Consider the following 103,187-nt stretch of genomic DNA (forward strand, 5'->3'; position numbering starts at 1 on the left):
CGACGTCATGTCCCGGCCCCTGTTCCAGAGCACTTCCAGCAGCTCGATGACCTCCCGGGCGGCGTGTGCGGCAGCATCCCGGCCGGGGCCTGAAGAAGTCTCGGAATGCATGCCCTCAACTGTGACACTTCCCAACGGCCTTGTCAGTCCTTGCGACATCAGGGGCCATCCGGTCCTTTCCCGCATTCATCCTGAACAGGTGGTAATCGAACGGTGGACAGATTCTCGGCTGTGGAACGCGCGCTGCGCGGGGCCCCGCCCCACGCCCTCTTCGAAGCAGTGCGGGACGCCCTCTCCACCCATTACACGGCCGGCTCCGTCGACCTGCTCATGGCCGATTACGCCACGACCATGCTGCAACCGGTCAGCACCCTCCCCTCCACGGGGGACCCGGTCCCCGTGCACGGCAGCGCGCCGGGGCGGGCCTTCGGAGCGCAGAGGCCCCATGTGGAGAGCCGCCCCCACTCCACGGACGTGACGGCGCACTTCCCCGTGAGCGTGCGCGGCGACCGCATCGGCGTCCTCTCCGTCCGCCTCCCCCGCGAGTGCTACACCCCGCAGGTCGAACGAGAACTCCAGGAGGTCGCGGAGGTGCTCGGGCACGAGATCGTCGTGGCCGAGCGGGACACCGACCTGTACCTGCAGGCGCGCCGGGCCAGCCGGCTCACCCTGGCCGCGGAGATGCAGTGGCAGCTGCTGCCCGGCCGTGCCTGCTCACGGCCCGAGTACGAGATCGGGGCCCAGCTCGAGCCCGCGTACGCGATCCACGGCGACAACTTCGACTGGTCCACCTCCGCCGACCGCCTCACCCTCACCGTGACCAACGGCATGGGTGAGGGCATCGAAGCGGCCCTGCTGACCAGCCTGGCGATCAACGCGCTGCGCAACGCCCGCCGGGCCGGCCTGTCCCTGGCGGACCAGGCCTTCCTCGCCGACCAGGCGATCTACGGGCACTACCGCGGCTCCGTCCACCTGTCGGTGCTGCTCCTCAGCTTCGATCTCGCCACCGGTGAGGCCGAGGTCGTGGATGCCGGATCGCCGAGGATGTGGCGCCTGAGACGGGGGAAGGCGGAACCCGTCGCACTCGAGGCGCAGCTTCCCCTCGGCATGTTCGAGGACACCAACTACACCCCCCAGCCCTTCCGGGTCGAGCCGGGTGACCGGCTCTTCTTCCTGAGCGACGGCGTCTACGACGTCGCCTCCCCGGCCGGCGAGCGCTACAGCGAGAAGGCGCTCACCCGGGCCATGACCGCCACCCGCCTGCTGCCCCCCTCGCAGGTGCCGCATGCGGTGCTCCAGGAGCTCGCCGGGCACCGCGGCTCCCTCGACGCCGACGACGACGCCATGGTGGTCTGCCTCGACTGGCACGGGCGGCAGTGACGCAGCCGCCGGGCAGCGGGTCCGCGGACCGCGGGGCGCCCCGCCCGCCGGCGCGGGGCCGCAGCCGCCGGGCGGGGCGCGCAGGCCGCTCGCCGCGGTCGTGCCGCGCTGCCTAGACTGAGGGTGAGCCGACGTCGTGCGAGTGGCGAGGTCACGTGAAGTCCCTGCCGCCGCACTCGTCGAAGGGGTGAGACGTGGACCGATCCACCGCTGTCGAGACGGCCCTGCGGGCCGGCGCGCCGCACACCCTCCTGGAGATCGTGAAGACGGCGATGGCCGAGCAGTACGGCGCGGACCGGGTGGAGCTGCGGCTCGCCGACTACGCGATGCGGTCGCTCCAGGTCGTCGCGCCCGCGCCGTCGGCCGGGTCCGTACCGATCCACGACAGCCCGCAGGGCCGTGTCTTCGGGACGCAGGAACCCCTGGTCGTGCGGGACGGTGCGACGGGCAGGGCGGACGTGCACCTGCCCGTCACCATCCGCGGCGACCGCATGGGCGTGCTGACGGTCGGGATGCCGCAGGACCGCCTGGGCGGCTCCGTGCTGCCGGAGCTGCAGAACATCTGCGAGGCACTGGGCCACGAGATCCTCGTCGCCGATCGCGACACCGATCTCTACGTCCTGGCCCGGCGCGCCGCCCGGCTCACCCTGGCCGCGGAGATGCAGTGGCAGCTCCTGCCGGGCCGGGCCTGCTTCCGTGCGGAGTTCTCCCTGGGCGCGCACCTGGAACCGGCCTACGCGGTGCTCGGCGACAACTACGACTGGTCCGTGTCGGCCGATGCTCTGACCCTGACGATCACCAACGGCATGGGGCAGGGCATCGATGCCGCCCTGCTGAGCAACCTGACGGTGAACGCGCTGCGCAACGCCCGGCGCGCCGGCCTCGACCTCGCGGGCCAGGCCGCCCTGGCCGACCAGGCCGTGTACGCGCAGCACCAGGGCCGGGTCCATGTGTCGGTGCTGCTGCTCCGCTTCACCCTGGCGACCGGCCAGGTCGAGGTGATCGAGGCCGGCTCGCCCCAGGCGTGGAGGATGAGCCGGGGAGTCGTGACGCCGCTGGCCTTCGACGCGCAACTGCCCCTGGGCATGTTCGAGGACACCGAGTACGTGCCGGAGTACTTCACCGTGCGGGAGGGGGACCGGCTGCTGTTCGCCAGCGACGGGGTGTACGAGGCGCAGTCGTCGGCGGGCGAACGGTACGGGGACCGCGCGCTGGCGCGTTCGCTCGCGGCCACGCGTCTGCTGCCCGCGCCCCAGGTGCCGGACGCGGTGCTGCGTGAACTCCGGACGTACCACGGGGACGTACCTCTGGACGACGACGCGCTCGTGGTGTGCCTGGACTGGCACGGCCCGTCGGCCGGGAACGCGGGGCCGCAGGGCCCGCGGTAGGGCCCCGCTTCCGCCCGGAGCGGCCGCCGCGGAGTGCGTGTGAGGTGCGGGCCGGCGGCCGGTCCCCGGCTCAGGCGTGCACCTGCCGGTGGGTGCGGATGATGTCCGCGTACCGGCGGCCGCTCGTCTTGATGGTGCGGGACTGGGTGGTGTAGTCGACGTGGACGAGGCCGAAGCGCTTGTCGTAGCCGTAGGCCCATTCGAAGTTGTCGAGGAGGGACCAGGCGTAGTACCCGGCGAGGGGGGCTCCCTTGCGCACCGCGCGGGTGCAGGCGGCCAGGTGCTGTTCCAGGTACCGGGCCCGTTCGGGGTCGTCGACGGTGCCGTCGGGGCGGACGGTGTCGGAGAAGGCGGAGCCGTTCTCGGTGACGTAGATCCGGCGTACGCCGTAGTCGTCGGTCAGACGCATCAGGAACGCCTCCAGGCCGTCGGCGTCGATCTGCCAGTCCATGCCGGTGCGCGGTACGCCGGCCAGGCGGACTTCCCGGGCGTGGGGGACGGGGCCCTGGGGGTCGTCCGCCACGGTCACCGGAAAGTAGTAGTTGAGGCCGTGCCAGTCGAGCGGGGTGGCGATCGTCTCCACGTCGCCGGGGCGCTCGGGCAGCGGGACGCCGTAGAGCTCGCGCATGTCGGCGGGGAAGCCTCGGCCGTGGACCGGGTCGAGCCACCAGCGGTTGGTGTGGCCGTCCATGCGGATGGCCGCCGCGAGGTCCTCGGGGCGGGTGGAGGCGGCGTCCACGGTGGAGTGGTTGGTGACGAGCCCGACCTGGGCGCCGGGCGCCGCGGCGCGGATCGCTCGGGTGGCCAGTCCGTGGCCGAGGAGCAGGTGGTAGGAGGCCTGCACGGCGGCGGTGAGGTCGGTGAGGCCGGGGGCCATCCGGCCTTCGAGGTGGCCGATCCAGCCGGAGCACAGCGGTTCGTTGAGGGTGGCCCAGCGGGTGACGCGGTCACCGAGCCGTCCGGCGACGACGGAGGCGTAGGCGGCGAGGTGCTCGGCCGTGTCGCGGGCCGTCCAGCCGCCGCGGTCCTGCAGGGCCTGGGGGAGGTCCCAGTGGTAGAGGGTGACGTTGGGGGTGATCCCGGCGTCGAGGAGCCCGTCGACGAGCCGGTCGTAGAAGTCGAGGCCGGCGGGGTTGACCGGCCCGTCGCCGGCGGGCAGGACGCGGGGCCAGGCGATGGACATGCGGTAGGCGTCGGTGCCGAGGCGCCGCATGAGCGCGATGTCCTCGGGCCACCGGTGGTAATGGTCGCAGGCCACGTCGCCGTGGTCGTCGTTGTCGACCTTTCCCGGGGTGTGGGAGAAGGTGTCCCAGATCGACGGTGCCCGGCCGTCCTCGGCGACGGCGCCCTCGATCTGGTAGGCGGAGGTGGCCGTGCCCCAGGTGAAGTCGGGCGGGAGGGCGGCGAGGTCGAGCGGTGCGGACACGGAGGGCCTCTCTGGCGTGAGCGGGCGGGGCGGAGGGCGCGGAGGGGGGCTCCGGCGGCTACTTGACGGCGCCGGCGGTGAGGCCGGTGACGAGGTAGCGCTGGAGGAGGAGGAAGCCGGCGACCACGGGCAGGCTGACGACCAGGGAGGCGGCCATGACCTGGTTCCAGTAGACGTCGTTCTGGGTGGAGTAGCCCTGGAGGCCGACGGCGAGGGTGCGGGTGGTGTCGTTGGTCATGACGGAGGCGAAGAGGACCTCGCCCCACGCGGTCATGAAGGCGTACACGGCGACCGCCACGATGCCGGGGACCGCGGCGGGCACGATGACCCGGAAGAGGGCGCCGAGCGGCCCGCAGCCGTCGACCTTGGCGGCTTCGTCGAGATCGCGCGGGACCGAGTCGAAGTACCCGATCAGCATCCAGATGGAGAAGGGCAGCGAGAAGGTGAGGTAGGTGAGGATCAGGCCGCCGCGGGAGCCGAACAGCGCGATGCCGGTGGCGTTGCCGATGTTGACGTAGATGAGGAACAGCGGCAGCAGGAACAGGATGCCGGGGAACATCTGGGTCGACAGGACCGTCACCGTGAAGACGCGCCGGCCGCGGAAGGTGTACCGGCTGACCGCGTAGGCCGCGAACACGGCGATCGTGACGGAGCAGACGGTTGCCGCCCCGGCCACGACGAGGGAGTTCATGAAGTAGTCGGCCAGGGGGACGGTGTCCCAGATGTCGACGTACGGGCGGACGGTGAGGACCGAGGGGATCCACTGGAACCTGCCCGAGACGTCCTCCAGCGGCTTGAGCGAGCTGGAGACCATGACGTACACGGGCAGCAGCACGAAACCGGTGAGGAGCGTCAGGAAGATCCGCCGGCTCCACAGGAAGGACCGCGGGGCGGCCATCGGGGAGCGGGGCCGCCGCGGGGGGTGGCTAGGCACGGGGGGCCTTCCTTCCTCGGGAGGTTAGCAGGAGGTAGGTGCCTGTCACGAGGAGCAGGAACAGGAGCAGCAGGACCGACATGGCGGAGCCCGTGCCGAAGTTCCAGGTCTGGAACGAGGACTGGTAGATGTGCAGGGAGACGAGGTCGGCGGCCTGCGGTGCCGCCCTGCCGAAGAGGACGAAGGGGGTGTTGAAGTCGTTGAAGGTCCACAGGAACAGCACCAGGACGAGGACCTGGTTGACCGGGCGCAGCGACGGCAGGGTGATCCGGCGGATCTGCTGCCGGACGCCGGCTCCGTCGAGGGCGGCGGCCTCGTAGATCTCCCGGGGGATGTTCTGGAGCCCGGCCATGATGATCAGGAAGGCGAAGGGCCAGCCCTTCCACACCGAGACCACGAGCAGCGTGAGGAAGCTGTTGTCGCCGATCAGCCAGAACGGCGGGCTGTCGGTGAGGCCGAGCTGGTCGTGCAGGACGTGGTTGATCAGTCCGTTGTCGCGCTGGAACATGAACGCCCAGGTGATGACGGCGGCGTAGACGGGCAGCGCGTACGGGACGAGGAAGAGCGTGCGCAGGAGGCCCCGGCCGCGGAAGCTCTCCTGCAGGAAGAGGGCGGCGGCCGTGCCGAGCAGCCAGCACAGCCCGACCGAGCACACGGTGAACAGGCACGTCGTGAGGAAGGAGTGGAGCAGCGCCTCGCCGACGGGGGCGTCGAAGTCGATCGCGACCGCGTAGTTGCCGGCGCCGGCCCAGGGAGCGGTGCCCCAGTCGCGGAGGTAGAACTGGGTGAGCTCCTTGAAGCTGACGACGATGCCGATCACCATCGGCACGAGGTGGACCAGGAGTTCGAGGAGGAGGGCGGGGAGCAGCAGGAGGTACGGCAGGGCGATGCGGCGCGGCTTCCCGGAGCGGCGCGTGCGTGGTGCCGCTCCTGGTGGGTTCTTCGTCCGCACCGTCCGCTCGGCCGTGCCGGGGGCGGCGGTGGTGGTCATCGGGGTGTCCGTGCTCACTTCTTCGGCATCTGCTGCTGGGCCTTGTCGAGCTTGGCCCGTACCGACCCGGTGGTGACCGGCCGGCCGGCGGCGGCGTCGGCGAAGAGTTCCTTGACAGCCGTGCCGACGAGGGTCTCGAACTGCGACTCCTCGGGGACCTGCGGGAGGGCGGTGGCACTGGTCGCCAGGGTGTCGCGCAGCACGGCGAGCGCCGGGGTGTCGAAGGCGGGGTTCTGCTGGGCGGTCTTGACCGGCGGGATGGAGCCGTAGGCCTTGTTGAGGATGACCTGTTCTTCGTCGCTGGTCATGAAGGCGACGAACTTCTTGGCGCCGTCGATGTTCTTGGTGTTCTCGAAGACGGCCAGGTTGATGCCGGCGACCATGGAGTTGGTGGCGGCGCCCGGGCCGGGCTTGCCCGACTGCACGGGGGCGGGTGCCACTCCCCACTCGTCCTCGTCCATGCCCTGGGACGTGAAGGTGGCCGACGCGGTCTGCCACAGGACCATGGCCGTCCTGTCCTTGGCGAAGTCGCTCAGGGACTGGTTCTGCGCGTACTCGGCGTTGCCCGGCGCGATGACCCTGTCCTCGGCCATCAGGTCGACGTACTGCTTCACGGCGGCCACGGCGCCGTCGGAGGTGAAGTCCGGCCGGCCGTCGGGGGTGAAGAAGTCGGCGTTGTGCTGCTTGGCGAGGACGAAGACCTGGTGGATGTTGTTGGAGAGGTTCGATCCCTCGGCGCCGAGTCCCCACTTCCCGTCCCGGGAGAGCCTCTTGCCGACGGCGGCCATCTCGGCCCAGGTGGCGGGCGGCTTGCGGACGCCTGCCTCGGCGAACATCTTCTTGTTGTAGTAGAGGGCGTACGCCATGGAGTACAGCGGTACGGCGGCGGGGTCCTGGCCCTCGGCGCCGGTGGAGCCGAGCGCGGACTCCACGAAGCGGTCCTTGCCGCCGATCGTGGCGAAGTTCTTCTCGTCCCAGGGCAGCAGGGCGCCGCTGGACTGCAGGGAGGCGCTCCAGGTGTTGCCGATGTTGAGGACGTCGGGGCCCTGGCCCGAGGTGGTGGCGGTGAGGATCCGGTTGAGGAGGTCTCCCCAGGGGACGACCTCCAGTTTCACCTCGATGCCGGTCTCCTTCTCGAACTTGTCGAGTTCGGGCTGGAGGACCTTCCTGTCGACCTCCAGGTTGGCGCCCTGGTTCGAGGCCCAGTACGTGAGCGTCTTCGGCCGCTCGTTGGAGCCCTCCGTCCCGGACGTGCCCCCGCCGCAGGCGGCCGCGGTGAGGACGAGCGAGAGAGCGACGGCGCCGCAGGCTGCGGCTCTGATTCTGCGCATGACTCCAGGGGCCTTCCGGGGCAGGTGACGGGCCGGGCTGTGGGGGGCGGGACGGGAGCGGCGTCCCGCGTTCGGGTCCTGAAGCCCCCCGCTGCTTAATTTAGGATGTGAGTTAAACCTCAAGCGAAGGTCGCGTCAAGGGCTCCGTCGCATGTAAGTTGCCTGCAGGACAACGGAAATGAGGGGGCAGGGTGAAGGTGCGCAGCGGCCGTACCGTGCGTGACCTGCGGCGGGAGAACCGCACCGCGGTACTGCAACGGTTGTATTTCGACGGGCCCTTGAGCCGCTTCTCGCTCGGTCCGGTCACCGGGCTGAGTTCCGGCTCGGTCAGCAACGTGGTGTCCGAGCTCCTCGCCGAGGGGCTGGTGGAGGAGGCCGGCAGCGTCGACTCGGCCGGCGGCCGCCCCCGCACGCTGCTGCGCATCAGCGCGGACAGCGGCTACATGATCGGCGTGGACATCGGCGAGACGCGTGTGCGGATCGAGCTCTTCGATCTGGCCCTCACCGAACTGGCCCGGGTGGAGCGACCGCTGGGGACCGAGGGTCCCCGCCGGGTCGACCGCTACGACGTCGGCGTCGTCGTCGGCCATCTGCGCGAAGGCATCCCGGAGGTCCTGAGCCGGGCCGGGATCCCGGCGCAGCGGCTGCTGGGGGTCGGGATCGGTGTACCGGGCATCGTCGCCAGGACCGCCGAGGACGGTGCCGTGGTGCACGGCCAGACCATCGGCTGGGACGCGGTCCCGCTGGAGCGGCTCCTGCGCGAGGCCCGGCTCCTGCCCGAGACCGTGCCGTACCACATCGACAACGGAGCCAAGACCCTCGGCCAGGCGGAGATGTGGTTCGGTGCCGGGCGCGGCGCTCAGAACGCGGTGGTGGTCCTCTTCGGCTCCGGTGTCGGCGCCTGCCTCGTCACCGACGACATGCGCTCGGGCCGGGCCGTGGAGTGGGGCCACTTGACCGTACGGGTACGGGGCCGCCGGTGCCGCTGCGGCGCCAAGGGCTGCCTGGAGGCGTACGCGGGGGCGGAGGCCCTGCTGGAGCGCTGGTGCGAGGCGGGCGGGCAGCCGCCGGCCGGGGTGGACGAGGAGACCGCGCTGACCGCGATGCTCGACGCCGCGTACCCCGCCGCGACCGCCGGCGGAAGGGCGCCGGAGGCCGATGCGACCGCCCTGGCCGTGCTGGAGGAGACCGCCGAGTACCTCGGCGCCGGTTTCTCCGACCTGATCAACCTGTTCCAGCCGGACCGCATCCTGGTCGGCGGCTGGGCGGGGCTCCAGCTGGGCCGGCGCTTCCTCGACTCCGTGCGGACCCACGCCGCGTCGTACTCGCTCAGGTACCCGGCGGCACGCGTGGACATCGACCTCGGCACCCTCGGGCCGGACGCGGTGACCGTCGGGGCGGCGATCCTCCCCCTCGCCGCCTTCTTCGCGCGGGGCGGCCGCCAGGAGGCGGGCGAACCGGAGGAGCAGGGCCCGGTATGGCAGTCGAGCCTGCGGGAGCGCACGGCGCAGTGAGCCGTGCGGGCCGCCGGGCGCCGGCACTCCCCCACGGCCCTGGCGGCCCCCGGGTGGAGCCGGCGGCCGGCGCACGGCGGACGGGTGTGTCAGGGGAAGGCGACGACGGTCGACGGCACGGTCGAGGTGCCGGAGGGCACCGTGGACGCTCCGGTGTCGTTGATGACGTGGTGGTAGTGACCCATGCCGCCGAGGGACACCACCAGCAGGCTGTGGAACTTCACCCCGGGCTTGACGGGGGTCTTGAATCCGTGGTCCTGGCGGATGCCCGGGTCGACGTTGTAGTTGCAGTAGCTGCCCAGGCCCCATGCCTCATGGGTGTCCACCGAGTCGTCCACCCGGTAGGCGGCGTACCCCTTGGTGGCACCGTTCTGGATGGCCGCCTGGTCGGGGGCGTCGTAGGCCTTCTCGTTCTGGTAGAAGATCGTCCGGCCGCGCTCGCCGTACCACTCGACGTCGTACTTGTTGAAGTGCTCCACGAACAGGCCGGTGGCCAGGACGTCGTCGCCGTTGACCCGTACGCCGTAGTCGGCGCGGTTGGTCTCCCAGCCGACGCCGTCGCCGTGGTCGGCGCGCCAGACCCAGGTGTGGTCGATGATCGTGTCGTCGCTGTTGACGACCATGCTGGTGGTGGCCTTGCCGGGGCCGGCGCCGCCGATGCGGATGTAGACGTCCTGGACGGTGGTGGGGTTGGCCGCGTGGTCGGCGGAGGCTCCCTGCGGCCCGACCTCCAGCAGTGTCGGGGAGTTGACCGTACCGGCGTCGATGAGGAACCCGGCGAGCCTCACCCCGTCCACGTCGGCGACCTTCATCGCCGTGACCCCGTTGTCGGGGATGATCGTGGCCAGACCGAGGCCGAGCACGATGGTGTTCGGGCGGCTCACCTCGATGGTGCGGTCGACGTGGTAGACGCCCGGGGTGAACAGCAGGTGCAGGCCCTGCTTCAGGGCGGCGTTCATGGTGGCCGCGGTCGTTCCCGGCTTGACGACGTAGAACCTGCTCAAGGGGATCGATTCACCCTGCGGGGTGCCGTTCGCCCAGGTGGTGCCGCGGGCGTTGGTGCGCTTGGCCGGGGCGAACACCTTGTACTCGTTGCCGTCGAGGTACAGGAACGGCTTCTCGCGGGAGATCGGCGTGGTGGTGAGCGTGGTGTAGCGGGGCTCGGGGAAGGAAGTGGCGGGCGCGCCCTCGACGCCGGAGAACACCTGGTTCCACACGGAGTTGGACCAGCCGCCGATGGCGCTGTCGCGGGTGTACCACTGCTGCTGCGAGTAGTTGCCGATCTGGCCGTCGACCTTGGTGTCGGCGATGTAGCCGCCGCTGGCCCAGCCGTAGCCGTTCGGTGCCAGGTTCAGCCCGCCCTTGACGTGCATCCGGCGGAAGGAGGCCGCCTGGGACACCGCCCAGCGGTTGGTGCCGTTGACCGGGTTGAGCGCCAGGTTCTCCGCGGCGCGCCAGAAGTTCTGGGTGGCGTTGCCGTTGAACCAGCCGGCGTCGACCGTCACGTCGCCGTTGATGGTGGTGTCGTCGGGACGCAGGCCCAGTCCAGCGATCTGGGTGTAGAAGCCGATCTGGGCGTTGAGGCCGTGGTACGTGCCCGGCTTGAAGAGGAAGGCGTGCCGGCCGCTGCCGAACTGGGCCGACTCCTGCCGGCGGAACACCTCGTCGAGCTTAGCCTGGATGCCGGGTGTGGACGGGTCGAAGACATGCACGTTGGGGCCTAGGTCACCGCCGCCCGGCAGGGTGGGACCGCCGTCGCCGCCCATGGAGCCGTACACCTTGAACTCCCAGAGCGAGTAGCCGTATCCGGTGGCGCGGGTGGTGCCGAGCATCCGGACGTAGCGGCCCGTCCCGGAGACGTTCAGCGTCTCGGTGCCGCCGGTACCGGTGGTGGTGGAGTGGACGGCCGTCCAGTCCGTTCCGTTCTGGGACGTCTCGATGCGGTACGCCTTGGCGTACGCGGTCTCCCAGCGCAGCTCCACGTGGCTGAGGGTGGCGGACGCGCCGAGATCGACGCGGATCCACTGCGGGTCGGAGGCGGCGCTGGACCACCGCGTGCCGTTGTCACCGTCGACGGCCGCGGTCGCCGGGGTGCCGGAGTGCTCCTGGCTCGACGCGGTGACCGGCTTGCCCTGGGACAGCAGTACGGGCGCGGCCTCGGCCTCCCGGGCGGGGGCGAAGGCGAGCAGGGCGGCGGCGAGAGCGGTGACCACCACGCCGATGACTCCTCGGCGGGCAGGTCCGTGCGGTGGTGGGGCCACGGGTGGTATGCCGACTGCGGGCATGTGGGGGCTCCTTGGGGATGGGAACGACGCTGGAGAGCGCTCTCCGGAACCTTGCCCGCAGGGGCACGGGGGGTCAAGGACTCTGTCACTACTTTTCTTTTGCCTTTCATTAAGGGGAGGTTGACCTGAGGGGCCGCGTGGTGGCGGGGCCGAGGGGGCGGCGTGCGGTGCGGGAGGTGCGGCACAGGCGCGCGGCTGCGGAGCCGTCGGCGTGGTGGCGTTGGGGTTGTCGGCGCGGTGCGTTGCATTGCCGGCGCGGTGCCGGGCGCGCCGCGCCGGGGCCCGACCGGGTCACGGCATCACGCGTTCGACCGGCGTGAGCCCGGCGCCCGGCCCCGGCTCGCTCCGGTGACGACGGCGACGGGTGTGGCGGGGCCGGGCGGTGGTGCCGGCGGCGCCGCACAGCACGAGGACACGGGTACCGCTCGGCGCGGCCGTCAGGACGGGAGGCGGTCGAGGAAGTCGGCGATGAGCGGGGCCATCCCGGGGAGGTGGTCCTCCAGCGCGAAGTGGCCCGTGGGGAAGAGGTGGAGTTCCGCCGCGGGTACGTCGCGCAGGTAGGCGCGGGCGCCGGGCTCGGGGAAGAAGGGGTCGCCGGTCCCCCAGGTGATGAGGGTGGGCGGGCGGTGCTCGCGCAGCCACGCCTGCCAGTCGGGGTACGCCGCGATGTTGCTCTTGTAGTCGTACGCGAGGGCGAGTTGCGCTTCCTTACGACCGGGCTGGTCCAGGAAGTACTGGTCGAGGAGCCAGCCCTCCGGTGCGACCAGCGTGGGGTCGGCGGTGCCACCCTCGTACTGGGCGCGGGTCGCGGCGAGGGTGAACAGGTTCAGGATGGTCTGCTCGGCTCCGGGCGAGTCGGGCGTGAGAGCGGTGAACTCACGGGCGGCGTCGGACAGTCCCTCGGTGTAGGCGTTGCCGTTCTGCACGACGAGTCCGGTCACCCGCCCGGGGTGGCGGAGCGCCAGGCGGAAGCCGACGGGGGCACCGAAGTCGAAGAGGTACAGGGCGTACCGGGTCAGCCCGAGCCGCTCGGTGAAGCCCTCGACGATGTCGGCCAGGCGCTCGAAGGAGTAGGTGAAACCCTCGGGGCTGCGGGTGTGTCCGAAGCCGGGGTAGTCGGGGGCGATCAGCCGGTACCGCCTGCCGAGGTTGTCGATCAGGCGCCGGAACTGGTGCGACGCCGACGGGAATCCGTGCAGGAGCAGGAGGACGGGCGCGTCGGCACGCTCGGGCAACGACTCCCGGTAGAACACCTCCACCCCGTCGACCTCGACGAAGCGATGGGTCGCGCGGGCCGGGAGCGCCATCGGGGGCAGGGCTGTGGGGTCCGTCATTTCACATGCCTCTTTCGCTCGATGTCCCATTAGATATAGCGGCGAGCGTTCTAATGCGTCAAGGGGCTGCTGTACCGTTATCCGTATGCGCGACACCGAACCGCTCACGGGAGAGCCCCTCGCTCTGGACCTCGTCAACACCCGCCCCGCGAGCGCCGAAGGCCGTACGGACCTGCTGGACACGCCGGAGCGCCTGGCGGCGTGGCTTGCGCTGGAGGAATCCCGGCTCGGCTCCGAGACCGGCGGCGCCGTACCCACGAAGGCCGACCTCGCGGCCGTCCACGCCGTACGGGACCACACCGAGACGGCGGTGCAGGCCCTGCTGCACGGGCAGGAGCCACCTGCCGCCGCACTGCGCGCCCTCACGCAGGCGCAGCGCGCCGCACCCGCTGTCCGTGAACTGACCTGGAACGGCGAGGCGGTCACCCCCGCGGTGCGCCGTACCGGTCCACTCGGGGTCCGCCTCGCCGCCGTGCTGGCCGAGGCCGCTGCCGACCTGCTCACCGATCCCGCCCTCGGCAGGCTCAAGGAGTGCGAGGCGGACGACTGCGTGATGCTCTTCCTGCCCGCCCACCCCCGCCGCCGCTGGTGCTCCCCCGCCCGCTGCGGCAACCGCGCCCGCGTCGCGCGCTACTACCAGCGCCACAAGCAGCCGGCTTCTGTTGCCCGGACGGGCGAGGCACAGTAAGCCGCACGCACCCGCCCCGGTGGACGGCACCCGCGGAGGCCGGGGGATGGAGTGGTCAGGTGACGAGGGGAGGCGCGTCCGCTTCGGTCAGCTTGACCGTGCACAGCCCGCCCCGCTCGGCTTTCACCTCGGTCACCTCCAACTGGGTGCCCGGCGCGAGGATGTACTCCTCCTCCCCGGTGAAGGCGGAGAAGTTCCGGATCCCCACCGCCCGCGCGGGGGTCACCTCGAAGAGCGTCCGCTTGCCCCGGCTGCCGAGGAAGGACCGGGCCACGCTCAGCTCGGAGGTGCACGAGGAAACGCCCCACCAGGTCACCGTGCGCCCGACCGGGTACTGCGCCCGCAGATCCAGCGACACGCCGCGCCACAGGGGCCGGGTGTGGGCCGGCAGCCCCGAGACCGCCGAGAACAGCAGCCGCAGGTACGGCAGGTAGGGCACGACCTTGGCCCGCTCGGGGGAGCGGAGCACGGCGTTGATCTCACGGTAGAAGGCGGACTCGCAGGTGTAGAGGTAGAGCGCGGCGATCGCGTCGGCGGACAGGTCGCCGGCCGTCTCGTCCGCCCGCCGCTTGCCGAACTCGCGGGACCGCTCGATGTGCCGGCCGAGTCCGGAGAGCACCTTGGTGACCGGCGCGAGGGCGTCCGGGAAGTCCATCAGCGGGGTGTCGAAGACGCCGGTGATCGCCGGGAGGACGAGCCCTTCGTCCTTGACGCTGGTGAGCCGCTCCAGGTACAGCTGGTGCAGTTCCATGGTCGACGCGATGAAGGCGCCCATCCGCGCCGCGACGTCCCCGTCCGTACCGCCGGTGCCGGCCGCCCCTTCGTTCCACCCCTTGCTCGGCAGCCAGTCGATCTCGTCGGCGCCCAGTGAGGCGAGGGCCGCGTTCACCGTGGCGAAGTGGTCGCCCTGGCAGAAGATGTCGCCCTGGGCGGCCGGGTTGGCGTGATCGATGTGCCGGACCTCGACGTCCGGGTACTTCTCCTGCAGCCGCAGCACGATCTTCTTCAGGTTGCGGGCGTGCGCCCCCCACCAGGCGAAGACGACGCCCCGGTCCTCCTCGTCCGCGTCCTGCTTCGCCTTCAGGATCTCCTCGACGATCCGCTCGGCGACGGGCCGCCAGAAGGCGGTGTGCCGGTCGGCGCCCATCGCGCCGTCGCTGCTGGCGGTGAGCGAGGCGTTCAGCAGCAGCACGCCCTGTGTGAGCATCGCCTGGAACCACTCCGGCGGCTGGACCGTCTCCCGCTCCTTGAGCAGGGCCCGGACGTCGGCGATGGGCGTCTTCTTCGCGATGCCGTACTTCCACATCGCCGCCGCCTTGATGATGCAGCGGATGCTGACGACCCGGCCGAACTGACTGTCCTTCCAGTCGTTGAAGGTGTTGTCGAACATGGCGATGCCCGTGGCGCTCTCCGGGCGCGGGTACGGGTTCTGCCCGAAGACGACGACCTTCCACTTGTGGGGCGGGTTGGGCTTGAGCGCCTGGAAGGTCAGTTCCCGGACGGGGACGACCTCCGGGCTGCGGCCCTGGCCGATGAAGTCGGCGGCGTCCGGCTGCGCCTCGATGACGGGCCGCAGGAGCGGCAGCCAGGGTTCACCGCCGCCCTTGAAGAGTTCGGTGAGCCCCAGGGGGTCGTTCGCGTCCGGCTGGGCCGGGGTGGTGGTGGAAGAGTCGCTCATGGGCGGAGGGCTCCCGGTCGTCGTACCTGTGGGATGGAGATGGCCGCCGGTCTGACCGGCGCAGTGGCCTGCGGACTCACCGGCCGGGTGGCCGGCTGCGGGGGCGGGGTCAGGGACGAAAGGAATGCCCTTTCGGCGGCGTGATGCGCACCCGCTTCTCGGCCGGCGCGTTCTCGATGCCGTCGAGCTGCGAGATGATCGTGGCGCGCAGCTCGTCGTCGTCCTCGAACCAGTGGTCGTGGAAGAGCGTGTAGCCGGTCCACATGAGGTTCGCGCAGACCCGGGCCGGCACCCGGCCGGTCCGCGCGCCCATGCCCACCAGCGCCACGGACCGGATGCTGCCTGGCACCTGCCCGTTCTGCCGGTGGACGGCCTGGAAGGCGGCGGCGCACGCCATGGCCACGTTCAGTGTGTCACTCACGTTCTGCGAGGACTGCACCATGGTCGGCGTCGATATCAGGTACCGCGGGACGTCCGCCCCCGACGGGACGCAGACCGCGCTGCCCACCGGCAGGCTTCCACCGAACCGGTCGCGGATGGCCCGCTGCACCCTCAGCTGGATGCCGGCTCCGAGATGCCGCTTGATGACGGCGTCCGCCCCGCCGTCCATCCGCCCGCGGGAGTTGGTCGGGGTGACCCAGGCGTCGACGTTCTCGTCGAGGATAGAGCCCCGGCGGATCTCGATCCCCGGAGTGTCGGCGAACGCCGCCCGCCACGCGTCCACCACGCGCTCGTTGACGTCGGTCAGCACCACCCTGAGCGCGGTCTTCGTACGGTTCTCGGTCATCGTCCACTCCTGTCGGCGAAACGGCCCTTCCAACACCACGACGCTATCGGCCACCACTGACAACGCCGCTTCGCCGGAGCGGACATGAACGGCCGTCAGGGCGACGCGACAGGACGAGGCGTACGGCCACCGGGACCTCGGAGCCGCGGGGCAATGGCGGCCACGGGACGCGCACGGTCCGGGAGTGGCCGGTACCGCGGGGCGACCCGCTCGTGGAATCGCCGCGGAGCACGTCGAGTGATCCGTACCACGACACGCTGCTGAGCAGGGCCGCCGCCTCCCATGCGCATGCCAGGGCCCGGCGGCGCTCCGGTACGTCTACCGGGTGGGGAACCAACGCTGACCGGCGGCGGTCACGAGTCCGGGTCGGCCGCACAGGGCGGGATCTCGACGCCCGCCACGGCGAAGGGCCGCAGGAGCACGTCGTAGTGCTCGTGCGCGGCGCTGTCGCGGCGCTGCACCGCCCGCGCGGCCACCACATACGCGGACTTGACGCCCGAGAGCAGGCCGGAGCGGAACGCGTTCAGCTCGTCGGCGCGCGGGAGCAGGGCCGAGCGGACCATGGCCTGCAACGCGGACTCGTGCGCAGCGGAGAGCTTGAGCGCGCGGCTCGCCTCGCGGCCGCCGTGGCCGCGGAGGCGCACCATGTGGTCGTAGACGAGCGCGAGCACGTCAGGGGCCAGCGTCGCCGCTGTCCCGATGAACCGGGTGGTCACCGCATCCAGCATGTGCTCCTCATCGCACCGGAACCGGCAGAGGGAGCAGCATATCCTCAGCCGCTGCGGTGCGTTGCCGGCGGTCCTCGCTGCGGTGCGGCCAGGGGGCCGTTCCCGCGCGTACGGAAGGCAGTGCGGAATCCGGAGGGGCGGCCGGGTGACGGTTGCGTCCCTGAACTCCGCGATGGCGCCGCTGAGCTGACGCATCGGCGGGTGTTCTCGATCCGGTCGAGGTGGAGGCCACCGGCAGCCCTTCGACGCGCTGAAGGTGAGGTTGGCCAGGTGCACCTCCTGGCCCTGGTGCATCAGGTCGAGGGCGATCGGCAGGCCGGAGCGGATGTCGAACCCGCCTCCGGCACCGGCGACGAGTACACGCCCGGCACCCAGGAGGCGGGCGCACAGGCGGATGGGTGTGCAGGGCCGTCATGTCGATCATGGTGCGCACGCCGCTGATCGCGCACGGTACGGAGCGACGAGCCGCCGGGCCCGTCGCTCCGTACCGGACTACCGGATCGCGGCGAAGGACTTCCAGCCGGAGCCGATCTTGATTCCGGCGCCGATGGTGCCGGCCCCGGTGCCGTTGTACCGGTAGAGGTCGCCGTTGGTGTGGCGTCCGAGGATGTCGTCGTTGCCGTCCCCGGTGAGGTCCCCGATCCCGACGAAGTTTGCGCGAGCCGATGTGCGAGATGTGTGATCCCCGGCCCCCCGGCCGATTCCGCCATGCGCTTCCGGATCATGACGACCTCAACAGCCGGCACCGCGCGCGCCCGAAGTGGTTTTCCTCCCGGGCGACCCGCTCCACCTGCGCGAACGCCCCATAGGCACGTGTCATGACGGGTGAAGGCACCTCCTTCGGGAGGCGGCGGCGGAGCGGGCGGCGACGCCGTGATGCGGCGTGCGCGCGGCTGCCTGTGCGCACCGTGCCTGGTTGACGGCAGCACGCCGGCGGTGGACGCTGAGTGACAGGACGGTCACGACGCAGAGCGAGAGGTGGACACAGGCCGATGGGAGACCGGTGAGGACGCCGGACGGGTTCGTGCCGGTGACCGTGGGCGTGGAAGAGGAGTACCTGCTGGTGGACCCGGTCTCCCGGCAGGTGAGCCCGGAAGCCGAGAAGGTCGTGGCGCACGCCGCCGTGGAGCTCGGCGACCGCGTCACCACCGAACTCACGCGGTACCAGGTCGAGGTACGCACCGACCCCCACACCACCCTGGCCGACCTGGGAGACCAACTGTGCGCCACTCGTGCCGCCGTCGCGAACGCCGCCGCCCGCCTGGGTCTTCGCGTGATCTCGAGCGGAACCCCCGTGCTGGGCCAGGACACCCCGCCCCCCTTCACACCCGGCCACCGCTACGCGCGGAGCATCGCCACGTTCGGCGCCCTGGACCACGAGCAGAGCGCTTGCGCCTGCCACGTCCATGTGGGCGTCCCCGACATGACCACGGCGCTGCGCCTCAGCAACCACCTGCGCCCCTGGCTGCCGGCGCTCATCGCGCTGGCCGCCAACTCGCCCTATTGGCACGGGCAGGACACCGGCTACGCCAGCTGGCGCACCATGACGTGGGGGCGGTGGCCCGTGGCGGGCCCGCCCCCGTACTTCACATCGCGGTCCCACTTCCAGGACCTGGTCGACCGTCTCATCGCCTCGCACACCATCATCGACCGCGGTGGCCTCTACTGGGACATGCGGCCCTCGCACCACGTGCCCACACTCGAGGTCCGGGTCGCCGATGCCATGCCGACGGTCGAGGACACCGTGCTCCTCGCGGGCACCGTCAAGGGCCTCGCCGCCGCGGCCCTTTCGGCCATCGGCCGCTCCGAACCCCCGCCGTGTCCGGGCCCCGAGATGCTGCGGGCCGCCTGCTGGCGCGCCGCCCGTGACGGTCTGGCCGGTGAGGCCATCGATCTGCACACCGGCCGGCTCCGACCCGCCACCGAGCTCATCGACCGCCTCTGGAAGACCGCGGACAACGCCCTCGACGCGGGGGACCTCGCGCTCCTCCACGCCGTACGGGCGCGTCTGGGCGCTCATGGCAACGGCGCCGACCGGCAGAGAGCCGCGTTCCGTCGGCGACGCCACCTGCCCGACGCCGTCGACCACCTCATCGGCACCATGACCGCCGCCCCTCGCTGCTGAGACACCACGTGTCCGAACCCGGCCGCCAGGGCTTCACGGGGACGGCCGCTCTCCGTGGGCCTCGCGCCCGCCCTCCGGCCGGAGACGACCGAGGACGGCATCGAAGAGCCGCCACCCGTCGACGTCGACGGCGTGCGACCCGAACGGCCGTCCCTGCGCCACGAGTTCGTCGATCACGGCGCGCACCGTCGCCGGCCGGTGCAGATTGAGGTATCCCCGGTCCCGGCTGACGCCGCCCTCGTGAGCCCCCCAGCCGCCACCGCCCACCACGCGCCCCGGGCCGGAGGCGAAGACGACGCGGACCACGCCCGGCGACCCCTCGCGCACGACCGCGAGGACCTCGCGGCAGGCGCGCGAACGTCCGGGCGGATCGTCGGGGCCGGCGTCCGTGACGTGCTGATGGCCGACCCACCAGCGGTACCTCTCCGAGCCGGCGACCAGGCGGCGATGACGACGACGTCCCACGCGGGCACCGTATCAACGTGCCCGGGGTGGATCAGGCGGGCAGGTGCCGGGCGAGCTCCAGTGCCAGGCGCAGTTCCAGCGGGTTGCCCGCGGTCGTGGCCGCGGGCAGCAGCTCCTCGGCGCGTCGGACCCGGTAGGTGACGGTGTTGCGGGCCACGTGCAGGAGCTCGGCGGCCGTGCGCAGGCTGCGGTCCGCGGCGAGGTAGGTGCGCAGGGTCTCCCGCAGGTCCCGCACCCGGTCGCCGTCGGAGGCCAGCGGACCGAGGACGTCCTGCACGAACCAGTGGGCGTGTTCGGGGTCCGCTGTCGCCAGTGCCGCCAGGCGCACTTCCCGGTGGTCCCACAGCCACTCCCCCGACCGGCCGAGGTGGGCGATCCGCTCCGCCTGAAGGGCGCTCAGGTGGCTGCGGCGCATTCCCGGTACGCCGGGCGCGGGCGGGCCGATCGCCACGCGTACGCCTTCCGGCCGGTCGAGGGTGTGGCGCAGGTGTGCTGCCAGGCCGGCGCTGTCCTCGTCGGCGACGGAGAACCAGGCCCAGGCGGTCGAGGTGTGGGCGGGGATGAGCAGCATGCCGGTCGCGGTCAGGGCGCGTGCCAGCGCCGTGGCGGCCCGGTGCAGTCGCTCCGCTGCGGGCCGGGCTCCGTCGGTGCCGGTGCCGTCGCACCACAGCACGGCGGCCAGGTGGGTACGGGAGGTGTCGTAGTGCAGACGCCGCGCGGCGGCCCGGGCGTCCACCGGCCGGCCGGCGAGTACGTCGTCGACGAGTGCGCGGCGGGCGGCTTCGTCGCTGCCGCGCCAGCGGTCGCGTTCGGCGATGTACTCCTCGGCCATCATGCTGGCGTGGGCGTCGGCGTAGGCGAACAGCAGGTCGTTGACCTGGCGCAGCTCCGTCAGGCGCCGGCCGGCCGGGACGTGCTCGTCGACGGTCGCGGCGAGCTCGTGGGCCAGCCGGGCGTGCCCGAGCCGGACGCCCCGCAGCACCAGGTCGAGAGGGATCCCGCGGCGCGCGAACTCACGGCAGCCTTCGCGGGTTTCGCCGGTCAGCGCGGTGATGCGGCGTGGCGCGTCCGCGACCAGGAGATGCAGTGCTGCCAGGACGGCCGACTCGGTGGAACGGCGCAGGGTGGTGACCGGACCCCGGCCGCCGCCGTGTTCCGGTACCTGCTCCAGGATCTCCCCGGCGATGGCCTCCCCCGCCTGCGCCGCCCACTGGACCGGCCCCGCACCGAGGACGCCGGACGTGCCGGCGAGAGCGGCCGGCGGCGTCACCGGGTCGGCCGCCCGGTGAGGATCCGGCTGCAGCCGGAGGATCCAGGGTCGCGTCATGAGCCGTGCCCTTCGTTGCCGTGTGTACGTCCGTGTTTACGCGTGCTCAGGTGCGGACGTGCGTGTGTAGGTCAGTGTGCGCGCCGGCGGCCACGGCCGGCTCCCCGGGCCGGCCACGACCGGGTGACTCAGGTCGTCGGCGGTCAGGCGTGACAGGCGGTGGGACCGGCGGGGGCGGCGAGCCCGTCGCGCAGGGCGGTGACCAAGGCTGGCACGTCGTCCATGGTGGCCGCACCGCCGAAGACGTAATGGTCGGGACGTACCAGGACGGCCTGTTGTCCGGCCTGGTGCAGGTGGGCGAGGCAGGTGCCGTCGACGTCCACGACGACGCCCGGGCCGCCGGCGGCCGGGTCGTCGGTGACCCGCAGGAGCCGTATGCCGAGCCGCTCGCACCACGCGAGGGCAGCACGGCCGAGCACGCTGCGCGGATCCTCGACCGCGAGCAGGGTGAGCCCCGTGCCCACCACCTCGTCGAACAGTCCTGCGCGGCCGTGGAAACGCACCCGGCCCTGGGGGCCGAGTTCCCCCGCCGGCTCCACCGGTACGCCGTCGGCGTCGTGCATCAGCAGTCCGCCGGTGAGGGTCCGGGGAGGCAGTCCCGCCAGGGGGTCGCGGCGGGCCGCCCGGTCGGCGAGCATCCGTGCGTCGCGTTCCGCGGCCGCGTCCGGGTCCGGCTCGCAGATGACGCGGCCCAGCTGGACGGAGAGCTCGATGGCGTGCTGGAGGTGCTGCGAGCGCTCGGTGGTGTAGGTGTCCAGCAGCGCCCGGTCCGCGTGGCCGGACAGCACGAGGTCGAGCTTCCAGGTGAGGTTGGCGGCGTCCCGGATGCCCGAGCACATGCCCTGCCCGGCGAACGGGGGCATCTGGTGGGCGGCGTCCCCCGCGATCAGGAGCCGGCCCTCACGCCAGGTGTCCGCCCACCGGGCCTGGAAGGTGTAGACGGTGTGCCGCTCGAGGGTGGCGTTCCCCGGGTGCAGGTCCCGGGGCGCGAGCAGCTTCCACGCCGTCTCGGGGCGGCCGAGTCCGGCGACGGTCTCACCCGGGAGCCGCATGAACTCCCAGCGGCGCCGGCCCGGGCCGCCGGACACGACCGTGCTGGGCCTCGCCGGATCGCACAGCTGGAGGTTGCGGGGGGACCAGGTCCGGTTCCGGTCGTGGGGGATCACGTCGAGGACGAGCCAGTCGTACCGGAATCCCAGGTCCGTCATCGTCGTGCGCATACGGGAGCGGACGAAGCTGTTGGCCCCGTCGCAGCCGACGACGTACGCGGCCCGCAGTGTGCGGTGCTCCCGCACGCCGTCGCGGAGCAGCGGCTGATCGCCGGCGCCGGCGGCGACGGTCAGCCGTACGGACGCCGGGTTCTCGGTGAGGTCGACGGCCTCCCAGCCCCGCAGGATGTCGATGCCGGGAAGGGCGCGGGCCCGTTCCTCCAGCGCGGCTTCGAGGCGCGGCTGGGTGAAGATGCTCATGAACGGCCAGCCGGAGTGGCTGGTGTCGTCGAACGCCAGGCGCAGCAGCGTCTCGCCCTTGCCGTTGCGCCACTCGTAGTCCTCCGCGGGCTCGCTGAACGCCGGCAGGGCGTCGGCCAGCCCGAGCGAGGCCAGGATGCGGGCGGTCTCGTGGTCGAAGACCACGGCGCGCGGCAGCGGATACGGCCGGGGCCAGCGCTCCACCACGCCGACCCGCCGGCCCCGGGAGGCCAGCTGGATCGCGGTGGTGAGCCCGACGGGCCCCGCGCCGACGACCAGCACGTCGTAGTCGTGGTTCATCCCTGTGCCCTTGTCGTGTTCGGTCCGCACGGCTCTCCTCCCGTCAGCTCGCGTCGTGGGCGCCGGTCATCAGCGCGGCGAGGTCCTCGGGGTGGAGGAAGGACGGTGGCACGGGCGGGCCCCAGCTGAAGAGGGCACGGGCGTCCTCCCATACCCGCGGGGTCCACAGCTGGTCCTCGACGATGCAGTCCATGTCGGCGAAGTACTCGGAGAAGTTGCCCGCCGGATCCTTGAGGTACCAGAAGAAGTTCGATCCCAGGTGGTGGCGGCCCAGGCCCCACACGTGCCGCTCGGGGTGGCCCTCCAGCATCCGCGTCGCGCCGCGGCCGACCTCGTCCACGTCGTCCACCTGCCAGGAGGAGTGGTGCAGGAAGGCGAGGGGGGCCTGCTGCACGAGGACGTTGTGGTGGTCGGTCGAGCAGCGCAGGAACGCCGCCCCTGGGACCAGGTCGCTGGCCTTGAAGCCGAGCCCTTCGGTGAAGAACCGCTGCGACGCGGGCTGGTCGGTGGAGCCGAGGACGACGTGGCCGAGCCGCCGGGGCCGTACGGCGTCCTCACGCAGCACCCCGGGAGCCCGCGCGCCCCGGCGCTCGGCGCGGCCGGGCGCGTTGTACGCCACCGGCGGGGGCGGATCCTGGGCGACGCGTGCCTGGACCTCGACGGTGACGGTGACCTCGGTGCCCGGGTCGACCGCCCGGAGCGAGTGTGCGCCGCGGACGAACGGTATGCCGAGCCGGCCCAGGGCGGCGCCGATGCGGGCGAGGTCGTCGGGGTCGTCGGCGCCGACGACCAGCTCCTCCAGACGGCGGCGGTCCGTGTGCACGATCCTCAGCTGCTCACCACCGTCGGTGGAGGCGAACCGCGCGCCGCCCAGGGCGGTGAGGCCGAAGTCCGCGTAATAGGCCGCGGTCGCCTCGACGTCGGGAACGCCGATGGTGACGCGGGCGAGTCGGTGCAGGGGCATGGTGGGCTCCTCGGGAGGGTGACGTGGCTCGGTGGCCTGCCTCAGGGGCAGGCGGCCGGTGGTTGTGCCCGCGCCGGGTGGGCGGTTACGGGTGGGCGGGGCGGCCGTGCGGGCCGTGGGGGTACGCCGGGCCGGCGATCAGGGGGTTGCGGAGTTCGCCGACGCCTTCGATCCAGCTGTGCAGTTCCTCGCCGGGGGCGAGGAAGCGGCGCGGGTCACGCGCGCCGCCCACACCGGCGGGGGTGCCGGTGAAGACGAGGTCACCGGGGAGCAGCGGGCAGATGCCCGAGATCCAGGCGATCTGCTCGGCGATCGGGAAGATCATGCGGCTGCTGCGTGACTCCTGCACCGTCTCGCCGTCCACCGCGCAGCCGAGGGCGAGGTCGTCGGGGTCCGCGAACGCGTCGGGGGTGACCAGGACCGGACCGGTCGGGCTGAACCCGGGGAACGACTTGCCGAGCGAGAACTGCGGCGCCGGCCCTTCCAGCTGGATGCGGCGTTCGGACAGGTCCTGGCCGGCGGTGAGCCCGGCGATGTGGCTCCACGCGTCGGCGGCCGTCACCCGGTGGGCCCTGGTGCCGATCACGGCGACCAGCTCCACCTCCCAGTCCACGAGCGCGCTGGGCAGCGCGATCGTGTCGTAGGGCCCGGCCAGGGAGGTGGGGTACTTGGTGAAGACGGCGGGCCGGGCGGGTGCCGTGGCCGCCGACTCCTCCACGTGGTCCGCGTAGTTCAGGGCGACGGCGAAGACCTGTCGGGGCCGCGGCACGGGTGCGCCTGTGTCCCGCTCGTCGAAGGCGACGCGCTCGTGGCCGGCCGCGACCGCCGTCGCCGCCCAGGCACGGAACTCCGGCCAGCGCTCGAAGACGGCCTGGGGATCGGACGAGAACTGCCCGTCACTGGCCCTCTCCACGTCCACCGCGCCGTCGTCGAGGACGAGGACCAGACGGCCGTTGACATTGGCTGTGCGCATGACGCACCACCTCCACATTCCATGGGGACAGCACAGGGATCGAGCACGCGGGAACGGTCCGGTGTGCGCGCTGGAGTCGGCGCACGGGGCGGTGCCCGGAGGGCCGGACCGTGTGACCGGCGTCCGCCGGCCACGCACATGAGTCAACCCGTCGGAGGGGAGGCGGCTCTCGGTCCGCGGGGCCGAAGAACGGGTGTCTTTTTGGGCCACCGGCGCAGGAGAGGAGGTCGTACGCCGGTGCCGTACGCGGTGCGTCGCCGCTGCGCGGGGTGGTCTCCCGCGGGCGGACCGGCGGGAGACAAAAACAAAGGCGAGGAGCCTGTCCGCTCCTCGCCACTCTCAACGTATAGCGCACCGGGGGCCTTGCGGCAAGACCCCGGTGGTGGCGCAGAATGGCCGGCCAAGGCCAGAACCAGCGGAAATGACGGGTTCACAAATCCCGTGAGCATTTGTCAGCGTATGAGTCCGGGCGTGCGAGGGATGTGCGTCACCGGGCCGTGCGGAGCGGCTGGCCGAGAAGCCGACGTCGTGGGAGGGGGTTCCGATGATTGACGTGATCGTGGTCGGGGGCGGGCCGACCGGCTTGATGCTGGCCGCCGAGTTGCGGCTGCACGGCGTGCACGTGGTGGTGCTGGAGAGGCTGGCCGAGCCGACCGGGCACTCCCGCGGGCGGGGCCTGCACACGCGCAGCGTCGAGATGATGGATCAGCGCGGCCTGCTGGACCGGTTCCTCGCGGTCAGTGAGAAGTTCCGGATCGGCGGTCTCTTCGGCGGCATCATCAAGCCGTGGCCGGAGCGGTTGGACACGGCTCACCCGTACGGCCTCGCCACCCCGCAGCCGGTCACCGAGCGGCTGCTCCAGGAGCGTGCCCTGGAACTCGGTGCCGAGATCCGGCGCGGGTGCGAGGTGGTCGCGGTGAGCCAGGACGAGGAGGGGGTGAGCGTCGTGACGGCGGACGGCAGGCGGCTGCGCTCGCGCCACCTCGTGGGGTGCGACGGTGCCCGCAGCGTGGTGCGCAAGCAGCTCGGCGTCGGTTTCCCCGGTGAGCCCGCCACGGTCGAGACGCTGCTGGGCGACATGGAGCTGACCGAGGATCCGGCGACTGTCGCCGCCGTCGTGGCGGAGGTCCGCAAGACGCAACTGCGGTTCGGGGCCATCCCGGAGGGGGACGGGGTGTACCGCCTCGTCGTGCCGGCCGAGGGAGTGGCCGAGGACCGCACGGTCCCGCCGACCATGGAGGAGTTCACACAGCGGCTGCGGGCCGTCGCGGGCACTGACTTCGGGGCGCACTCCCCGCGCTGGCTCTCACGGTTCGGCGACGCCACCCGGCAGGCCGAGCGCTACCGGGTCGGCCGGGTGCTGCTGGCCGGCGACGCCGCGCACATCCACCCGCCGACCGGCGGTCAGGGGCTGAACCTCGGCATCCAGGACGCCTTCAACCTCGGCTGGAAGCTCGCCGCCGCGGTCCACGGCTGGGCACCGGAGGAGCTGCTGGACAGCTACCACACCGAACGGCACCCGGTCGGGGCCGGCGTGCTTGCCAACACCCGTGCCCAGATCACACTGCTCGGGACGGATCCGGGTACGACCGCGCTGCGGGAGCTGTTCGCGCAGCTGATGGAGTTCGAGGAGGTGAACATGTACGTGACCGGGATGATCACGGCGGTCGATGTGCGCTACGACTGCGGCGAGGGCCACGAACTCCTCGGCCGGCGGCTGCGGGACCTGAAGCTGGGGCGGGGGCTTCGCCTGTACGAGCTGATGCACGGCGGCCGCGGACTGCTGCTCGACGGGACCGGCCGGCTGTCGGTGGAGGGCTGGGCGGGCCGGGTGGACCACGTCGTCGACACCGGTGGGGAGCTGGACGTGCCCGCGGTGCTGCTGCGGCCCGACGGACACGTGGCGTGGGTCGGCGAGGACCAGGAGTCGCTGGTCAGCCGGATGTCCACCTGGTTCGGCGCGCCCGCCGGCCGAACGCACCGGCCGACGGGGTGACGCGAACGGCCGGGCGGTGAGGCGACGGCCGGCCGGGCCGGTGGTGAGGCGCCACCGGCCCGGCGCGACCGCGCAGGTCCTCGTCGCCGCGGCCGCCGCTGCCTCGGCAGCGCCGCACGCCCCTCGCCGGCCGCTGCGGGGGCGAGAAGATCGAGTGCCTGGCGGAGCAGGGTGCTCGACGTGTGCGCGGTGCAGGGGAAGTGGACGACCTCGACACCGATCTTCGCGAAGTGCGCCTCGAGCGTGTTCCACACCTCCGTGCCCAGCCAGTCGTCCCCCTTGAAGATGACGTCGAACCCGACGTCGTTCCCGGACGGCGATCTTGTCGTCCGCGGTTGCGACGTAGGTCTCGTCGACGTAGCGGATGCTGCGGACCATCTCCAGCCGCTCGGTCAGCGGTACGACCGGCGGACTGCCCTTCAGGAGCACGACCAGGTCGTCGGAGCAAACCCCCGCGACGAGCCGGTCGCAGTGTTCCCGGGCCCGGCGCAGGATGTTGAGATGGCCGACGTGGAAGCAGGTGTCCCTCCACACCATCTCGTCATCGGCCAGCCGGCCGTCGAAGATGCCCGTCCCCCTGCCCTCGGCCCCCACGTAGAAGTCGGCCGCGTCGCGGGTCAGGGCCTTCACCGAAACGACCTCTGCGGAAGCCAGCTCGGGAAGGCGGCCACCGTCGAGCCGGTCGAGGGGTTCAGCCCGATCAGCGCATGATGGTCCGCGCCGTTCACCACGTCGAAGCTGCCGCCGACGATGCGCTTGCCGTGGTCGGGCGCCGCCATGATGGCCCGTACCGGAGCATCGATGTCCGCACGGAACGGCAGCAGCGAGCCGCTGGGGCTGAACGACGGGAGGCGCCTGCGGCTCTGGCCGGCCGCGTACAGGAAGTCGCCGCCGAGGTGGACCGCGGAGTCCGGCGTCTCGATGGCCGCACGAACGACGACATGGCGGGCCGGCAGTCCCGGCGGAGCGAGCAGTCGGCCGTGTTGAGCGCGACCGCGCTGGCGGCCGGGGTCTCCCCGACCTTGTTGAACGAACCGCCGGCGTACAGAACCGTGCCGTGGCGGGACGTCTTCAGCGCCCGTACGGTGTCACCGGCGCCGGAGAAGGACTGGGCGCACGGCAGCAGTTCGCCGGTGGCGGCGTCGAACGCGGCGAAGTTCTTGCGGGCGATCTCCTTCTCGCCTGGCTCGGCGCCCGGCGGCCGGCCCCTGCGCATGTCCGGCCCCGGCGGCTGCCCTGCGGGAGGACCGGCGGCGAGCCGATCCGTGTCCACTGTTCGTCCGTCAGGCCGCCGCGGGCCATTTCGCACCGCGTTCGCCTTCGACGCGTTCGGGCCACGACAACGGGTTCGGCTTCCGCGGAGGTCGGCCGCTGCGCTTCGACCCGGTCGACCGCCGCGAGCGTCACGCGGTCGAATGCGGGACCAGACGCGACGTGAGCCGGTCTACTGGAGGTCTGTGCTCGGTTGGCGACGCCGATCCCGTCCGGGATAACGGTCCACCAGCGTGAGGAACTCGCTCACCGGCAGGATTTCGTGATGGTTCGTGTCGACAAGACCGTCCACGCCAGGCAGGACATCACGAAGGAGGGCCCGAGCCGCATCCATGGACTGGCACGACACATAGACCGCGAACGGTTCGCCGATCCGGGTCCTCCCCTGCTCGAGCTCCTCCGGCTCGTACTCCGCCAGGATCCCGCCCGAACGCTCGTCATCGCGCAGTTCACTCGGGCTCCCGACCCCGGTGAAGCTGCCCGGTCACAGCACTAGTTCTGCGTCGGGTTGCTGTGCAGCTTGCGCCGTTCCCGGTGGTTGGGGTGGCGGATGACCACTCCCCCCATGCCGCCGGACCCCGTGAGCCGGACCAGCGGAGTTCCCGGCAGCCGGTCGGGAGTTGTCTCGTCCCTCAGGCCGCCGACGCCGGGGTCCATGCCGCTGGTGTCCGCTGCCCAGCCGTCGGGGATGACGATCACGACACCGGATGTGTCCCCGTACGCCTCCACTGCGACCTCCGTGAGGCGGCACGCAACCCGGGTGAAGTCGACCTTCACACCCCCCACGCCTCCGTGAGCGATCACGCGCCCGGGAACCTCCCAGCGTCCGGGACCTCGGGACGCGCCGGAGATGCCGCCCTTGAGCACCAGCGGTGCCTGGCTCCCGGGGAGGTCCGGCCGCGGCAAGTCGGCGGTCAGGACGGCCAATTCGGCGTGGGTCCTGGCCGTTAGGGCCTGCTCCAACCGTGCGTCCAGCTCATCGAAATCGATGCGCCCCTCGGCTGCCGCATCGCGCAGCTGGTCCACCACCGCTTCCCGGTCGTCGTGAGAGGCGCGGAGCTCTCCTGGTGGAACAGGGCGCGGCGAGGGCTTCTGAGGCTGGTGGGTCATAGCCGCAAGAGTAACCAGCCGGTGCACGGAGCGGACCGGGACCGCACATCCCGAACACCGCCTGGTCCGCGGTCACTCGGCCGCGCTGCCGGTGAGGCCCCCGGGGGTCCTGGAGCCCACCTCCACCCGCGCCCTCCGTCGGCGCCGCGCCCGTCGGACTCCCGGTGACTCGGCAGGACCACCGGATGTCCGCAGCATCCGTAACCGCGCTGCCGGAGGCGGACAACCGGCTCGTCCGGGGCCGCTGGTACGGGTGCTTCCGTCCGCGACCGGCAACAACGTGATGCCGGCTGCGTGACGAAGAATGGCCGGGTCCTACCCATCGGGTTTCGGCCACGCTAGGTTTCGCGGGTCGTATCGGACGTGCAGGGGCGGGAGAGCGGGATGCAGCGGAGCGTGGGCCGGAGAGGCCGGAGAGCCGGGTTCGCGACGGCGGCCGTGGTGTGCGGGGCACTGGTGCTGAGCGCGTGCGGCGCGGGTGATGACCCCGGCGGGGCGTCCGGCGGCGGCGCGGCAGCCGGTTCCTCCGGCGGAACCAGCGCCTCTGCCCCTCCCGCCAGTGGGCCTTCCGCCGTCGCGACCCCGGCGGGTGGAGGCACCGCGTCGAAGCCCGCCGCGACGGCAGCGGCGACACCCGGGGCGAGCGCGTCGGCGGCCGCCTCCGGGAAGCCGGGCGCCGCGAAGCCGGGCACCGAGCCGAGTGCGGCGCCGGGCTGCGACCACAAGATGCCGATCTCACCCGACGAGATCGCGGTGCAGCGCTACACCCCCGAGGGCGGCTTCCTCAGCCTGATCGTGCAGCACGGCAACTGGGGCTGTGGCGCACCGGACACCGACGGCGCGCCCTTCGAGACGGTCGGCGTCGAGACCTTCATCCCGCTGGATCAGGCGGCGTCCATCACCGTGACCGACCCGATCGTCCAGTCCACGGAGAACCAGCCCATCGGCGTGCAGGAATTCCTGGACTGGCTCGACGCCCACCCGGACTCCGGGCTGGTCTTCCGGTACAGCCTGGGCAAGGACGGCGCCATCGACCGGCTCGACCAGGTGTTCACGCCCTGAGCCTCGGCGGGTGGGACGAACCGACGGGCGGCCGTACGCCGGAGGCGGGCGGTGCCGTGACCGGGCGACCGCCGTCCTTCGCCTCGTGGAACCCGTGACCGCTCGGGACCGCCGTCACCACTTGTGCGCGACGTCGATGATCAGCTTGTCGCCGGACTGCGTCACGCGGAACGGCAGCCGGGCCCGGACCCCCAGACCGATCTGCGTCTGGCCCTCGAAACTCGCGCCGAAGCGGGCGTCCCGGAAAGTCTTGTATCCGGTGAGGTTCACGCCGGGGAGCGGCTTGCCGGCCTTGCCGTCGTAGGTCGGCCGCGACGTGGCCGGGTCGTAGCTGGGCGAGGAGACGAAGACCTGCAGTATGGCGCCGCCCTTGACGGCGATGGGCGTGCCGGAGCCGTCCTGGTGGAAGGTGCTGACATAACCGACGTGGTAACTGAGCCCGCCCGTCACGCCGCCGGTGTCGAACACCATGCGGTCGAAGCACCTGTCCTGGCTGGTCGTGATGGCTTTCAGGGGCTTGGCCTGCTCCTCACCGCCCGCCTTGGTACCGCTGCCCCAGGCGGTCGAGCAGGACGCCGCGGGGCCGGCCGGCGCGCTCTCCCGGGCCTGGGCGGTTCCTGCCGCACTCAGCAGCGTCGAGGCCGCCAGTACGAACACGGCAGCGGTCCTGGACTTCCTCATGGTTCCTCCTCAGGGAGCTGTGGATGACAACACCGGAGCAGGTCGCGCGGCTCACGGGCAAACCCGGCAGCGTCAACCGGCCACCCTGCTCGGGCGCTCCCCACGCCTCATTCTGCTCCGCGTGCCACGGTTCCCACAGCAGTGACGCGGCGGCGTCTCATGAACGGGCGGCTGCTCCGCCGCCTCGCTGTACGTCGCCCGGCCGTCGTGACGGGTGAAGCAGACCGGTCCTGCGGGCGGCCCGCCCCACGCCCGCCCCACGCGTCGACTTGGGCACCACGTGCCGCTGCCGTCGGCCTGGCGGCCCGGACGACGATCCGCCTCCAAGGACGAGGCGCTGCGTAGCGCGTCCCTCGTGGTCGCGGGACGCCAGGAGAGGACACCGGCGTCCGTCGTCGAACATGACGGAAAAGCTGCTTGCCGAGGCGTCAGCGCCCCGCCCTCTCGGCCGCGCTGCGCTCCACGCAGAACTCGTTGCCCTCCGGGTCGTACAGGGTGACCCACCCCGTCCCGTCGGGCTTGCGGTGATCGCCCTGGAGGGTGGCACCGAGGGACAGCAGACGTTCGACCTCCTCGTCCCGGCTGCGGTCCTGGGGCTGGAGGTCCAGGTGCACGCGGTTCTTCACCGACTTGCGGTCATCGACCCGGACAAAGAGCAGCGTGGCCGTCGCACTCGTCACCGAGGCTTCCGGATCACCCGGGAGGTCGTCGTCGGCGAGCGTGCCGTTCAGGGCCTGAGCCCAGAAGCGGGCCAGGGCATAGGGGTCGGCGGAGTCGATGGTGATGTGGCGGATCAAGGACGTCATGCCCATAACCGATCATGGATCGCCTCCCGCCGTCCAGGTCTCCGGTCACCGCGATCAGCTCCGCCGGCTCCGGGACCGCCGCCCCGAGGCGCCGGAACGACGTCGAGTCCGGGGCGCCCACTTCACCGTGTGCGTCCGGTGTCAGTGCTGTCGGCGTGAGTAACGCCGCTCGCAGGATCGGTCACCGGCCGGTGGTGGCGACACAATGACGTCATGGATGAGGACAGTCGCATCATCGTCGCCCTGGATTGCGACAACCGCGCGGCCGCCGACGACATCGTCGACCGGCTGGGCGACGAGTGCCGTTTCTACAAGGTCGGCCTGGAGCTTCTCACAGCGGTCGGCCCCGATGTCGTCACCTCCCTCGTCGCCCGGGGCAAGGAGGTCTTCCTCGACCTCAAGCTCTTCGAGATCCCCAACTCGGTCGCCGGTGCCGTACGCGCCGCGGGGGCACTTGGCGCATCCCTCGTCACCGTGCACGGCATGGGCGGCCGGGGCATCATGGCTGCCGCTGTCGATGCGGCCCGGGACTTCCCCGCACTGCGAATCCTCGCCCTGACCGTGGTCACCAGCATGACCGACGAGGATCTCGCCGACATCGGCGTCGGCAACCCGGCCGAGGAGCAGGTGCTCCGGTTGGCACGCCTTGCGGACAAGGCCGGTTGCCATGGCGTGATCGCCTCGCCTCGGGACGTAGCGGCTCTGCGTGGCGCGCTGGGCGCCGGTGCCCTGATCGTCACCCCCGGCGTCACGCTGCACGGCGAGTCCCCGTCCGAGCACGCCCGCCCCGGCACCCCGCGAGCCGCTCTGTCCGCCGGTGCCTCCCACGTCGTGGTGGGGCGAACCGTCACGCGTGCCACGGACCCGGCCGCGGCGTTCCGTCTCGTACGCAACAGCCTCGCGGTGTGAAAGCCGATGCGCCGTACGGGCGCGGGGCGGACGACAACGCGTCTGCCGGGTAACGGCGTTGCCCGGCATACGGGGCTGGGAGCGTCGCGCGCACGGCCACTGATGCCGGGGAAGCCGTCGGGATGCACGTTACGTCCATCGACGCGGAACCTCGCCGACGGTCCCGGTACGTCCCCGTACGGCAGCCCCCGGTACGTCCCCGTACCCACAGTCTCCGGTTCCCCGTACGGCCACCGTCCTCGGCGTCCGGAGGCGGCCCGCGGCCGTCGCGGTGGCGGGGACGCGCGCGTCGGGCAGGGGGGAAAGGCGCAGGTGGCAGAGGTGGTGGCAGGCCGGAACGCGGCGCTCCCGCGTTGCGGGATGCTCCGAGTGGGGGAACAGTGGGTTCTGTAGTGCCTGTGCATCGTCGAGCTGTGGATCTCCGTGACCGCAGGCCGCAGGCCGCCGCCGCCTTCAGGGGCTGAGTTCCGCAGGGCCACAACAAGTACGCGGACAACACATTTGGAACAGCCATGTCCAGAACCGCCCAGAGACAAGTCTTCCGTTTCGTCGGTGCCTCCTGCTTGGCTGCGGCGCTCGCGCTGTCGACCGGCGTGTCCACCGCCGAGGCAGCGACCCCGACAGTGGCTGCGGCCACGACCGCGGTACCCGCCCAGCCAACTCCTCCGCCGCCTCCGCCGCCTGAGGAGGAGGAACCGCCGCCTCCACCTCCGCCGCAGGAGGAGGAGGAGCCTCCGCCGCCGCCTCCGCCGCCGCCTCCCCCGCCACCGCCCCCACCCCCGCCGCAGGAGGAGCAGCCCCCGCCTCCACCGCCGAAGCAGGAGGAGCCCCCGCCTCCGCCGCCCAAGCAGGAGGAGCAGCCCCCGCCTCCGCCGGCACAGCAGAAGGAGCAGCTGCAGAAGCTGACGCCTGAGCTGAAGGAGGACGTTGCGGGACTGGCGGATCAGCAGAACGCCTCCCAAGAGGTGAAGGACACGGCGGGCAACCTCAACGAGACGCTGAAGACGGTCGAGGACCCGAACACACCGGTGGCGGAGCGTGTCACGCTCGCGAACATCGTGAAGCAGTCCACGGACGTCCTGGCGAACGTCGACAAGGCGGCCGCACCGTCGGAGGTCAAGGTCGCGGTGACGAACACGGTGAAGCAGTCCACCGATGTCCTGGTCGAGACCCTGAACTCCAACGCACCGCAGGCGGTCAAGGTCGCGGTGAGCAACACCGTTGAGACCTCGACGAACGTCCTCGTCGAGACCCTGAAGTCCAACGCGCCGCAAGAGGTCAAGGTCGCCGTCACCAACACCGTTGAAACGTCGACGAACGTCCTCGTCGAGACCCTGAACTCGAACGCGCCGCAGGCGGTCAAGGTCGCGGTGAGCAACACCGTTGAGTCGACCACGAGCGTCCTGGTCGACGTCCTGAAGTCCAACGCGCCGCAGGCGGTCAAGATCGCCGTCACCAACACGGTGAAGACCACGACCAACGTCCTGGTCGACGTCCTGAAGTCCGGAGCGTCGCCGGCGATCAAGATCGCCGTCACGAACACCGTGAAGACGACGACGACTGTTCTGGTCGACGTCCTGAAGTCCGGGGCGCCGCAGGCGGTGAAGATCGCCGTCACCAACACCGTGACGACGACGACCAACGTGCTGGTCAACGTGCTCAAGTCGGGGGCGCCGCAAGCCGTCAAGGTGGCGGTCACCAATACGGTGAAGACGACGACCAATGTTCTGGTCAACGTGCTGAAGTCCAACGCGTCGCCGGCGGTCAAGATCGCCGTCACCAACACCGTGAAGACCACGACCAACGTGCTGGTCAACGTCCTCAACTCGGGAGCGTCTCCGGCGGTCAAGGTCACGGCCACGAATGTCGTCAAGACGACGACCGACATCCTGGTGTCCTCGCTGAAGCCCGGCACGAAGCCGGCGCAGCAGACGGCGGCGACGAACTTCGCCAAGCAGGTGAACGACACGCTGAAGGTGTCCCAGGACCAGGGCGCCGCGGCCGCTCAGCGGAACGAGGCGACTCAGAAGCTCTCCCGGTGGGAGGACACGCTTCCGAAGTGCCTGCAGCAGAACCCGTTCGACCAGTGCGTGCGGACCGCTGCGAACGCTGGTGGGTGAAGACTGAACAAAACCATGGTGTCAGGGCAGCCAGCGGAAGCAGTCTCCGAGGCAGGTTCCTGAGCCGGTGACCCGGGAGCGGCCCCCTGTAGCGCGCCAGTAAGGACGCTGCAGGAGGGCCGCTCCCCCATGGGGGAGCGGCCCTCGGCTCCGGTCGGCCCGATCGCCTCAGAGGCAGATGTGGTACGCCTTGCGCAGCGTCTCGTGCACCGTCCACGTCGTCCGGTCGCCTTCGCGCAGAACGCCCGCGTCCCCCGGGCCGATCTCCAGGGTGTCCCCGCCCTCGACCTCCACGGTGGCGCGCCCGCTGACGACGACGAACAACTCGTTCGCTTCGGTGTCCCTCACCACGCCGGGGGTCATCTGCCAGATGCCCCGCACCTGCGTGCCGTCCGCGGACTCCCAGAGCACCTTGCCGGTGACCACCGGATCACCGGAAACGATCTGCTCCGGATCCAACGGCTCGGGCTCCAGCTCGACATGCGGGATGTGCACCACGAAGGAGGCCCGGCCGTCCGTCGTCTGCGTCGCCATGTGCGTCATGGGCACCGACTGTACGCACCGGGTGTCCGCAGTGTCCGGCAGGGTCTCTCCCGGCCGGACCCTGCGGCGGAGTCGAGGCGTGGAGGGCACCTGTGTCATGCGGCGGGCCGGTCGCCGTCCTCGACCGGCCGGCCGCTGCTGTGCCACGGAAAGGGGGCGCGGTCGGGCGCGACCCGATGATCACCGCCCTGCGGTCGCCGGGGTGCGCGCTCCGCGTGATGTGACCGCGCCGCTCCAGCCGGTCCAGCACGCTGGTCAGCGTGGTCGGCCGGGTGCCGGCCGCGGCTCCGAGTTCGGAGATCGTGCGGCCGCGGCCGTCCGCGAAGGTGGCCAGGGCGTTGGTCTCGGAGGCTGTCAGGTCGAGATCGACGAGCTCCGCGGCGAGGAGTTGCGCCCGCCCGGCTCGCGAGGTACGCGCCGCACACCGCGGACCGTCGGACTCAGCGCTTCGGCCGCCCCTTCACCGCAGACCGCGGACCCGGCGGACCCTCGGCCCTTCGGCCGCCCTTTGACGGCCGAGCGGGCGCCGGGTGCGGGTACGGGGGGACGGGGGACGCTCAGGGTGCGATCACGTCGCGCCGGCCCGGCGCCGCGGTGTCCACGTCCGCGCGGGTGGTGAGGCGTCCGCGGGCCGCGATGCGGGTGAGGCGCCGCCCTTCCCGGGCCGCCCAGCGCCGTACGCGGTCGGGGTCGAGCGGCGTGCCGTGGCCCACGTGGAGGAGCGTGGGGTCGAGGGCGAGCATCTCCCGCAGGCTGGCGAGGTTGCCGAGCGGATCGTCGTGGAACGGCGGGTTGGCCGGCCTCCCTCGTACGAGGCCCATGAAGGAATTGGCCACCAGGTCTCCGGCGACGAGGTCACCGGTGCCGGTGAGGACCGAGACGGAACCGGCGGTGTGCCCGGGGGTGGGCATGATGCGCGCGTCGAGCCCGAAGTCGTCGAGGCTCGTCTCGCCGCGTACCAGGATGTCGGGTTCGAGAGGCTCGACCTGGACGTGCAGGTTCCTGTTGCGGGCCATGAGCCGGCCCATGGGGCCGTTGGGCAGGTAGGGCGTGCGGACCCGGCCGGTCCGGTAGGGCTCCAGGTCGGCGATGTGACCGGCGACGGGAGCTCCGGTGAGCCGGTGGAGCTCGGCGGCGGAGCCGAAGTGGTCGAGGTGACCGTGCGTGAGGACGATCACCGCGATGTCCGCCGGGTCCACGCCGTACGCGGTGACGTGCTTGAGGATCCGGCGGGCGCTGCCGGGCATCCCTGCGTCGACGATGACGGGACGCCGGCCCAGCAGCAGGTACGCGTTGACGGCGTGCCGGCCGAGGACGGGAATGGGAAGGATCTTCGTGCGGGGCATGGCTTTCTCCTTCGTACGGGGGTGTGGTGGCTTCAGGGCAGGCCGGTGCGGGACACGAGCCGGCGGGCGGGCCGTGTCCTCGGGCAGGTGGGGTAAGTGAAACGCCTAGCGGAAGCGGCGGCGGTATTCGGCGGGAGTGGTTCCCAGCCGGCGCTGGAACGACCGGTGCAGGGTCTTCACCGACCCCAGGCCGCTGGCCGCGGCCACCTCCGGCAGGGGCAGGTCGGACTCCTCCAGCAGCCGGCGGGCCGCTTCCAGGCGCGCGGTCTCGACGTACGAGGCGGGAGTGGCGCCCGTACGCTTCGCGAACATCCGGGAGAAGTGGCGAGGGCTCAGACTGACCCGCGCGGCCAGGGCCTCGGCGGACAGGTCCTCGCGGGGATGCTCGCCGATCCACCGGCACAGCGCGTCCATCGGGTCGTCGGGGCCCGGCCGTACGGAGAGCGGCACGCTGAACTGGCTCTGCCCGCCCGATCGTTTCACGTACATCACCATCATGCGTGCGGTGGCGAGCGCGAGGGCGTGACCGTGGTCCTCGGCGACCATCGCCAGGGCCATGTCCATGCCCGAGGTGACCCCGGCGCAGGTCCACACCCGCCCGGACCGGACGAAGATGGGATCGGGGTCGACGGTGACCTCCGGATGGTGGGCGGCCAGCTGCCCGGCGGTGAGCCAGTGGGTGGTGGCCCGCAGACCGGTCAGCAGTCCGGCTTCGGCGAGCAGGTGCGCGCCGGCGCAGATCGAGCCGACTCTGCGGGCCCGGTGACCGCCCCGGCGCAGCCATGTGCTGACGGTCTTGTCGATGACCGCCTTCACCTTGTCCCCGTCCTCGGCGATGGCGCCGGACACCAGCAGGGTGTCGATCCGGCCGTCCACCTCCTCCAGGGTCAGATCGGACATCAGCCGGACACCGCTGGAGGTGACCACTTCTCCCCCGGCGGCGGTCGCGATGTGCACCCGGTAGCCGGGCCGCTCCGGCCCCAGGACCCGGGACGCCACCGAGAACACCTCGGCAGGCCCCGTGACGTCGAGCAGTTCGACGCCGGGGAACGCAACGATGACGACTCTTCGCGGTGCGGGCATGCACCGATCATTCGCCCCGCGGCCCGCGTCCGCAATGACGAGGTTGTCTCACATCCGGACACGCGCCGCGGGCCATGGCTCTCGGCGGCTCGCGTATCGACGGCCCCGGTCCCAGGGCTCGTGAGGGCGGGCCGGCGCGGCGGTGTTCAGCCCAGGATGTGCCGCAGGTAGGACTGCGGGTCGGCGAGGTAGCGGCGCCAGTGGTCGACCAGGGCCAGCTCCTTCCAGGCGACCCGGCGCATGCCGTGCTCGCCCACCTCGATGACGTCGGCGCCGGGCAGGGCGGTCAGCAGCGGGGAGTGGGTGGCGCAGATCACCTGTCCGCCGTTCCTGACCAGTCGGTCGACATGACCGAGCAGCTCCAGGCAGGAGGCGAAGGACAGCGCGGCTTCCGGCTCGTCCATCACGTAGAGACCCGGCCGGAGGAAGCTGCCGCGAAAGGCGGCGAGGAAGCCCTCCCCGTGACTCACGCTGTCCGGTGCGAACCCTTCGCGGTCCAGGGCGTCCAGCGCGGTCTCGGCCCGCAGGAAGAAGCCCTTGCGGGCCGACCAGCTGCCGAGCATGCGGCGCCCGCGCGGGGCCGCCTCGAAGCGGATCCACTCCCCCAGGACGGACTTGGGGCGATGACTCGCGTAACGCCAGTCGTGCGACCCGCCCCAGGAGTCGAGGCCGAAACCCTCGGCGAGCGCCTCGACGAGGGTGGACTTGCCCGAGCCGTTCTCACCCACGAGAAAGGTCACCGGCGCCCTGAAGCGCAGGCCGTCCTCCAGCAGCTCTCGCACACAGGGGACCGACCAGGGCCATTCGTCCTGTGCGTACGAGGGCACGTGTGCGTACGCGCGTTCGATGATCACCCGCCGAGGTTCTCATACGCGCCGGCCGCCATGACCCGTGACATTAGTGTGTGCCGCACAGTATCGTGTGACACATGTCCGCTGAAGAGCTGATCGCCGCCCAGGCCCAGGAACTGCGCCGCGGCACGGTCGTCCTGGCCTGCCTGGCACTCCTGGAGGAACCGCAGTACGGCTACGCGCTGCTGGAGACGCTCGGGGACGCCGGCGTCGCGGTCGACGGCAACACCCTGTATCCGCTGCTGCGCCGGCTGGAGAAGCAAGGGCTGCTCGTCAGCGAGTGGAACACCGACGAGTCGAGGCCGCGCAAGTTCTACCGGGTCAGCCCGGAAGGCACCCGGGTGCGCGCGGGCCTGATGCGCGAGTGGCAGGACCTCACCGACTCGATCTCACGACTGACCAAGGGGGACCGTTGAGCACACCGAGCACACCGAAGGCATCGAGCACACCGAACGCTTCGGGCACTGCGCACCCATCAAGCACGGCCGGCACGTCCGGTGCATCCGGCGCCGGGACGCTGACCGACCGCTACGTCGACGAGGTCGTCCGGCACATACCGGCCGGTCAGCGCGACGACGTCGCGGACGAGTTGCGGACCACGATCGCCGACACCGTCGAGGCCCGGGGACCGGCCGACCGGGAGGCGGCCGAGCGCGCGGTGCTCACCGGACTGGGGGACCCCATCCGGCTCGCCGCCCGGTACGCCGACCGGCCGCTCACGCTGATCGGGCCCGCGCTCTATCCGGCGTACGTACGACTTCTGGTGCTGCTGCTCTCCACCGCGCTGCCCGTCGTGACCGCCGTGACCGTCGGGCTCGACGTCCTCGACGGGAAGGGCCTCGGCGAGGTGATCGGCAAGGGCGTCGGGACGGTCCTCACCGTCGGAGCGCAGATGATCGCCTGGCTGACCGTGGTGTTCGCCGTGGCCGAACGGACCGGCAAGCGGGTGGGAGCGGTCGGCCGGGAGTGGACACCCGACGACCTGCCCGAGCGCCGCGCGCCGGGGAGGCACCGCACCGAGGCCTGCGCCGGGGTGGCGTGGCACGCGCTGCTGCTCGCCCTGGTCGTCTGGCAGCACACCGCGAAGCCGTACCGTACCGCCGGCGGCGAGCGCCTGGAGGTGCTCGACCCGGGCCTGTGGTCGGGCTGGATATGGCCGGTCCTCGCGGGGCTCGCCGGGCTCGTGGTGCTCGGCGTGATCCGGGCGACGCACCCGTGGACGTTGCGCCTCGCCGTGTGGGGAGCCGCCGTCGAGGCCCTGTTCGCGCTGCCGCTGGCATGGATCCTGTACCGGCAGGAGTTCTTCAACCCGGCCCTGCTGGCCGCCGTCAACGGCTCCTGGCGGGCGCCCGACGCTTTCTACACCGTCGCGGCGCTGGGCGTGCTGGCCGTGAGTATCGGCGAGACGGCGAAGCACTTCCGCGGAGCACGCGGCAGGGCGTGACGCGAGGCCGTGGCGGGCCGGCCCCTCTCAGCGGGGCCTGTTGTCGGCGTACTCGGTCAGGAGCGCGAATCCGTGACGGTCGACCGGCGCGGTGGTGGCCGCCAGGACGACGACGCCCGTTCCGGCGGCGCGGTCGAGCCCCAGCCAGGACCGGAAACCGCCCGTACCGCCGTTGTGCCAGGTGATCGGGCGGTCCTTCATCGGGATGGTGATCCATGCGGCGCCGATGCGGGCGCGCGCGCCGAAGGGGGTGACCGGGTCGAGCGCGGTGGCGCCCGGTGCGGTGCCGTCGAGCAGCGCCGCCGTGAGGCGGGCCATGCCGGTGATGGACGCGCGTATGCCGCCGGCCGGGGCGACTGCCTCGCCGGTCCAGGGTTGGCGCGGCCGCCCTCGGCGGCTGGTTCCGGTGACGGCCCCCGGTCGGAGGTGGTCGGGTGATGCGGGGGCGTAGAAGGGGTCGAGCCGCAACGGGGTGGCGATGCGCACGTGGAGGAGCTCGGTGTACGTCATCGCGGCCGCGCGGGCGAGGGCGTGGCCGAGCAGTTCGAACCCGAGGTTCGAGTAGCGGGGTCGCGGGCTGCCGAGCGGCACGCCCCGGGCCTGGTCGAGAAGCTGCTGGAGGTCCTCGCCGTAGGGGTTCGTGCCGTGTCGCCACAGCGCGACGGTGCGCCGCCAGGTCTGCGCCGAGGCCGGCAGCCGGGGCAGGCCGGACCGGTGGGTGCTGAGTGCCTCCAGCGTCACCCGTGCGGCGGGGGCGTCGCCGAGGGGCAGGAACGTGCCGAGTGTCGCGTCGGGCTCGATCTCACCTCGTGCGAGTGCGTCGGCGTACAGCAGGCCGGTGACCCCTTTGGAGATCGAGCCGATCTCGAAGTCGTCGTCGGGGCCACTGCCGCGTCCGGCCACGATCGTGCCCCGGGGCGAGACGACGGCGGCGGCGGCCGGGACGCCCGGACGCAGCAGTTCGCCGAGCCTCGCCCCGAGCCGGTCGTCGCCATGGCTCCCGGCGGTCATGAGCGACCGCCGAACAGGCCGCGGGCTGCGTGCTTCTTGTGGACCGCCTGCTTCGAGACGCCCAGGGCGGCGCCGATCTGCGGCCACGTGGCGCCGCGGTGGCGTGCGCGGCGCACCAGAACCGCCTCGATGCGCTCCGTCTCACCGCGCAGCCGTGCCACGGCGGCCAGGCCCGCCAGCGGGTCGTCGTCGGCCGTCGCCGATGCCAATTCGGTCAAGTGCTTGAGGTCCATGAGTCAACCCTAGTTGACCACTCGACGGGGATCAACGATCAACCGGAGTTGACGCGCGGATCCGCGGGGAGGGCGCCGCGGGGCCGGTTCGGACGGGAAATTGCGTTGGCAGTGCGCCCCGCGGCTTCTACCGTCGTCACGATGGAGATCGCCTTCCGGAAGTTGCCGGACAACCAGCACGACATCATCGTGCGGGACCGAAAGGGCCCGGACGTCCGGTTGCCCGCCCAGCCCACGGGTCCGACCATGCCGCACGACCTGGTGCATGCGGCCGTCGAGACCGCCCTCGGGCTGGAGGACGGGTTCTGGGGCGCGATGGCGCGCGGCGCGACGTTCCAGGGCTTCGAACTCGTCGAACCGGGCCGGCACCGCCGGTCCGGGCTGAAGGTGCTGCGCCGCGGTGGTGACGCGGTGCTCGCCGCCGAGCTCGCCGTGAACTGGGCCTACCGCGTGTGGCGCGGACTGCCCACGGAGGGCCGCGGTGTGGGCCGCCCCCCTGTGTCCCAGGAGGCGCTCGATCGCACGACCGCGCCCCTGGACCGGGCGGCTGCCCGCTGGTCGGCCCTCGCGGAGGGTGACGTGCTGGTCTGGCGCTGGGGCACGGACCGCTAGCCTTCGGCCGGGCGGCCGGAGCGCCGGGAACCGGATCCGGAGGTCCTGGTCCGGTTCGTTTCCCCGCGTCACGCCGACCTCCGCGCCCCGCCGCCACGAGCGCCGTCCCGGGCGCCCTGTGCCCGAGGGTCTCGCCTGTGATGTGCTGTGCGGAGCCCTGCCGGACGAGCTCGGTGGCCTCGCGGGCCATGCGGCTGCCGGACACGGTGACGGCGGTGTACGACGTCCTCCGATGGAGGGCGTGTGCCCCACCCGGCCTCTGGCGGGGCTGCCACCCTAAGTGGCCGCGAGGACACACGCCGTCGGTTGCGGAAGTGGTGCGTGTCGGCACCCGAGCTCGGGGCAGACGTCTCCGGCGCACACTCACGCGGTCGCGCGAGCGTGGGAGAGTAGACACACAGCTGCGGGATCTTGCGTGTGGAGGAGGCGGGCGTGGTGGCGGGTGCCGACGGCGATGCGGGCAGAGCGGCGGAGCCTGTTGCGGCCGACATGTTCGACGGTCTCGAGGCTGCCGCGTACCTGGTGGACGAGCGAGGTGTGATCGCCAGGGTGACCGCACGGGCGGAGGTCCTGTTCGGGCGGTCGGCCGGGGAGATGATCGGGCAGGACGCACACGCTCTGCTGCACCGGGACAGCCGTGGACGCACGATGCCGCGTGCGCAGTGTGCGATGATGCACGCCTTTCTGGGCCGGCACGTCGAGTACAGCGATCGTGGCTGGTTCGAGCGGGCGGACGGTGCGCTGCTGGAACTGTGGTGGCTGGTCGTCCCGTGCTCCTTCGACCGGGCCGAGAAGGGCGCGCTGGTCGTCCTCCGCGAGTCGTCGCCCGTTGAGGCCGCACGGGGCGCGGGCACTGCTTCCGCGGGTGCTGCTCTCGCGGGCGCCCTGACGGAGCTCGACCGGCTCGCCCTGCTCGCCGAGACGACGACCCGCCTGACCTCCACACTGGACGTGGAGGAGGCGCTGAGCCGGTTGGTCGAGCTCCTCATGCCCCGCCTCGCGGACTGGGTGGTGATCGACCTGCTGGGCGAGACCGGAGATGTGCGGCGCGCCGCCGTGGTGCACTACGACCACGGCGTCCTCGTCCACCGGCGGGACCTGGAGGGCATGCTGCCCCCGGTGCCGGAGGAGTCGCCGATGCCGCTCTCCCGTGCGCTGCGCGGCGCGGCGTCGGCGCTGGCCGGGCCCGACACGTACAGCGTCGAACCGGACTCCGGCATCACCGTGGAGCAGCAGCGGCTCTTCAAGGCGACCGGGATGCACTCGGCCGCCATCGCGCCGATCCGCACCGTGCGCGAGGTGCTCGGGGCGCTGACCCTGGGCCGCTCCGGGCAGCCGGCCTCGTTCACCCCCGCGGATCTGTCCCTGCTGGAGGACATCACCCGCCGGGCGGGTCTCGCCCTGGACAACGCGCGCCTCTACCAGCGCCAGCAGCGCGTGGCCGAGACCATGCAGCGGCATCTGCTGCCGCACCTGCCCACCGTGCCGGGTCTGCTGATGGCGGCACGGTACCTGCCGGCCCCGCACGCCTCCCAGGTCGGCGGTGACTGGTACGACGCCTTTCCCTTCACCGACGGAACGACGGCCCTGGTGATCGGTGACGTCGGCGGCCACGACCTCGACGCGGCCGCCGGCATGGCGCAGTTGCGGAACATGCTGCGTGCCTTCGCGTGGTCGCAGGAAGGCCCGTTGAGCCATGTCGTCCAGCGGCTCGACGATGCGGTGGAGCACATCGTCGAGGCGTCCACGGCCACCCTCGTCCTCTCGCGCGTCGAGAAGCGGGCGGGAGAGGGCTGGCGGCTGCGGTGGACGAACGCGGGCCACCTCCCGCCGCTGCTCGTGGAGCAGGACGGCCGGGGGCGTTTCCTCACCGCCGGTGGTGGCATCATGCTCGGCACCCGGGCCGCACTCCCCCGGGCCGACGCCGAGACGGTGCTGCCGCCCGGGTCGACCCTGCTGCTCTACACCGACGGCTTGATCGAATCGCGCAGCCACAGCCTGGACGACGGGCTCGCCCGCCTGCTCGCGGAGGCCACGGCCCAGGCCGGGCAACCGCTCGACGCCTTCTGCACCGAGATCCTGGAGCGCGTACGGCCCGAGGACAACGACGACGACGTCGCCATCCTCGCCCTGCGCATCCCTGACAGCGAGGACGCCGGGCACGCCGAGCACGCCGTCGCCCCCGAGGCTCCGGTCGCGCCCTGACGCGGCGCGGCTCAGCCGCTCGTCGGCCGCAGCACGAGGCAGACGAAGCCCATGACGTCCCGGTAGACGCGCAGCCACTCGTCGCGGTGGACGGCGGCCGTGTCGAGCGCCTGGGGGCTGTCCGGGTCGCCGGGGTGGTCCAGGGCCCATGAGGCCAGCGAGCCTGTCCACGACCACTCGTAGTCGTCGAGCTCCCGGCGGGTACTGACGTGGCCCTGGACGGGTGTCCACCCGTCCGCGACGACCCGGTCCACGGTGGTGGGCAGGTCGGCGAGGTCCCCGAGCAGCTCGACGGCCTCGGGAGAGGGCTCACGCTCCCAGAAGCCGTCCCCCACCAGGACACGCCCTCCGGGTGCCAGGTGGGTGCGCGCCGCCGCGAGGGCCGGGAGCAGACCACCGAAGGCGTGCGTGGCGCCCACACAGAGCACCAGGTCGAAGGTGTGGGGCGCGGCGAAGCGTGCGGCGTCCTGGTGGTGGAGGACCAGGCGCTCCCCGACTCCGCGTTGCAACGCCGTCCGGCGTGCGCGCGCGAGTGAGCTCTCGGCGAGGTCGACGCCCACGGCCCGCGTGCCCGGGCGCATGTCCAGGGCGCGCAGGAGCCACTCGCCGCCGCCGCAGCCGAGGTCCAGTACGCACTCGTCGCCGCGCGGGAGACCGTACTCCAGGAGTCGGCGCACGGAGGCGTCGTCGAGCGGGGCGGCGATCGGATGATCGGCGTGAGCGAGCCGGGAGATCTGTTCACGGTCCATCGGCGGAGCCTGACACGTTCGGCGAGGCCCCCGCACCTGATTTCCGGCGGAGCCGCCGGGACCGGGAGCCGTATGCGGGCACCTGTGCCGGGGCGGTCGGGTGGGGCGTCCCGCGACGGTCGCGCGACGGTCCCGGCGGTACCGGGCATAGGGTGCTGCGTCGTGAACCGACACATAGCCGCCGATCCCGCAAGCACCCGCTCCGACCTGCCCGTTGACCCCACGCCACAACAGGACCCGCTGTTCTTCCGGAGGGCCGGCGAGCACGACCTGCCGGAGCTCGTGCGGCTCCGCGACGACGCGGCCCGCTGGCAGATCGACCGCGGGATCGACCAGTGGAAGCCCGGCGAACTGCGCGAGGACCACTTCCGCGCACGCCTGGAGGACGGCGAGGTGTGGATCGCCGCTCTCGGCCCGCGGGGTCCGGTGGCCGGAGCATTCGAGTTGTGGTGGGACGACCCGGCGGCCTGGGGCGTCCAGCCCCCGACAGCGGGCTACGTCCACCGGCTGATGACCGACCGCCGTACCGCGCCTCCGGGCACCGGACGCCGGATGCTCACCGAGGCGGAGCGCCGCATCGCCGCCGCCGGCCGCAGCGTGTGCCGGCTGGACTGCCTCGCCACCAACCCGCGGCTGCGGGAGTACTACCGGGCGGCGGGATACACGGTCGTGGGCGAGCAGGGCTCCAAGGACGGCGGGCTCGGCGGAACCTACGCCGTCACGCTGCTGGAGAAGCACCTTACGTAAAGCCCGGGCGCCCTCGTCGGGGTCCCGCCGCGGCGGCTCGGCCCCCGCCCGGCCGTGGGCGCCCGAGGCCGGCCGTGGGCGTCACCTCCGGCCTTATGCGCCGGGGCGCACCAGCCCACGGTTCCCGGGGGTCCGGCTCCGAGCCTCGCCCACCGGTGCCGTGCACTCGCACCGACACATTCGAAGAAATGTTTCCGGCCACACCCCTGTACCGGCGACTGGTTCCGGTGCATGCTGTGACCTGCGCTGCTGCTCGCAACCCCCGTCGAGCAGCAGCGCAAACCGGCCTCGCCCGCGCTCGCGCCGGGCGGGTCGCGCCGCACCTCCCGGCTCCCCACGGGAGGCCCGGCGCATGTCCCTGCACAGACGGAGGGCCAGATGAGCGACGAGCACACGACGCGGTGTCTCACCCTGCCGGACGGATCCGTGATCCGTACCGCCATCCCTTCATCCGACGTGGACCTGCCCGACGAGCAGTTCTTCGGCAGGTACCCGGCGGTCCGGGACCTCGCGGAGCGCTGGGCCGCGGAGGCGTGGGACCCCGGCAGCTAGGCCGTTTCTTTCGGATCACCGGATCTCTGGGACGTACGCCCGGTCCTCGTCGGACTCACCGGCGCCGGCCGAGAAGGGCAGCCTGCTCCTTCTTGAGTCGTGCAAAGCGGGTGGTGGTGTACTCCTTCAGCCCAGGCCCCGGGAACTGGATGACGGACTTGTATTCGCCGAACTCGCCACGTGCCCAGCGCGCCGCGGTGATCTCGTAGCCGGAGACGTGGGCGCACAATTCGAGCAGGACAGGCGGCACCTCCTCCTCGATGAGAAGGTCGGCCTTGGTGACGACCACGTCGCGCATCTTCTGGATGTTGGGCAGGAATACAGTCGTGGCCCAGGTGCGCCACTCGGCGAGCTCCTCCTCAGTGGGGGGAACGTCGTGGTCGAAGGGATGGACCCCATCGGGGCGGGCATATCTCTCGCAAAACGCCTCATAAGCACGTCTGTTGGCCTCCATGAGCGCGAAAAGTGGGCCGTAGAAGTCGCTCAACTGCTGGTTCACTCGGGCGAGCCGGGCCTGTCTCTGCGCGAGCCTCAGCCCATTGAGGTACGTCGTCAAGTAGCCGGCGAAGGCCAGACTCACGGTCAAGATCACTGTGCCCATGGAGAGGATGGTAGGCCCGCTTCTTTCGGATCATCTGATCGTTGGTCTCGCTATGCCGTTGACTGACGCCCAGTGGGCGCGGATTGAGCCTTTGCTCCCGGACGGACACCGCGGCGGGGTGGCCGGTGGCGGGACCACCGTGAGGTGATCGATGCGATCGCTTGGAAGTTCCAGACGGGATCTCAGTGGGTCCACCTGCCCGAGAAGTACGACAACTGGAGGGGTGTCTACAACCGGCTTCGCCTGTGGGCCGTCAACGGCACCTGGGAGCGCGTCTTCACCGCAGTCATGGCCCAGGCCGACGCTGACGAGGACCTGAACTGGGTAGTCTCGGTGGACTCCACGATCGTGCGGGCCCACCAGCACGCGGCCGGGGCCCGCAAAAAGGGGCCCCGGCCAGCGAGCCGGATGGCCACGCCATCGGTCGTTCTCGGGGCGGACTGACCACGAAGATTCACCTCGCAGCCGATGCCCGCTGCCGGCCCCTCACCTTCGTTCTCACCGCCGGACAGGCGGGTGACGCACCCGCCTTCGCGCACGTGATGGCCCGCCTGCGAGTTCCCCGTCGACGCGGACGGCCCCGCACCAGGCCGGACGTGGTCCTGGCCGACAGGGTGTACTCATCACGCGCCATCCGTGAGCACCTGCGCAGGCGCGGTATCCGGGCGGTGATCCCCGTACCGGCGGACCAGCGGGGCCACCGGCTGCGCCGAGGCAGCCAGGGCGGGAGGCCACCCGCCTTCGACCGCGAGGCCTACAAGCAGCGCAACACGGTCGAGCGATGTATCAACCGAGCAGAACGATGGGATCCCCGACCCGCACCTGTCCCGGCGAGACGACTGTGGCGAGCCCATCCAGCCGTGTGTCGTGCGCTTTCGCGATGGTTCGCAGTACCAACGGCGAGTGAGGCAGGTCCTGCTGTGCCTCGTTGGTCATCACGCATCGCTCGCTCGATCGCACGAACTCGATGCACACCGCGTCGCCGATCCGCGCCTTGCTCCCGAACCACTCATCTTCCACGAACGGAGGGGTGCCCGGCGGGGTGCGTACCAGGAGATTCGGGCGGAAGCGTCGCTCATCGACCGGAACATCGGGCACCGCCGAGCGCACCCAGTCGAGGGTGGCAGTGGTCAAGACGCTGATAGGCAGCTGGTCGAAGTGAGAGATGCTTCCTTCGCGTGTTACCTCGACGTCCTCGCGACCGAGGTAGCGACGCAGGTAGGCACTCGGGTCCGGCACGACCACGCCTTGCGGGTCAAACAGTTCAGCCTCATCAGCGCCATCGACGTAGCGGGAACGCAGATGCAGCAGGCCCGGCATCCTACGGAAGCGGCGAGTGTTCTTCCCCGAGCCGAACTTGCCCTCAGCGTCGCGCACCGCGAAGAGACGGTCGCCGACAACCCCCCTCGGGTCAACCTTCACCCGCTCGAGCAGCTCACCGCCTGTCGACTTGATCGGATACCGATAGATTCGTTCGACCGCGCCCACCTCGACCATCATCCGAAGAGGCTACAAGAGCGACGGCGCACGAACTTTCGAAACACGCCCTAAAGCGTGTTGCATCAGGCAACGTTCGGAACTCCTCCTGGTTGAACCGGATCGAGGCCCAGTTCACGGCCCTGCGCTACTTCACGCTCGACGGCACGGACCACGCTGACCACAAGGAACAGGGCGGCATGATCCGCCGCTACGTCATCTGGCGAAACCGCCACGCCGACGACCGGCACCTACGCGCCGTCGTCCCGGGCCAACACTGCCTGATCCGGAAGCGCTATACGCCGGTGGTGCCGTCGATGCGTTCCCGGAGCAGGTCGGCGTGGCCGTTGTGGCGGGCGTACTCCTCGATCATGTGGACGTAGATCCAGCGGAGGCTGACGTCCTGCTCCATGAAGCGGCCGGTGTCGGTCAGAGCGCGGTCGGCGCAGTGCTCGCGGGCGCGGGCGATCTCCGCGTGCCAGGTGGCCAGAGCGTCGTGCAGGGTGGCGCCCTCGGCCAGCTCGAAGCCGCCGTCGGAGCCATCGGGGTCAGCCTGCGGGTCGTAGATGGGCGGGGCCTGTTCTCCGGCGAACACTCGGCGGAACCAGTTCCGCTCCACCTCCGCCATGTGCTGGACGAGGCCGGTCAGTGTGAAGGCGGACGGCGGCACGGATGCGACGGCGGCCTTCTCATCGTCCAGGCCCTCGCACTTCATGGCGAGGGTGGTGCGATGAAAGTCGAGCCAGCTTTCGAGCGTGGTGCGCTCGTCGGCGTTCAGGGGTGGCATAGGGCGTTCGATGATGGCCATCGGTCGATTATCGCCAGCGGCCGAATCCGTCGACAGGCAGGACCTCACAACGGGGCGAACGTTGCCTGATGCGGCACCAGGGTTGTTCGTCGGGATCGTGCCGGGTTCGCGCGGCGTGATCCCAGACGTGCCCCGGCTCCCGCGGCGCCGCGGAGGACCCCGTCAGAAGAGCGTGGGGGGCTCGGTGCCTTCGGCGGGGGCGTCCTTCGCCCCCTGCCCGTCGGGCAGTTGCTCCTGGTACATCGTGGCGTCGACCGCCGGCACACGCCGCATGCTGCCCTCGCACAGGACGAGGGAGCGGGCTGTGCGCTTGTGGTCGTGAACGGACACCATGCCGAGCACGCTGGTGGGCGCGCCGGCGTAGACCCCGCCGCACACGGGGCACCTGACTCGAGGACGCCTGGCCATGGGGTCAGTGTCGTACACGGCACCGACAACCGGTAGGCGCGGTCCGCCGCTCGGCGGCGCGGCCCCCGCGCGTCGCCGCACGCTGAGCCGTGCGTACGACGCGGTTCCGGGGCCCTTCCGGCACACTTCCTGCGTACTTGTGCGTACTTCCGCGTAGCTGCTGCGCGCGGGTGACCGGTCCGGGCGCCGGAGCGGCGCGACGACCGGCGCATATCATCCTCCCATGGAGGCACTGGCCTTACGGCTGTCGCAACTGGACTCGCTGGCCGAGGGCGCGATCCGCATCGTCATGTTCTACGACACGCTGATGCGCCGGCGGGTGGATCTCCCGGCACTCGCGCGCGCCTCGGCCGTCCTCGCGGAGTGCGTGGCCGGTATCCGGCTCCACGGCACGGGCCAGGTGATCCGCATGTCACCCGACGGCACCGGAGCATCGGCCCCTGTGCCGCCCCCGTCCTGCACGGCGCCGATCACGCTCGACGACGAGGAGATCGGTGTCGTGTGGCTGGAACGCCCCGGCACTCCCGGCTCGCCCGAACTGGACGCACTGCTGCTGGACCGGCTCGCCATCGCCTCCGCGTCGGTCGTCGAGCGGTACGGTCCGGCCCGCACCACCATGGCCGACCCCGCTCTCGTCGAACTGGCGATCAGCGCGGACTGCGACGAGGCGTCCCGCGCACGGGCGTTGCGGCTCCTCGGTTTCGCCGCCGCGCTGCCGGTCCGGGTCGTCGCCGTACGGTCGCAGCTCCCGCTCGACCAGCTCGGCGGGCTGCTCTGCCCCGGCCGCCCGGTGAAGGCGGCGCTCGTCGCCGAGGTGGGAGTCATCCTGGCGGCCAGGGTGGAACCAGGAAGCTTCCCGGCAGGCGTACGGGCGGGCATCGGCACCGCCGACAGACCCGACCGGTCCTGGCGGGAGGCGCGCACCGCCCTCCGCTTCAGCACCGCGCGCCGGCCGGTCGTCCACTACGACGGTCTGGGGGCGTTGGCGCTGCTCGCCCAGGTACCCCAGGACGCCGCGCGCGACAACGCCGACGTGGCCGCGGTCGCCCGCATCGCCACCAGCCCGGAGGACCTGGAGACGCTGGAGGCCTACTGCGCCACGGGCTCCCTGCGGCGGGCCGCCGATCTCCTCCACCTCCACCACAGCAGTGTCGCCCGCCGACTCGAGCAGATCGGAAGGACCTTCGGCATAGCGCTGACCGAGCCCACCGGACTGATGCGGGCCGGGCTGGCCCTCACCGCATGGCGGCTGCTCGACGACTGACGGGAGGTCCGCCGGGGCCGCTCGTGCCCGGACACGATGGTGCGCGCGGATCCGCCGCGGACGCACCGGCCGCGGCGCGCGGGCTCCTACCGGCGCGACGCACGCAGGGCCGCGCCGGCGGATTCGACGTCCAGGTCGACGACGAGTTCGTCGCCCTCCCAACGGCCCCGCTGCGTGATCGCGAGGCCGATCAGCGCCAGTTCCGCCGCCTGGTCCCGCAGCGCGTGCTGCTCATGGCTCTCCTCACCCGGTCCCTCCGTCTCGTCACGCTCCCAGGCCGCCGCCGCGGCCTCGGCCACCGACCTGGGCAGCCGCACCGCGACCCGGCCGACCTGCGCGTCGACCTGGGTACCGATCGCTGCCGGCACGTCCGAGTCCTCCCGGTACCGCTCGTACTGCTCGTGATCCGCCATGGGCCGAGGCTACTCACGGCTCCGGTTCGGGGCTGGCCGCGCTGGCCAGGTCGGGAGCGAGGTTCAGGACGCTCTCCAGACCGGTGAGGGCGAAGATCCTGCGTACCGGGGACGTCAGGGGCACGGTGACGACCAGGTGTTGTGTGTGATGCGCCCGGACCAGCGCGCTCATGAGGGACGAGTCGGCGAAGGTGACGAGGCTCAGGTCGACCACGGTGCGCCCGATGCCGTCCGCTGCCGCTTGCTCCAGGACGGCGCGGAGTCGGGGTGTGGTGGCGATGTCGAGCTCGCCGGAGCAGAGGATGATCCTCGTGTCGTGTTCATCGGGCAGGGCCTGCACATGAGTGTCCATCCGCCGCCGCCTCCCTGCGCGCCGCCGGCCCACGGGCCGTGCACCACAACAGGGATGGTTACGGATGGCGGGCCGTCGCCGGTGTTGCCCGCCCGGCACCGGAATCGGTTCTCCGACCCATCGGTTGCCCGGGCAACGCACCGCTCGTGTTGTCCAGCGCTCATTGTCGTGTGTCGTCATGGTGGGCGCCACGCCTTCCTCCCGGCGAAGCGTTTCCGCAGCCACCGCAGGGCGTGGTGCACCGCAAACGCCCAGCCACGCGCCGTGCTTGCAAGCCCTGATCCGCACCCGTCGGGGTGCTCCGGCTGCTCACGATCTGCCTACCCGCCCCGGCGCCGTCTCCATGCGCTCCTGCTCCTGTCTGGCGTACACCCGCCACGGCCGACACGTCCGCACCACGTGGTGCGCGGCGCCCGACGCGCCTCATCCGCCTGAGCCCGACGGGCCTCACCCGCGTGTGGCCGACGCGCCTCATCCGCGTGTGCCCGACGGGCTGGGAGTCCGGCGCGGCGGCACCGACGGCCCGGCCAGGGCGGCCGGTTCGCCGATCCGGGCGGCCGCCGTGCGCCATGCCTCCGTCACCGCTTCGTACGCCTGCGCCGTGCGCGCGGCACGGTCGCCGGTGAGCGCGAGCGGCGCCCCCACGTGGACGTGCAGGGCCGGGCGGCGGGCCGGTGCCGTCACCAGGCCCGCGAGCTGCTTGGCCACGCTCCCCGAGATGATCCGCCGCGCTCCGGCCTGGCCCACCGGCACGACAGGTGCGCCGGTGCGCTCGGCAAGTCGGGCCAGCCCCGAGCGGAAGGGACCCGGCGCGGCTTCGGCAGCGTCCTTGCGCGACGGGAGGCCGCCCTCGGCGTAGATGAGGATGACCCGTCCCTCGTCCAGGGCGGCCGCGGCGCGGTCGAGTGCCTGCGCGGCGCGCCGGTCCTTGCGGTGCACGGGTATGTGGCCCTCGCGGGCCAGGGCACCACCGAGTACGGGCAGGCGCCACAGGCCGGCGGCCGCCATGACGACCGGCCGGACGCCGCACCGGTGCAGCGCGGCGAGGACGACGGCGGGGTCGGCGAGCGAGGTGTGGTTCGCGACGACGATGCTGCCGGGCGCCAGGTCGGCATCGGCGTCAGCGCTCACCGTGAGGCGCCCGAAGGCGGGCACCAGGTTGTGCGCGAGGCGGCTGAGCATGTGGTTCTCCCGGTACGGACGACGTGATCCTCATCGTCGGCGGGGCGAGGGCGGGCGAGCCTGAGCACGCGTACTCAATTCCGCACCGCGCACAACCGGAACCGGTCCGGGCGGTTCCGCCCGGCCGTGTCCGGCTGTCCGGCGACGCCGCGCGGGCGGCCTCGGCGCCGGCGTGGTGGGGTTGCGGGTCGCCGGAAGGCCGCCGGAACACAACCCGGCGATTACACCGCGGGGGACGCCCACGGTGACTGACGCACCGTCATAGTACTCTCGGCTGTTGTTGGTTGCCGTGATCACGGCGTACCGCTAGAGTCCGATACGTGACTGCCGGGTCGGCCATGGGCCACACACGAACGGGTTCCCCGGCCTCGGCGTGAGCTCGAGGCGGGCACGAGGCCCGCCCCCTGCTTTTCCGTACCTTCGCTCCCCGCGCCCCTCACCGGCGCGCTCTCCACCCCTCACGAAGACGGGAAAGTCCTCACGCATGCCGTACGACCAGCAGCACCCGCACGATTCCGCGGTCCCGACGACCACGGTCCAGCTCAACCACACCGCCGTCTACGCCCGCGACCGTCAGCTCTCGGCCGAGTTCATCGCCACCATCCTGGGGCTGGAGGTCGGCAATCCGATCGGGCCGTTCCTCCCGGTCGACCTGGGCAACGGTGTGACGCTCGACTACTACGAGAAGCGGGACGAGCCGATCCAGTCGCAGCACTACGCGTTCCTGGTGCCCGACGCGCAGTTCGACACCATGATCGGCCGTTTGGAGGCCGTCGGTGTCACGTACTACGCCGACCCCGGACACACCGAACCGGGCCGGACCAACGGGATGTTCGGTGGGCGTGGTGCCTACTTCGACGACCCGGACGGCCACAACATGGAGATCCTGACGCGGCCCTACGTCCGCCCCTGAGCGCCTCACGTCGCGTCGTCGCCGCAACGGCCTCCGCCGGTCCGGGCACCACCCTGGGCCGGCGGGCCGGGCCGGGCGGCGAGGACGAGGGGAACCCGGTCGGGCGGCGGTGCGTTCACCAGCGTGAGCGGGCCGGCCGGCCCGTTCGCCGACGGAAGGAACGCACACGACGTGAGCAGCGACAAGGCCAGGACGCTCTTCGAGGCGTTGGATCTTGATGCGAACGGCACGCTGACCCGCGAAGAGGTGATCACCGCGCTGCGGACGAAGGGGCCCTCCCTGGCGGCATCGGGGGTTCTGCCGTTCTGGGGCCTGGGGGACGCCGACGCCTCATCCGCGCTGTTCGACACCGCCGACCAGAACGGGGACGCGGTCCTGACCCTGGAGGAGTTCGCAGCGGTGGTCGACCGCCGTTTCGGCTGGCGCTGAACCGCTCCGTGACCTGTGGCGTCCTCTCCGGCATGCACGGATTCCTCGGCGGCGTGGGTCAACTGTTCAGGTTCGCGGTCATGCAGGCGCGGTGCTGCGCGTTCGCGGTGGCGTTGCTCGGCGGCCTCGCGGTCTCACGCGTCCTGCCGGAGCTGCCGGTCGCCCGCTACGACCTGGTGCTGGTCTACGGCATCCTGCTGACCCTGGGCGCCCGCGCGATGGGCTGGGAGAGCCGGCGGGACACCCTGGTGATCGCGGCGTGCCATGTCGTGGGACTGCTGTTCGAGCTCGTCAAGGTACGTCTCGGGTCGTGGAGCTACCCCGAGGAGGCGGTCACGAAGATCGCCGGTGTGCCGTTGTACGGAGGGTTCCTGTACGCCGCGGTGGCCAGCTACGTCTGCCGGGCCTGGCACCTGTTCGAACTGCGCTTCACCGGTTACCGCGCCGCCGCGACGGCGGTCGTCGCGGCAGCGGTGTACATCAACTTCTTCACCCACCACTGGCTGCCCGATCTGCGCTGGCCGCTGGCCGCCGCGATGGTGGGGGTGACGGCCGGGGCGTGGGTCGGGTTCACCGTGGGCCGGAGCCGCTACCGGATGCCGTTGGCGGTGTCCTTCGTCCTGATCGGCTTCTTCCTGTGGGTCGCGGAGAACGCGGCCACCTACGTCGGCGCCTGGAGCTACCCCCACCAGCTCGAAGGGTGGCAGCCGGTGGCTCTCGGCAAGTTCGGCGCCTGGGCCCTCCTCATCAGCGTGACGTTCGTCCTGGCCGAGCGGCTCAAGGGGGCGGAGGCGCCGGAATCCCGGGCGGCCGGCTGAGCGGCGGGCCGCCCGGGGTGGCGGCCGTTCAGCAGGTCTCCCGGTAGGGGACCCCCGGCACGTAGGTCTTCCAGTCCCCGGGGGGAGAGCCCGGTGCCCAGGCGGGCGCAGAGCGATGCGGCGGCGCGGCCGGGATCGATGTCGTACGACTGGACGAGTACGTGCGCGCCCGCCGCCCGGAGGGTGGTCCCGTCCGGGCCGAAGGCGAGGGCGCGGATCGTGTCGCCGGGCGTCGGCAGTGCCGCGCCGAGGAGGCGGTGGGACGTGGTGTCCCACAGTTGCAGCGTGCCGGAGTTCCCCGCGACGGCGAGGGTCGTGCCGTCGGGCGAGAAGGCCAGCGCGGACACGGCCTCGTCCTCCACGTGGCGGGCCCCCGTGTGGGTCCCGGGGAGCGCCCCGAGGCGTGCGCGCAGGTCGCCGTCCCAGACGGTGACGCGGCCCAGCAGGTCGCCCGCCGCCAGACGGGTGCCGTCCGGGCTGAAGGCGAGGGCGGTGGTGTCGTCACCGCCCAGCACGCGCCGCCGGACCCGGCCGGAGGTCAGATCGGCGACCGAGTCCGCCCAGGAGACGACCGTGCCGCCGTCGGGGCGCAGGACCAGCTCCTCCCCGCCGAAGCCGGAAAGTGTGCGCAGGCGCTTGCGGGCCCGAACGTCCCACAGTTCGAGCACTTCGCGTTCGCCCATGCGGGAGACGGCGAGCGTCCGGCCGTCGGCGCCGAGCGCGATCCCGGAGATGCCGAGGGGCAGTTCGTCCTCGGGGAGGGGCGTACCGCCCTCGTCGAGGTCGAGCCTGGCGAGCACCCGGCGCGCGCGTACGTCCCACACGGTGATGAGCTGGGGTTCGGCGGCGTCAGGGTCGATGTCCTGCAGGGCCCGGCCGTAGGCGAGGTATCCGCCGTCGGGGCTGAACGCCAGGCGGTCGGAGCAGCTGCTCTCGGGCTGCGCAGTGCCGGCGGCCGGCTCCAGGCCGGCCTGCTCCGGACGCCCGCCGGCCGCGGTGCCCTTCCCGGCCGCGGTGGCTCCATCGTCCGCGGTGGCTCCACCGTCCGCAGTGCCTTCACCGGCCGCCGTGCCTTCACCGCTCGCCGTGCCCTCCCCGGCCGCCGTGCCGTCGCCGTCCGTGTCCTCGGGGGAGTCCTCCGACGGCTCGTCCGCCGGGAACGGCGGACAGGGGGCGCCCGGAAGCTCGGCGAGGAGCCGGCCGCGGTCGTCCAGCAGCCGGTAGCCGGCCCGGTCACCGCCGCCGTCCACGGTGGCCAGCAGCCGGCCGTCCGGGCTCCACTCGGCCTCACCGGTCCCCCGGTCGTGCCAGCCGCCGGTCACGGCGCGGCCCAGGGTCAGCGACCGGACGATCGTTCCGCTGCCGGAGGCGTACCGTACGGCGCCCCCGGCGACGTCCAGGCGCAGGGCGTAGGGGGTCTCGTTGACCAGCGTGTAGCGGAAGACCGGGGCTCCGGGGGCCGCGATGCGCCACAGCAGGATCTCGTTGGCGAGGGTGGCCGCCACGGCGAACCGGCCGTCGGGGCTGAACCCGAAGTGCTGGACCCCCGGGGCCGCGAGCCGGAACGGAGTACGGCCGCTGCGCAGGTCCCAGGTGCGGATGCCGCTGCCGGTGACGAGCGCGATGCCGCGGCTGTCGGGGGTGAAGGCGAAGCCGCCTTCGAAGCAGTGGTCCTTGCCCGCGCCGGGCAGCCACGGCAGCGGCAGCTTCCCGCCGCGGCCGGTGCCCGCGGTGCCGGCGTCGCGCCCGAGGCTGCGGATCTCCAGGGGCCGCTCGTCCGTGCACAGGGCCAGCCAGCGGCCGTCGGGGCTGATGGCGCTGTCCTGGACCGCCTCCTCGGCCCCGACGGGGAAGGCCAGCAGCCGACGCCGTCGCACGACGTCCCACACCTGCACGCCGGCCGTGTCGTCGAACTGCTCCCCCCAGCTCTCCACCAGCAGGGTGCGCCCGTCCGGGCCGAACTTCGCGCTCATGGCGGACGGCACGGGGAGACGGCCCGTCACACGGCCGCTGCGCACGTCCCGGAGTCGTATGCCGTCCTCCTCCAGCAGCGCCAGCGTGCGGCCGTCCGGGCTGAGCGCCGTCCAGGGCGTGTTGTCCTCCTCACCGGGGTGTCCCCCGGCTCCGGCGTGGGTGTGGACGTGCGTGTGGGTGCGACGGTGGGTGCGTACGTCCCAGGTGTCGACGCGGTCCGGCGCGACCGACACCAGCGTGCGGCCGTCGGCCGTCAGATAGTTGTCGGCGGTACGGGAACCGGCGTCCGGGAGGGTGAAGACGTCCTGCTCCTTCTGCCCGACCGCGCCCAGCAGGGCGGACCGGGTCTGCGGGGTGGGTGCGAGGCGCCAGGCGGCGACACTGAGGCGCATCGCCTTGAGCGGGTCGGTCAGGCGCAGTCCCTCGGCGACGGCGGCCAGACGCCCGGCCTCCGCCTCGACGCGCCTGCGGTCGCTCGTACGGCTCTCCTGCCACGCGACACCGACGGCGAGCAGGGCCAGTACCAGCAGGCAGGACAGCGCTCCGGTCAGGGCGTGGCGGCGCCGGCGCTCCCGGGTGCGGCCGGCGAGGGAGGCGGTCAGGAAGGCGTCCTCGACCGCGGTGAGCGCGGCGGGCCGCCCCGGCCCCGTGCGGAAGTGCTCCTCGGCGGCGGCCAGGCGGGCGCCCCGGTACAGCGCGCCGGGCTCCCGGCCGAGGTCGTCCCAGGCACGAGCGGCCTCCGTCAGACGGCGGTGGGCGCGCAGGCGTTCGCGGTCCTCCTCGATCCAGGCACCGAGCCGGGGCCAGGCGGTGATCAGTGCCTCATGGGCCAGGCTGACCGTGTCGTCGTCGAGCGTGACCAGCCGGGCGCCGGCCAGCCGGTCCAGCACATGGGCGACGTCCTCGGGGGCGGCGATGTCGAGCTCGGCGCGGGGTGCGGGACGGCGCGTGTCCTGGGAGCCCTCGCCCGGTGCGATCAGCCGCAGCATCAGCAGCCTGGCGAGGCCGGCCTGCGCGGGCGAGAGACGGGAGTGTACGTCCTCGGCGCTCTGTGCGATCGCGCCCTCCAGCCCGCCCGCGGCGTGGTACGCCTCCTCCGTGAGCGCCCGGCCGCGGCGCCGCCGCCACGTCTCGCGCAGGACGTGCGACAGGAGCGGCAGGCCGCCGGGGCGGCCCTCCACCTCCCGCACGAGCCGGGCGGTGAGGGAGAGTTCGACGATCAGCCCGGCCGCCTGGGCCGGTCTGACGACGACCTCACGGAGCTCCGCCTGGCTCATGGGGCCCACGAGCACGCTCGTCTCGCGCAGGGCCCGGGCCAGGTCGCGGTGCTCCGCGCAGCGGGCGTAGAAGTCCGCCCGTACCGCGATGACGACCCTCAGGCGGCTGTCCGGGCGGCGGGCGGCCAGCAGCAGGTCGATGAACGCGGCACGTTCGGCCTGGTCGCGGCAGAGCGTGTACACCTCCTCGAACTGGTCCACCACGACGAGCGTGTCCCCGGCCGCGTCGTCGCCGTCGCGGGGGCGCAGCGCTTCGGCATGCGTGGTCAAGGGGTGCTCGCCCGGGGTCAGGACGCGGATGGCCGCGAGGCGGACCGGCACGGCGGCGGTGACGGTGGCGGTGCCTGCGTGGCCGTCGCGCCGCAGCGCGGGGATGAGCCCCGCCCGCAGCAGCGAGGACTTGCCGCTGCCGGAGGGGCCGAACACGGCGGTGAAGCGGTGCTCGGCGACCGACTGCCGCAGCACGGCGGTCAGTTCGTCCCGTCCGAAGAACCGGTCGTGGTCGCCGGGTTCGAAGCGGGCGAGCCCCTGGTACGGGGGGTCCTCGGAGGCGTCGTCTGCCCGGACCCTCGCGGCCAGCGCCTCCGCCTCCGCCTCGCGCCAGCGCCGCTCCCACTCGTGCGGATCGCCCCCGCAGGCCGTGACGTAGGCGAGGGCGACCGCCAGCGAGGGCAGGTGCTCGCCGGCCGCCGCCTGCGAGAGGGACGTCACGGAATAGTGGGCGCGCCGGGCCATCTCCCGGTAGGTGAGGCCGCCGGCCTCCTGACGCAGCTTGCGCAGCTCGTACGCGAACCGCTGGACCGGCCCCGCGTTCGGATCGACCGGTGTCTCGCGACGCCCCATGGTGTGTCTCCCCCGTCCCCCCGTGCGCGGGTGCGTCACCGCGCGACGGGCCAGGGTAAGGAGACCGCCAGGGGTGCGGCAAGCGCCGATCCGGTCGCCGACCGGCGGCTTCTTCTTTGTTCGGTCCGGCGGAAGGGGCCTGCTGAACAACCGTCGGTGCTGGTGAACTCGGTGTCGCCGGCCCGGATCGGGGCCGGAGGTCGCCCCGGTCACGGGGCACTCAACGGGGAGGAACCCTTCATGATCACGACACGTTCGGCCAGGCCCGCGCACCGGTCCCTGAAGGCCCTGGCGACCGCGGGAGCGGCAGCCGTGGCGGTGGGGCTGGTCCCGGCGGCGGCGGGGGCGCAGGCGTCGGCGGCTCCGCAGGCGGCCGGGGTGGCGACGGCCAAGGCGGCCGCGGCCGCGAAGAGCTACACCTACCTCCAGTACAAGAAGAACAAGAAGGACCCGTCGAACTCGCGCCTGTCGCTGATCCACGTCCAGCAGATCAGCCCCGACAAGACGCGCTCGTACGTGCTCGACAGCTGGCGCGCGGGCTCGGGCCTGGGCACCGCCAAGAACAAGGTCGGGCGGAACGCCTGCCAGTCGAACGTGGGCTGGCTGCCCAGCGGCGACTACAAGATCGAGTACTTCAAGAACAACTTCGTCGGCACCATCAACGGCATCGTCTGGAAGCTCCAGGACAAGCGGTGCAAGGCGAACGGGAAGAAGGGCACCAAGCGCGACGCGCTGTTCATCCACAGCGAGATGAAGTCCAACGGCAAGCAGGGCAGCAGCGAGCCGACGCGCTGGGACGGCAACGGCGACTACAAGTCGGCCGGCTGCGTCAAGCTCAAGCCGTCCGACATCCGTGAGCTGAAGGGTTACCGGAGCAACTTCCCGAAGCCCACGCGCCTCTACGTCTCCTGACGTCGCACCGGCCCGGCCCCGGCCCCGCCCCCACCCGGGGGCGGGGCCGGACCGTTGCCGGGCCGCACCACCACAGGCGGGGCCGGTCCTGCGGCAGGCTCCGGCGCCCCGGCCGCCGGGGCGGGGGGTGTCCGGCATGCACACCGCGCGTGCCCCGCCTCCGGAGGACGGCCGGATTCCGATGGCCGCCGACGGGGCCGCCCACCGGTCCGTGGCCGGTTCGCCGCCGGTGGCACGACCGTGTTCCGGATGAGGTGTCCGTGGGGGCGCTGAACGTCCCCGTCCTTCCCGAAGGTTGGCGTGCTGCCGGGAAAAGGCGTACGGGCACGGGGTCGGGCATGGCCGGAACACCGCGCTTCCGGCCGCTCCCCGGCGGCACCGCGCCGCCTGCTCGCCGGCCGTCCTCCATGATGCGTTCCGGGAGCTCGCCCACCTGACCAGTGGACGAGCGGATGCCGAGGGGCACCGACACCTGGGACGAGGGGGAAGACGTGCTGATCGAGCGCGACGAGGCGTTCAGCACCGCTGCCGCGGCCGCGGCAGCCGCACGGGGCGGGAGCGGACGCTGGCTGCTGCTGGCGGCGCCCGCCGGGATGGGCAGGACCGCCGTGCTCGACGCGATCGTACGACGGGAGGCCCGGGACGCCGCCGGCGCCATGGGCATCCGGTTCGTACGCTGCGCGCCGGAGGAGACGGCGTTCCCGTACGGGCTCGTCCGGCAACTCTTCCCCGAGGACGAGACGGTGCCGTTCGCGGCGCCCGCCGAACCCGGCGAGCAGCGCGTGTTCCACCGGCTGGTGTCCCGCCTGGGCCGGTCCGCCGCCGAGCGCCCCGTGCTGCTCGCGGTGGACGACCTGCACCACGCCGACGCGGCGTCACGGCGCTGGATCGGCTACCTCGCGCGCCGTCTCTCCCGGCTCCCCGTCCTGCTCGTGCTCACCGAGTGCCTGGACCAGTCGGACCCGACGCCGCTCCCGTCCGCCACGGGCACGCCCGTACGGCTCCGCTCGCTCAGTGCGCCGGCCGTCCTGCGCGTCGCCCGCGCCGGCGGCCTGGGCGAGGAGCAGGCCCGCACCTGTGTCGAGGCGGGCGCGGGCAGTCCGGCCCTGGTGCGGGCGCTCATCGCCGATCTCGGTGACGGACCGCTGCCCCCGCGGCCGTCCGGCCCGGCGCGCAGCCGGTACCGCGAGGCGATCACCGGCTGGCTGCGGCACCGGGCGGATCCGCGCTCACGCCACGTCTGCCTCGCCCTCGCCGTGGCGGCCGGCGGCGAGACCCCGGCCGGCCCCCGCCTCCTCGACCAGCTCGCCGACCTCTGCCCGGAGCGGCGGCCCGCGAGCGCGAGTTCCGTGCGGCGGCTCGGCAGGCTGCTGCGCCATCCCCTCGCGCGGGAGGCCGTGCTCGCCGCCGCGGAGCCCGGCGAGGCCGCCGCCTTGCACGAGCGGATCGCCCGGCTGCTCGACGAGGGCGGCGCACCGGCGACGTCCGTGGCCGCCCGGCTGCTGCACGTCGACCGGCCCGGCGAGGAGTGGATGACGCATTCCCTGGCCGAGGCCGCGGAAGAGGCCGCACGAGGCGGACGCGTCACCGAGGCGACCGCGTACCTGCGCCACGCCCTGAGCGCACCGCTCCCTCCCGGCCGGCGTGCCCCGCTCACGCTCCGCCTCGGCGCCCTGGAGCTCCCGCACAGCGCCGCCGCCGGTATCCGCAGGCTGCGCACGGGAGTCGGGCTGCACACCGATGTCCGGGAGCGGGCCGCCGCGGCGCCCGCCCTCGGTGCCGCGCTCGTCGCGGGCGGGCGCACCGAGACGGCGCTACGGGTCCTGCGCCAGGCCAGTCGCGGCACGGACGACGACGAACTCGTCCACGTCCTGCAGACCCTCACCGCCCTCATCTCCTCGCACGACGCCGTCGCCTGGCGCAGCGCCGTCGTCCGCCTGCGCGCGCTCGCGCCGACCGCCCCCGCCGCCATCGAGCCGCTGGTCTGCGGCCTGATCACCGAGTACGAGGCCGGGGCCGGGCTCTGCTCGGCGGCCGACGTCCTCCGGCGCGTCCGGCCGCGACTGGCGGCGCCGGTGGACCCGCGCCTGCGGACCGCCTGGCTGGGCAGCGCGGCCACTCTCCTGCAATGGGCGGACCGCCTGCTGGAGGCGCGCGCCCTCGCCGACTCGTGCCTGCCCGCGCCGCCCACTCCGCCCGATCTGACGGACGCGGGGGTGCAGTGCCTGCTCAGTGTGCGGGCCGAGGCCGCGCTGTGGGAGGGCGACTTCGCCCGTGTCATCGCCGAGAACACCTCCTTGGTGGAGGCGTCCACCGGGCAGGGCGTGCGCATGCCGCACCTGGTGGCGATGGTGGCGATCGCCCGCCATGAGACCGGCCGGTCCGCCGAGGCGCGGCGACTGCTGACCGCCCCCGGCCTGTCCGGGCCCGACAGCTCCTGGGAGTGGAACGAGCTGAGTCATGCGCGGGCCCTGCTGCACGCGGCCGACGGGAACTGGCAGGCGGCGCTCGACGACCACCTGGCGTGCGGGGACGGCCAGAGCGCCCGGGACTTCGTCAGCCCGGTGGCCACGCCGTGGCGTTCCGGCGCGGCCTTCGCCCTCGTGCGGCTCGGGCGGCGGGAGCAGGCCCGCGAGCTCGCCGAGGAGGAGTTGCGCCACGCCAGGACCTGGGGAACTCCCCGTACGGTCGGACGGGCGCTGCGGGCGCGTGCTGCGGCCCTGGGCGGCAGGCGGGCCCTGGAGTCGCTGGCCGAGGCCGCCGAGTTGCTCCGGTCGAGCCCGGCGCCCGTGGAGCTCGTTGAGACCCTGATCGACCTCGGCCGGGCCCGTATCGAGGCCGGCAACGGCCGCAGGGGGCGCGACGAGCTGCGCGAAGCGCACGCCACGGCCCTGCGGCTGGCCGTGGCCGACCCGGGGCCAGGCACCGGGCAGGGGGCAGGCCCCGTCACCGGCCACCCCGTCACCGGCCACCCCGTCACCGGCCCCCCCGTCACCGGCCGCCCCGTCACCGGGCGCCTCCTCGGCCTGGCGGAGGAGGCGCTGCGGGCGGCGGGTGCCCGCAGCCGCCCGCGGGCCACGACCGGCTGCCACGCCCTGACCGCAGCCGAGCGGCGCATCGTCGACCTGGCGGCCGGCGGGCACACCAACGCGCAGATCTCCGCCGCGCTGCACCTCGCCCGCCGCACCGTGGAGACGCACCTCACCAGCGCCTACAGGAAGCTCCAGGTCACCCGGCGTACGCAACTCGCGGGCGCGCTGGGGCGCGACACGGACCGGGCGGCCGCCCCGGCCGGGGGCCCTGCCGGGCCCCCGCGTGCTCAAAACGAGCACGTCATCGGGACAGGGTGAACACCGGGTCGGCGTTGTCACCGCCGCCACCGGACAGCCGGCACTGGAATCCGGCGGGCGCCGAGCAGTTGTAGCTGTTGCTGCCCACGTAGGGGTTGTTCCACTTGACCTTGACGCTGCCCACGCCCTCGAGCACGTACGCGGCCTCGCCCTCGGTGCCGGTCGCGAATCCCTCGGACTCGCTCTGCCACGCGCGGGTGTTCCCCGGCGGGATGGACTCCGGCGGGTACTGGTTGGTGCTCCACACCCCCCAGTACAGCCGTGCGTCGGTGCGGACCATCAGGCGCTCGGTGTGGTTGTTGAACGTGACGTGCGTGCTGCGGGCGGCCTGCGCCGCGAGCGGCCGGAGCTCGCCGGCGGAGGCCGCCCGACCGGCCGTGGCCTGGCCGCCGGACAGGGTGAAGCGCACCGTGGCGTTGTTGCCGCCACCGGTCGAGGAGTCCCGGACGCAGCGGTACCCGGCCGGCGCCGTGCAGCTGTAGCCGTTGCTGCCCACGTAGGGGTTGTTCCAGTGGACGGCGACCTCACCACCCGCTACGGAGAAGGAGGCACGCCCTTCCGTCCCGGTCATCATGCCGCAGGACTCGCTCTCCCAGGAGCGCAGCCGGTTGCCCGGGATGTACTCGGGGACGAGGGAGGTCCAGCAGCCGTGCTGGAGCTCCGCCTGGATGCGCTGCATCCCGCTCGCGGTCCGGTTGTCGAACTCCACCGTGGTGCTGCGGGCGGCCTGAGCGCCCAGCGGTGCGTCCGTCCTCGGGGCGGGGAGGGCCGGGGAAGCGGTGGCCGGAGAGGTGAGGGCCGCGGTGCCGCCCAGCAGGAGTGCCGCGGCGAGGAGAGCCCGCGCGGCCGTGCGCCGGGGACGGGAGGCGCGGAAGGGCTTGTTCGTGTTCACGGTTGCCTTTCGGGCAGGAGGAAGCGGGAGCGGTGCACGAGGCGGACGCGGTCCGCCGGGGACGGGCTGGGCGTGCGGGCGTGCGGGCGTGCGGGCGGCTCAGGTGTAGTGGATCCACCAGTTGGTGGTCTGCCGCACGGTGTCCCACACCTGGGTCAGGTAGTAGGCGGTCGCCCTGCCGACGGCGAGGGTGAGCTGCGCCGCCGCGGCAGCGATCCCGGGATCCGTGTACGGGCCTTCCCGCCATCCGGCGAGCGCGCCGGCTTCGGCACCGCGTGCCGTGGTCGCGAGCGGTCCGCCCGCGGTGAGGTCGCTCGCGGAGAAGCCGGTCGCGGTGGCGCCGCTCGCGGAGGAGCCGCTCGCGGAGGAGCCGCTCGCGGAGGAGCCGCTCGCGGAGGAGCCGATGGCGGTGGCACTGCTCGCTGTAGCGCTCGGGGCGGCGCCGTCCGCGTCCGCGGCGTGCGCCGCTGCGGGGCCGCCGAGAACGGCCACGGCGATGAGGGCGGACAGAACCGCGATTCTGCTGGTACGCATGGGTGCACTCCCCTGTCGGAGGGTGGAAGCGGGTACGGAGGGGGCGACGGCCGCCCGTCTCGCCCCGTCACCACGGTGGGCGGCTGCCCGGGCACCAGACTGTCCTGTCCGCCGGCGCCCGGGCATCGTGGAAATCCACGAACGCACGCGGCACCCGGGTGGACCGGTGCCGTGCCGTCCCAGCAGGAGAAGCAGGCGCTCCCGGCAGAGCGCGGTGATCACCTCGCCCGCTTGGCCCGGCCCACGGCCGCGGTGAGGGCGAGGCGCTCACGGTCGATGCCCAGCAGGACGCGCGTCTCGTGATCCGTGAGGGCGTACCGGTGGCGCACGTCATCGGGGTCATCGTGCAGCCGGTGGCGCACCTCGTCGTCCACCAGGACGGCCGCCGGCGCGGCCTGGAGCCCGCGTGCGCCGTTCACCGGGCGCCGCCGTTCCCCACGATGCGGCGTATGCGGAGCAGGTCGTCGGCGACTTCGCCGAAGTCCTCGGGGTAGTCCTGGTCGCGTTCGATCATCATTCCCTTGAGGTGGGGTGCCCGGGGCACGACGTACTCCAGGAGCTCGAACACCTCGTCGGGAACGCGTGCGCTGTGCGTGTCGAGCAGCAGCGACGGCCCGCTCTCACCGCCCGCCAGGTGGATCTGCACCACCCGTTCCAGGGGGATGCCGTCGAGGAACTCCTCCGCGCCGAAGCCGTGGTTCACCGCGTTGATGTGCAGGTTGGTGAGGTCGAGAAGCAGGCCGCACGCACAGTGCTCCAGCACCTCGGTGAGGCCCGGGCGCTCACGGGATGACCACCGTGTCCTCGGGGAGCACGAATTCGCTCAGCTTCTCGACGGGAACGCTGAAGCACGAGCCGTCGCGGGCCTGGATCACCATCCGGTCGCCCGGGGCGTCGGCGTTCATGGCGTGACCCGCCGGTCCGGCGTCACCGCGAGGCACATGGCGCAATGGCAGCCGCCACCGCCGCAGTAGCAGTAACCGCAGCCGCAGGCCGCATGGTCGTCGCCCGGAGCGGCCGTCCTGCTCCTGCGCGGGATGTATACCGGCTCGAAGAGGAAGGGGTCACCCGTGTCCGTACGCGGAGGTGAGGCGGAATGCTCTGCGGATTCCATGGCGTCCTCCTCAGGAGGATCGACGTCCGCTTCCCCACCAGTGTCTCCCCACCGACCACGGCCGCCCACTCGATCGGCGGGCGGGCATGTCCGCTCCGGTGGCCGCGCGACACGTCCGGCCCGGTGCCCGCGCGTGCACGTCCGGCCCGGTGGCCGCGCGGACACTCGTACGCGCTCCGACGTGCGTTCCTGTATGTCGCTCGAAAGGGGATCAGCACGTTCCGCCGCTACCGGGGTCGGCATGCTGAGACGCAGGGCGCGGTGCACGGACGTGCCCCTCGCCGCGAACGACCTCTGGGGGACCCGTATGCCGCACACCACGCCACCCGACGGGCGCAGGGATCAGCAGGCCCTTTTGATCGTCGCGGGGTTGGCCGACCTCGCGGTGACGGCTGTGGGATCGGCCGCAGGCGCCGTCCGCTCACTGCTGCGCCGGTCGGACGCGGTCGAGCTCGTCAAGGAGGCCGAAGCGGATCTGGAGGCACGGGGCCGGCTCGCGCTGGACCGCTACGGCAGTGTGCCGCCCGCGCACTTGGAGGTCCTGGCCCGGCGGGTGCTCGCGCGGCGGACCGCCGCCGGTGGCGATGTCTGACCTCGCGGAGCCGGAGACCTTCAAGTCCCGCATCAACGAAATCCTGCGCACGTTCCTCACCGGTGAGGTCGACCGTTTCCTGGACATCGACGAGGCCCTGCGGCCCGTGGGCGAAGAGATCGAGAAGGTCGCCCGGCACGGCAAGCGGCTTCGCGCGGCGTTCTGCTACTGGGGCTGGCGTGCCGCCGGACAGCCCGACAGCGACGCGCTGATGCGGGCCGCGGCCTCCATGGAGCTGGTGCACGCCGCGGCCGTCGTCCACGACGACCTCATCGACGGCAGTCCGCTGCGCCACGGTGTGCCCACCGCCCACCTCGCTCTCCAGGACGCCGTACGCGGCCGGCCGGACACGCCGGCGGCCGCACGCGCCCTGGCGATGCTGGCCGGTGACTACCTGATGGCCCTGGCCGGACAGCTGTTCACCACCTGTGGTCTGCCCGCCGCCTACCTCGCCCGGGCCCGTACCGTCTGGGCGGCCCTCGCCCGGGAGTTGATCGCCGGTGAATGCCTGGAGATCCTGCACACGGGCGGCGACCACACGGACACCGACACCCCGCTGAAGGTGATCCGGTACAAGACCGCCAAGTACACCGTCGAACAGCCCCTGCTCCTCGGCGGCATGCTCGCCGGTGCCTCCCGCGCGCTGCGCGAGACGTACTCCTGCTACGGCATTCCGCTGGGTGAGGCCTTCCAGCTGCGCGACGACCTGCTCGGCCTGTTCGGCGACCCCGAGCGGACGGGCAAGTCCGGCCTGGACGACATCCGCACCCATCGGCCCACTGCCCTGCTGGCCCTGACCTGGCGGAGAGCGGACGCCGCCCAGCGGCGGGAGCTGCGCCGAATCCTGGGCAGCGACGGCCTCCACGGCGAGCACCTGAACGAGATCCGCACCCTCATGACCGATGTCGAGGCGCCCGCACGGGTCGAGCGGATGATCGACGCACGGGTGGAGGAAGCCGTCCGCTCCCTCGACGGCGTCGACGTGCCCGCGCAGGCCCGCCGGGCCCTGCTCGACCTGGCCCACCGCGCCACCGCCCGCCACCACTGACCCCCTGACCGGTACCGCGGTCCGGGCTTGCCGCCCGCCGTCCCGTCCACCGTCCCCGCCCGCCGGCCGGCCGGTGCGACGGGCCACTTCGAGGAGAGCGTGATGATGTACACCGAGGCGTCGATGGACGCACTGCGCCGGAGCGGCGACGAGCTCGCCGACGCGGTGGTGGCCACCCTGTTCGAGCGGGGCGAGGTCGGGACGTTCAACACCTTGATGCGCTACGTCTCCACCGCCGGCGCTCCGCTGCCCGACGGGCTGCCCGATGTGGCCCGCGCCTACCTCCAGGAGACCGCCGCGCCCCCGAGCTGGGTCGACTGGGGCGAGATGGAGAAGGCCCGGTTGTTCTTCATCGACAACAACGTGCACGTCTCCACCGCCCTGTCCTTCGCCTCGATGCCCGCCTGCTACGTCGTCCCGCACGTGGCACGGCTGCTGTCGAAGGCCCACGGGCTGCACTACCCCTCCAAGCGGATGGCGGAGACGGGGCAGTTCACCGTCTACCTCATGCAGCCCGACGCCTTCGAGTCCGGCAGCCGCTTCGTCCCCGCGGCGCAGAAGGTGCGTCTGCTGCACGCCTCCATCCGCCATCACCTGCGGCGCGGGGACCACTGGGACAGCGAGGCCCTCGGGGTGCCGATCTGCCAGGAGGACATGATCGGGGGGCAGATGTTCTTCTCCCTGCTCGTCCTGGACAGCCTCCACCGGCTCGGTATCCACATGAGCACCGAAGGCGCCGAGGCCTACTACTACGCCTGGCGCGTCGTGGGGGCCATGCTGGGCGTCGACCAGGAAGCCGTCCCGCGGACCCTGGACGAAGCCCGCCGGTTCCTGGACCTCTACATGCTGCGGCACATGGGCCCGAGTGCCGAGGGCGTCCACCTCACCCGCCAGTTGGTCGACCTGTACGAGGAGGTGGTCCCCGGCACCTTCTTCGACCCCGTCGTCTCCGCCCTGATCCGCTATCTCGTCGGTGACACCTGCGCCGACTGGCTGGAGGTGCCCCGCACCAGCTGGGACACCGTAGTCAAGGCCGCGCCGCGGCTGCTCGGCGTACTGGAGAGCATCGAGGACCGTTCTCCCTTCGGCGCCTGGGCCCTGGACCGGCTCGGACACCTCACCACGATCCTCGAACTGTCCACCCTGACCCGCGGCCGTGTCATGCACTACGCCATCCCCGAAGACCTGAAGAGCGACTACGGCATCGACCCGGCCGTCCCTCCCGCCCGGCGCTGGACGCCGCCGCCCGCGACGGTCTCCTGAACGGCACCGCGGCCGGCGGCGGCATACGGCGGGCCGTCCCCGTCCCGCGGCGCGCGGTGGGCGCCACGAGTTGCGCCGAGCGCCACGCGGTGGTCCGCTGAAGGAAAGACCGGCCCGGCCGCCGACAACCCCGGCGGGCCCCGGGGCCGTGACGCCCCGGCCGCCCCGCGCGTGAGGCACGCGTCCGGCCGGCCGCCCGCACGCCGACGGCACGAGGTCGTCGGTTCCGCGGCCGCGCGACGGGCACACGCCGAACCGGGAGGCACCGGGCTGATGGCGCTCATACTGAACGGCACGGTCGTCACCTGCGACACCGACCACCGGATCCTCGACCCCGGGGCCGTCTACGTCGGTGACGACGGCCGCCTGGCCGCGGTGCGGCCGGCCGGGCAGGCGGCGCCCGCCGGGTTCTCGGACGCGCCGCGGATCGACACGGGCGCGCTGATCTTCCCGGGCCTGATCGACCTGCACAACCACATCGCCTACAACACGCTTCCGCTGTGGGAAGCGGTCGGCGTCCCCTACCTCCATCACGACCGCTGGGTCGGCGAACGGCGGCCGCCCGACTACTCCACGTCGGTCACCTGGCCCGCCAAGGTGCTGGGTCAGGCCGCGCCCGAGGCACTGATCAAGTACGTGGAGGTCAAGGCCCTGATCGGGGGCACCACTTCCCTCCAGGGAGCCCCTCACTCGACGCGGGCGGTCGACGGGTGGCTCGTGCGGATCGTCGACAACGAGAAGCTCCCGGCGGGCACCGACATGGTGATGACGGCGGCGCTGCAACTCGACGAGGAGGTGCTGCGCGAGGAGCGGGCGCCCCGGCTCGACGGCACGCGTCTGCTGATCTACCACGTGGCGGAGGGCAGGAGCGGGTCCATCGTGCACCGCGAGTTCGAGGAGCTCGAGCCGTGCCTGAAACCGGGGCTCATCGGCGTGCACGCCACCGCGCTGACCCCGGCCGATTTCGCGAAGTGGCAGGACGCGGTGTCGGCGATCAGCCCGGAGGAGAAGGGGACCGTCGTGTGGTCACCGTTCTCCAACTACTGGCTCTACCACGACACGACGCGCGTGACCGACGCGGACGGGCAGGGGCTGCGCATCGCCCTCGGCTCCGACTGGGCGCCGTCGGGTACCAAACACGTGCTCGGCGAGCTCAAGGTGGCCGACTCGGTCAACCGCCACGAGTTCGGCGGGCACTTCGACGACCGGGACCTGTGCGACATGGTCACGGCGAACCCCGGTGACGCGCTGGCGACCGCCTGGGGACCGCATGTGGGGCGGCTCCAGCGCGGCAGCGCCGCGGACCTGCTTGTGGTCGAGCGCCACGAGCCGGCTCGGGACGCCTACCGCAACCTGATCGACGCGACGGAACGCCACGTACGGCTGGTGATGGTGCGCGGCCGGCCGTTCTACGGGACGTCCGCGCTGATGGCCGCAGCCGGGGCCACGGACACCGACACCATCACGGTGGCCGGTCTGAAGCGCCGTGTGTCGGTGCGTCAGCCCGGCCGTACAGACGCCCAGCTGGACTGGCCGGGCGTCAAGCACGCGCTGGAGGTGGTCCGCGACGACCCGGTGGCCGCCTGGCGGGCGTCACAGGACGCGCTCGCGGCGTGGGGCGGGCCGCTCGACGACCCCGATGCGCCGCTGACGCTCTTCGGTGACATGCCGGACGGCGATACGGGACTGTTCGCCGCCGCCGGCGAGGTACCGCCGGACCTGGTCGTCCCCCGCCTGGACCCGCTGACCCACGACGCGGCCTACTTCGCCGCGGTGGCACGCGGCGGCGTGCCCCAGCTCCGGCACCTCGCGGACTACTACCCATGAGCGCGGTGGCGTGGCCGGACCGGAGCCTGCCGGAGTCGACGGAGCTCGCCGCGTTCCTGGAGCGGGCCGAGGCCGGCCCGTTGCCGCTCGCGGACCGCCACCGGCTCGTGGCCGCCGCCCGCGTCCTGCTCGAGGAGCTCTACGTCCACCTGCCGCTCAAGCGGGCGATGCACGCCATCGATCCGGTGCAGCGCCTGCGCCTGCTGGAGCGCCGTCTTCCGCCGCTCAGCGAGCTGCAGTTCCACTCCGAACTGGCGGAGGTCTTCCGGAGCCTGCGCGACCTGCACACCGTCTACCAGCTGCCCGACCCGTACCGCGGCCACGTCGCCACGCTCGGCTTCCTCGTCGAGCGGTACGTCGACCCCGACGGGGTGCCGCACCACATCGTCTCGAAGATCGACGCTTCCCTCGTCCACGCGGGCTTCGACGTCGGCGCGGAGCTCGAAGCGTGGAACGGTGTCCCGATCGAGCGCGCGGTCGAGCGCAACGCGGCCGCACAGGCGGGCTCCCACCTCGACGCGCGGCTGGCGCGCGGGCTGGAGTCGCTGGCGCTGCGCCCACTGCGGACCGGTCCCCCACCCGACGAGCACTGGGTGCTGCTGTCCTACCGCGCCGCCGACGGGCGGAGCCGCGAGACGCGCGTCCCCTGGCGCGTACGCGCCGCGGAGCGGCACGCGGGGCGCGCGCAGGATCCGGTCCCCACGTTGGCGACGAGCCTCGGCATCGACGCGGGCCGGGAGGCCACGCGCCAGGTCAAGCGGGCGCTGTTCGCGGCGCCCCCGGCACGGCGCTCGGCCCCGCGCTCCCTCCGCAGCGTCGTCGACCACCGGACGGTGCGGTTCCACGGCCGGTCGTACGGATATCTGCGCATCTTCTCGTTCAACGTCCCGGGCGCGCGGGTGTTCGCCGAGGAGGTGGCGCGCATCGCGGCGGGCGCCCCGGCGGGCGGGCTGATCGTGGACGTCCGCGGCAACCCGGGGGGCCACGTCCCGGCGGCGGAGACCGCCCTGCAGGTCCTGAGCGGCGGTCCCGTCGTCCCCGTGAGCTTCTCGCTGCCGACCACACGCGCCGCGCTGGCCCTCGCGCGGGACGGCCCGGGCTTCCGTCCCTGGGCGGGTTCGATCCGCGCGGCGGTGGAGACGGGCGAGGTGTACTCGCAGGGGTTCCCGCTCACCGACCCGGAGGCGATCGCGGCGGGGCTGCCGCGCTTCACCGGCCCGAAGGTCCTGGTCACCGACGCGCTCTCCTACTCGGCCGCCGACATCTTCGCCGCCGGTTTCCAGGACAACGGCCTCGGTCCCGTGCTCGGGACCGCCTCGCGGACCGGTGCCGGCGGGGCGAACGTCTGGACGCATGAACTGCTGCGCGTGTGGCTGCCCGAGCTGCTCACCGAGCTGCCGCGCGGCGCCGGCTTCCGGGTCGCGCTGCGGCGCGCCACGCGGGCACGCGGCAACGTCGACGTCCCGCTCGAGGACCTCGGCGTCCGGGCGGACGAGGTGCACCTCCCGACGGAGCGCGACGTCACGGGGCAGAACGAGGACCTGTTGGCGGCGGCCGCCGCGCTGCTCGCCTGAGTGCGGCCCCGGTGTCCGCGGCGGAGCGCGGTCCGGTGCCGGCGCGGACGGACGGCCAGTCAGCCGGGCGCGCCCGGCGCGGGACGCACCCCGCTACGGTGCGCACCGCAGCGAGGACGGCCCGCGCCGCGGTGCGCACCGCACCGCGGACGGCCCGCGCCGCGGTGCGTACGGCGGCGCGGGCGGCCCGTCGGCCCGGCGCATCCGGCGGAGGACGCACCCGCGGTGCGTACGGCAGCGCGTGCGTGCGGCAGCGCCGGCACCGTCCGGCGGCATCGCCAGGCCCGTGCGGAGGCAGCCCCTGCCGCGGTCGGCCGGTCCGGGGGCGGAGGGCGACGGACGGACCGGTGGAGTGTCCGACATGCCGCCCACCGGCGCGCGAGCGCGGCGGGCCCGGGGTCCGGCTCTAAGCTGCGCACATCGGGAAGGGCCCGGCCGGAAAGCGCAGGACGTCATGCTTGCCGTCACCGTCATCGCGGGCATTCTGTTCACGTGGGCCGTGCTGTCGCACCGGCTCGCCCGCTGGAGCATCACCGCCCCCATCGCGATGATGGTGGCCGGCATCCTGCTCACCCGCGGTGACGAGCCCGTCTTCCGCTTCGACTTCGACACGGCCGCCCTCGAACACGTGGTGGAAGTCGTCCTGGCGCTCATCCTCTTCGTCGACGCCACCGAGGTCCCCCCAGGGGTCATCGGCCGGGAGAAGGGAACCGTCGCCCGTCTGCTCGGCGGCGCGCTGCCGCTCACGCTGTGCGCCGCGTTCCTCGCCGCCCTCGCCTTCTTCCCGGACCAGCCGGGGTGGGTCCTGGCGGCGCTGGCGACCGTCGTCGTCCCCCTGGACCTGGCCCCGACCTCCGCCGTCGTACGGGACCGGCGGATCCCGGCGCGCCTGCGCGATGTGCTCAACGTCGAAGGGGGCCTCAACGACGGCATCGTCTCCCCGGCGTTCCTCCTGTGCGTCGCCGCGGCCGTCGCCTCGCACACCCGGGGCGAGGACTACACGGACGCGTTGCTGGAGGCGGTCGTCTCGGCGGCGTGGGCCGTCGCCGCCGGTTCGGTCATCGGCTACTCGGCCGGCCGGCTGCTGCGCCGCTCCTATGCGCACGGCTGGACGCAGCCCGCGGCGACGCGACTCGGTGTGCTGACCGTGCCGATGGCCGCGTACAGCCTGTCCGTGGCGCTGGGCGGCAACGGTTTCGTCGCCGCCTTCGTCGCCGGCCTCTGCCTGGCACCGGCGATGCCGCACCTCCCCCGGGACGCGGTGGAGATGACCGACGACCTGGTCGCCCTGCTGTCCCTCTCGCTGTGGTTCCTGTTCGGGCAGATGGTGAACGACGAGTTCTGGGACGGCTTCCACCTCTCCGTGGTCCTGTACGCCGTCGTCGCCGTGACCCTGGTCCGGATGCTCCCGGTGCTGCTGGTCCTCTCGGGCAACGGGATGATGTCGCGCGACAAGCTGTTCCTGGGGTGGATGGGCCCCAGAGGCGCGACGTCGATCGTCTTCGGGCTCCTCGCGGCGGTCGAGCTGCCCGCCGTCAGCGGTGGCTTCATCAGCCGCGTCATGGTGATCACCGTGATGGTCAGCATCGTGCTGCACGGGCTGAGCGCCGAACCGATCGGCCGCGCCTATGCCCGCAGGGCCCGCGCCCGGCCGCAGACCCCCGCCGGACCGCCGGGCTGACGGACCGCCGTGCCGCGGGCCGTCACCGGCCCGGCCGTGCCGAGGGCCGAGCCCGGAGGCTGGCGGCGTCACTCCCCGGCCCGCAACGGCGGAAGGCCCCGCCGCGGGGGGGTGCGGCGGGGCCTCGGCTCGGCACGGTCGGGGGGGCAGCCGAGCTCGGGTCTGCATGCTGGTGCCCCGGATCCGGCCCGGCAACCCCACTGTGACGGGGCGTGGCCGGAAACGGCCCGTGCCCGGACGCCCGGCCGCGACACCTGGTTCAGGGAGTCAGCACGACCTTGTTGCACTCGTCCTGCTTGTGCTTGAACATCTCGTAGGCCTGGGGGGCTTCGTCCAGGGACATGTGGTGGGAGATGACGACGGACGGGTCGATCCGGCCGGCGCGGATGTGGTCCAGGAGCGGCTTCGTGTAGCGCTGGACGTGGCACTGCGCGCCGCGCAGCGTCAGGGACCGGTTCATCAGCGAACCCATGGGGAACTTGTCCAGCAGCCCGCCGTACACGCCGATGACGGAGACGGTACCGCCGTTGCGGCAGGAGAGGATCGCCTCGCGCAGGGCGTGCGGGCGTTCGGTCTCCATGCGGGTGGCCTGCTTGGCCCGGTCGTAGGCGTGCACGGGGCCGGTGGGGTGGTGCGCCTCCATGCCGACGGCGTCGATGCACGCGTCCGGTCCGCGTCCGGCGGTCATGTCGCGCAGCGCCTTCAGAACATTGGACTCCTCGTAGTTGAGCGTTTCGGCACCCGTGTGCCGCTCGAGCCGCTCCAGCCGGTAGGGGAAGCGGTCGATGGCGATGACGCGTTCGGCGCCCAGGAGGAAGGCGCTGGCGACGGCGAACTGCCCGACGGGGCCCGCGCCCCACACGGCGACGGTGTCTCCGGGACGGATGTCGCACATCTCCGCGCCGATGTATCCGGTGGGCAGGATGTCGGAGAGGAACAGGACCTTGTCGTCCGACAGTCCGTCCTCGATCCTGACCGGTCCGATGTCGGCGAACGGCACCCGCGCGTACTCGGCCTGGCCGCCGGGGTAGCCGCCGAGCATGTGGGAGTAGCCGAAGATGGCGGCCGGGCTGTGCCCCATGACCTTCTCCGCGAGGCCCGCGTTGGGGTTGGAGTTCTCGCACACCGAGTACAGCTCGTGCTCGCAGGCCCAGCAGTGGCCGCACGCGATGGGGAAGGGGACGACGACCCGGTCGCCCACGGCGAGGTTCGTGACGTCCTTGCCCACTTCCACGACCTCCCCCATGAACTCGTGGCCCAGGATGTCCCCCTTCTTCACGGTGGGGACGTATCCGTCGTACAAGTGGAGGTCCGAGCCGCAGATCGCGGTGGACGTGACCCGGACGATGGCGTCCCGGGAGTTGAGGATCGTGGGGTCGGGGACGTCGAGGACCTCGACGCTGTTGCGCCCCGTCCAGCAGATGGCCTTCATGGTGCTCTCTCTCCTTCGGCTCGGCTCGGCGCGGCGGCTGCTCACGCCCGGCTCCGCCCGGGTCCGGTCGGGATCGGCCTCCGCCCGGGACCGGTCGGGTTCAGCGCTTGAGCGGCTGGGCGGGGCGCTGCCTGGCCTGGCGCATCGCGCGGGTTCCCTCGGGGCTGCCCTCCGACCGGACGACCTCTCCGGTCTCCAGTACCTGCTTGAAGCGGCGCAGACCGTCGCGTACCTGCTGCTCGGGGTGTTCGCCGAACAGCTTGGCCACGGCGGCGCCCGCCTTGCCCGCGGGCGGCCGGTAGGAAAGGTCCACGTGCAGTTCGGTGCCGCGGTCCCCCGGGGCGTCGCTGAACCGCACCGACCCGGCGTTGTCCACGCCGCCGCGACCGGCGGTGGAGCGCCACGCGATGAGCTCGTCGGGACGGTCCTCGACGACCTCGGCGTCCCACTCGACGGTGCGCTTCATCGGGCCGCGCGCCTTCCAGTGCGTATGCCCGTCGTCGTACTCGACCGAGTCCAGATGCGTCATGAAGGTGGGGAGGTTGGTGACGTCGTGCCAGTAGCGGTACACCTCGGAACGGGGCCGGTTGACGGTGATGGAGGCGTGCACCTCCATCGGTGCCGGTTCCTTGCCGGCCGCTCCGTCGCGAGCGGAGGGTTTGTGCCGCAGGGCGCGGGACGCCGTGTAGACGTCGGCGGCCGCGATGGTGGCCACGGCGGCGGTGACGGCGGCCGCGCGGACACGGCGGCCACCGCTGCGGGTGGCGATCGCCCGGCCCAGCGCGGCGAGGTCCACGGCGTCCCCGAAGACGCGGGTCCACACCAGGGGGGCGGGCCTGTCGCTGCCCAGCAGCAGCACGGCGTGCGCCAGCTCGCGCACGCCGACCAGGGGGACGGCATTACGTGCGGTGGTCGAGTCGTCCACACCCGCGAGGCGGCACACCGCGCGGGGAACGGTGAGCTGGGCCGCGCCCAGGCCGAGGCTCGCCCAGCCCAGCAGGCGGGCCTGCCGCTCGGTGGGATCGTGGTAGCGGTGTCGGTTCATGGCTTCCTTCGCAGTCGGCCGCACGGACGCGCACACGTCCCGCGCGGATGCGTCGGCTCACGTCGACGGTTCGCCCGGGCTCCGGTGCCGCCGGTGCGCTCTGCTGCCGGTGCTGCCGGTGCTGCCGGTGCTCCGGAGCGGTTCGGTTGTCGTGCCCGTCGCCGGCGGCCGGCACGGGGCACGTCCGGATCGTCCCCGATGTCTGCCGACGGCGACCTGTTCCGCGTAGCCGTACGGGCCTGGATGAACCCCACGGAAAGGTAAAGAACGCGCATAGCCGCGTGCGGGTGTCGTCCCGGGCCGGGGGGGGGGGGGGGGGGGGGGGGGGGGGGGGGGGGGGGGCGGGGGGGGGCCGCCCGCCCGCCCCCCCCGGCCGCCCCCCCCCCCCGCGGGGGGGGGGGGGCGCGCGCGGGGGGGGGGGGGGCCGGGCGCGCCCCCCCCCCCCGCCCCCCCCGGCGGCGGGAGACCCGGCGGCCCGGAGCCCGCTCGCCTTGGCGGGAGGTCCCGGGCCCGGGTGGCCCCGGCGGGTCCCCGGCCGCGTGGCCACAGCGCATGTCCCCGGCCCGCGCGACTCCGGCGCGATGTCCCCGGCCCGGCCGTGTCCGGCCACCCTCCCCGGCCCGGCTCTCCCCCGTCGGCCGTGTCCGGGCCACCCTCCGCGGCCCGGCTCTCCCCCGTCGGCCGTCCGCGGAAGTCGCCGCCCGGCGCCCGGCGCCGTCGTGACGGGCCTCGTGTGCGCCGAGCGGGAGGGCAGATTCGCGCGGCGGGGCCGTCAGGCGCGCGGCAGCGCGTAGTGGACGTGCTCGTCGGTGGAACCGGTCTGCTGGAAGCCCGCGCGGGTGAGGACGGCGTGCGACGGGGCGTTGTCGTGGTCCACGGTGGCGCGCAGCAGCTTGAGCTCGGGATGGGCGAAGGCCCACGCTGCCAGGGCCCGCAGCGCCTCCGTGGCATACCCGTGGCCGCGCGCGGACTTCAGCAGGTCGTAGCCGATCTCGGCGCCGCCGTCGGGACCGGGGGCGCCGTGGAAGCCGATGCCCCCCACCGCGCGCCGGTCCGAGGTGCGCACGATCGCGTACGGGGCCCAGCCGGGCCGGTAGGTCCCCGCCTCGCGGGCCTTCACCACCATGCCGCCGGCGAACCGGGTGCCTTCCTCGGGGCCTCCCCCGGCCCAGGCGAAGCCACCGCTGCCGCCGCCGTGCAAATCGGCCGCGACCGCGGGCGACACCTCGCACAGGACGAGCCGCTCCGAGCGGATCGGTTCGGCGTACCAGCGCCAGGCTCCGAGGCGGGGCAGCCCGTCGAGCTCACCTCGGCCGGTGGCCCACAGCAGCGTCCGCCAGGGGTCGTTGCCGTGCGGCGCCTGGGGGAACAGCCGCTCCAGGGCCCGGGCGCACAGCCGGCCGGGCGCCTGCCAGTCGTCCACGCCCAGCGCGCCGACGATGTCGCGCGTGTGCACGAGCGCCTCGACCACACCCATGGCCGCGAAGCCGTCGCCGCCGGCGGCGCCGTAGGGGTGCCAGGCGCGTACGTCGGAGGGTGCTCTGTACACGGCGGCGGAGAGCAGACCGCCGAGGGCCTCCACGACACGGACCAGCCCCTCCGGCGTCGTGCCCTCCTGGGGAACGATCCCGAAGGGGACGTACCCCCCGTCCGTCGCACCGCCGGTCAACTGGGCGGCGTAGCCCGCGAAGTCGTCGGCGAGGTGGACGGCGGTGTCGTAGCAGCTCCATTCCAGCCCGGCCGCCGCGACGGACCAGTCCCGGTCCGCCACCGCGCGGAGCGCGGAGGCCGTGACGCGGACCGCTTCGTCGATGTCGTGTGCACCCATGATCGCCATGGCGACGACCCTAAGGGGTGTCTTCGCCAGGAGTCCGAAGAAGCGGACCGACGGCATCCAGGTGCCCCCTGTGACGGCCTGTCCGCACGGACCGGGGTGACGGCCCAGCTCCCGGAAGGCAGTGCCAGGGCGTGCCGTTCGCCGCGTAACACCTCCGGGACCGCATGGCCGTGGGGACGCGACGGAGCGGCGACCGTGACCGCGGCCGGCCGTACACTCGCGGAAGTGCCGTACCGGACGCGCGATGTCGGGCTGGGAGGTAGGAACGTGAGTCAGGCGCCAGGACCTGGAGGGGCTTCCGCCGCGGAGGTGTTCGACGCGGTGGGGGCACGCTACGAGGAGGTCTTCGCCGGTGTCCCGGGGCAGCTCGCGGCGGTCGACTGGGTCGCGCGGAGCCTGGCACCGGGAACCCGTGTGCTGGACGTCGGGAGCGGCACCGGCCGCCCCACCGCCGAGGCGCTGGTGGATGCCGGGTTCGACGTCACCGGGATCGACGTGTCGGCCGAGATGGTGCGGCTCGCCCGCGAGCGGGTGCCGGGCGCCCGTTTCGAGCAGGTGGACGTCCGGGACCACCACGCACCGCCGGGCGGATACGGCGCGGTGTGCGCGTTCTTCCCGCTGCTGATGATGGATCAGCCGGATATCGTGGAGTCGCTGGCGAGGATGGCCTCGTGGATCGCTCCGGGCGGGGTGTTCGCGATGGCGACCGTGCCCGGCGACATCCGGGGCGTCGACATCGTCTGGATGGGCCACGAGGTCACCGTCAGCAGCCTGTCCCCCGAGGATCACCTGCGCATCCTGCGGGAGGCGGGGCTGGAGGTGGTCCATCACCACACCGACGTGTACCGGCCGCACGGCCGGGAGGCGGAACCGGAGCCGCACTTCTACCTCCACGCCCGGCGCCCTGCCTGATCCGGCGCCGCACCGGCGCCGCACGACGGCCGGGGCGCGCACAGCAGTTGCCGGCGGCACTCGCGCCCCGGAGCCCGGAAAAGCGGCATGCCTCGACGTCGCTCCGGACAGGCCGCGGGTGTGACCTCCCGTACTGCATAAATGCGGTGACCCGGCCGCGGTGCGCCTGTTCCCGGCCGCGATTCCTTCTGGGGTTCGAGCGAGAGCAGCACGCATCACGTCGCGATCCACATGGGTTCCCTGTACGTCGATTCCCGCGACGGGGGAAAGGCACGGGCCGCGCGATCTTCGAGGAGTGGTTCACCGGTAGCTTTGCCGAAATGCATCTGCTGGGCGACCGCGAACAGAAAGCACTGGGCTACTACCACTACGCCTTCTAGGCACGCACGGAGCGCCGCACCTGCACGCGTCAGGCCTCCACCGACGGGCGTCCGCTCACTCGTCGGTCGAGCGTGTTCGGAGGCGTGAGGGCGGCCGGCGAGCATCGCGTGCGCGAAGGTCCTCGCGAGTAGTGCCCGCGTGGTTCGGGCACGGGATCGGCAGTGGTTTCCGCTTGGCCGATCGTGGGATGGTCTCGGGTCGGCGGCGGTCGTTAGCATCCGTGTGTGATGACGCCGTTACCCAGGCCCGGTCCGGTCCGGAGCGCCGCAGAGTTCGTCGCACTGCTCCGCACGGTGAAAGCCGTGTCCGGTCTGTCGTACCGGGCGTTGGAGCGCAGGGCACGAAGGGCGGGCGACCACCTGCCGGTGAGCACCCTGGCGAGCGTGCTCAACCGGGACTCACTGCCGAGTGAGGACATAGTGCTGGCGCTGGTCCGGGCGTGCGGCGGCGACCAGCTGTTGGTCGCGGAATGGGCCGGGGCCCGCAGCGCACTGGTACGGCGGGAGATCTCTGCGCCCGCGACGGACGGTCCTGGTCCCGGAAGCGCCCCACGGCTGCCGGGGGTCCTCACGGGAGACGGCCGGAAGGGCCAGGACGAGACGAACGGACGGCAGGTCGTGCCGTGCCTGCTCCCAGCGGACGTGTCCCTGTTCGTCGGTCGGGAGAACGACATGGCGGAGGCATGTCGGGCACTGACCGAGGAGCGCGCGGGGCCGGTGACCCTGCTGGTCACCGGCCCCGCCGGGGTGGGCAAGACGGCGTTCGCCGTGCACACGGGCCACGTGCTGGCCTCCCGCTTTCCGGACGGCCGGCTCTACGTGGACCTGCGGGGCTTCTCCGACGAGCCGGCCGACCCCTTCACCGTCCTGGGAGCCTTCCTGCGCGCCCTCGGAGTGAGTGGCGGCTCGGTCCCCCTCGAACCGACCGACCGGATCCACCTCTATCGCAGCTTGCTGGCCCAACGACGGATACTCGTCGTCCTCGACAACGCCGCCGACGCGCTGCAGGTGCGTGACCTCATGCCCAGCGGTCCGCACTGTGCCACCATCGTGACCAGTCGAACGACGTTGGGCGATGTGGCAGGCCGCCGGCTCCCCCTGGGAGTTCTCGACCCCCGTTCGGGACTGGTCCTGCTCCGCGAGATGCTCGGCCTGGACCGGACGTCCGCGGAGTCCGACTCGGCCCGGTCCATCGTGCAGACCTGCGGGGGTCTGCCCCTCGCGATCTGGGTGGCCGGCGCGCGGCTGGCCGCACGACCGCACTGGCCTCTCGCCAAGGTCGCCCACGCGCTCGCCGACGAACAGCGGAAGCTCGACGAGCTGGCCGTCGGCCACATCGCCGTACGGGCCAGCCTCGCACTGACCTACCAGGCAATGCCTCCGACGACTCGGCACGCGTTGTGCCTGCTCTCCCTGCTGCCCGGCTCCGATGTCGCTGCCTGGCCCCTGGCCGCGCTGCTCGACGTAGACCTGTCCGAAGCGGAGGGCCTGCTCGACGACCTTGTCGAGGTACACCTGGTGGAGATCAGATCGGTCGGAACCGGCGCGTTTCGCTACCAGCTGCACGACCTGGTGCGGCTGCTCGGACGGGAGCGGGTCGAGGAGGAGATGACACCCGAGCAGCGCGCGGCTGCCCTCACACGGCTCCTCGGTGCGAGCCTGCACCTCGCCGACCGTGCCGCCGACACCCTCAGCGTCGACTTTCTGGGCATCCCGCAGGCCGATCTGGCCCCGTGGCGGTTCTCCCCCGAGGACACGGGCCTGCTTCTCGCCGATCCGCTGGCCTGGTTCAACGACGAGCGAGAGTTCCTCATCGACGTGGCGGGTCAGGCACTCGCCCGGGATGTGGTCGCACCGGCGGTGGGGCTGGCCACCGCGCTCACGACACTCTTCCAGGTGGGCAGCTATTTCGATGACTGGGAGCGGTTGCAGAACTGGGCGCTGAAGGCCGCGTTGCACGTCGGCGATCGACGCAGCGCGGCGAAGGTTCACCGCTGTCTCGGCGAACTCACCACCATCCTCGACCGGTACGCGGAAGCGCTCGAACACTTCGAGCAGGCCCTGCTGCTTGCCGAAGGGCTGGGCCCGGCCTACCGGGCGAGTGCCGCGGCCGGACTGGCCTACGTGCACCGGCTGCTGGGCCACTACTCCTCGGCGGTCGGTCATTTCCAGCGCGCCGTCGAGCTGGCCCGGTCCGCCGCGAACGTCAACTGCGAGGTCTACGCGACCAACGGCATCGGTGTCATCGACCTCGAACAGGGACGCATCCAGGCTGCCATGGAGCGGTTCACGGAGTGTCTCGAAGCGAGCCGGGCCGCGGGATACCGGCCCGGAGAGGCCCAGGCCCTGCGCTGCCTGGGGCAGAGCCACCGCGCGCGGGGTGCCTTTCCGGCCGCCGCCGATTGCTTCCGACGCGCGGCCTCGATCAGCGACGCCCTTGGCGACAGGCTCGGCGCCACCCATGCGACCTGCTGGCTCGGGGACGTGCTGGTGCGCCAGGGGTCGCACGGGGCAGGGCGCCGACTGCTGGCCCGTAGCCTGTGGACGTACCGGGAATTCGGCAACCTCTGGGGGGAAGCGGCGACGCTGTACGCGCTCGCGGAGGCGCAACTCGCGGTCGGCCGTGCCGTGCCGGCCCGGCGGCGCGCCGAGGCCGCCGTCGGTCTGTGGCGAAAGATCGGTGCACGCACGTGGCTGGCTGTGGGCCTTGACACCCTGGCCAGAGCGCACGCTCTGGCCGGTGACCTCGAAGAGGCACGCCGGGTACGGGCCGACGCGGCCGCGGTTCGGCAGGTGTCGCCCGAGAGCGCGGGCGCATGATGCGGTGAGCGCACACACGGAACATCACTGCCCGGGTGTTCGGACGCTTTCCCCTGCGCGTGCGGCATACGGCAGCTCGGCTCCGGCGCCGGGGCCCAGCCCGGCGCCGGGTCGAGCGGTGCATCAACCGCCCTGTGGGCAGGGGTCCACCGTGACCGGCTCCGGCGGGAGGAGGTGGCGCATCAGGCGGGTGGAGGGCAGGCGCGGGAGCAGGTAGGCGTGTTCACCGCGCGCCGTGGTCTCCCGCAGCAGGCGGTGCAGGGCCGTCCCGGCCTCCGTCACCCGTCCCACGTGGTGCAGCGCGTCGGCGAGGAAGCCGAGGTGCAGCGGCAGGCGGATCAGCGTGCCCGACGCCTCCAGCCCGGACAGCGCCGACGTGAGCAGGGAGATGCCGGCATCCGGTTCACCGCTGTGGGCGACGGCCCAGCCCTCGCAGACGGAGAGCATGTGCGTCCAGTAGCGCAGCCCGTAGCGGTCGGCGACCTCACGCCCTTGTCCGCCCGAGCTGCGCGCCGTCGCGACGTCCCCCTCCAGGGCCGCCAGGACGGCGTCCACGTACAGCGCGAACGCCCGGTCGTTGGGGCGGCTGTCGTGGTGGGTGAGGGCGAGCAGTTCCGCGCGGCGTGCCGCGGCCGCGTCCTCGTCGCCCATCAGCCAGCGCGTGAAGGCGTCGTACGAGCGGCACGAGACCCTCGGGTCGTGCTGGAAGTAGCGCGCCACCCGGCGCCCGCCCTCGGTGCCCAGTGCGTCCGCCCGTTCGACGGCGTCCTCCAGTTCGGCGAGCGCTTCCGGCAGCCGGCCGCGGACGTGCAGGACGATGCCGCGGCCGTACCGCGCGCCGAGGTACGCGACGGGATCCTGCGGTGTCCCCGGCATGGCGCGCAGCCGGTCGGAGAAGCCGAGGGCGCCGTCGTACCGGCCCGTGACCAGGTTGGCCGTGCACAGCGACCACAGGACGGTGGGCTGGTCCGGGGCGCCGGTGACGGGGTTGAGCGCCCTGCTGCGGGTGAACGCCGCTTCGGCGTCGGAGTCGCCGTACCCCCGCGTGGTCGCGAGCATCTGGCCGAGCTGGACCTGTAGTTGCTGCTCCAGCAGCGGAGCGGTGTCGTCACCGGGCGGCAGCAGGCGTACGAGGTCGATGGCGCGCCGCAGCCACATCTCCGCCTGTTCGTAGGCGAGGCGCAGCTCGGCCTCCTCCCCGGCGCGGCACAGGGCGGGCAGCGCCTTGGCCGGCGACAGGACCCGCGAGCCCTCCCAGGCGTGGTGGGCGAGTTGCTCGACCCCGTCGTGGCGGCCGGCGGGCCGGGCCGCGAGTGCCTCCGCGATCCGGGCGTGCAGCTGCGCCCGCCGGCGGCGGCCGAGTTCGCCGTAGAGCGTCTCCCGGACCAGGGCGTGGGTGAAGTGCAGGCCGCCGCTCCCGGCCGGGTCCTCGGACAGCAACTGTGCGCGCAGGGCGGGTTCGAGGTGGTCGCAGACGGTCTCGTCGTGGCCGGAGACCTCCGTCAGCAGCCGCGGGTCGATCTCCGAGCCGATCACGGCGCACAGGCGCAACAGGTCCCTGGTGGCTTCCGGGAGGGCCGCGAACCGCTGCGTCAGCACCTCGCGCACGCCGGACGGCACGTGGGTGAACAGCCGCCGCACCGCGCGCGGATCGTGAAGCCGGGCGGGATCGCCCAGCAAGGACATGAGCTGGTTGACGAAGTACGGGTTGCCCTTGCTGCGCTCGTGCAGCCGCTGGACGGTCGCGCGGGAGACGCCCGGCCCGGACGCGGCGGAGACCAGGACGGACACCGCCTCCTCGGGCAGCCCGTCGAGCCTGATCGTGTCCGTGCGGGGACTCCACAGCGTCTCGCCGAGGGCTTCGCCGAGTTCGGGGTCGCTCTCGATCTCCCAGGTACGGGCCGTGATCACGATGCCGAGGCGCCTGCCGTTGAGCCGGCTGGTGAGCAGGCGCAGCAGCTGGAGGGAGGGGGCGTCCGCCCAGTGCAGGTCCTCCAGCATGAGCAGCAGCGGTGCGTCGTCGGCCAGCGAGAGGAGCGTCTCGCAGACGGCGTCGTAGGTACGGAAGCGGTCGGGCGCCACCTCCGGGCGGCGGTCGCGGTGCCGGTGCTCGTCCTGCGAGCTGTCCAGCAGCGGGGAAAGACCGTCGCCGAAACGCTTCCGCACAGCGGCGAACGCCTCCGGCCGGGACGCGTCCACCTGGCGGAGCACCTGCGTCCACAGCCAGTACGGTGGCGCCCCCGGGCCCGGGAAGCAGTATCCCCACACCGCTTCCACCCGGTCGTTGCGCACCCGCTGGGCGACCTCCGACAGGAGCCGGGACTTGCCGATGCCCGGCTCTCCCAGCACGGCAGCGAGACGGCCCTTGCCGCTCAGGAGGTCGGCCACGAGGATGCGCAGCGCCGCCAGCTCGCTCTCCCTGCCGACGAACGACCGCCGGTCCCGCGCGGGGTGCGGCTGCGGGGCGGGCGAAGCGGCGGTGCCGGCGGTGTGGGCGTTGTCGGCGTTGTGGGTTGCGTGGTCGGTGGTGTTGGTGTGGCGCGCGCCGGTGTGGTCCGTACTCGCCGATGGCGGGTGGCCCTCGGTGGCCCAGGGCGCGGCAGGTGGGAGAGTCGGTGCCGCCAGGGAAACTGGGACCCCCGGGGCTGCCGGAGCGACCGGAGCGGATGGGGCCGTCGGGGCTGTCGGGGTGGGCAGGACGGTCGGAGCGGCAGGGGCGGATGGGACCATCGGGGCCGTCGGAGCGGGCGGGGCCACCGGGGCCGTCGGAGCGGATGGGGCGGCTGCCTGCGGCGGCTGGGGCGGCCGAGCCGGGCCGGACCGGAGTGGGACCCGGCCCGTACGCGGTACGCGGCGCTCGCTGCCGGCGCCGAGTGCACCCGGCGCCGCGTCCGGGGCCACTCCGCCGGGTGCCGTCCCCGGTGCGGCCGGCGGGAGCACGGCCCGCGGCGGTGCCGTCGTCGGCTGTTCGCCCCGCGGGCCCCGTGCGGGCTCCCCGGACCCGGCCGGGCCTGACGTCCGGGCGGGGGCGGCGGGCGCCTGGGCGGTGTGGGCGGGCAACTCCTGGCGCAGGATGGCCCGGTGGAGCCGCTGCAGCTCCTCCCCTGCGTCCACGCCCAGCTCGCGGGCGAGCCAGTCGCGGGTCCGCGCGTACACGTGCAGCGCGTCGGCCTGGCGGCCGAGCCGGTACTGCGCCGTCATCACCTGCCCGGCGAGGCGTTCGCGTCCCGGGTGCGCGCGCACGTCCGCGTCGAGTTCGGCCACCGGTTCCAGGTCGCCGAGGATGAGGCAGGCGTCGGCCCACGTCTCGACCGCCGAGAGTCTGACCCGCGCCAGCCGTTCGCTCTCCTCCGCCAGCACGGGGTAGTCGACGAGCTCCTCGTAGGGGGTGCCGCGCCACATGCCCAGGGCGGTGCGGAGCAGGTCCCTGGCCTCGGCGTGCCGGTGGTCGCGGTGCAGCCTGCGCCCCTCGGCCACCGCGTGCTCGAAGCGGTAGACGTCCACCTCGTCCTTGGTCAGGTCCAGCACGTACCCGGCCGCCACGCGGTGGATCAGCCGGGCCCGGTCGCCCGGGGCGGGCCGTGGCGACAGAGCACGCCGGAGGTGGGAGATGTAACTGTGCAAGGAGGGCAGGGCCCGGTCCGGGAGCCGGTCGCCCCACAGTTCCTCCAGCAGTTGCTGGGCCGGTACGACGTGGCCGAGCCGCATGGCCAGGAGCGCCAGGAGCGCCCGGCGGCGCGGCGGTCCCAGTTCGATGCCCCGGTCGCCCGCGTCCGCCGCCATCGGCCCGAGCAGCCACAGACGGGGGCGGGACGCGATCTCGGGCACCTCGCGGTGCGGCGGGCCCGCGCTGCGGGCGCGTGCGCCGCCGCGTACCCGTCCGGCGCCCGCGGTGGGGCGGGGTTCCGGAATTCCGCAGGCGCCGGTTTCATGTGCGTCCCGCTCGCCACCGGGAATTGCCATCGGTCGTTCGCTTTCTCGTCCGCCCAGCCTCACGGCATTCGCACCGCGCCCCCCGCCGCACGCCGATCCTTGCACAGTCGGCAAGAAGGGGCCAAGCGCCTCTCAAGAACTCGTCAAGGATGGCGAAATGCCTTCGCTTCGCAGGTCGAGAATTCGACAAGGCGGTTGTGTCACGTTGGTCCGGCGCCGGCGGCCACGCATTCCGGAGGCCGTCGTGACATGCCCGTCGGGCGGCCGCGCACCCGCCCGGGCCGGAATATCCCACGCGTTCCCCGGGAGAAATGGAGTTTGATGTGAACACGTCGGCACGCGATTGTCCCGCAGCGGCCGTCATGCACAGCACCCCTGCGGATGCCCGTCCGGAGCGGGTGCCCGGCCGGCAGCGGGACGCACGGCGGCCCGACGGCGGGGCGCCGCTGCGCGTCGCCGTCCACGCCACCGACCACATCACCTACACCGGGCTGGCCCGCTACCTGGAGGGCGACCCCCGCGTGGTCGTGATGGGCCGCGACGGCGCGGAGGACGCGGATGTGACGGTGTTCACGGCCGACACGGTGAGCGGCGAGACCCTCCATGTGCTGCGCGGACTGTCGGCACGGCGCCGCACCGGCCCCTTCCTGGTGGTGGCCGGCACGCGCTGGAGGACGGACGTCGCCCTGGCCGTCGAGTGCGGTGTGCGCGCGGTGCTGTGGCGGCGGGACACCACGCCCGAGACCTTCGTACGAACGGTGCTCCGGCTGGGCGAGGGCGGGGGCTCGCTGCCCGCCGACCTCCAGGGCCGGCTGCTCGACCAGATCCAGCGCACCTGCCGCGATGTCCTCATTCCGCAGGGGCTCGCATCCGCCCGGCAACTCACCGTGCGTGAGGCGGACATATTGCGGCTCATCTCCGAGGGATGCGATCTGGCCGACATCGCCGAGAAATTGGCTTATTCAGAGCGAACCGTCAAGAACGTCCTGTACCGAATGATGGGGCGGCTGGAGTTGCGCAACCGCGCGCACGCCGTTTCCTACGCCATTCGGTCCGGGCTCATTTGAACGCGGGCGCGGGGTACGTACGGGCACGCCCAGGAGAACAACGGGCAGCGCAATTGCGGAACGCTGGCCCCGCACCGGACCCGCCCGCCACGCTTTCCCAGACGGCACCAGGACGTGCCGGCCCGCCCCGCGCCGCCCGGCTCGCGCCGCCCGGGTCGCGCCGGCACCGTCCGCCCCGCCCGCCCCCATCGCCGTACAGCGTCCGCTGCGCGTCGCTCCGCTCTCCATCACCGAAAGGAACCCGATGACCGTCGTCGCCCCGGCAGGAACCGAGGAGTGGGTACGCCAGGTCCTCGCCGCCCACTGGGGCAAGGCGTGGGCCGGGAGTGAGCTCCGCCCCCTGACCGTGGGAGGCGCGGCGCCGCTCACCCACACGGCAGGGCTCTGGCGCATCGCCGCACCCACCGGTCACCACGTCCTCAAGGTGCAGCTCAACAGCGACGCGGCACGGCCCGCTTCCTTCTACCCGCTCAAGGACCGTGTCATCGGGCACTGCCGCCGCCAGGGGGTGCCCGCCCTGCCCGTCGTACCGGCCGCCGACGGCAGCCCCAGCGTCCGCCACGGGAACCTCGTCTGTGAGATCTCGCCCTACTGCACCGGCACCGGGGCGAGCGGCAGCAGCCGGGCGGAGGCCGTCGCCATCGTGGAGGCCGGGCTGGACCTGCGGGAGGCCCTGGACACCTTGCCCCCGGACGTGGCGGGGGAACTCGCCTCCGTCCACCTTCCCCTGCTGGTGGACGAGGAGCACTGGCCGACCGCGCTGCGGGACGCCGAGCGGCGGCTGCTGCCGAAGGCCGAACGCGGTACGGACCGGTGGCACCGGGCCGCGGCCGGCGTGCTGCGTGCACTGCGCGCGGCAGCACCACTGTTGCGGCTGACCCTCGAGAGCGGTCACGGGGCGGCGGTCCGCGCGGCGGCCACCCGCCCGGCCGTCGTCCACGGTGACCTGCACCTCCACCACTTCCTCCTCGCCGAGCAGGGCGGACCCAGGGTGGTGGCCCTGCTCGACTTCGACAACCTCCACGTCGACGACCGGCTGCTGGACCTGGCGTGGGTGGCCGACACCGCGGTCCTCGCCTGCGGCGACGACGCCGCAGCGGCCCGTGACGTCATCGCCGGGTTCCTCGGCGCCGGGCGGCGCCGCGGACTGCTGCGCCCGGGGGACGAAGAGCTGCTGATGCCGGTGCTGATGGCGCACTCGCTGCCGGTCGTCGTGGACATCGCCAAGGACATCCTCGACCGCGCCATCCTCACCCCGCAGTGGCTCGCCTACTTCGAGCTTCTGTCCCCGAGGCGCAGGCTCGCCGTCCACGAGCTGCTCATCGGCGCGGCATCGCACTGACCCCCGGCCCCTCGCCCCCGCCCCGTACCCCTCGCACCCGACCCGCCACTCCGTACCCCTCGCAGCGGACCACCGGCCCCATACCCCTCGCACCCGAAGCGCCGCGCCGGCAACCGCCACAGCACTCCCCTCCCCCCTCCCGTCCCTTTCTTTCCTCCGTTCCTCCGTTCCTCCGTACCTCCGTACCTCCAAGGAGTTGTAGTGACCACCGCCCGACCCGCACCGCTGTCGTCCTGGCCCTCCGACCTCTCCGCGTTCTGCTTCGAGGTACCGCACTCGGAGGAGTCCCTGCTCTTCGAGTCCGGCAAGGGCGTACGCCTGTCCGACGCGGCGGGGCGCAGTTATCTGGACGCCCTCTCCGGTGTCTTCGTGACGTGCTTCGGATACGACTGCGAGCCCATCGTCCGCGCCGTGACCGACCAGTTGCGCACGCTCCCCTTCAACCCGCCGCTGCACGGCACCAACCGCGCCGCCCTCGAACTCGCCCGGGGCCTCGTCGACCTCGCGCCCGCCGGCATCACGGCAGCCAAGCTCGTCAACGGCGGATCGGAGAGCGTGGAGGCCGCGATACGGCTGGCGCGGCTCCACCACCGCTCCCGCGGCAACCCCGGCAAGGTGAAAATCCTCAGCTACTACCACGGGTACCACGGAGCCACCTTCGGTTCGCTGACCCTGACCGGGCGGCCCGACGTCACCCGCTTCGGCCCCGGCCTCCCGGGGGTCGTGCACGTCTGGCCGCCGGACTGCCTGGAGGCCTTCTGGGACGTACCGGCGGAGCAGTCCGGTGCCATCGCCGCCGCCATGATCGAGCGGACGATCGAGGCGGAGGGGCCGGACTCGGTGGCGGCGCTCGTCATCGAACCCGTCATCCACCTGCGCGGCATGGCCATCGCATCCGCGGACTACCTCGCCCGGGTCCGGGAGGTGTGCGACCGCCACGGTGTCCTGCTGGTCTTCGACGAGATCGTCACCGGCTTCGGCCGGACCGGTCGGCCGTTCGCGGCGCAGACCTTCGGCGTGACGCCCGACATCCTGTGCGTCGGCAAGGGGATCTCCGGCGGGTACGCACCGCTGGCCGCCGTGCTGATGGCCGAGCACATCGCGGCGGGGCTCGGGGAGAACGGCGGGCCGGTGTCGTTCGCCCCGTCCCACACCTACGCCGCCAACCCGCTCGCCTCGGCCGCCGGGCTCGCCGCCGTCACCCTCTTCCGCGACGGCGGCTACCTCGACCGGATCCGTGAGCTGTCCGCGTACACCGAGCCGCGCCTGCGGGAGGTCGCCGGGGGGCGCGGCACCGTGCGCGCGGTGGGACTGCTGTACGGCATCAAGCTGGCCGGCGGCGGTGAGCGCCTCGGTGAGCGGGTGGCGTCCGCCTGTCTGCGCCGCGGCCTGATCATCCGCGGACAGGACGACTGGGTGGTCCTCGCGCCGGCGTTCGTCACCACGACGGCCGAGGTGGACGAAATCGTGGGCGTGCTCGGCGAGGCGCTCGACGAGGTCTGCGGGGCCGGCCGGTGAACGACCTGTACGAGCGCTTCGCCGGGCCCGCGCGTGACGCGCTGCCCCGGCTCACCGCCGCCGAACGCGCGGTGGTCCTCCGGGAGCTGGACGAACTGGAGCGCGGCGACCACGGCGGGGGCTCCCTGCTGGACGGTCTGCGCAAGGTCGCCGCGCAGGTCCCCGAGCGGCTCTCCACCAACAGCGCCGAAGTTCTGCTGCGGATGCACGAGATCGCCGGCTCCGGGAACCTCCAGAGCAACCTGTCGTCGCTGTCCCTGGTGCGCGCCTGCTTCGCCCTCGGGCTGGTCGACGACGGGGACGGGGGCGGCCCGGCCGAGCTGGTGGTCGGCCGGGGGCACATCGCGCCGGCCTTCTACGCCGAGCACTACGTACGGGGGGCGCTGCCCTTCGCGCCCCTGGCCACGCTGCACCAGGACGGACTGACCGGTGTCGTCCACCGCGACCTCGGGTTCCGCAACACGATGCGGTACAGCCTCGGCGTCGGCGTGGCGCAGGCGGTCAGTCTCGCCTGGGAGCTGACGCGGCGCGGGGAGGACCGCAAGGTGGTCTGCCTCGCGGGGGACGGCGAACTCCACGAGGGTGCCGCCTTCGAGGCGCTGCGCTTCGCGCACGACGCCGGGCTGACGAACCTGGTCCTGGTCGTCGACGCCAACGCCAAGGGCATCGAACCGCTGGCCAAGCCGGTGAACACCGGTTACCTGTCGGCCTACCTGGGCCGGCTGATGGAGGTCGACGGCTGCGACGACTGGGCCGTCGAGGCGGCGCTCGGGGCGCTCCTCACCCTGCCGGGCCCGGCGGTGCTCGTCTGCCGAACCCGCAAGGGCGACCACAGCTTCAAGCCGGCGGGCGCGGCGGCCGCGGCGCCGGGGCCCGTGTCGTTCGCCTCGACCGCCGGACGCATGCTCGCCGCGCACCAGGAGCGTACGGGGCGGGAAATGGCCGTCTTCACGCCGGACATGGCCGCCCGGTTCGGCCTGCGGGGGCACGTCCCGTACACCAACACGGGGCTGGCGGAGACGCTGACCGTGGGCATGACCCTGTCGCTGCCCGACGACACCACCAAAGTGGTGGCCACCGATGCCATGTACTACATGGACTCGCTGAGCATGCTCACGGAGGCCACCACCAGCGTGCGCAACCTGCTGGTCCTGGCCGGACGGAGCTGGGGGGCGTGGGGCGGCGCCCACAACGCCACCAACCTGCTCGGCCTGCTGCTGCACACCCGGGTGTACGAGCCGGTCACCGCGGCCGAGTTCGCCGCGTGCCTGGACCGGCTCAGCCGGGACCCGGCCACCACCCACGTCGTCAGCATGGTCGACGCCAAGTTCACCCCGCCCGCCCGGGACTGCGCCGCCGACATCGACGCGGGGGTGTGGCTCACCCCGCCCGGCGACGCGACGGCCGCGCAGGACGCGGTCGTGGTGACGTTCGGCTACGCGGGCGTGCTGGTCGACGAGGCCAACCGGGACCTCGGCGTCCCGCACCTGCACTGCGCCGCGTTCGACCCGCGGCTCGGGCCGGCCGACCTCGGTGTGCTGTCCCGTGCGCGCCGGATCCTGAGCGTCGAGTACAACGGCGCCGAGGGCGGTTTCGGGGAGCGGCTGCGCTCGGAGCACCTGCTGCCGGTGGAGGTCCACGCGGTCCGCCGGGACATCGCCAACCGGGTGCACCAGCGCCAGCTGCCCCTGCACGGGATGAGCGTCGGGATGCTGCGGGAGCGCCTCGCCGCGCTGCGGGAGAGCCGGGAGGCGGGGCATGCGCCTGCACACGCATGACTACCGGGCGCCGGATACGGACGGCATCGTCGACGGCGCGATCCTGATGCACCGAGAGATGTCGCAACTGCTGGCGCGGCGCGGCTCCGTCGCGCTGCACGACCTGACGGCCGGCCCCCGCTGTATCGCGGGCCTGGGCGGCGGCGACGTCGTGTACGCGGGCTCGGGGCCGTACGCCTTCCTCTACCACCACTGGCGGGAGCGCCACGGCGGTGACTTCCGGATCGTGCGGGAGGTGCACACCGCCCTGTGGTCGGGCTACTGGGCGCAGGAGGAGCTCTGCGCGCCGCTGGTCCGCCCGGGTGACCTGGCGTTGTTCCCGACCGAGTACACCCGCCGGCTGTTCCTGCGGAACTTCCCCTCCGTCACGGCGTCCGGTTCCGCGGTGGCCTACCCCATGCTGGACCGGCTCCCGCGCCGCGCCCCGCGTGCCCTGCCGCCGGCCGGGCGCCCGCTGCGGATCGGCTACCTGGGGGCGCTGTCGCTGGCCAAGAACTTCGACCAGGTGCTGTCGGTGTTCGCCCGGTGCCACCTGGAGGCGGGCGGCGGGGTGAGCCTGGTGTGCGCCGGCAAGCCGAACGACCCCCGCTGGGAGGCCGGCCGGGTCCGCGCCGCCCTGCGGGAGGCGGGAGTGGCCGAGGACGCCGTGCGCATGGAGGGCGTCCGGCCGCAGGAGCGGCTGACGGAGTTCTTCGACGCGATCGACGTCCTGCTCTTCCCGAGCACGGCCTCACGGGAGACGCTGGGGCGGGTCGTCCTGGAGGCCCTGGCCCATGGCGTCCCGGTGCTCGCGGCCGCCATCGGCCCGGCGGTCGAGCTGCTCCCGGCCCGCAACCTGGTCCCCACCTCCCTCGACACCACGAGCACGTTCGACATGGGCCGCGTCGGCCCGCTGGGCCGCGTCGACGAGGACGCGCTCGTGGAGAAGCTGCTCACGCGGGACGTCGAACCGGCGGCGCTGCGGTCGGTGACGCCCTACACGGACAGCACCTTCCTGCGGACGCTCGCCGGGCACCCGTTGCCGGTGGCGGCCCACCACGACCGGGTCCTGCCCTCGGCCGTCCGCGTCGCCCCGCGCACCGGGTCCGGTGGGGCCGCGGACGCCGCGGTGGCCACCGCCCTGTTCCGTGACTTCTTCGAGCACCGCGACGACGCCCTGACCGCCGCCCTGGACGCGCGGGCCGCGCGCACCGGGCACGACGCCCCGGCGCTGCGCCGCGTCGTCGCCGCACCGCAACGCAAGCTCGCCGACTACCGCGCCTTCCCGCGCCTGCTGGACGCCCTCGTCCTGCCCCCGCTCACGTACACGCTCAGGCCCGCCGAGGTGGGCGCCGCCCTGACAGGAGAGACCCCATGACGACGGATCACGACGCACCGCTGACGGGACGGGTGGCGCTGGTCGTCGGCGGCGGCCGCGGCATCGGCGCCGCGGTGGTGGAGGCGTTCGCCCGGCGCGGCGCGCACGTGGTGGCCGCCGACACCGACCGGCTGCCCTCCGCGTTCAACCACTACCGCTCGACCGCCGTCACCGGCTGGACCGAGGCGCGCGACCTGGCCGACCGGCTCACCGCCAAGGGCCTGAGCGTCACGGCGGCCGAGGTCGACGCTACCGACGAGGAAGCGGTACGCGCCCTCTACGCGGGGATCGCCGACGGGCCCGGCCGGCTCGACACGGTCGTCAACGCCTTCGGTGTGACCCATGTGAGCCCGGTGGAACGGATGGAGCTGACCGAGTTCCGGCACGTGGTGTCCGGCAACCTCGACGGCGTGTTCCTGTCGTCGCGGGAGGCGCTTCCGCTGCTCCGCTCCTCGGGCGGCGGCTCCATCGTGAACTTCTCCTCGGTATCGGGGCGTTCGGGCTTCGCGAAGGTGGCGCACTACTGCGCGGCCAAGTTCGGGGTGGTCGGCTTCACGGCCGCGCTCGCGCAGGAGGTGGCGAAGGAGAACATCCGCGTCAACGCCGTCTGCCCCGGGATCGTCCGGTCCAACATGTGGCGCTACCTGCTCTCGGAGTTCGTCCGTCCCGGCGAGTCGGAGGAGGAGTGCTGGGAGCGCATGCGGTCGATGATCCCGCAGCGGGAGTTCCAGACCCCCGACGACATCGCCGGGCTCGTCCTCTATCTGGCGTCCGCGGCCCGCGTGACGGGGCAGGCGATCAGCGTCGACGGCGGGATGACGGCGCCGTGACCGCGCACGCCGCGCCGGGCGCTGCGGCGGCGACCGCAGCCGGGGGCTCCGCCGGGGACTTCCCGGGGGCTTCCGGGGTCGCCCCGGAGGGGGGCGCCCCCTCAGGGGAACGTGCCCTCCCCTTCGACGGCGCCGACTGGTCCTTCTCGGGCCCCGGAGCCCTGCCCGTCCGGGATCCGCACGCCCTGGAGATCCGCGCCGAGCGCGGGTGCGACCTGTTCACCATGCCCGGGACGTACGAGGCGTCCGGCATCCCGCTGCTGGGCCGGACGGTCACCGGCGACCACACCTTCCGGGCCGCGGTCACCGTCCGGGGCACGGCCTTCGGCGACGCCGGCGGCATCGTCGTGCACGACGCCGGCGGCTGGTTCAAGGTGTGCGTGGAGCGCACCCGGGACGGCGGCTGGGCCGTGGTCACGGTCGTCTCGCGGCCGGTGTCCGACGAGGCCGTCGGGCCTTCCCTGGCCGCCCCGCACGCCGAACTGCTGGTGACCCGCGAGGGCCGGCGCCGCGCGGTGTTCTGCCGCGAGGAGCCGGACGGGGAGTGGCGTTTCGTCCGCACCTTCTTCGGCTCCGGCGCGGGGGACGTCAGGATCGGGCTGTTCGCGCAGGCTCCGTTCTCCGACGCCTGCACGGCCGCGTTCTCGGTGCCGCGGTACGTCCCCGCCGCACTGGCCGACCGGCGGTGAGCGCCGCCGCCACCCGGCGCGCCGCCGTCGTGGCCGGCCTGGCGCTGTCCGTGCTCCTCGGCGCGGTCACCGCCGCCCTGGGCGCGGCGCTGCCCCTGCTGCGCGCCGCGTACGGCACCGGGGGCGGGGGCGGCGGTACGGAGGTCGTGGTCGCGTACAACGTCGGTGCGCTGCTCGCGCTGCTGGGCTCGGGGCCGCTGGAACGACGGCTGCCCGCGCGTTCCCTGGTGTCGTGGTACCTGGCGGCCTTCGCGGCCGGGTGCGCCGGCATGCCGTCGGCGCCCGCCTGGTGGGTCCTCACCGCCTGGGCACTCGTCGCCGGCATCGGGTTCGGTGGCCTGGTGCTGTACGCCAACGCCTGGTTCGGCCGTGCCGGCGGTGCCGCGGGCGTACGCCGGCTGGGCGCGCTGCACGCCGCGTTCGGCGCCGGGGCGACGGCCGGACCGCTGCTGGTGGGCGGGACCGGCGCGGTACGGGAGCTGCTGTGGGCGGTCGCGGTACTGACCGTGTGCTGCGTGCCGTTCCGGCGGGCCGGTGACCCGGCGGCCGGCGACACCGGCTCGCAGGAGGCCGGCTCTCCCGGCCCCGTACCGCTCGGCGAACGCACAGCGCTCGCCGAGCCGTCCGCGGAGCGGCATCCGGGGCACCGTGCCGAACCGTCCCCGCAGCCGTCCCCCGGGCACAATGCCGTACCGGGTCCCGGATCGGGTTCCGTACCCGGTGCCGTACCGGGTACAGGCCCGAGTCCCGGACCGGGTGCTGTCCCTGGTCCCGGACCGGGTCCCGGACCGAGTGCCGTTCCCGCGGCGCCGGGGTGGCGCCCGGCGACCGCGGGGGCCGTTGCGCCGCGGGGGCTGCTCGTGGCGTGTGCCGCGGCCGCTTTCCTGTACGCGGGTCTCGAGGCGGCCATCGGCGCGCTGGAGGCGACCCACCTCTCCGCGGCCGGTCACACCCCCGAGGACGCCGCACGGCTCAGCGCGCTGTTCTGGGCGGGCCTGACGGCGGGCCGGCTGCTGCTGCCGCTGGCGGCCGGACGGGTGTCCCACGTCCCGCTGGTGCTCACGGCCCTGTGCGCGGGAGCCTGCGCGCTGGCGGCCGCGGCCGCCGCCGAGCTCGCCCCGGCCTCGTACGCGGTGGCCGGGATCTGTCTGGCGGCCGTGTTCCCCACGCTGCTCGCCTGGGCCGTCACGGTCCTGCCCGGGCCGCGGCGCACCAGCGGTGTGCTGCTGACGGCCAACCTGGCCGGCAGTGCGGTCCTGCCGTTCGTCCTCGGCCGGCTGACCGCCGGGGCCGTACCCGCGTCGATCCCGCTCGCCCTCGCCGCGCTCGCCGTGGTGGCCGCCGTACCCCTCGTACCGGCGGCGCGTGCGGCACGGCCGGCGGGGCGCCGGCCGTCACCACCGGGGCGGCCCCGCACGCCGCGCCGGCTCCGCAGGGAGCCGCTGCCCTCCCCCACCCCGAAAACACCGACCGCAACCCCGTCCGAGGAATTGGAGGCTTCCCCATGATCTCCCCCCAGCCCGTGACCGATCTGATGTGGGCGCACTGGAAGACGAAGACGATGCTGAGCGCCGTGGAACTGGGGGTGTTCACCGCACTCGCGAAGGAACCGCTGCCGGCCGCCGCGCTGGGCGAGCGCGTCGGACTGCACCCGCGGCCCGCGGCCGACTTCCTCGACGCCCTGGTCGCCCTCGGCCTGCTCAGCCGCACCGGCGACGTGTACGCCAACACCGCCGAGGCCGACGAGTACCTGGACGCCGCCAAGCCCGCCAGCTACCTGGGCGACAGTTTCCTCACCCAGTGCGCCGGCCTCGCCGACGACCTCGTCGGTGTGCTGCGTACGGGCCGGGCGTCCGGTGCGGTGCGTGACGGACGCGACTTCTACGCCGGCACGTACGCGACCGCCGACTCCGTACGCGCCTTCCAGCGGGACATGACCGCCCTGTCCATCGGATCGGCCCGCGCCATCGCCGAGCGGTTCCCCTGGGAGCGGTACCGGACCCTGGTAGACGTGGGCTGCGCGGAGGGCGCGCTGCCCGGCTGGCTGCTGCGCCGGCACCCCCACCTGGCCGCCGTCGGATTCGACCTGCCGCCCGCCCGGGAGGGGTTCGAGAAGTACACCGGCCGGCTGGGCGTGGCCGACCGCGTGGAGTTCTGGCCGGGTGACTTCTTCAGCGACCCGCTGCCGTGGGGTGATGTCATCGTGCTCGGCCACGTCCTGCACAACTGGGGCGAGGCCGAGAAGCTGCAACTGCTGGAGAAGGCGTACGCGGCGCTCCCGCCCGGCGGGGCCGTCCTGGTGTACGAGACGCTGATCGACGACGACCGCCGCAGCAATGCCGTCGGCCTGATCCTCAGTCTGATCATGCACGCCGAGGTGCCGGGCGGCTTCGACTACACCGGCGCCCAGTGCCAGGAGTGGATGCGCCGGACCGGGTTCCGCGACACCTACGTGGAGCACCTGGACGGGCCCGAGTCGATGGTGGTCGGCATCAAATGAGCCCGGCGCACCACCCCGCGGACGCTCCGGCCGGCACCGACCTGGTGATGTTCTGGAATCTGTACGAGGCCGGGATCGAGCGGCTGGACGGCCGGGACGAACGGTGGCTGGCCCAGTGCGCGCTGGTCACCGCGTTGCGCCCGCGCGTCCTGCTCACGACGGAGGGCTGGGGCTGGCACCTGGACGGCGGGGCGCTCTTCGAGGACGCCAAGGCGGGCTTCGGGATGGACGGCGAGCTGTTCACCGCGAAGACCGGCTGCCACCAGGCCGTGTTCTGGCAGCGCGACATCGAGCTGCTGGGCACCGAGCGGCCCGCGCACGAGCTGACGCACTGGCACGGCCACGGCCTGGCGACCCTCGGCCTCCCGGGCTGGTCCGCACCGCTGCGGTTCCTCGTGGCGCACCTCGATCCGTTCAGCCCGACGGGCCGGCGGATCGAGTCCGACCATCTGCGCCGGTACGCGGATCCCTCCCTGCCGCCGCTGGTGGTGGGCATGGACGCCAACAGCCTGCCTCCGGGTGACCCGGAGCCCGACTGGAGCCGTGTGCCGCGGCACCGCAGGGGCGACCACCTGCTCGCCTCGGAGGACCGCTCCGATCGCGCGCCGCTGCGGCGGCTGCTCGGGGATCCGTCCGACCCGCTCCTCGTGGACGCGGGCGCCCTGATGGGCGACCGGTCGCCGACGTACGGTGCGCCGGCACCGGGCGAGGCGGAACGCCGCATCGACCTGCTCCTGCTCTCCCCGTCCCTCGTACCGGCCCTCGCCGAGTACCGCTCCCCCGATCCGTGGCCCGAGCCGCGCGGCGAGCGGCCGCCCGCCTCCGACCACCGGCCCGTCACGGTCCGGCTGCGCCGCCGGTGACCGGGCTGAGCCCCCGCGGGCCCGGCGGCCCCCCGTTCCGACCACCTCATGGCCCCCTTCCGCAATCCCCCGAAAGGCAGACGACACGCGTGCGACCGACCGGACTGGACGGCGACAGCCTGGACGCCATCAAGAAGCGGCTCGGCAGCGGGGAGCTGTACCCGGCGGCCGATCCGGTGCTGCGGCCCTACCGCTCCCGCTGCATGGAACTGCTCGACAGGTTCAACAACACCGCGCTCGGTGACTTCCGCACCCGCGAAGCCGTCCTGCGGGACCTGCTGCACCGCGTGGAGCCGGGCGGGTGGGTCATGCCGAGGTTCCTGTGCGAGTTCGGGTTCTTCATCGAACTCGGCCCCGGAACCAAGATCAATTTCGATGCGGTGCTGCTGGACTGCGCCCCGATCGTCCTCGGCGCGGACGTGTTCCTCGGGCCTCGCTGCCAGCTCTTCACGGCGAACCATCCCTATGATCCGTCGCTGCGGCGCGAGTTGTACGAGAGCGCCCGCCCCATCACCCTCGGCGACCGGGTGTGGCTGGGTGGCGGCGTCACCGTACTGCCGGGGGTGTCGATCGGTGCGGACACCGTCGTGGGAGCGGGGAGCGTGGTCACCAAGAGCCTGCCGTCCGGCGTCCTCGCGGCGGGCAACCCGGCGCGGATCATCAGGGACGTGGCGTGACGCGGCCCGGCCGCCCGGGCGGCGCCCCCTCCCCCGGCTCCCGCGTCCAGGGGTGGGGCCCGTCCGGGGCCGGGTCCGAAACCCTGACCGGCGCCGACACCGCGTGCGGCACCGATACCGACGCCTCGTCCGAGGCCATGACCGGCGCCGGCGCCGTGCCCGGAACCGTCGCCGAGGCTTCGTCCGCGGTCCTGACCGACGCCCGCACCGGCGCCGGCGCCGGGTCCGGCGTCGCGCGCCGGGCCCCGTATTGCGACGCCGTCGTCTTCGACCTCGACGGAACGCTGGTGGACTCCGTCCGCCCCGACTTCCTCGCCTGCAGCGCCCTCTTCGAGGAGTACGGCGTACGACTGCCGCAGGACCTGTGGGCCCGCGAGGTCTGCGGCCGCCCCGAGGGCTACCCGCGGCTCTTCGCCGTGCTCCGCGACGGGTGCGGCGGCGCGCCGCCGGACGAGGGCCTGCTGCGCCGGCGGCTCGCCGCGCACTGGGAGACCTTCATGACGCCGGACCGCGTGCACCTCCTGCCCGGGGTGCGCGGCGCACTGGAGCGGGCCCGTGCCGCGGGGCTGCGCCTGGCCGTCGCCTCCTCCTCGGAGTCCGGGTGGGTGCACCGGTGGCTGCGGCACCACGGGATCGGCCACCACTTCGAAGCCGTGGTCACCGGCGACGACGTCGCCCACCGCAAGCCGGCGCCCGACGCGTACCTGGCGGCGGCCTCCGCCCTGGCGGTCGCACCGTCCCGGTGCGTGGCCGTCGAGGACTCGCTCACCGGTGTCGCGGCGGCGCGGGCCGCCGGGATGACGGTCGTGGCGGTGCCCACCGCCCTGACCCGCGGCCTGGACTACGGCGCCGCCGACCGGGTCCTGCCCGACCTGCGGACCGTCGACTTCACCGCGCCGCTGCGCCGCGGCGCTCGGTCCACCACCAGCGCCGGTACCGGCCTGGCAGGAACCTGCGAGGCAGGGGCATGAGCGACCGGACCCGGCGGGAGCACGAGCACGCATGGTGGCGCAACGCCGTCATCTACCAGATCTACCCGCGCAGTTTCGCCGACGGTGACGGGGACGGTGTGGGTGACCTGGCGGGGGTACGGCGACGGCTGGACCATCTGGTGTCGCTGGGTGTCGACGCCCTGTGGTTCACCCCCTGGTACCCCTCGCCGATGGCCGACGGCGGCTACGACGTGTCCGACTACCGGGACGTCGACCCGCTCTTCGGCACGCTCGCCGAGGCCGAGGAGCTGATCGGGGAAGCGCGGCGGCGCGGCCTGCGGACGATCGTGGACGTCGTGCCCAACCACGTATCCCGGGACCATCCGTGGTTCCGTGCCGCACTCGCCGCACCGCCGGGCAGTGCGGAGCGGGCGTTGTTCCACTTCCGTCCGGGCCGCGGCCCCGACGGTGGTCTGCCGCCCAACAACTGGGTGTCCGAGTTCGGCGGTCCCGCCTGGACCCGGGTCACCGAACCGGACGGCTCGCCCGGGGAGTGGTACCTGCACCTGTTCGCTCCGGAACAACCGGACCTCAACTGGGCCGACCCGCGGGTGCGGTCCGAGCACGAAGCCGTGCTGCGTTTCTGGCTCGACCGGGGGGTGGCGGGGATACGCGTCGACTCGGCGACGCTCCTCACCAAGGACCCCGCCCTGCCCGATCTCGTCCCGGGACGGACGCCCGACCCGCATCCCTATGCCGACCGGGACGACCTGCACGAGATCTACCGCTCCTGGCGGCGGATCGCGGACTCGTACCCGGACGGGCGCCTCCTGGTGGGCGAGATGTGGCTGTCGGATCCCGCGCGCCTCGCCCGGTACCTGAGCGGGGACGAGCTGCACACCGCCTTCAACTTCTCGTTCCTCCAGTGCCCGTGGGACGCCGCACGCCTCCGCGCCTGCATCGACGCGACCCTGGAGAGCCACGAGGCGGTCGGTGCTCCGCCGACCTGGGTGCTGTGCAACCACGACGTGACCCGGACCGTCACGCGTTACGGCCGGGAGGACACGTCGTTCGACTTCGCCGGAAAGCGGCATGCCGTGCCCCGCGACCTTGCGCTCGGCACCCGGCGGGCCCGCGCCGCCTGCCTGCTGACGCTCGCACTGCCCGGCTCGCTCTATCTCTACCAGGGTGAGGAACTGGGGCTGTACGAAGTGGAGGACCTGCCCGCCGACCGGTTGCGCGACCCCATGCACGTCCGCTCGGGAGGCTCCGACCCCGGCCGGGACGGCTGCCGGGTGCCGATGCCCTGGTCGGGGACCGAACCCCCGTTCGGATTCGCACCGGACGGGACGGACCCCTGGCTGCCGCAGCCGCCCGGATGGGCCGCGCTCACCGTCGCCGCGCAGGACGGCGCGCCGGACTCCATGCTCACCCTGTACCGCTCGGCGCTGGCCCTGCGCCGTGCGGCGGTCAGACAGGCGGGTGCCCGGGCGGTCACCTCCGGCTTCCGCTGGATCCCCGCGCCGTCGGGCGTGCTCGCCTTCCGGTGGGGCGACGGTCTGGTGTGCGTCGTCAACTTGGCGCCCCGTCCCGTCCCACTGCCCGCCGGGCACACCGTCCTGCTCGCCAGCGCCCCGGTGACCGACGGCATGCTGTGGCCCGACACCGCGGCATGGCTGCGCACGGGAGGTGACGACGGGCCGCTGAGCGGTGTCGTCTGACGCAACACCGCCCGGGCAGCACGCGGTCCACAACACCCTCACCTCTGTTGGCACGTTTGATCAGCCGTACCATGGATGACGCCATTCTGGGCAGCCTCACAGCATCAATCCTCTGACCATGACTGGAGCCGCATCGATGGCATCGACGCCGAACGCCGCCAACAGCATCGAGACAACGACCTCACTGCTGCAGGCCGAACTCCCCGAATTGGAACGCCACCAGCAAACCCTGCAGGCCGAACTCGCGGCGGTCTCCACACGCCTCGCCTCCGTACGCAGCGCGCTGGCCGCGCTGAGCGACCTCGCCGGAACCGCCGTACTCCCCAAGCCGCGTGCGGCGGAGGAGAACGCGGCCGAGGCTCCCGCCGCCGTCCCCGCACCTGCGCCCACCGCAACCGGCGGCGACACCGACACCGCACCCGGCACCGACATCGGCACCGATGAGATTCCGGTGCCGGCCGCGGAGTCCGTGCCGGAGGACGGCGTGGTCGGCGACAGCGACAGCAACAGCAACGACAGCGGAAACGTCAACGCGGACACGGACGTCGACGGCGGCCGGGACGCGGCAACGGCTGCCCCTGCCCGCGCAGCCCGCCCGGCCCGTAAGAAGGCTTCGGAGAGCGGTGGCAAGGGCAGGACGACGTCCGGCAAGCGCGCGGCCAAGCGGCCCTCGGCGGAGAAGACCACCCCGTCGAGGAAGAGCGCCACGTCGAAGAAGACAGCTGCGGCGAAGTCCAGCGCACCGAAGTCCAGTGCGCCGAACACCACCGCACCGAAGAACACCACCGCACGGAAGAAGTCGTCGCCGGCAGCAGCGGCCGAGCCCAAGGCGGCGCCCGCCTCTCCCGGGACGGCGAACGCGACGGCGACCGCGAACGGTGGGAGCGTCAACGGCACGGCGGGCGAGAACGGCAACGGGCTGACCGAACAGGTCGTCGCCGTGCTGGCGGAGCGTGCCGACCGGCCCATGCGAGCCCGTGAGGTGGCGCACGAGTTGGGCCGAGACGGTTCCACCAGCAGCATCAACACCGTCCGCAGCACCCTCGACCGTCTCGTGGCGACCTCGCGTGCCGCACGCGCCGGACGTGGCCTCTACCAGGCCGCGAGGGGCTGAGGACCGACGGCCGTTCGCGCGGCTGCGGAGCCGCGCGCCCGGCCGGACATGCACCTTGATGCCGCCCTGTCCTTCCGTCACCACCACACCTGCCCCTGTGGCACCCGACGGGAGCAGGGCGGCCGGCCACCGGCCGGAACCCTGGCGAAGCAACGCCCTCATGAATGCGCTGGATGCACGGAGGATTTGCTGCGCACCACTTGTGCCGAACAGAAAAGCCAAAAGGGCGGCTGACCGCACGATTCCTCAGCCGCACGGCGAATGACATACCGCGGTCGCGGGAAAGGCCATGGCGCGGAATGCCGCACCCCGCCGATTCCCCGTTCGTTTCACTTCATGGTCGAGCCACGCCATGGGCCGCTGCGATGACACACATCACCTCACCGCAGCACCACTGAATCCGGCTCCGTGATTCCCCCGATCCCCTGCATCCCCCGATCGTCCGCCGCGGTCCTCAACCGGCAGACGTGGGAAGGAGTATGGCGAAAAGTGGGGGCACCGTCAAAGGCCACCCCCGCGGCACCCGGCGAGCCCACGCGTGACCGGCACATCCCCGGCCGGCGCCGGGAAAAGTTACCCGCGAGTTTTTTCCGTACCGTCCTCCGAGCCGACGGACAGGGAGCGTTCCGCTTTTCACGAACGACCTTCCCGGGTTAGGATTCCCCACTCGAACATATCGGCAAGTACGCTTTCTGATGCGAAGCCCCCGACCACGGGCAAGGCGACGCGCCGTTCGTATCCGTTCCACGGCCTCACCACCCAAGAGGCCGGACGACGCACGCAAGGCGGGTGAACGGAAATCTTTCCTCGCCGGTAACATGAACGGAAATCAACGCAACGGACCGGCTGTTGACGGAGCCATTCTCAGCTCCTATCTTCTGGTTCACGTAAGACAGTTCCATCGTGCATACCATCGGGGGGTGGGTGCCGTCGGATGACGGTGCCTGATGCGTCGTCGGCTCCGTGCGCCGGAGACACTGCCAAGTGATCTCCCGCCGCCCGGCCGGCTGATGTCGTTCGCCCTGCGCGCGGCGCAGGACGCTCAGCTCGCGGCCGAGTTGCCCGGTCTTTTCCGTCGCCGGACGCGGCGGTGCCGGTCGGGCCGTCGGCTCACGCCGCACTCGCCAGGTCCTTGCCTGCCCCCCGGGCCACCGCGCCCGCTCCGTAGCGCCGACGGCGCACCGGAACGCGCACAACACAACAGTCCTGCCTGCCTGGCTTCGATGAAGCCACCGCACGTACGACGACACATCACTGGGGGAATACGTTATGAAAGCAAGGCACCATGGTGCGCGCATCTGAGTCGGGGCTTCCCATCGAGCCGGTGTACGGACCGGACGCGCTCGCGGAGTGGGATCCCGCGGAGTCCTTGGGCGAGGCGGGTTCGTATCCCTTCACGCGGGGTGTGTACCCGTCGATGTACACGGGCCGGCCGTGGACGATGCGGCAGTACGCCGGCTTCGGTACGGCGACGGA

The 103,187-nt window shown here is 72.8% G+C and carries 86 protein-coding genes and 4 pseudogenes; 46 read left to right on the plus strand and 44 right to left on the minus strand.

Annotated features, from left to right (window positions below; all coding sequences use genetic code 11):
* Positions 1-213 precede the first annotated feature (213 nt).
* Positions 214-1,380 carry a PP2C family protein-serine/threonine phosphatase gene (locus ACIA79_RS28820; protein WP_399431300.1) on the plus strand — a complete coding sequence of 389 codons (1,167 nt, stop codon included), beginning with the start codon at positions 214-216 and terminating at the stop codon, positions 1,378-1,380.
* Between the two features lie 194 nt (positions 1,381-1,574).
* Positions 1,575-2,768: a PP2C family protein-serine/threonine phosphatase gene (locus ACIA79_RS28825; RefSeq protein ID WP_399431301.1), complete on the plus strand. Its 1,194-nt coding sequence runs from the start codon at positions 1,575-1,577 to the stop codon at positions 2,766-2,768.
* Positions 2,769-2,838: 70 nt separating this feature from the next.
* Here the strand turns inward: ACIA79_RS28825 and ACIA79_RS28830 are convergent, their stop codons facing one another.
* Genes ACIA79_RS28830 through ACIA79_RS28845 form a run of 4 tightly spaced genes read right to left on the minus strand, consistent with a single transcriptional unit; the run spans position 2,839 to position 7,450 of the window.
* The gene (locus tag ACIA79_RS28830) at positions 2,839-4,194 is read right to left on the minus strand and encodes a GH1 family beta-glucosidase (protein WP_399431302.1); all 1,356 of its coding nucleotides are present in this window, start codon (positions 4,192-4,194) and stop codon (positions 2,839-2,841) included.
* 58 nt (positions 4,195-4,252) lie between these two features.
* Positions 4,253-5,092, minus strand: a complete 840-nt coding sequence (locus ACIA79_RS28835; protein ID WP_399431386.1) for a carbohydrate ABC transporter permease — start codon at positions 5,090-5,092, stop codon at positions 4,253-4,255.
* Positions 5,093-5,120: 28 nt separating this feature from the next.
* Complete coding sequence (locus ACIA79_RS28840) at positions 5,121-6,119, minus strand: carbohydrate ABC transporter permease (RefSeq protein ID WP_399431303.1); 999 nt, start codon at positions 6,117-6,119, stop codon at positions 5,121-5,123.
* A 14-nt stretch (positions 6,120-6,133) separates the two neighbouring features.
* Positions 6,134-7,450, minus strand: coding sequence for an ABC transporter substrate-binding protein (locus tag ACIA79_RS28845; protein ID WP_399431305.1), 1,317 nt, complete (start codon positions 7,448-7,450; stop codon positions 6,134-6,136).
* Between the two features lie 191 nt (positions 7,451-7,641).
* Between ACIA79_RS28845 and ACIA79_RS28850 the strand changes: the two genes are divergently transcribed.
* Positions 7,642-8,964 carry an ROK family protein gene (locus ACIA79_RS28850; protein ID WP_399431306.1) on the plus strand — a complete coding sequence of 441 codons (1,323 nt, stop codon included), beginning with the start codon at positions 7,642-7,644 and terminating at the stop codon, positions 8,962-8,964.
* An 89-nt stretch (positions 8,965-9,053) separates the two neighbouring features.
* Here ACIA79_RS28850 and ACIA79_RS28855 read toward each other — a convergent pair whose 3' ends face one another.
* Positions 9,054-11,249, minus strand: coding sequence for a discoidin domain-containing protein (locus ACIA79_RS28855; protein ID WP_399431307.1), 2,196 nt, complete (start codon positions 11,247-11,249; stop codon positions 9,054-9,056).
* Between the two features lie 437 nt (positions 11,250-11,686).
* Complete coding sequence (locus tag ACIA79_RS28860) at positions 11,687-12,583, minus strand: alpha/beta fold hydrolase (protein ID WP_399431308.1); 897 nt, start codon at positions 12,581-12,583, stop codon at positions 11,687-11,689.
* Between the two features lie 85 nt (positions 12,584-12,668).
* On the opposite strand from ACIA79_RS28860, the gene ACIA79_RS28865 reads away from it, so the two are divergent.
* The gene (locus ACIA79_RS28865; protein WP_399431309.1) at positions 12,669-13,271 is read left to right on the plus strand and encodes a CGNR zinc finger domain-containing protein; all 603 of its coding nucleotides are present in this window, start codon (positions 12,669-12,671) and stop codon (positions 13,269-13,271) included.
* A 55-nt stretch (positions 13,272-13,326) separates the two neighbouring features.
* On the opposite strand, the gene ACIA79_RS28870 is transcribed toward ACIA79_RS28865, so the two are convergent.
* The 3 genes from ACIA79_RS28870 to ACIA79_RS28880 form a co-directional block, all read right to left on the minus strand.
* Entirely contained in the window at positions 13,327-14,949 is a 1,623-nt protein-coding gene (locus ACIA79_RS28870; RefSeq protein ID WP_399431310.1) for an ADP-ribosyltransferase domain-containing protein, read from the minus strand.
* A 109-nt stretch (positions 14,950-15,058) separates the two neighbouring features.
* A complete protein-coding gene (locus ACIA79_RS28875; RefSeq protein ID WP_399431311.1) occupies positions 15,059-15,736 on the minus strand; it encodes a macro domain-containing protein in 678 nt (225 codons plus the stop codon).
* Between the two features lie 353 nt (positions 15,737-16,089).
* On the minus strand, positions 16,090-16,464 hold the full coding sequence (locus tag ACIA79_RS28880; protein ID WP_399431312.1) for a hypothetical protein: 375 nt from the start codon (positions 16,462-16,464) through the stop codon (positions 16,090-16,092).
* A gap of 1,003 nt (positions 16,465-17,467) precedes the next feature.
* On the opposite strand from ACIA79_RS28880, the gene ACIA79_RS28885 reads away from it, so the two are divergent.
* Positions 17,468-18,589, plus strand: coding sequence for a glutamate--cysteine ligase (locus ACIA79_RS28885; RefSeq protein WP_399431313.1), 1,122 nt, complete (start codon positions 17,468-17,470; stop codon positions 18,587-18,589).
* Positions 18,590-18,622: 33 nt separating this feature from the next.
* Here the strand turns inward: ACIA79_RS28885 and ACIA79_RS28890 are convergent, their stop codons facing one another.
* The 5 genes from ACIA79_RS28890 to ACIA79_RS28910 all read right to left on the minus strand — a co-directional run bounded on the left by ACIA79_RS28890 (position 18,623) and on the right by ACIA79_RS28910 (position 24,087).
* Positions 18,623-19,054, minus strand: coding sequence for a hypothetical protein (locus tag ACIA79_RS28890; RefSeq protein ID WP_399431314.1), 432 nt, complete (start codon positions 19,052-19,054; stop codon positions 18,623-18,625).
* A gap of 31 nt (positions 19,055-19,085) precedes the next feature.
* Positions 19,086-20,381, minus strand: coding sequence for a PucR family transcriptional regulator (locus ACIA79_RS28895; protein WP_399431315.1), 1,296 nt, complete (start codon positions 20,379-20,381; stop codon positions 19,086-19,088).
* 143 nt (positions 20,382-20,524) lie between these two features.
* Positions 20,525-22,180 (minus strand): bifunctional 3-(3-hydroxy-phenyl)propionate/3-hydroxycinnamic acid hydroxylase, encoded by a 1,656-nt coding sequence (locus tag ACIA79_RS28900; protein ID WP_399431316.1) that lies wholly within the window; start codon positions 22,178-22,180, stop codon positions 20,525-20,527.
* A 13-nt stretch (positions 22,181-22,193) separates the two neighbouring features.
* On the minus strand, positions 22,194-23,114 hold the full coding sequence (locus ACIA79_RS28905; protein ID WP_399431317.1) for a VOC family protein: 921 nt from the start codon (positions 23,112-23,114) through the stop codon (positions 22,194-22,196).
* Positions 23,115-23,199: 85 nt separating this feature from the next.
* Positions 23,200-24,087 carry a fumarylacetoacetate hydrolase family protein gene (locus ACIA79_RS28910; protein ID WP_399431318.1) on the minus strand — a complete coding sequence of 296 codons (888 nt, stop codon included), beginning with the start codon at positions 24,085-24,087 and terminating at the stop codon, positions 23,200-23,202.
* 544 nt (positions 24,088-24,631) lie between these two features.
* Here ACIA79_RS28910 and rox point away from each other — a divergent pair.
* Positions 24,632-26,083 carry a rifampin monooxygenase gene (gene rox, locus ACIA79_RS28915; protein ID WP_399431319.1) on the plus strand — a complete coding sequence of 484 codons (1,452 nt, stop codon included), beginning with the start codon at positions 24,632-24,634 and terminating at the stop codon, positions 26,081-26,083.
* A gap of 143 nt (positions 26,084-26,226) precedes the next feature.
* Here rox and ACIA79_RS28920 read toward each other — a convergent pair.
* The 3 genes and pseudogenes from ACIA79_RS28920 to ACIA79_RS28930 all read right to left on the minus strand — a co-directional run.
* Positions 26,227-26,620 (minus strand): annotated as a pseudogene (locus ACIA79_RS28920) (adenylyltransferase/cytidyltransferase family protein); the annotation flags it as partial.
* A gap of 89 nt (positions 26,621-26,709) precedes the next feature.
* Positions 26,710-26,862 carry a hypothetical protein gene (locus ACIA79_RS28925; RefSeq protein WP_399431320.1) on the minus strand — a complete coding sequence of 51 codons (153 nt, stop codon included), beginning with the start codon at positions 26,860-26,862 and terminating at the stop codon, positions 26,710-26,712.
* A gap of 985 nt (positions 26,863-27,847) precedes the next feature.
* Complete coding sequence (locus tag ACIA79_RS28930; protein ID WP_399431321.1) at positions 27,848-28,465, minus strand: DUF1707 domain-containing protein; 618 nt, start codon at positions 28,463-28,465, stop codon at positions 27,848-27,850.
* Positions 28,466-29,191: 726 nt separating this feature from the next.
* On the opposite strand from ACIA79_RS28930, the gene ACIA79_RS28935 reads away from it, so the two are divergent.
* Positions 29,192-29,527 carry a hypothetical protein gene (locus ACIA79_RS28935; RefSeq protein WP_399431322.1) on the plus strand — a complete coding sequence of 112 codons (336 nt, stop codon included), beginning with the start codon at positions 29,192-29,194 and terminating at the stop codon, positions 29,525-29,527.
* 114 nt (positions 29,528-29,641) lie between these two features.
* Here the strand turns inward: ACIA79_RS28935 and ACIA79_RS28940 are convergent, their stop codons facing one another.
* Both ACIA79_RS28940 and ACIA79_RS28945 read right to left on the minus strand, forming a co-directional pair.
* Positions 29,642-30,208, minus strand: coding sequence for a hypothetical protein (locus ACIA79_RS28940; protein WP_399431323.1), 567 nt, complete (start codon positions 30,206-30,208; stop codon positions 29,642-29,644).
* 428 nt (positions 30,209-30,636) lie between these two features.
* Positions 30,637-31,014 carry a VOC family protein gene (locus ACIA79_RS28945; protein WP_399431324.1) on the minus strand — a complete coding sequence of 126 codons (378 nt, stop codon included), beginning with the start codon at positions 31,012-31,014 and terminating at the stop codon, positions 30,637-30,639.
* Between the two features lie 213 nt (positions 31,015-31,227).
* Here ACIA79_RS28945 and pyrF point away from each other — a divergent pair, with 213 nt between their 5' ends.
* Positions 31,228-31,923: an orotidine-5'-phosphate decarboxylase gene (gene pyrF, locus ACIA79_RS28950; RefSeq protein ID WP_399431325.1), complete on the plus strand. Its 696-nt coding sequence runs from the start codon at positions 31,228-31,230 to the stop codon at positions 31,921-31,923.
* Between the two features lie 512 nt (positions 31,924-32,435).
* The gene (locus ACIA79_RS28955) at positions 32,436-34,043 is read left to right on the plus strand and encodes a hypothetical protein (RefSeq protein ID WP_399431327.1); all 1,608 of its coding nucleotides are present in this window, start codon (positions 32,436-32,438) and stop codon (positions 34,041-34,043) included.
* A 168-nt stretch (positions 34,044-34,211) separates the two neighbouring features.
* Here the strand turns inward: ACIA79_RS28955 and ACIA79_RS28960 are convergent, their stop codons facing one another.
* The 5 genes from ACIA79_RS28960 to ACIA79_RS28980 form a co-directional block, all read right to left on the minus strand.
* Positions 34,212-34,577 (minus strand): cupin domain-containing protein, encoded by a 366-nt coding sequence (locus ACIA79_RS28960; protein WP_399431387.1) that lies wholly within the window; start codon positions 34,575-34,577, stop codon positions 34,212-34,214.
* Complete coding sequence (locus ACIA79_RS28965) at positions 34,474-34,944, minus strand: MarR family winged helix-turn-helix transcriptional regulator (RefSeq protein ID WP_399431388.1); 471 nt, start codon at positions 34,942-34,944, stop codon at positions 34,474-34,476. The genes ACIA79_RS28960 and ACIA79_RS28965 overlap by 104 nt, the downstream gene beginning before the upstream one ends.
* Before the next feature lie 199 nt (positions 34,945-35,143).
* The gene (locus tag ACIA79_RS28970) at positions 35,144-35,932 is read right to left on the minus strand and encodes an MBL fold metallo-hydrolase (protein WP_399431328.1); all 789 of its coding nucleotides are present in this window, start codon (positions 35,930-35,932) and stop codon (positions 35,144-35,146) included.
* Between the two features lie 105 nt (positions 35,933-36,037).
* Positions 36,038-37,015, minus strand: a complete 978-nt coding sequence (locus ACIA79_RS28975; protein WP_399431329.1) for a GlxA family transcriptional regulator — start codon at positions 37,013-37,015, stop codon at positions 36,038-36,040.
* Between the two features lie 146 nt (positions 37,016-37,161).
* Positions 37,162-37,869: an AAA family ATPase gene (locus ACIA79_RS28980; protein ID WP_399431330.1), complete on the minus strand. Its 708-nt coding sequence runs from the start codon at positions 37,867-37,869 to the stop codon at positions 37,162-37,164.
* A 74-nt stretch (positions 37,870-37,943) separates the two neighbouring features.
* Between ACIA79_RS28980 and ACIA79_RS28985 the strand changes: the two genes are divergently transcribed.
* Together ACIA79_RS28985 and ACIA79_RS28990 are read left to right on the plus strand one after the other, a co-directional pair.
* Positions 37,944-38,282, plus strand: coding sequence for a PadR family transcriptional regulator (locus ACIA79_RS28985; RefSeq protein ID WP_399431331.1), 339 nt, complete (start codon positions 37,944-37,946; stop codon positions 38,280-38,282).
* The gene (locus ACIA79_RS28990; RefSeq protein WP_399431332.1) at positions 38,279-39,310 is read left to right on the plus strand and encodes an HAAS signaling domain-containing protein; all 1,032 of its coding nucleotides are present in this window, start codon (positions 38,279-38,281) and stop codon (positions 39,308-39,310) included. The genes ACIA79_RS28985 and ACIA79_RS28990 overlap by 4 nt, the downstream gene beginning before the upstream one ends.
* Before the next feature lie 27 nt (positions 39,311-39,337).
* Here ACIA79_RS28990 and ACIA79_RS28995 read toward each other — a convergent pair whose 3' ends face one another.
* Positions 39,338-40,321, minus strand: coding sequence for a serine hydrolase domain-containing protein (locus tag ACIA79_RS28995; protein ID WP_399431333.1), 984 nt, complete (start codon positions 40,319-40,321; stop codon positions 39,338-39,340).
* Positions 40,318-40,554: a hypothetical protein gene (locus ACIA79_RS29000; RefSeq protein WP_399431334.1), complete on the minus strand. Its 237-nt coding sequence runs from the start codon at positions 40,552-40,554 to the stop codon at positions 40,318-40,320. Before ACIA79_RS29000 ends, ACIA79_RS28995 begins: the two co-directional genes overlap by 4 nt.
* A gap of 141 nt (positions 40,555-40,695) precedes the next feature.
* Between ACIA79_RS29000 and ACIA79_RS29005 the strand changes: the two genes are divergently transcribed.
* Together ACIA79_RS29005 and ACIA79_RS29010 are read left to right on the plus strand one after the other, a co-directional pair.
* Entirely contained in the window at positions 40,696-41,166 is a 471-nt protein-coding gene (locus ACIA79_RS29005; protein WP_399431335.1) for a hypothetical protein, read from the plus strand.
* A 489-nt stretch (positions 41,167-41,655) separates the two neighbouring features.
* Positions 41,656-43,371: a SpoIIE family protein phosphatase gene (locus tag ACIA79_RS29010; RefSeq protein ID WP_399431336.1), complete on the plus strand. Its 1,716-nt coding sequence runs from the start codon at positions 41,656-41,658 to the stop codon at positions 43,369-43,371.
* 11 nt (positions 43,372-43,382) lie between these two features.
* On the opposite strand, the gene ACIA79_RS29015 is transcribed toward ACIA79_RS29010, so the two are convergent.
* Positions 43,383-44,120 carry an SAM-dependent methyltransferase gene (locus tag ACIA79_RS29015; protein ID WP_399431337.1) on the minus strand — a complete coding sequence of 246 codons (738 nt, stop codon included), beginning with the start codon at positions 44,118-44,120 and terminating at the stop codon, positions 43,383-43,385.
* A 162-nt stretch (positions 44,121-44,282) separates the two neighbouring features.
* On the opposite strand from ACIA79_RS29015, the gene ACIA79_RS29020 reads away from it, so the two are divergent.
* Positions 44,283-44,867, plus strand: coding sequence for a GNAT family N-acetyltransferase (locus tag ACIA79_RS29020; RefSeq protein ID WP_399431338.1), 585 nt, complete (start codon positions 44,283-44,285; stop codon positions 44,865-44,867).
* A gap of 378 nt (positions 44,868-45,245) precedes the next feature.
* Positions 45,246-45,419: a hypothetical protein gene (locus ACIA79_RS29025; RefSeq protein WP_399431339.1), complete on the plus strand. Its 174-nt coding sequence runs from the start codon at positions 45,246-45,248 to the stop codon at positions 45,417-45,419.
* Between the two features lie 55 nt (positions 45,420-45,474).
* Here the strand turns inward: ACIA79_RS29025 and ACIA79_RS29030 are convergent, their stop codons facing one another.
* The gene (locus ACIA79_RS29030) at positions 45,475-46,020 is read right to left on the minus strand and encodes a hypothetical protein (RefSeq protein ID WP_399431340.1); all 546 of its coding nucleotides are present in this window, start codon (positions 46,018-46,020) and stop codon (positions 45,475-45,477) included.
* Positions 46,021-46,027: 7 nt separating this feature from the next.
* Here ACIA79_RS29030 and ACIA79_RS29035 point away from each other — a divergent pair.
* Positions 46,028-46,826 (plus strand): annotated as a pseudogene (locus tag ACIA79_RS29035) (IS5 family transposase); the annotation flags it as partial.
* Here ACIA79_RS29035 and ACIA79_RS29040 read toward each other — a convergent pair.
* Entirely contained in the window at positions 46,807-47,520 is a 714-nt protein-coding gene (locus tag ACIA79_RS29040) for an MOSC domain-containing protein (RefSeq protein WP_399431341.1), read from the minus strand. The pseudogene ACIA79_RS29035 and the gene ACIA79_RS29040 sit on opposite strands and share 20 nt — an antisense overlap.
* 77 nt (positions 47,521-47,597) lie before the next feature.
* Here ACIA79_RS29040 and ACIA79_RS29045 point away from each other — a divergent pair.
* Positions 47,598-47,781: pseudogene (locus ACIA79_RS29045) on the plus strand (IS630 family transposase); the annotation flags it as partial.
* A gap of 10 nt (positions 47,782-47,791) precedes the next feature.
* Here ACIA79_RS29045 and ACIA79_RS29050 read toward each other — a convergent pair.
* Together ACIA79_RS29050 and ACIA79_RS29055 are read right to left on the minus strand one after the other, a co-directional pair.
* Entirely contained in the window at positions 47,792-48,304 is a 513-nt protein-coding gene (locus ACIA79_RS29050) for a DinB family protein (RefSeq protein WP_399431342.1), read from the minus strand.
* Positions 48,305-48,466: 162 nt separating this feature from the next.
* Entirely contained in the window at positions 48,467-48,637 is a 171-nt protein-coding gene (locus ACIA79_RS29055; protein ID WP_399431343.1) for a hypothetical protein, read from the minus strand.
* A gap of 298 nt (positions 48,638-48,935) precedes the next feature.
* On the opposite strand from ACIA79_RS29055, the gene ACIA79_RS29060 reads away from it, so the two are divergent.
* Positions 48,936-49,976, plus strand: coding sequence for a PucR family transcriptional regulator (locus tag ACIA79_RS29060; RefSeq protein WP_399431344.1), 1,041 nt, complete (start codon positions 48,936-48,938; stop codon positions 49,974-49,976).
* 86 nt (positions 49,977-50,062) lie between these two features.
* Here the strand turns inward: ACIA79_RS29060 and ACIA79_RS29065 are convergent, their stop codons facing one another.
* From ACIA79_RS29065 to ACIA79_RS29075, 3 genes are all read right to left on the minus strand, one after another.
* Positions 50,063-50,389, minus strand: a complete 327-nt coding sequence (locus tag ACIA79_RS29065) for a hypothetical protein (RefSeq protein WP_399431345.1) — start codon at positions 50,387-50,389, stop codon at positions 50,063-50,065.
* A 13-nt stretch (positions 50,390-50,402) separates the two neighbouring features.
* The gene (locus ACIA79_RS29070) at positions 50,403-50,741 is read right to left on the minus strand and encodes an STAS domain-containing protein (RefSeq protein WP_399431346.1); all 339 of its coding nucleotides are present in this window, start codon (positions 50,739-50,741) and stop codon (positions 50,403-50,405) included.
* A gap of 471 nt (positions 50,742-51,212) precedes the next feature.
* Complete coding sequence (locus ACIA79_RS29075; RefSeq protein ID WP_399431347.1) at positions 51,213-51,923, minus strand: lysophospholipid acyltransferase family protein; 711 nt, start codon at positions 51,921-51,923, stop codon at positions 51,213-51,215.
* A 484-nt stretch (positions 51,924-52,407) separates the two neighbouring features.
* Here ACIA79_RS29075 and ACIA79_RS29080 point away from each other — a divergent pair, with 484 nt between their 5' ends.
* The 3 genes from ACIA79_RS29080 (at position 52,408) to ACIA79_RS29090 (ending at position 54,083) form a co-directional block, all read left to right on the plus strand.
* A complete protein-coding gene (locus ACIA79_RS29080; RefSeq protein WP_399431348.1) occupies positions 52,408-52,836 on the plus strand; it encodes a VOC family protein in 429 nt (142 codons plus the stop codon).
* A gap of 171 nt (positions 52,837-53,007) precedes the next feature.
* Positions 53,008-53,265, plus strand: coding sequence for an EF-hand domain-containing protein (locus ACIA79_RS29085; RefSeq protein WP_399431349.1), 258 nt, complete (start codon positions 53,008-53,010; stop codon positions 53,263-53,265).
* A gap of 53 nt (positions 53,266-53,318) precedes the next feature.
* On the plus strand, positions 53,319-54,083 hold the full coding sequence (locus ACIA79_RS29090) for a DUF817 domain-containing protein (protein ID WP_399431350.1): 765 nt from the start codon (positions 53,319-53,321) through the stop codon (positions 54,081-54,083).
* Positions 54,084-54,394: 311 nt separating this feature from the next.
* Here ACIA79_RS29090 and ACIA79_RS29095 read toward each other — a convergent pair.
* Positions 54,395-58,177, minus strand: a pseudogene (locus tag ACIA79_RS29095) (helix-turn-helix domain-containing protein); the annotation flags it as partial.
* Between the two features lie 240 nt (positions 58,178-58,417).
* On the opposite strand from ACIA79_RS29095, the gene ACIA79_RS29100 reads away from it, so the two are divergent.
* Both ACIA79_RS29100 and ACIA79_RS29105 read left to right on the plus strand, forming a co-directional pair.
* Positions 58,418-59,089 carry a L,D-transpeptidase family protein gene (locus tag ACIA79_RS29100; RefSeq protein ID WP_399431351.1) on the plus strand — a complete coding sequence of 224 codons (672 nt, stop codon included), beginning with the start codon at positions 58,418-58,420 and terminating at the stop codon, positions 59,087-59,089.
* A 452-nt stretch (positions 59,090-59,541) separates the two neighbouring features.
* Positions 59,542-62,439, plus strand: a complete 2,898-nt coding sequence (locus ACIA79_RS29105; RefSeq protein ID WP_399431352.1) for an AAA family ATPase — start codon at positions 59,542-59,544, stop codon at positions 62,437-62,439.
* Here the strand turns inward: ACIA79_RS29105 and ACIA79_RS29110 are convergent.
* The 5 genes from ACIA79_RS29110 to ACIA79_RS29130 all read right to left on the minus strand — a co-directional run bounded on the left by ACIA79_RS29110 (position 62,423) and on the right by ACIA79_RS29130 (position 64,770).
* Positions 62,423-63,331 (minus strand): Crystal protein ET79, encoded by a 909-nt coding sequence (locus tag ACIA79_RS29110; protein ID WP_399431353.1) that lies wholly within the window; start codon positions 63,329-63,331, stop codon positions 62,423-62,425. The genes ACIA79_RS29105 and ACIA79_RS29110 overlap by 17 nt on opposite strands.
* Positions 63,332-63,430: 99 nt before the next feature.
* The gene (locus tag ACIA79_RS29115) at positions 63,431-63,865 is read right to left on the minus strand and encodes a hypothetical protein (protein WP_399431354.1); all 435 of its coding nucleotides are present in this window, start codon (positions 63,863-63,865) and stop codon (positions 63,431-63,433) included.
* A 218-nt stretch (positions 63,866-64,083) separates the two neighbouring features.
* Positions 64,084-64,284 carry a hypothetical protein gene (locus ACIA79_RS29120; protein ID WP_399431355.1) on the minus strand — a complete coding sequence of 67 codons (201 nt, stop codon included), beginning with the start codon at positions 64,282-64,284 and terminating at the stop codon, positions 64,084-64,086.
* On the minus strand, positions 64,281-64,628 hold the full coding sequence (locus ACIA79_RS29125) for a DUF692 family multinuclear iron-containing protein (protein WP_399431356.1): 348 nt from the start codon (positions 64,626-64,628) through the stop codon (positions 64,281-64,283). The genes ACIA79_RS29120 and ACIA79_RS29125 overlap by 4 nt, the downstream gene beginning before the upstream one ends.
* 19 nt (positions 64,629-64,647) lie before the next feature.
* Complete coding sequence (locus ACIA79_RS29130; protein ID WP_399431357.1) at positions 64,648-64,770, minus strand: hypothetical protein; 123 nt, start codon at positions 64,768-64,770, stop codon at positions 64,648-64,650.
* Positions 64,771-65,286: 516 nt separating this feature from the next.
* Here ACIA79_RS29130 and ACIA79_RS29135 point away from each other — a divergent pair.
* From ACIA79_RS29135 to ACIA79_RS29160, 6 genes are all read left to right on the plus strand, one after another.
* Positions 65,287-65,571, plus strand: coding sequence for a polyprenyl synthetase (locus ACIA79_RS29135; RefSeq protein ID WP_399431389.1), 285 nt, complete (start codon positions 65,287-65,289; stop codon positions 65,569-65,571).
* The gene (locus tag ACIA79_RS29140) at positions 65,564-66,619 is read left to right on the plus strand and encodes a polyprenyl synthetase family protein (RefSeq protein WP_399431359.1); all 1,056 of its coding nucleotides are present in this window, start codon (positions 65,564-65,566) and stop codon (positions 66,617-66,619) included. Before ACIA79_RS29135 ends, ACIA79_RS29140 begins: the two co-directional genes overlap by 8 nt.
* A gap of 102 nt (positions 66,620-66,721) precedes the next feature.
* A complete protein-coding gene (locus ACIA79_RS29145) occupies positions 66,722-67,882 on the plus strand; it encodes an oxygenase MpaB family protein (RefSeq protein ID WP_399431360.1) in 1,161 nt (386 codons plus the stop codon).
* A 273-nt stretch (positions 67,883-68,155) separates the two neighbouring features.
* Entirely contained in the window at positions 68,156-69,709 is a 1,554-nt protein-coding gene (locus ACIA79_RS29150; protein WP_399431361.1) for a hypothetical protein, read from the plus strand.
* The gene (locus ACIA79_RS29155) at positions 69,706-71,283 is read left to right on the plus strand and encodes a S41 family peptidase (protein WP_399431362.1); all 1,578 of its coding nucleotides are present in this window, start codon (positions 69,706-69,708) and stop codon (positions 71,281-71,283) included. The genes ACIA79_RS29150 and ACIA79_RS29155 overlap by 4 nt, the downstream gene beginning before the upstream one ends.
* Before the next feature lie 454 nt (positions 71,284-71,737).
* Complete coding sequence (locus ACIA79_RS29160; RefSeq protein WP_399431364.1) at positions 71,738-72,964, plus strand: cation:proton antiporter; 1,227 nt, start codon at positions 71,738-71,740, stop codon at positions 72,962-72,964.
* Between the two features lie 259 nt (positions 72,965-73,223).
* Here the strand turns inward: ACIA79_RS29160 and ACIA79_RS29165 are convergent, their stop codons facing one another.
* From ACIA79_RS29165 to ACIA79_RS29175, 3 genes are all read right to left on the minus strand, one after another.
* Entirely contained in the window at positions 73,224-74,396 is a 1,173-nt protein-coding gene (locus ACIA79_RS29165; protein WP_399431365.1) for a zinc-dependent alcohol dehydrogenase, read from the minus strand.
* 100 nt (positions 74,397-74,496) lie between these two features.
* Positions 74,497-75,441 (minus strand): SRPBCC family protein, encoded by a 945-nt coding sequence (locus tag ACIA79_RS29170; RefSeq protein ID WP_399431366.1) that lies wholly within the window; start codon positions 75,439-75,441, stop codon positions 74,497-74,499.
* Positions 75,442-76,213: 772 nt separating this feature from the next.
* Positions 76,214-77,278, minus strand: coding sequence for a GNAT family N-acetyltransferase (locus tag ACIA79_RS29175; protein WP_399431367.1), 1,065 nt, complete (start codon positions 77,276-77,278; stop codon positions 76,214-76,216).
* Between the two features lie 321 nt (positions 77,279-77,599).
* Here ACIA79_RS29175 and ACIA79_RS29180 point away from each other — a divergent pair, with 321 nt between their 5' ends.
* Positions 77,600-78,190 carry a class I SAM-dependent methyltransferase gene (locus ACIA79_RS29180; protein ID WP_399431368.1) on the plus strand — a complete coding sequence of 197 codons (591 nt, stop codon included), beginning with the start codon at positions 77,600-77,602 and terminating at the stop codon, positions 78,188-78,190.
* A 1,022-nt stretch (positions 78,191-79,212) separates the two neighbouring features.
* Positions 79,213-81,390 (plus strand): ATP-binding protein, encoded by a 2,178-nt coding sequence (locus ACIA79_RS29185; RefSeq protein WP_399431369.1) that lies wholly within the window; start codon positions 79,213-79,215, stop codon positions 81,388-81,390.
* Positions 81,391-81,513: 123 nt separating this feature from the next.
* On the opposite strand, the gene ACIA79_RS29190 is transcribed toward ACIA79_RS29185, so the two are convergent.
* Positions 81,514-85,353 carry a BTAD domain-containing putative transcriptional regulator gene (locus tag ACIA79_RS29190; protein WP_399431370.1) on the minus strand — a complete coding sequence of 1,280 codons (3,840 nt, stop codon included), beginning with the start codon at positions 85,351-85,353 and terminating at the stop codon, positions 81,514-81,516.
* A 332-nt stretch (positions 85,354-85,685) separates the two neighbouring features.
* On the opposite strand from ACIA79_RS29190, the gene ACIA79_RS29195 reads away from it, so the two are divergent.
* The 15 genes from ACIA79_RS29195 to ACIA79_RS29265 all read left to right on the plus strand — a co-directional run.
* The gene (locus tag ACIA79_RS29195) at positions 85,686-86,390 is read left to right on the plus strand and encodes a response regulator transcription factor (protein WP_399431371.1); all 705 of its coding nucleotides are present in this window, start codon (positions 85,686-85,688) and stop codon (positions 86,388-86,390) included.
* 244 nt (positions 86,391-86,634) lie between these two features.
* Positions 86,635-87,732: a phosphotransferase gene (locus ACIA79_RS29200; protein ID WP_399431372.1), complete on the plus strand. Its 1,098-nt coding sequence runs from the start codon at positions 86,635-86,637 to the stop codon at positions 87,730-87,732.
* A gap of 201 nt (positions 87,733-87,933) precedes the next feature.
* The gene (locus ACIA79_RS29205; protein WP_399431373.1) at positions 87,934-89,250 is read left to right on the plus strand and encodes an aspartate aminotransferase family protein; all 1,317 of its coding nucleotides are present in this window, start codon (positions 87,934-87,936) and stop codon (positions 89,248-89,250) included.
* The gene (locus ACIA79_RS29210; RefSeq protein ID WP_399431374.1) at positions 89,247-91,028 is read left to right on the plus strand and encodes a 1-deoxy-D-xylulose-5-phosphate synthase N-terminal domain-containing protein; all 1,782 of its coding nucleotides are present in this window, start codon (positions 89,247-89,249) and stop codon (positions 91,026-91,028) included. Before ACIA79_RS29205 ends, ACIA79_RS29210 begins: the two co-directional genes overlap by 4 nt.
* A complete protein-coding gene (locus ACIA79_RS29215; RefSeq protein ID WP_399431375.1) occupies positions 91,009-92,385 on the plus strand; it encodes a glycosyltransferase in 1,377 nt (458 codons plus the stop codon). The genes ACIA79_RS29210 and ACIA79_RS29215 overlap by 20 nt, the downstream gene beginning before the upstream one ends.
* Positions 92,382-93,215 carry an SDR family NAD(P)-dependent oxidoreductase gene (locus ACIA79_RS29220; RefSeq protein ID WP_399431376.1) on the plus strand — a complete coding sequence of 278 codons (834 nt, stop codon included), beginning with the start codon at positions 92,382-92,384 and terminating at the stop codon, positions 93,213-93,215. The genes ACIA79_RS29215 and ACIA79_RS29220 overlap by 4 nt, the downstream gene beginning before the upstream one ends.
* Positions 93,212-93,904 carry a DUF1349 domain-containing protein gene (locus tag ACIA79_RS29225; protein WP_399431377.1) on the plus strand — a complete coding sequence of 231 codons (693 nt, stop codon included), beginning with the start codon at positions 93,212-93,214 and terminating at the stop codon, positions 93,902-93,904. The genes ACIA79_RS29220 and ACIA79_RS29225 overlap by 4 nt, the downstream gene beginning before the upstream one ends.
* Entirely contained in the window at positions 93,901-95,412 is a 1,512-nt protein-coding gene (locus tag ACIA79_RS29230) for a hypothetical protein (RefSeq protein WP_399431378.1), read from the plus strand. Before ACIA79_RS29225 ends, ACIA79_RS29230 begins: the two co-directional genes overlap by 4 nt.
* A complete protein-coding gene (locus ACIA79_RS29235) occupies positions 95,409-96,404 on the plus strand; it encodes a methyltransferase (RefSeq protein WP_399431379.1) in 996 nt (331 codons plus the stop codon). The genes ACIA79_RS29230 and ACIA79_RS29235 overlap by 4 nt, the downstream gene beginning before the upstream one ends.
* Complete coding sequence (locus ACIA79_RS29240) at positions 96,401-97,267, plus strand: endonuclease/exonuclease/phosphatase family protein (protein ID WP_399431380.1); 867 nt, start codon at positions 96,401-96,403, stop codon at positions 97,265-97,267. The genes ACIA79_RS29235 and ACIA79_RS29240 overlap by 4 nt, the downstream gene beginning before the upstream one ends.
* A gap of 89 nt (positions 97,268-97,356) precedes the next feature.
* Positions 97,357-97,944, plus strand: coding sequence for a sugar O-acetyltransferase (locus tag ACIA79_RS29245; protein WP_399431381.1), 588 nt, complete (start codon positions 97,357-97,359; stop codon positions 97,942-97,944).
* Positions 97,941-98,915, plus strand: a complete 975-nt coding sequence (locus tag ACIA79_RS29250) for an HAD family hydrolase (RefSeq protein ID WP_399431382.1) — start codon at positions 97,941-97,943, stop codon at positions 98,913-98,915. Before ACIA79_RS29245 ends, ACIA79_RS29250 begins: the two co-directional genes overlap by 4 nt.
* Entirely contained in the window at positions 98,912-100,597 is a 1,686-nt protein-coding gene (locus tag ACIA79_RS29255; RefSeq protein ID WP_399431383.1) for a glycoside hydrolase family 13 protein, read from the plus strand. The genes ACIA79_RS29250 and ACIA79_RS29255 overlap by 4 nt, the downstream gene beginning before the upstream one ends.
* A 118-nt stretch (positions 100,598-100,715) precedes the next feature.
* Positions 100,716-101,711, plus strand: coding sequence for a hypothetical protein (locus ACIA79_RS29260; RefSeq protein WP_399431384.1), 996 nt, complete (start codon positions 100,716-100,718; stop codon positions 101,709-101,711).
* Positions 101,712-102,996: 1,285 nt separating this feature from the next.
* On the plus strand, positions 102,997-103,187 hold a 191-nt coding region (locus ACIA79_RS29265; protein ID WP_399431385.1), incomplete at its 3' end, for a methylmalonyl-CoA mutase family protein.

It is taken from the genome of Streptomyces sp. NPDC051310 (assembly GCF_044455245.1).
Lineage (GTDB): Bacteria > Actinomycetota > Actinomycetes > Streptomycetales > Streptomycetaceae > Streptomyces.

Coding starts and splice junctions, on each gene's coding strand:
- ACIA79_RS28835 (WP_399431386.1), bottom strand. CDS start 5,092: ATGGCCGCCCCGCGGTCCTTCCTGTGGAGCCGGCGGATCTTCCTGACG.
- ACIA79_RS28840 (WP_399431303.1), bottom strand. CDS start 6,119: ATGACCACCACCGCCGCCCCCGGCACGGCCGAGCGGACGGTGCGGACG.
- ACIA79_RS28845 (WP_399431305.1), bottom strand. CDS start 7,450: ATGCGCAGAATCAGAGCCGCAGCCTGCGGCGCCGTCGCTCTCTCGCTC.
- ACIA79_RS28855 (WP_399431307.1), bottom strand. CDS start 11,249: ATGCCCGCAGTCGGCATACCACCCGTGGCCCCACCACCGCACGGACCT.
- ACIA79_RS28860 (WP_399431308.1), bottom strand. CDS start 12,583: ATGACGGACCCCACAGCCCTGCCCCCGATGGCGCTCCCGGCCCGCGCG.
- ACIA79_RS28865 (WP_399431309.1), top strand. CDS start 12,669: ATGCGCGACACCGAACCGCTCACGGGAGAGCCCCTCGCTCTGGACCTC.
- ACIA79_RS28870 (WP_399431310.1), bottom strand. CDS start 14,949: ATGAGCGACTCTTCCACCACCACCCCGGCCCAGCCGGACGCGAACGAC.
- ACIA79_RS28875 (WP_399431311.1), bottom strand. CDS start 15,736: ATGACCGAGAACCGTACGAAGACCGCGCTCAGGGTGGTGCTGACCGAC.
- ACIA79_RS28880 (WP_399431312.1), bottom strand. CDS start 16,464: ATGCTGGATGCGGTGACCACCCGGTTCATCGGGACAGCGGCGACGCTG.
- ACIA79_RS28895 (WP_399431315.1), bottom strand. CDS start 20,381: ATGACGCGACCCTGGATCCTCCGGCTGCAGCCGGATCCTCACCGGGCG.
- ACIA79_RS28905 (WP_399431317.1), bottom strand. CDS start 23,114: ATGCCCCTGCACCGACTCGCCCGCGTCACCATCGGCGTTCCCGACGTC.
- ACIA79_RS28910 (WP_399431318.1), bottom strand. CDS start 24,087: ATGCGCACAGCCAATGTCAACGGCCGTCTGGTCCTCGTCCTCGACGAC.
- rox (WP_399431319.1), top strand. CDS start 24,632: ATGATTGACGTGATCGTGGTCGGGGGCGGGCCGACCGGCTTGATGCTG.
- ACIA79_RS28925 (WP_399431320.1), bottom strand. CDS start 26,862: ATGGCGGCGCCCGACCACGGCAAGCGCATCGTCGGCGGCAGCTTCGAC.
- ACIA79_RS28930 (WP_399431321.1), bottom strand. CDS start 28,465: ATGACCCACCAGCCTCAGAAGCCCTCGCCGCGCCCTGTTCCACCAGGA.
- ACIA79_RS28935 (WP_399431322.1), top strand. CDS start 29,192: ATGCCGATCTCACCCGACGAGATCGCGGTGCAGCGCTACACCCCCGAG.
- ACIA79_RS28940 (WP_399431323.1), bottom strand. CDS start 30,208: ATGAGGAAGTCCAGGACCGCTGCCGTGTTCGTACTGGCGGCCTCGACG.
- ACIA79_RS28945 (WP_399431324.1), bottom strand. CDS start 31,014: ATGACGTCCTTGATCCGCCACATCACCATCGACTCCGCCGACCCCTAT.
- pyrF (WP_399431325.1), top strand. CDS start 31,228: ATGGATGAGGACAGTCGCATCATCGTCGCCCTGGATTGCGACAACCGC.
- ACIA79_RS28955 (WP_399431327.1), top strand. CDS start 32,436: ATGTCCAGAACCGCCCAGAGACAAGTCTTCCGTTTCGTCGGTGCCTCC.
- ACIA79_RS28960 (WP_399431387.1), bottom strand. CDS start 34,577: ATGGCGACGCAGACGACGGACGGCCGGGCCTCCTTCGTGGTGCACATC.
- ACIA79_RS28970 (WP_399431328.1), bottom strand. CDS start 35,932: ATGCCCCGCACGAAGATCCTTCCCATTCCCGTCCTCGGCCGGCACGCC.
- ACIA79_RS28975 (WP_399431329.1), bottom strand. CDS start 37,015: ATGCCCGCACCGCGAAGAGTCGTCATCGTTGCGTTCCCCGGCGTCGAA.
- ACIA79_RS28985 (WP_399431331.1), top strand. CDS start 37,944: ATGTCCGCTGAAGAGCTGATCGCCGCCCAGGCCCAGGAACTGCGCCGC.
- ACIA79_RS28995 (WP_399431333.1), bottom strand. CDS start 40,321: ATGACCGCCGGGAGCCATGGCGACGACCGGCTCGGGGCGAGGCTCGGC.
- ACIA79_RS29000 (WP_399431334.1), bottom strand. CDS start 40,554: ATGGACCTCAAGCACTTGACCGAATTGGCATCGGCGACGGCCGACGAC.
- ACIA79_RS29005 (WP_399431335.1), top strand. CDS start 40,696: ATGGAGATCGCCTTCCGGAAGTTGCCGGACAACCAGCACGACATCATC.
- ACIA79_RS29010 (WP_399431336.1), top strand. CDS start 41,656: ATGTTCGACGGTCTCGAGGCTGCCGCGTACCTGGTGGACGAGCGAGGT.
- ACIA79_RS29015 (WP_399431337.1), bottom strand. CDS start 44,120: ATGGACCGTGAACAGATCTCCCGGCTCGCTCACGCCGATCATCCGATC.
- ACIA79_RS29025 (WP_399431339.1), top strand. CDS start 45,246: ATGAGCGACGAGCACACGACGCGGTGTCTCACCCTGCCGGACGGATCC.
- ACIA79_RS29030 (WP_399431340.1), bottom strand. CDS start 46,020: ATGGGCACAGTGATCTTGACCGTGAGTCTGGCCTTCGCCGGCTACTTG.
- ACIA79_RS29040 (WP_399431341.1), bottom strand. CDS start 47,520: ATGATGGTCGAGGTGGGCGCGGTCGAACGAATCTATCGGTATCCGATC.
- ACIA79_RS29050 (WP_399431342.1), bottom strand. CDS start 48,304: ATGGCCATCATCGAACGCCCTATGCCACCCCTGAACGCCGACGAGCGC.
- ACIA79_RS29055 (WP_399431343.1), bottom strand. CDS start 48,637: ATGGTGTCCGTTCACGACCACAAGCGCACAGCCCGCTCCCTCGTCCTG.
- ACIA79_RS29060 (WP_399431344.1), top strand. CDS start 48,936: ATGGAGGCACTGGCCTTACGGCTGTCGCAACTGGACTCGCTGGCCGAG.
- ACIA79_RS29065 (WP_399431345.1), bottom strand. CDS start 50,389: ATGGCGGATCACGAGCAGTACGAGCGGTACCGGGAGGACTCGGACGTG.
- ACIA79_RS29070 (WP_399431346.1), bottom strand. CDS start 50,741: ATGGACACTCATGTGCAGGCCCTGCCCGATGAACACGACACGAGGATC.
- ACIA79_RS29075 (WP_399431347.1), bottom strand. CDS start 51,923: ATGCTCAGCCGCCTCGCGCACAACCTGGTGCCCGCCTTCGGGCGCCTC.
- ACIA79_RS29080 (WP_399431348.1), top strand. CDS start 52,408: ATGCCGTACGACCAGCAGCACCCGCACGATTCCGCGGTCCCGACGACC.
- ACIA79_RS29100 (WP_399431351.1), top strand. CDS start 58,418: ATGATCACGACACGTTCGGCCAGGCCCGCGCACCGGTCCCTGAAGGCC.
- ACIA79_RS29105 (WP_399431352.1), top strand. CDS start 59,542: ATGCCGAGGGGCACCGACACCTGGGACGAGGGGGAAGACGTGCTGATC.
- ACIA79_RS29115 (WP_399431354.1), bottom strand. CDS start 63,865: ATGCGTACCAGCAGAATCGCGGTTCTGTCCGCCCTCATCGCCGTGGCC.
- ACIA79_RS29130 (WP_399431357.1), bottom strand. CDS start 64,770: ATGAACGCCGACGCCCCGGGCGACCGGATGGTGATCCAGGCCCGCGAC.
- ACIA79_RS29135 (WP_399431389.1), top strand. CDS start 65,287: ATGCCGCACACCACGCCACCCGACGGGCGCAGGGATCAGCAGGCCCTT.
- ACIA79_RS29140 (WP_399431359.1), top strand. CDS start 65,564: ATGTCTGACCTCGCGGAGCCGGAGACCTTCAAGTCCCGCATCAACGAA.
- ACIA79_RS29145 (WP_399431360.1), top strand. CDS start 66,722: ATGATGTACACCGAGGCGTCGATGGACGCACTGCGCCGGAGCGGCGAC.
- ACIA79_RS29150 (WP_399431361.1), top strand. CDS start 68,156: ATGGCGCTCATACTGAACGGCACGGTCGTCACCTGCGACACCGACCAC.
- ACIA79_RS29155 (WP_399431362.1), top strand. CDS start 69,706: ATGAGCGCGGTGGCGTGGCCGGACCGGAGCCTGCCGGAGTCGACGGAG.
- ACIA79_RS29160 (WP_399431364.1), top strand. CDS start 71,738: ATGCTTGCCGTCACCGTCATCGCGGGCATTCTGTTCACGTGGGCCGTG.
- ACIA79_RS29165 (WP_399431365.1), bottom strand. CDS start 74,396: ATGAAGGCCATCTGCTGGACGGGGCGCAACAGCGTCGAGGTCCTCGAC.
- ACIA79_RS29170 (WP_399431366.1), bottom strand. CDS start 75,441: ATGAACCGACACCGCTACCACGATCCCACCGAGCGGCAGGCCCGCCTG.
- ACIA79_RS29175 (WP_399431367.1), bottom strand. CDS start 77,278: ATGGCGATCATGGGTGCACACGACATCGACGAAGCGGTCCGCGTCACG.
- ACIA79_RS29190 (WP_399431370.1), bottom strand. CDS start 85,353: ATGGCAATTCCCGGTGGCGAGCGGGACGCACATGAAACCGGCGCCTGC.
- ACIA79_RS29195 (WP_399431371.1), top strand. CDS start 85,686: ATGCACAGCACCCCTGCGGATGCCCGTCCGGAGCGGGTGCCCGGCCGG.
- ACIA79_RS29200 (WP_399431372.1), top strand. CDS start 86,635: ATGACCGTCGTCGCCCCGGCAGGAACCGAGGAGTGGGTACGCCAGGTC.
- ACIA79_RS29215 (WP_399431375.1), top strand. CDS start 91,009: ATGCGCCTGCACACGCATGACTACCGGGCGCCGGATACGGACGGCATC.
- ACIA79_RS29220 (WP_399431376.1), top strand. CDS start 92,382: ATGACGACGGATCACGACGCACCGCTGACGGGACGGGTGGCGCTGGTC.
- ACIA79_RS29235 (WP_399431379.1), top strand. CDS start 95,409: ATGATCTCCCCCCAGCCCGTGACCGATCTGATGTGGGCGCACTGGAAG.
- ACIA79_RS29240 (WP_399431380.1), top strand. CDS start 96,401: ATGAGCCCGGCGCACCACCCCGCGGACGCTCCGGCCGGCACCGACCTG.
- ACIA79_RS29255 (WP_399431383.1), top strand. CDS start 98,912: ATGAGCGACCGGACCCGGCGGGAGCACGAGCACGCATGGTGGCGCAAC.
- ACIA79_RS29260 (WP_399431384.1), top strand. CDS start 100,716: ATGACTGGAGCCGCATCGATGGCATCGACGCCGAACGCCGCCAACAGC.